102 protein-coding genes, 1 tRNA gene, 1 other RNA gene, 1 pseudogene and 1 riboswitch (2 of these 106 only partly in view) are annotated in these 115343 nt (G+C 57.1%); of the genes and pseudogenes, 65 read left to right on the top strand and 40 right to left on the bottom strand.

All coding sequences use genetic code 11. The features are described 5' to 3' along the window. The 3 genes in view from uca to KFJ24_RS12750 are tightly spaced (at most 17 nt apart) and all read right to left on the bottom strand, a layout consistent with a single transcriptional unit that may run on beyond the window. Positions 1 to 1615 carry the start of an urea carboxylase gene (gene uca / locus KFJ24_RS12760; RefSeq protein ID WP_250831475.1) on the bottom strand. Its footprint begins 2012 nt before the window's first position, so only the first 1615 of its 3627 coding nucleotides appear in the window; its start codon is at positions 1613 to 1615; its stop codon lies off the left edge, out of view. Further along, positions 1606 to 2244: an urea amidolyase associated protein UAAP2 gene (locus tag KFJ24_RS12755; protein WP_250831474.1), complete on the bottom strand. Its 639-nt coding sequence runs from the start codon at positions 2242 to 2244 to the stop codon at positions 1606 to 1608. Before KFJ24_RS12755 ends, uca begins: the two co-directional genes overlap by 10 nt. Before the next feature lie 17 nt (positions 2245 to 2261). Next, positions 2262 to 2990 (bottom strand): urea amidolyase associated protein UAAP1, encoded by a 729-nt coding sequence (locus KFJ24_RS12750; protein ID WP_250831473.1) that lies wholly within the window; start codon positions 2988 to 2990, stop codon positions 2262 to 2264. A 61-nt stretch (positions 2991 to 3051) separates the two neighbouring features. Continuing rightward, positions 3052 to 3167, bottom strand: a riboswitch (guanidine-I (ykkC/yxkD leader). 376 nt (positions 3168 to 3543) lie between these two features. Here KFJ24_RS12750 and exaC point away from each other — a divergent pair. The 12 genes from exaC (at position 3544) to KFJ24_RS12690 (ending at position 15824) form a co-directional block, all read left to right on the top strand. Continuing rightward, positions 3544 to 5064, top strand: coding sequence for an acetaldehyde dehydrogenase ExaC (exaC, locus tag KFJ24_RS12745; protein WP_250831472.1), 1521 nt, complete (start codon positions 3544 to 3546; stop codon positions 5062 to 5064). A 333-nt stretch (positions 5065 to 5397) separates the two neighbouring features. After that, positions 5398 to 5469, top strand: coding sequence for a pyrroloquinoline quinone precursor peptide PqqA (gene pqqA / locus KFJ24_RS12740; RefSeq protein ID WP_007153157.1), 72 nt, complete (start codon positions 5398 to 5400; stop codon positions 5467 to 5469). Between the two features lie 56 nt (positions 5470 to 5525). Next, positions 5526 to 6455 (top strand): pyrroloquinoline quinone biosynthesis protein PqqB, encoded by a 930-nt coding sequence (pqqB, locus tag KFJ24_RS12735; protein WP_250831471.1) that lies wholly within the window; start codon positions 5526 to 5528, stop codon positions 6453 to 6455. After that, positions 6452 to 7207, top strand: coding sequence for a pyrroloquinoline-quinone synthase PqqC (gene pqqC / locus KFJ24_RS12730; protein ID WP_250831470.1), 756 nt, complete (start codon positions 6452 to 6454; stop codon positions 7205 to 7207). The genes pqqB and pqqC overlap by 4 nt, the downstream gene beginning before the upstream one ends. Beyond that, a complete protein-coding gene (gene pqqD, locus KFJ24_RS12725) occupies positions 7208 to 7483 on the top strand; it encodes a pyrroloquinoline quinone biosynthesis peptide chaperone PqqD (protein WP_434968011.1) in 276 nt (91 codons plus the stop codon). It begins immediately after the preceding gene. Continuing rightward, entirely contained in the window at positions 7480 to 8628 is a 1149-nt protein-coding gene (pqqE, locus tag KFJ24_RS12720) for a pyrroloquinoline quinone biosynthesis protein PqqE (protein WP_250831468.1), read from the top strand. The genes pqqD and pqqE overlap by 4 nt, the downstream gene beginning before the upstream one ends. Then, on the top strand, positions 8594 to 10519 hold the full coding sequence (locus KFJ24_RS12715) for a S9 family peptidase (RefSeq protein ID WP_250831467.1): 1926 nt from the start codon (positions 8594 to 8596) through the stop codon (positions 10517 to 10519). Before pqqE ends, KFJ24_RS12715 begins: the two co-directional genes overlap by 35 nt. Positions 10520 to 10563: 44 nt before the next feature. After that, on the top strand, positions 10564 to 11727 hold the full coding sequence (ercA, locus tag KFJ24_RS12710) for an alcohol dehydrogenase-like regulatory protein ErcA (RefSeq protein ID WP_250831466.1): 1164 nt from the start codon (positions 10564 to 10566) through the stop codon (positions 11725 to 11727). Then, the gene (locus tag KFJ24_RS12705; RefSeq protein ID WP_250831465.1) at positions 11711 to 13465 is read left to right on the top strand and encodes a PAS domain-containing hybrid sensor histidine kinase/response regulator; all 1755 of its coding nucleotides are present in this window, start codon (positions 11711 to 11713) and stop codon (positions 13463 to 13465) included. The genes ercA and KFJ24_RS12705 overlap by 17 nt, the downstream gene beginning before the upstream one ends. Before the next feature lie 90 nt (positions 13466 to 13555). Beyond that, the gene (locus tag KFJ24_RS12700; protein WP_250831464.1) at positions 13556 to 13840 is read left to right on the top strand and encodes a hypothetical protein; all 285 of its coding nucleotides are present in this window, start codon (positions 13556 to 13558) and stop codon (positions 13838 to 13840) included. 66 nt (positions 13841 to 13906) lie between these two features. After that, positions 13907 to 15283 (top strand): class II fumarate hydratase, encoded by a 1377-nt coding sequence (locus KFJ24_RS12695; RefSeq protein WP_250831463.1) that lies wholly within the window; start codon positions 13907 to 13909, stop codon positions 15281 to 15283. A gap of 85 nt (positions 15284 to 15368) precedes the next feature. Then, positions 15369 to 15824, top strand: coding sequence for a CDP-archaeol synthase (locus KFJ24_RS12690; protein ID WP_250832638.1), 456 nt, complete (start codon positions 15369 to 15371; stop codon positions 15822 to 15824). Between the two features lie 12 nt (positions 15825 to 15836). On the opposite strand, the gene KFJ24_RS12685 is transcribed toward KFJ24_RS12690, so the two are convergent. Then, positions 15837 to 16811 (bottom strand): metallophosphoesterase, encoded by a 975-nt coding sequence (locus KFJ24_RS12685; RefSeq protein WP_250831462.1) that lies wholly within the window; start codon positions 16809 to 16811, stop codon positions 15837 to 15839. Between the two features lie 215 nt (positions 16812 to 17026). Between KFJ24_RS12685 and msrA the strand changes: the two genes are divergently transcribed. The 3 genes from msrA (at position 17027) to KFJ24_RS12670 (ending at position 19078) form a co-directional block, all read left to right on the top strand. Beyond that, complete coding sequence (gene msrA, locus KFJ24_RS12680) at positions 17027 to 17689, top strand: peptide-methionine (S)-S-oxide reductase MsrA (protein WP_250831461.1); 663 nt, start codon at positions 17027 to 17029, stop codon at positions 17687 to 17689. Positions 17690 to 17700: 11 nt separating this feature from the next. Beyond that, the gene (gene msrB, locus KFJ24_RS12675; protein ID WP_250831460.1) at positions 17701 to 18126 is read left to right on the top strand and encodes a peptide-methionine (R)-S-oxide reductase MsrB; all 426 of its coding nucleotides are present in this window, start codon (positions 17701 to 17703) and stop codon (positions 18124 to 18126) included. 187 nt (positions 18127 to 18313) lie between these two features. Then, the gene (locus KFJ24_RS12670; protein ID WP_250831459.1) at positions 18314 to 19078 is read left to right on the top strand and encodes a lysophospholipid acyltransferase family protein; all 765 of its coding nucleotides are present in this window, start codon (positions 18314 to 18316) and stop codon (positions 19076 to 19078) included. A gap of 26 nt (positions 19079 to 19104) precedes the next feature. Here the strand turns inward: KFJ24_RS12670 and KFJ24_RS12665 are convergent, their stop codons facing one another. Then, entirely contained in the window at positions 19105 to 20088 is a 984-nt protein-coding gene (locus tag KFJ24_RS12665; RefSeq protein ID WP_250831458.1) for a calcium/sodium antiporter, read from the bottom strand. A gap of 9 nt (positions 20089 to 20097) precedes the next feature. Further along, positions 20098 to 21348, bottom strand: coding sequence for a sodium:proton antiporter NhaD (nhaD, locus tag KFJ24_RS12660; protein WP_250831457.1), 1251 nt, complete (start codon positions 21346 to 21348; stop codon positions 20098 to 20100). A gap of 323 nt (positions 21349 to 21671) precedes the next feature. Here nhaD and mqo point away from each other — a divergent pair, with 323 nt between their 5' ends. From mqo to KFJ24_RS12640, 4 genes are all read left to right on the top strand, one after another. Next, positions 21672 to 23153: a malate dehydrogenase (quinone) gene (gene mqo / locus KFJ24_RS12655; RefSeq protein ID WP_250831456.1), complete on the top strand. Its 1482-nt coding sequence runs from the start codon at positions 21672 to 21674 to the stop codon at positions 23151 to 23153. A 153-nt stretch (positions 23154 to 23306) separates the two neighbouring features. Next, positions 23307 to 24539 carry an ATP-grasp domain-containing protein gene (locus tag KFJ24_RS12650; protein ID WP_250831455.1) on the top strand — a complete coding sequence of 411 codons (1233 nt, stop codon included), beginning with the start codon at positions 23307 to 23309 and terminating at the stop codon, positions 24537 to 24539. A 55-nt stretch (positions 24540 to 24594) separates the two neighbouring features. Beyond that, positions 24595 to 26619: a hypothetical protein gene (locus tag KFJ24_RS12645; RefSeq protein ID WP_250831454.1), complete on the top strand. Its 2025-nt coding sequence runs from the start codon at positions 24595 to 24597 to the stop codon at positions 26617 to 26619. 157 nt (positions 26620 to 26776) lie between these two features. Continuing rightward, the gene (locus KFJ24_RS12640) at positions 26777 to 28450 is read left to right on the top strand and encodes an acetolactate synthase large subunit (RefSeq protein ID WP_250831453.1); all 1674 of its coding nucleotides are present in this window, start codon (positions 26777 to 26779) and stop codon (positions 28448 to 28450) included. A 38-nt stretch (positions 28451 to 28488) separates the two neighbouring features. On the opposite strand, the gene KFJ24_RS12635 is transcribed toward KFJ24_RS12640, so the two are convergent. Both KFJ24_RS12635 and KFJ24_RS12630 read right to left on the bottom strand, forming a co-directional pair. After that, entirely contained in the window at positions 28489 to 29190 is a 702-nt protein-coding gene (locus tag KFJ24_RS12635) for an outer membrane beta-barrel domain-containing protein (protein WP_250831452.1), read from the bottom strand. Further along, positions 29160 to 29864, bottom strand: coding sequence for an SH3 domain-containing protein (locus KFJ24_RS12630; protein ID WP_250831451.1), 705 nt, complete (start codon positions 29862 to 29864; stop codon positions 29160 to 29162). Before KFJ24_RS12630 ends, KFJ24_RS12635 begins: the two co-directional genes overlap by 31 nt. Positions 29865 to 30406: 542 nt before the next feature. On the opposite strand from KFJ24_RS12630, the gene KFJ24_RS12625 reads away from it, so the two are divergent. The 12 genes from KFJ24_RS12625 to KFJ24_RS12570 all read left to right on the top strand — a co-directional run bounded on the left by KFJ24_RS12625 (position 30407) and on the right by KFJ24_RS12570 (position 44119). Further along, positions 30407 to 31027: an AraC family transcriptional regulator gene (locus tag KFJ24_RS12625; protein ID WP_250831450.1), complete on the top strand. Its 621-nt coding sequence runs from the start codon at positions 30407 to 30409 to the stop codon at positions 31025 to 31027. 3 nt (positions 31028 to 31030) lie between these two features. Next, complete coding sequence (locus KFJ24_RS12620; protein ID WP_250831449.1) at positions 31031 to 32803, top strand: tetratricopeptide repeat protein; 1773 nt, start codon at positions 31031 to 31033, stop codon at positions 32801 to 32803. Next, complete coding sequence (locus tag KFJ24_RS12615) at positions 32793 to 35639, top strand: tetratricopeptide repeat protein (RefSeq protein ID WP_250831448.1); 2847 nt, start codon at positions 32793 to 32795, stop codon at positions 35637 to 35639. The genes KFJ24_RS12620 and KFJ24_RS12615 overlap by 11 nt, the downstream gene beginning before the upstream one ends. Further along, positions 35620 to 36483, top strand: a complete 864-nt coding sequence (locus KFJ24_RS12610; protein ID WP_250831447.1) for a tetratricopeptide repeat protein — start codon at positions 35620 to 35622, stop codon at positions 36481 to 36483. Before KFJ24_RS12615 ends, KFJ24_RS12610 begins: the two co-directional genes overlap by 20 nt. 9 nt (positions 36484 to 36492) lie before the next feature. After that, positions 36493 to 36792 carry a hypothetical protein gene (locus KFJ24_RS12605; protein WP_250831446.1) on the top strand — a complete coding sequence of 100 codons (300 nt, stop codon included), beginning with the start codon at positions 36493 to 36495 and terminating at the stop codon, positions 36790 to 36792. 50 nt (positions 36793 to 36842) lie between these two features. Further along, positions 36843 to 37508 (top strand): MotA/TolQ/ExbB proton channel family protein, encoded by a 666-nt coding sequence (locus KFJ24_RS12600; protein ID WP_250831445.1) that lies wholly within the window; start codon positions 36843 to 36845, stop codon positions 37506 to 37508. A 19-nt stretch (positions 37509 to 37527) separates the two neighbouring features. Further along, a complete protein-coding gene (locus KFJ24_RS12595; protein ID WP_250831444.1) occupies positions 37528 to 38058 on the top strand; it encodes an ExbD/TolR family protein in 531 nt (176 codons plus the stop codon). Then, complete coding sequence (locus KFJ24_RS12590) at positions 38055 to 38558, top strand: ExbD/TolR family protein (protein ID WP_250831443.1); 504 nt, start codon at positions 38055 to 38057, stop codon at positions 38556 to 38558. Before KFJ24_RS12595 ends, KFJ24_RS12590 begins: the two co-directional genes overlap by 4 nt. Positions 38559 to 38570: 12 nt before the next feature. Beyond that, positions 38571 to 39515, top strand: coding sequence for an AgmX/PglI C-terminal domain-containing protein (locus KFJ24_RS12585; RefSeq protein ID WP_250831442.1), 945 nt, complete (start codon positions 38571 to 38573; stop codon positions 39513 to 39515). A gap of 71 nt (positions 39516 to 39586) precedes the next feature. Then, a complete protein-coding gene (locus KFJ24_RS12580; protein WP_250831440.1) occupies positions 39587 to 42499 on the top strand; it encodes a hypothetical protein in 2913 nt (970 codons plus the stop codon). Between the two features lie 14 nt (positions 42500 to 42513). After that, on the top strand, positions 42514 to 43191 hold the full coding sequence (locus KFJ24_RS12575; RefSeq protein WP_250831439.1) for a hypothetical protein: 678 nt from the start codon (positions 42514 to 42516) through the stop codon (positions 43189 to 43191). A gap of 46 nt (positions 43192 to 43237) precedes the next feature. Beyond that, a complete protein-coding gene (locus tag KFJ24_RS12570) occupies positions 43238 to 44119 on the top strand; it encodes a hypothetical protein (RefSeq protein WP_250831438.1) in 882 nt (293 codons plus the stop codon). Here the strand turns inward: KFJ24_RS12570 and KFJ24_RS12565 are convergent, their stop codons facing one another. Both KFJ24_RS12565 and KFJ24_RS12560 read right to left on the bottom strand, forming a co-directional pair. Continuing rightward, entirely contained in the window at positions 44120 to 45007 is an 888-nt protein-coding gene (locus tag KFJ24_RS12565) for a chemotaxis protein (protein ID WP_250831437.1), read from the bottom strand. 180 nt (positions 45008 to 45187) lie between these two features. Beyond that, positions 45188 to 45844 carry an SDR family NAD(P)-dependent oxidoreductase gene (locus KFJ24_RS12560; RefSeq protein ID WP_250831436.1) on the bottom strand — a complete coding sequence of 219 codons (657 nt, stop codon included), beginning with the start codon at positions 45842 to 45844 and terminating at the stop codon, positions 45188 to 45190. Positions 45845 to 46022: 178 nt separating this feature from the next. On the opposite strand from KFJ24_RS12560, the gene KFJ24_RS12555 reads away from it, so the two are divergent. Beyond that, on the top strand, positions 46023 to 47369 hold the full coding sequence (locus tag KFJ24_RS12555; protein ID WP_250831435.1) for a S41 family peptidase: 1347 nt from the start codon (positions 46023 to 46025) through the stop codon (positions 47367 to 47369). A gap of 75 nt (positions 47370 to 47444) precedes the next feature. On the opposite strand, the gene ssrA is transcribed toward KFJ24_RS12555, so the two are convergent. From ssrA to smpB, 3 genes are all read right to left on the bottom strand, one after another. Next, positions 47445 to 47809, bottom strand: a transfer-messenger RNA (tmRNA) gene (gene ssrA / locus KFJ24_RS12550). Between the two features lie 90 nt (positions 47810 to 47899). Further along, positions 47900 to 49318: a WS/DGAT/MGAT family O-acyltransferase gene (locus KFJ24_RS12545; RefSeq protein WP_250831434.1), complete on the bottom strand. Its 1419-nt coding sequence runs from the start codon at positions 49316 to 49318 to the stop codon at positions 47900 to 47902. Positions 49319 to 49455: 137 nt separating this feature from the next. Then, positions 49456 to 49935 (bottom strand): SsrA-binding protein SmpB, encoded by a 480-nt coding sequence (gene smpB, locus KFJ24_RS12540; protein WP_250831433.1) that lies wholly within the window; start codon positions 49933 to 49935, stop codon positions 49456 to 49458. Between the two features lie 180 nt (positions 49936 to 50115). Between smpB and KFJ24_RS12535 the strand changes: the two genes are divergently transcribed. From KFJ24_RS12535 to KFJ24_RS12525, 3 genes are all read left to right on the top strand, one after another. Further along, a complete protein-coding gene (locus KFJ24_RS12535) occupies positions 50116 to 51747 on the top strand; it encodes a sodium-dependent transporter (RefSeq protein WP_250831432.1) in 1632 nt (543 codons plus the stop codon). A gap of 70 nt (positions 51748 to 51817) precedes the next feature. Then, complete coding sequence (locus tag KFJ24_RS12530; RefSeq protein ID WP_250831431.1) at positions 51818 to 52261, top strand: type II toxin-antitoxin system RatA family toxin; 444 nt, start codon at positions 51818 to 51820, stop codon at positions 52259 to 52261. Continuing rightward, positions 52261 to 52542, top strand: coding sequence for an RnfH family protein (locus tag KFJ24_RS12525; protein WP_250831430.1), 282 nt, complete (start codon positions 52261 to 52263; stop codon positions 52540 to 52542). Before KFJ24_RS12530 ends, KFJ24_RS12525 begins: the two co-directional genes overlap by 1 nt. Positions 52543 to 52550: 8 nt before the next feature. On the opposite strand, the gene KFJ24_RS12520 is transcribed toward KFJ24_RS12525, so the two are convergent. Further along, positions 52551 to 52877 carry an outer membrane protein assembly factor BamE gene (locus tag KFJ24_RS12520; RefSeq protein WP_250831429.1) on the bottom strand — a complete coding sequence of 109 codons (327 nt, stop codon included), beginning with the start codon at positions 52875 to 52877 and terminating at the stop codon, positions 52551 to 52553. 122 nt (positions 52878 to 52999) lie between these two features. On the opposite strand from KFJ24_RS12520, the gene fur reads away from it, so the two are divergent. Then, entirely contained in the window at positions 53000 to 53410 is a 411-nt protein-coding gene (gene fur / locus KFJ24_RS12515; RefSeq protein ID WP_250831428.1) for a ferric iron uptake transcriptional regulator, read from the top strand. 76 nt (positions 53411 to 53486) lie between these two features. Here the strand turns inward: fur and recN are convergent, their stop codons facing one another. Then, positions 53487 to 55166 (bottom strand): DNA repair protein RecN, encoded by a 1680-nt coding sequence (recN, locus tag KFJ24_RS12510; protein ID WP_250831427.1) that lies wholly within the window; start codon positions 55164 to 55166, stop codon positions 53487 to 53489. Positions 55167 to 55450: 284 nt separating this feature from the next. Between recN and grpE the strand changes: the two genes are divergently transcribed. The 7 genes from grpE to greA all read left to right on the top strand — a co-directional run bounded on the left by grpE (position 55451) and on the right by greA (position 65318). Beyond that, the gene (gene grpE, locus KFJ24_RS12505) at positions 55451 to 56056 is read left to right on the top strand and encodes a nucleotide exchange factor GrpE (protein ID WP_250831426.1); all 606 of its coding nucleotides are present in this window, start codon (positions 55451 to 55453) and stop codon (positions 56054 to 56056) included. A gap of 90 nt (positions 56057 to 56146) precedes the next feature. Then, positions 56147 to 58072, top strand: a complete 1926-nt coding sequence (gene dnaK, locus KFJ24_RS12500) for a molecular chaperone DnaK (RefSeq protein ID WP_250831425.1) — start codon at positions 56147 to 56149, stop codon at positions 58070 to 58072. A gap of 77 nt (positions 58073 to 58149) precedes the next feature. Then, a complete protein-coding gene (gene dnaJ / locus KFJ24_RS12495; protein ID WP_250831424.1) occupies positions 58150 to 59283 on the top strand; it encodes a molecular chaperone DnaJ in 1134 nt (377 codons plus the stop codon). A gap of 24 nt (positions 59284 to 59307) precedes the next feature. Continuing rightward, positions 59308 to 60108: a 4-hydroxy-tetrahydrodipicolinate reductase gene (gene dapB / locus KFJ24_RS12490; protein WP_250831423.1), complete on the top strand. Its 801-nt coding sequence runs from the start codon at positions 59308 to 59310 to the stop codon at positions 60106 to 60108. A gap of 295 nt (positions 60109 to 60403) precedes the next feature. Further along, a complete protein-coding gene (carA, locus tag KFJ24_RS12485) occupies positions 60404 to 61534 on the top strand; it encodes a glutamine-hydrolyzing carbamoyl-phosphate synthase small subunit (RefSeq protein ID WP_250831422.1) in 1131 nt (376 codons plus the stop codon). A gap of 81 nt (positions 61535 to 61615) precedes the next feature. Beyond that, entirely contained in the window at positions 61616 to 64834 is a 3219-nt protein-coding gene (gene carB / locus KFJ24_RS12480) for a carbamoyl-phosphate synthase large subunit (RefSeq protein ID WP_250831421.1), read from the top strand. A gap of 4 nt (positions 64835 to 64838) precedes the next feature. Next, the gene (greA, locus tag KFJ24_RS12475; protein WP_250831420.1) at positions 64839 to 65318 is read left to right on the top strand and encodes a transcription elongation factor GreA; all 480 of its coding nucleotides are present in this window, start codon (positions 64839 to 64841) and stop codon (positions 65316 to 65318) included. A gap of 86 nt (positions 65319 to 65404) precedes the next feature. Here greA and yhbY read toward each other — a convergent pair whose 3' ends face one another. After that, positions 65405 to 65716, bottom strand: coding sequence for a ribosome assembly RNA-binding protein YhbY (gene yhbY, locus KFJ24_RS12470; protein ID WP_250831419.1), 312 nt, complete (start codon positions 65714 to 65716; stop codon positions 65405 to 65407). Positions 65717 to 66114: 398 nt separating this feature from the next. Here yhbY and ftsH point away from each other — a divergent pair, with 398 nt between their 5' ends. The 13 genes from ftsH (at position 66115) to pnp (ending at position 80741) form a co-directional block, all read left to right on the top strand. Further along, complete coding sequence (ftsH, locus tag KFJ24_RS12465) at positions 66115 to 68058, top strand: ATP-dependent zinc metalloprotease FtsH (RefSeq protein ID WP_250831418.1); 1944 nt, start codon at positions 66115 to 66117, stop codon at positions 68056 to 68058. A 102-nt stretch (positions 68059 to 68160) separates the two neighbouring features. Next, a complete protein-coding gene (folP, locus tag KFJ24_RS12460) occupies positions 68161 to 68991 on the top strand; it encodes a dihydropteroate synthase (RefSeq protein WP_250831417.1) in 831 nt (276 codons plus the stop codon). Beyond that, the gene (glmM, locus tag KFJ24_RS12455; protein WP_250831416.1) at positions 68991 to 70334 is read left to right on the top strand and encodes a phosphoglucosamine mutase; all 1344 of its coding nucleotides are present in this window, start codon (positions 68991 to 68993) and stop codon (positions 70332 to 70334) included. The genes folP and glmM overlap by 1 nt, the downstream gene beginning before the upstream one ends. Positions 70335 to 70409: 75 nt before the next feature. Beyond that, complete coding sequence (gene tpiA, locus KFJ24_RS12450; RefSeq protein WP_250831415.1) at positions 70410 to 71168, top strand: triose-phosphate isomerase; 759 nt, start codon at positions 70410 to 70412, stop codon at positions 71166 to 71168. A gap of 25 nt (positions 71169 to 71193) precedes the next feature. After that, positions 71194 to 71574: a preprotein translocase subunit SecG gene (gene secG / locus KFJ24_RS12445; protein WP_250831414.1), complete on the top strand. Its 381-nt coding sequence runs from the start codon at positions 71194 to 71196 to the stop codon at positions 71572 to 71574. A 7-nt stretch (positions 71575 to 71581) separates the two neighbouring features. Further along, a tRNA-Leu gene (locus KFJ24_RS12440) sits at positions 71582 to 71666 on the top strand. A 318-nt stretch (positions 71667 to 71984) separates the two neighbouring features. After that, positions 71985 to 72446 (top strand): ribosome maturation factor RimP, encoded by a 462-nt coding sequence (rimP, locus tag KFJ24_RS12435; protein ID WP_250831413.1) that lies wholly within the window; start codon positions 71985 to 71987, stop codon positions 72444 to 72446. 55 nt (positions 72447 to 72501) lie between these two features. After that, positions 72502 to 73995: a transcription termination factor NusA gene (gene nusA / locus KFJ24_RS12430; RefSeq protein ID WP_250831412.1), complete on the top strand. Its 1494-nt coding sequence runs from the start codon at positions 72502 to 72504 to the stop codon at positions 73993 to 73995. An 18-nt stretch (positions 73996 to 74013) separates the two neighbouring features. Continuing rightward, complete coding sequence (gene infB / locus KFJ24_RS12425) at positions 74014 to 76572, top strand: translation initiation factor IF-2 (RefSeq protein WP_250831411.1); 2559 nt, start codon at positions 74014 to 74016, stop codon at positions 76570 to 76572. After that, positions 76572 to 76997, top strand: a complete 426-nt coding sequence (gene rbfA / locus KFJ24_RS12420; RefSeq protein ID WP_250831410.1) for a 30S ribosome-binding factor RbfA — start codon at positions 76572 to 76574, stop codon at positions 76995 to 76997. The genes infB and rbfA overlap by 1 nt, the downstream gene beginning before the upstream one ends. Continuing rightward, positions 76994 to 77923: a tRNA pseudouridine(55) synthase TruB gene (gene truB, locus KFJ24_RS12415; RefSeq protein ID WP_250831409.1), complete on the top strand. Its 930-nt coding sequence runs from the start codon at positions 76994 to 76996 to the stop codon at positions 77921 to 77923. Before rbfA ends, truB begins: the two co-directional genes overlap by 4 nt. 78 nt (positions 77924 to 78001) lie before the next feature. Continuing rightward, on the top strand, positions 78002 to 78271 hold the full coding sequence (gene rpsO / locus KFJ24_RS12410; RefSeq protein ID WP_250831408.1) for a 30S ribosomal protein S15: 270 nt from the start codon (positions 78002 to 78004) through the stop codon (positions 78269 to 78271). A 355-nt stretch (positions 78272 to 78626) separates the two neighbouring features. After that, a complete protein-coding gene (gene pnp / locus KFJ24_RS12405) occupies positions 78627 to 80741 on the top strand; it encodes a polyribonucleotide nucleotidyltransferase (protein WP_250832637.1) in 2115 nt (704 codons plus the stop codon). Positions 80742 to 80936: 195 nt separating this feature from the next. Here pnp and KFJ24_RS12400 read toward each other — a convergent pair whose 3' ends face one another. The 9 genes from KFJ24_RS12400 to KFJ24_RS12360 form a co-directional block, all read right to left on the bottom strand. Then, the gene (locus KFJ24_RS12400; protein WP_250831407.1) at positions 80937 to 81830 is read right to left on the bottom strand and encodes an alpha/beta hydrolase; all 894 of its coding nucleotides are present in this window, start codon (positions 81828 to 81830) and stop codon (positions 80937 to 80939) included. Further along, a complete protein-coding gene (locus KFJ24_RS12395) occupies positions 81800 to 83665 on the bottom strand; it encodes an Lnb N-terminal periplasmic domain-containing protein (RefSeq protein ID WP_250831406.1) in 1866 nt (621 codons plus the stop codon). Before KFJ24_RS12395 ends, KFJ24_RS12400 begins: the two co-directional genes overlap by 31 nt. 89 nt (positions 83666 to 83754) lie before the next feature. Beyond that, complete coding sequence (locus KFJ24_RS12390; protein WP_250831405.1) at positions 83755 to 84219, bottom strand: DUF3015 domain-containing protein; 465 nt, start codon at positions 84217 to 84219, stop codon at positions 83755 to 83757. Between the two features lie 260 nt (positions 84220 to 84479). Beyond that, entirely contained in the window at positions 84480 to 85181 is a 702-nt protein-coding gene (locus KFJ24_RS12385) for an ABC transporter ATP-binding protein (RefSeq protein ID WP_250831404.1), read from the bottom strand. A 9-nt stretch (positions 85182 to 85190) separates the two neighbouring features. Continuing rightward, positions 85191 to 85946, bottom strand: coding sequence for a high-affinity branched-chain amino acid ABC transporter ATP-binding protein LivG (gene livG / locus KFJ24_RS12380; protein ID WP_250831403.1), 756 nt, complete (start codon positions 85944 to 85946; stop codon positions 85191 to 85193). A gap of 6 nt (positions 85947 to 85952) precedes the next feature. Further along, a complete protein-coding gene (locus tag KFJ24_RS12375; RefSeq protein ID WP_250831402.1) occupies positions 85953 to 87224 on the bottom strand; it encodes a high-affinity branched-chain amino acid ABC transporter permease LivM in 1272 nt (423 codons plus the stop codon). Next, the gene (livH, locus tag KFJ24_RS12370) at positions 87224 to 88147 is read right to left on the bottom strand and encodes a high-affinity branched-chain amino acid ABC transporter permease LivH (RefSeq protein WP_250831401.1); all 924 of its coding nucleotides are present in this window, start codon (positions 88145 to 88147) and stop codon (positions 87224 to 87226) included. Before livH ends, KFJ24_RS12375 begins: the two co-directional genes overlap by 1 nt. Before the next feature lie 161 nt (positions 88148 to 88308). Then, positions 88309 to 89421: a branched-chain amino acid ABC transporter substrate-binding protein gene (locus KFJ24_RS12365; RefSeq protein ID WP_250831400.1), complete on the bottom strand. Its 1113-nt coding sequence runs from the start codon at positions 89419 to 89421 to the stop codon at positions 88309 to 88311. A gap of 194 nt (positions 89422 to 89615) precedes the next feature. Next, complete coding sequence (locus tag KFJ24_RS12360) at positions 89616 to 90566, bottom strand: tetratricopeptide repeat protein (protein WP_250831399.1); 951 nt, start codon at positions 90564 to 90566, stop codon at positions 89616 to 89618. Positions 90567 to 90927: 361 nt separating this feature from the next. Here KFJ24_RS12360 and KFJ24_RS12355 point away from each other — a divergent pair, with 361 nt between their 5' ends. After that, positions 90928 to 91428: a MarR family winged helix-turn-helix transcriptional regulator gene (locus tag KFJ24_RS12355; protein ID WP_250831398.1), complete on the top strand. Its 501-nt coding sequence runs from the start codon at positions 90928 to 90930 to the stop codon at positions 91426 to 91428. Between the two features lie 25 nt (positions 91429 to 91453). Here KFJ24_RS12355 and KFJ24_RS12350 read toward each other — a convergent pair whose 3' ends face one another. The 3 genes from KFJ24_RS12350 to lon form a co-directional block, all read right to left on the bottom strand. After that, complete coding sequence (locus KFJ24_RS12350) at positions 91454 to 91795, bottom strand: c-type cytochrome (protein ID WP_250831397.1); 342 nt, start codon at positions 91793 to 91795, stop codon at positions 91454 to 91456. 69 nt (positions 91796 to 91864) lie between these two features. Next, positions 91865 to 93124: a PQQ-dependent sugar dehydrogenase gene (locus KFJ24_RS12345; RefSeq protein ID WP_434968010.1), complete on the bottom strand. Its 1260-nt coding sequence runs from the start codon at positions 93122 to 93124 to the stop codon at positions 91865 to 91867. 145 nt (positions 93125 to 93269) lie between these two features. Further along, the gene (gene lon / locus KFJ24_RS12340; RefSeq protein WP_250831396.1) at positions 93270 to 95720 is read right to left on the bottom strand and encodes an endopeptidase La; all 2451 of its coding nucleotides are present in this window, start codon (positions 95718 to 95720) and stop codon (positions 93270 to 93272) included. Positions 95721 to 95941: 221 nt separating this feature from the next. Between lon and KFJ24_RS12335 the strand changes: the two genes are divergently transcribed. Together KFJ24_RS12335 and KFJ24_RS12330 are read left to right on the top strand one after the other, a co-directional pair. Next, positions 95942 to 96805: a thioredoxin family protein gene (locus tag KFJ24_RS12335; protein WP_250831395.1), complete on the top strand. Its 864-nt coding sequence runs from the start codon at positions 95942 to 95944 to the stop codon at positions 96803 to 96805. 49 nt (positions 96806 to 96854) lie between these two features. After that, positions 96855 to 97178, top strand: coding sequence for a hypothetical protein (locus tag KFJ24_RS12330; RefSeq protein ID WP_250831394.1), 324 nt, complete (start codon positions 96855 to 96857; stop codon positions 97176 to 97178). Positions 97179 to 97229: 51 nt separating this feature from the next. Here KFJ24_RS12330 and paaX read toward each other — a convergent pair whose 3' ends face one another. Further along, complete coding sequence (paaX, locus tag KFJ24_RS12325; protein ID WP_250831393.1) at positions 97230 to 98201, bottom strand: phenylacetic acid degradation operon negative regulatory protein PaaX; 972 nt, start codon at positions 98199 to 98201, stop codon at positions 97230 to 97232. A gap of 406 nt (positions 98202 to 98607) precedes the next feature. Here paaX and KFJ24_RS12320 point away from each other — a divergent pair, with 406 nt between their 5' ends. From KFJ24_RS12320 to KFJ24_RS12295, 6 genes and pseudogenes are all read left to right on the top strand, one after another. Beyond that, the gene (locus KFJ24_RS12320; protein WP_250831392.1) at positions 98608 to 99765 is read left to right on the top strand and encodes an ABC transporter substrate-binding protein; all 1158 of its coding nucleotides are present in this window, start codon (positions 98608 to 98610) and stop codon (positions 99763 to 99765) included. Between the two features lie 89 nt (positions 99766 to 99854). After that, entirely contained in the window at positions 99855 to 100730 is an 876-nt protein-coding gene (locus KFJ24_RS12315; protein WP_250831391.1) for a branched-chain amino acid ABC transporter permease, read from the top strand. Continuing rightward, positions 100730 to 101737: a branched-chain amino acid ABC transporter permease gene (locus KFJ24_RS12310; protein WP_250831390.1), complete on the top strand. Its 1008-nt coding sequence runs from the start codon at positions 100730 to 100732 to the stop codon at positions 101735 to 101737. Before KFJ24_RS12315 ends, KFJ24_RS12310 begins: the two co-directional genes overlap by 1 nt. Next, positions 101734 to 102492 carry an ABC transporter ATP-binding protein gene (locus KFJ24_RS12305; protein WP_250831389.1) on the top strand — a complete coding sequence of 253 codons (759 nt, stop codon included), beginning with the start codon at positions 101734 to 101736 and terminating at the stop codon, positions 102490 to 102492. The genes KFJ24_RS12310 and KFJ24_RS12305 overlap by 4 nt, the downstream gene beginning before the upstream one ends. Before the next feature lie 17 nt (positions 102493 to 102509). Then, positions 102510 to 102959, top strand: a pseudogene (locus tag KFJ24_RS12300) (hemerythrin domain-containing protein); the annotation flags it as partial. A 210-nt stretch (positions 102960 to 103169) separates the two neighbouring features. Beyond that, entirely contained in the window at positions 103170 to 103874 is a 705-nt protein-coding gene (locus tag KFJ24_RS12295) for an ABC transporter ATP-binding protein (protein ID WP_250832634.1), read from the top strand. Positions 103875 to 103995: 121 nt separating this feature from the next. Here the strand turns inward: KFJ24_RS12295 and paaZ are convergent, their stop codons facing one another. The 11 genes from paaZ to paaG form a co-directional block, all read right to left on the bottom strand. Next, the gene (paaZ, locus tag KFJ24_RS12290) at positions 103996 to 106041 is read right to left on the bottom strand and encodes a phenylacetic acid degradation bifunctional protein PaaZ (RefSeq protein ID WP_250831388.1); all 2046 of its coding nucleotides are present in this window, start codon (positions 106039 to 106041) and stop codon (positions 103996 to 103998) included. A gap of 96 nt (positions 106042 to 106137) precedes the next feature. Further along, positions 106138 to 107217 (bottom strand): 1,2-phenylacetyl-CoA epoxidase subunit PaaE, encoded by a 1080-nt coding sequence (paaE, locus tag KFJ24_RS12285; protein ID WP_250831387.1) that lies wholly within the window; start codon positions 107215 to 107217, stop codon positions 106138 to 106140. 13 nt (positions 107218 to 107230) lie between these two features. Beyond that, on the bottom strand, positions 107231 to 107800 hold the full coding sequence (gene paaD / locus KFJ24_RS12280; protein ID WP_250831386.1) for a 1,2-phenylacetyl-CoA epoxidase subunit PaaD: 570 nt from the start codon (positions 107798 to 107800) through the stop codon (positions 107231 to 107233). Then, positions 107784 to 108548, bottom strand: coding sequence for a 1,2-phenylacetyl-CoA epoxidase subunit PaaC (gene paaC, locus KFJ24_RS12275; protein WP_250831385.1), 765 nt, complete (start codon positions 108546 to 108548; stop codon positions 107784 to 107786). The genes paaD and paaC overlap by 17 nt, the downstream gene beginning before the upstream one ends. A gap of 13 nt (positions 108549 to 108561) precedes the next feature. Beyond that, entirely contained in the window at positions 108562 to 108843 is a 282-nt protein-coding gene (gene paaB, locus KFJ24_RS12270; protein WP_088827364.1) for a 1,2-phenylacetyl-CoA epoxidase subunit PaaB, read from the bottom strand. A gap of 17 nt (positions 108844 to 108860) precedes the next feature. Continuing rightward, positions 108861 to 109853: a 1,2-phenylacetyl-CoA epoxidase subunit PaaA gene (gene paaA, locus KFJ24_RS12265; RefSeq protein WP_250831384.1), complete on the bottom strand. Its 993-nt coding sequence runs from the start codon at positions 109851 to 109853 to the stop codon at positions 108861 to 108863. 312 nt (positions 109854 to 110165) lie between these two features. Further along, positions 110166 to 111476, bottom strand: a complete 1311-nt coding sequence (gene paaK, locus KFJ24_RS12260) for a phenylacetate--CoA ligase PaaK (protein WP_250831383.1) — start codon at positions 111474 to 111476, stop codon at positions 110166 to 110168. A 52-nt stretch (positions 111477 to 111528) separates the two neighbouring features. After that, the gene (pcaF, locus tag KFJ24_RS12255) at positions 111529 to 112776 is read right to left on the bottom strand and encodes a 3-oxoadipyl-CoA thiolase (protein ID WP_434968009.1); all 1248 of its coding nucleotides are present in this window, start codon (positions 112774 to 112776) and stop codon (positions 111529 to 111531) included. Then, on the bottom strand, positions 112773 to 113219 hold the full coding sequence (paaI, locus tag KFJ24_RS12250; RefSeq protein WP_250831382.1) for a hydroxyphenylacetyl-CoA thioesterase PaaI: 447 nt from the start codon (positions 113217 to 113219) through the stop codon (positions 112773 to 112775). Before paaI ends, pcaF begins: the two co-directional genes overlap by 4 nt. Further along, positions 113216 to 114736 carry a 3-hydroxyacyl-CoA dehydrogenase PaaH gene (paaH, locus tag KFJ24_RS12245; RefSeq protein ID WP_250831381.1) on the bottom strand — a complete coding sequence of 507 codons (1521 nt, stop codon included), beginning with the start codon at positions 114734 to 114736 and terminating at the stop codon, positions 113216 to 113218. The genes paaI and paaH overlap by 4 nt, the downstream gene beginning before the upstream one ends. 3 nt (positions 114737 to 114739) lie before the next feature. After that, positions 114740 to 115343 carry the 3' portion of a 2-(1,2-epoxy-1,2-dihydrophenyl)acetyl-CoA isomerase PaaG gene (paaG, locus tag KFJ24_RS12240; protein ID WP_250831380.1) on the bottom strand. Its footprint extends 188 nt past the window's final position, so only the last 604 of its 792 coding nucleotides appear in the window; the start codon falls outside the window, past its right edge; the stop codon is at positions 114740 to 114742.

Raw genomic sequence — 115343 nt, 5'->3', positions numbered from 1 at the left:
TCAGGCTGGCCTTGAGTTCGGCGCCGGTCAGGACAATCTGGGTCGCCCGGTTGAAAACCAGGGTCGGTCCTTTCAGGGTAATTTCCAGACCGGGAGCGCCTTCCTCGTTACCCAGAAGGCGATTACCCAGACGGAAAGAATAGCTGTCAAACGGCCCGGAGGGCGGTACGCCGATCTCCCAGTAACCGATCCGGCCGGGGTAGTCCTGGACCGTGGTCATGGTACCGCCGCTGAGGACATCCACGGTGGCGGGGCTGTAAACAAGCTCATTGAGCGTGCGGGTGAACAGACGGCCTTCGATGAAGCGCGGGTCGTCCAGCACCTGACGAACATACCTCAGGTTGGTTTCTATGCCATAGAGTTGACTGTCATCCAGGGCGGTCATCAGTTTCTGACGGGCCGATTCGCGGTCCGGCTCATGAACAATGACCTTGGCCAGCATCGGGTCGAACAGTGGTGATATTTCCGTTCCCGGCTGGATCCAGTGATCAATGCGCAGGCCGTCATCCTCGGGCCACCTGACGTTGGTTAACAGCCCGGCGCTGGGCTGAAAATCCTTGTTCGGATCTTCCGCGTAAATCCGCACCTGAATGGCGTGGCCAGCCGGTTTCAGCTCGTCGGCAAGCTTTGTCAGATCGGGCAGGGTGCCGCCCCCCAGTTGCACCATCCAGCTTACGATGTCGACACCGTAAACCTGCTCGGTAACCCCGTGTTCCACCTGTAAGCGGGTATTCACTTCCAGGAAGTAGAACTCGGTGGTGTCCGGATCGTAGATGAATTCCACCGTGCCGGCACTGCGATAGGCAATGCTCTCGCCCAGCTTGCGGGCTGTGGTATGCATGCGCTCACGGACATCGTCGGCCAGGCCCGGCGCAGGGGCCTCTTCAATTACCTTCTGGTTGCGGCGCTGGGCCGAGCAGTCCCTCTCACCGAGAGCGGCAACCGCGCCCTTGCCGTTGCCGAACAGCTGGACCTCAATGTGGCGGGCGTGCTCGACAAATTTTTCCAGGAACACACCATTGTTGCTGAAGTTGTTCTGGCTCAGACGCTGTACCGACTCGAAACTCTTGCTCAGATCCTCAGCGCTGTAGCAGCGTGACATACCGATACCGCCACCGCCGGCGGTGCTTTTCAGCATGACCGGGTAGCCAATGGTCTCGGCGGCGGACAGGGCGTCATCCAGATCGGTCAGCAAGCCGGTACCTGGAAGCAGGGGGACACCGGCCTGTTCGGCGAGCGCCCGGGCTGTGTGCTTCAGGCCGAACTCCTCCATCTGCTCCGGTGTTGGCCCCAGAAAGACAACGCCCTCAGACTCACAACGGCGGGCAAAATCGGCATTCTCACTGAGAAAGCCGTAGCCCGGGTGGATGGCGCCGGCGCCGCTCTTGCCGATGACTTCGAACAGCTTGTCCTGATCCAGATAGGTGGTCGCAGCTGAACCTTCGCCCAGTGAATACGCCTCGTCCGCCTGGCGCACGTGCAGCGAGTCGGCGTCTGCCTCGGCATAAACCGCCACCGAGGTGATGCCCATGGTCCGCAGGGTTCGGACCACCCGGCAGGCAATGGCACCGCGGTTGGCGATCAGAACCTTGTTGAATGTCCCGTTCAGCTCCATACCAGCACCTCGATCGGCGTCGGGTTGTAGGCATTACACGGGTTGTTCAGTTGCGGGCAATTGGAAATCATCACCAGCACATCCATCTCGGCCTTCAGCTCTACGTATTTGCCGGCGTCAGAAATGCCGTCGGCGAAGGTCAGGCCGCCGTCAGAGGTGACCGGCACGTTCATGAAGAAGTTGATGTTGTGGGTAATGTCCCGCTTGGTCATGCCCAGCTCTTCATGCTCGGTGACCGCCACCAGCCAGCTGTCGCGGCAGGCGTGCATGCACTTCTTTTCCAGGGCATAGCGGGTGGTGTTGCTTTCTGCGGCGCAGGCACCGCCGAGGGTGTCGTGGCGGCCACAGGTATCAGCGGTGATCTCCAGCATGACGTTGTTTTCAGAGGACCTCAGCTTTGAGCCGGCGGTCAGGTAGACATTGCCCTGCTCGCGGATGGTGTCCACCGCGCTGTAACGCTCGGTCGGGTTGTGGGCGTTGTAGAACAGGGTATCCGCAGCCTGGTTGCCTTCCAGGTCGAGGATACGAACGGTTTCGCCTGCTTTCACAATTTTCAGGAAATACTCGCCCGCGGGTACTGTCTCGCGGAAGCTGGCGTTCTCTGGCTTCAATATGCTTTGTTTAATCATGTCCGGCCTCCTCGCGATCAGGACTGCATCATGTGATACAGGGCAGTATTGGCGAAGGCGCGGGTGGCCTCCGGCGACGAGATCTTGCAAGGGTCGGCATCGGTGACCGGTGCCGCCTTGAAGAGCTGATACCGCAAAGGGTGGCTCGGATAGTCAGAGGCCGTGTTCAGCGGGTGCGGGCAGGTGTGCAACACCACAATGGTGTCCATTTCAAAGCGAAGGTCCACGGTGGCGCCAGCGTGTGAGTGATCGCTGACATACGCCATGTTGCCGTCGTCGTCGGTTTTGACCTTGCTGAACCAGTTCAGGTTGGCGGTCAGGTCTTTCTTGCCCAGACCGTACTTGGCCAGTTCGTTCAGGAAGCTGGAAAACCCGTTGCGGTGATAATGATTGTGGGCTTCCTGATAGGTCTTCTGGCCCCAGCGCTGCTCGACCAAATCGGCGTTACAGGTACCGCTGACTGTATCGTGCCAGCCCAGGTCATCGCGAATGATGGAGGCGAAGACCCGGCCCATGTCGGAAAGCAGAACGTGACCGCTGGTCAGCAGAAAGGTGTGCTGGTTCTTCAGGGTGTCCGGCATGTTGTACCGCTCGAGGGGGTTCTCGGGGTTGTACATCAACATGCCGACGTTGGTCCCGCCGGTCTCATCAATCAGGCGCAGCACATGGCCGCGGCGCATAACGAAAGACCAGTGGGATCCGCCGGGAATCAGATCGTCGTAGAGGGGGGCTGCAGATTGCAACATAACCTTTTCCTCATGGCTGGGAGTGTTTTCTAAAACACGAGAGGCGTCAGTAACTGAACGATCCTCCCGGGCTTTTGTCCCGCCGTGTAGCCTTGGAAAAGGCCGTCAACTCTCGGACCAGTCACCTGCTTTCCCCTGTCGGGGGGAGGGCAGGCCGGAACCCTAGTCGACCATTTGTCAGATTGTCGCGCTTTGATTGTGGTTTCAGTAACCGACTTCTCGCTGCGTCATGAATGATTAGCAGAGTCCATGCCAGTTCAATAACTAACTGTTTTGTTTGACTTTAATTTTTTAGTCTAAAGAACTGCTGCCTGCTCATAGGGCGATTGCACTAATTCAGTGCAAGTTTTGGCGCGTTGTCTGTGCAAAATTTAATTGTCGTCGGTCTGGTGCTGAAGGCAACCCTGCCGGTGCCTTCAGGTCATCTACTACCAAGGGAGGAGTTTTTCGCCTCCATCGCATCATTCAACTATCCCGGTTTGGGGTCTACATTGAACGAGTAAGCGCGAAAGGCCGCGTTGCCCTGCGATAAACACAACAAGAGGTCGACATCATGATCTACGCACAACCAGGAAAGGATGGCTCCGTCGTTTCTTTCAAATCCCGTTACGAAAACTACATTGGTGGCGAGTGGGTTGCCCCGGTGAAAGGTCAGTATTTCGAAAACATTACACCCGTAACTGGTGATGTAATCTGTGAAATTCCCCGATCCACCGCCGAAGACATTGACGTGGCGCTGGACGCCGCCCATAAGGCCGCACCGGCTTGGGGCAAGACCTCACCCACCGAGCGCTCCAACATTCTGTTGAAAATTGCGGACCGCATCGAGGCCAACCTTGAGAAGCTCGCGGTTGCGGAAACCTGGGATAACGGCAAGGCCGTTCGTGAAACCCTGAATGCGGACATCCCGTTGGCGGCGGACCACTTCCGCTACTTCGCTGGCTGCCTGCGTGCCCAGGAAGGTCATATGGGTGAAATCGACCACAACACCGTGGCGTACCATTTCCACGAGCCGCTGGGCGTGGTTGGACAGATCATTCCCTGGAACTTCCCGGTGCTGATGGCGGCCTGGAAGCTGGGCCCCTGTCTGGCTGCCGGTAACTGCACCGTGCTCAAGCCGGCTGAACAAACGCCTGCCAGCATTCTGGTGCTGATGGAAATCATCGGTGATCTGCTGCCGCCGGGCGTGCTCAACATCGTGAACGGTTATGGCATTGAAGCCGGTCAGGCCCTGGCTTCGAGCAAGCGCATCGCCAAGATTGCCTTTACCGGCTCCACCCCGGTTGGCTCTCACATTCTCAAGTGCGCTGCGGAAAACATCATTCCCTCGACTGTTGAGCTGGGGGGCAAGTCTCCGAACATCTACTTCTCGGACGTTATGAAGGCCGAGCCGGAATTCGTCGACAAGTGTGTGGAAGGTCTGGTTCTGGCGTTCTTTAACCAGGGTGAGGTCTGTACCTGTCCGTCGCGGGCGCTGGTGCAGGAAGACATGTTTGAAGAGTTCATGCAGAAAGTCGTTGAGCGCACGAAGTCGATCAAGCGCGGCAACCCGCTCGATACCGATGTGCAGGTAGGTGCGCAGGCCAGTAAGGAGCAGTTCGACAAGATCATGTCCTACCTGGCGATTGGTAAGGAAGAGGGCGCTGTGGTGCTGACCGGTGGTGACCGTGAGGACCTTGGTGAAGAGTTCAATAACGGTTTCTACATCCAGCCGACCCTGTTCAAGGGCGACAACAAGATGCGTGTCTTCCAGGAAGAAATTTTCGGGCCGGTGGTAGGTGTGACTACCTTCAAGACCGAAGAAGAAGCTCTGGCCATCGCCAACGACACCGAGTTTGGTCTCGGTGCCGGCGTCTGGACCCGCGATACCAATCTCGCCTATCGCATGGGTCGGAACATCCAGGCGGGTCGGGTATGGATGAACTGCTACCACGCCTATCCGGCACATGCGGCCTTCGGTGGCTACAAGAAGTCCGGTGTTGGTCGCGAGACCCATAAGATGGCGTTGGAGCATTACCAGCAGACCAAGTGCATGCTGACCAGCTACGACATCAACCCTCTGGGCTTCTTCTGATCCGAAAAAGCAGCAACCGAGCCCATCCACACGGGCTCGTATGTGAGTCAGCACAGCGGATGTGCGCCTTCATTTCCCCGGCGTCTGGCCGGGGGCCTCCTGCGGGAGCTTCTGGGTTTATTGTCACTCTATTCAGGCCCTTCCCAGGGCCTTTTTTTGTTTGGGGCGGGAACGAACCCGGGTGAGTTGCGGTCTGGGTCTTTGGGACTCCTAAAAACAGTGCGAAAGTAGCATATGGGGCCCGGATTACCATCGCTAGGATGACAAGTGAATTATCGGCTAGACTGATAATGCACCATCAATGCCTAACAACGACGACAAGAGGTGAGCATTATGTGGACCAAACCAGCTTATGAAGATCTGCGGATCGGATTTGAAGTCACTATGTACTTCGCCAACCGCTGAGAAAACAAAACGGCCAGCGATCCATTGCTGGCCGTTTTCGTTCCGGAGTTCTTCCAATGCAGATTCACGTCCTTGGCTCCGCCGCCGGCGGTGGCTTTCCCCAGTGGAATTGCAATTGCGCCAACTGCAACGGTTTCCGAGAAGGAAGCCTGAATGCCAGGGCCCGTACCCAATCCTCTATTGCTGTCAGTGAAGATGGCGAACACTGGATTCTGTTTAATGCCTCCCCGGATATCCGTGCCCAGTTGGCTTCTTTTGCAGCAATGCAGCCAGCACGCACTCTTCGAGACACGGGGATTGATGCCATCCTGCTGATGGACAGTCAGGTAGACCACACCACTGGGTTGCTGTCCCTCCGCGAAGGTCTTCCGATGGACGTATGGTGCACCGAGCAGGTTCATGAAGACCTGAGTGGCGGTTTTCCACTGTTCACCATGCTCAAACACTGGAACGGTGGCCTTAACTGGCGGCAGATCGAAGCGTCTGAACAGGCGTCGTTTGCTATCCCGTGTGCACCTTCGATACAGCTGACGGCGATCCCGCTGCTGAGCAACGCACCCCCCTATTCGCCGCGCCGGGATAACCCCCATCCGGGTGACAATATCGGTATTTTTCTGGAAGACACCCGCACCGGACAGAAGGTGCTCTACGCACCAGGGCTGGGTGAGCCCGACGAGCGCATTCTGGCCTGGATGAAAAAGGCGGATGTGTTGCTGGTCGACGGTACCGTCTGGCACGACGATGAAATGATTCGTCAGGAAGTGGGAACCAAAACCGGTCAGGCCATGGGGCATCTGGCCCAGAGTGGCCCGGGCGGCATGATCGAGGTACTGGACGCCATGCCGGCCAGTCGCAAGGTTCTTATTCATATCAATAACACCAACCCGATCCTGAACGAGGATTCCCCGGAGCGCGCGGAGCTGTCGCAGCACGGCATTGAGGTTTCCTGGGACGGGATGCACATCGATTTGTCGGGGCAGCCATGAACGCCATTGCCAATACCGCCATGAACCGCGAGGACTTTGAGCAGTCCCTGCGGGACAAGGGCCGCTTCTATCACATTCATCACCCGTACCATAAAGCCATGTATGGCGGGCAATGTACGCCGGAGCAGATTCGCGGCTGGGTGGCAAACCGGTATTACTACCAGATAAAGATTCCCCAGAAAGACGCGGCCATCATGGCCAACTGCCCTGATGCGAATGTGCGCCGGCTCTGGTTGCAGCGGATCCTGGATCACGACGGCCATGATGGCGATGAAGGGGGCATCGAGGCCTGGTTGAGTCTTGCCGAAGCCGTGGGGCTGACCCGGGAAGAAGTTATTGACCAGCGCCATGTATTGCCGGGTGTCCGGTTCGCGGTTGACGCCTACCTGAACTTTGCCCGCAGGGCGACCTGGCAGGAGGCTGCCTGTTCGTCACTGACCGAGTTATTTGCTCCGGAAATTCACCAGTCCCGCCTGGATAGCTGGCCCCAGCACTACCCCTGGATCGAGGAAGGCGGCTACAGCTATTTCCGCAAGCGCCTGTCTGAGGCCCGCCGGGATGTAGAACATGGTTTGTCGATTACCCTGGACCATTTCACCACAGCGGGGCAGCAATCGCGGGCACTGGAAATACTGCAATTCAAGCTGGATATCCTGTGGTCGATGCTGGATGCGCTGACGATGGCCTACATGCATCAGACGCCGCCGTTCCACACCGTCACCGATCAACAAGTCTGGCACCGGGGGTTGTAAATGGAGACCTTGATGGCCCGGACCCCCCGATTCCGCCGTGGTTTCCGGTTTCAGTGGGAGCCTGCCCAGGAGTCCTATGTCCTGCTGTATCCGGAAGGCATGGTAAAGCTCAATGGCAGTGCCGGCGCCATCCTCAATGAAGTGGATGGCCAACGCAGCGTTGCCGATATCGTATCGTCGCTGGAGCAGCAGTTCCCGGATGCGGGCTCGCTGAGTCAGGACGTTGTCGACTTTCTTCAGGATGTGGAGAAACAGCACTGGATTGAACTGACATGACCGTTCCCGAAAGCAAACAGACTCCCCCCGGTATTGGACCGCCGCTCTGGCTGCTGGCGGAGCTGACCTACCGCTGCCCATTGCAGTGCCCCTATTGTTCAAATCCGCTGGATTTTGCCCAGACCGAAAGCGAGCTGACGACGGAAGAGTGGGTGAGCGTTCTGCGACAGGGCCGCGCCATGGGCGCCGCCCAGCTGGGTTTCTCCGGCGGCGAACCGCTGGTGCGGCAGGATTTGCCAGAGCTGATCACAGAGGCACGACAGCTGGGGTATTACACCAATCTGATTACGTCTGGTCTGGGCCTGAATGAGGCCAAGGTTGAAGCGTTTGCCGAGGCCGGGCTGGACCACATTCAGGTCAGTTTCCAGGCGTCAGATCCGGAGCTGAATAATGCGGTTGCCGGCTCCCGCAAGGCCTTTGACCAGAAACTGGCGATGGCCCGGGCAGTGAAGGAAGCCGGCTACCCCATGGTGCTCAACTTCGTCATTCACCGGCACAACATTCATCAGATGAACGACATCATGGATCTGTGTGAACGGCTGGGAGCTGACTATGTGGAACTGGCTACCTGCCAGTACTACGGCTGGGCCTTTGAGAACCGGGAAGGTCTGATGCCCTCCAAAGCCCAGCTCGAAAAGGCTGAGCATGAGGTGAATGTCTATCGCCAGCGTCTTGATGACAATGGCTCGGCCATGAAGCTGATCTTCGTCACTCCGGATTACTACGAAGAGCGCCCCAAGGCGTGTATGAATGGCTGGGGTAGCCTGTTCCTGACCGTGGCCCCCGATGGCACGGCGCTGCCGTGTCATAGCGCCCGCCTCTTGCCTATCGAATTCCCGAACGTTCGCACTATGGATCTCCGAAGCATCTGGTACGAAAGTCCCGGATTCAATCACTACCGGGGCGACAGCTGGATGCCGGAACCCTGTCGGTCCTGTGATGAGAAAGGTAAAGACTTTGGCGGTTGCCGTTGTCAGGCGTACCTGCTCACCGGCAACGCCGATAACGCCGACCCCGTGTGCAGCAAATCTCCGCATCACGATCGGATTCTTGCGGCCAGGAGGGCCGCGGACCATGCCACGGCCGGCATTGAGGAGCTGACTTTCCGTAATGCGAACAACTCACGGCTATTCTTCCGGAGCTGACCAGTCCCCGGTCTCAGGAAGCGTCGGCGCCCCGGGTGACGCTCCGTCCTGGTTGTCAGCCTGGGAGGCCACGTCGGCGCTCCGGCAGTTTGGTGAACTCGCGGTATCTGAGCAGGGTATTTTCTGGCTGACGTACGAGCCAGCCGTGGGCGGATCTGTCATTACCGGGCTGGATGCCAGTGGTTCCTGCAACCAGATTGGTGGGGCTCTCACTGTGCGCAGTCGGGTTAATGGCTATGGTGGCGGAGCGCTTTGCGCCAGCGCCGGCTGCCTGTATGCCGTGTCCGAACAGCAGCAGATTGTTCGCCTTGATCCGGGGAATAACCAGAGCCGGGTGCTGACCGTGAATGGCCAGGACTGTTTTGGCGGATTGGTTCCCGATACCAGGCGTCAGCGCGTGCTGGCGGTTCGTGAAACGGCGACGGGACAGGAGCTGGTCGCGGTTGACGACCAGGGTGGTCTGGAGCTTCTGCATCAGGGCGAGGATTTTTATGGTGCTCCGGTGCTTTCTCCCGATGGCCGGCGGATTGCCTGGATCTCCTGGCAGTTGCCGGATATGCCCTGGATTCGGTCCACACTCTGGACCGCTGAGCTGGATGCGCAGGGTGTCCTTGGCAATGCCTGCGCCTGGTCGGCCCCCATTGATGCCAGTGTTCAACAGCCAGTGTTTGATGGTGATGATTTGTGGGTGCTGTCCGATCACGATGGCTGGTGGCAGCCCTTTCGTTTTGTGGTCCATAACAACATCGGAGTCTGGCTGAAAGGGGATGCACCTGCTCTCGATCATGCCAACGCGCCGTGGCAGTTGGGCGAGAGTCATCACTGCTGTTTGCCCCATGGCGGCTGGGCGCGGGTGATGTACAGCCAGGGTGCCGGTGAGCTCTGGCTAAGGCGTCGGGGGTCTTGTGCACTGGTGCGTTTGGCGGAGCAATACAGTGACTTTCGTTGCGTTCAGAGTTGTGGTGAATACGTTTATTGCATAGCACGCTCGGCGAACGTTCTGGACGCTGTGCTGCAGATCCATCCCGAAACCGGGAAGGTTGATGTTTTGGCTGGCGGGGAAGCGCCCTGGGCCAATCGCCGTATCGCCCAGCCGATCCCATTCGAGACTCTCCCTGGTGATGGCGCGGAGTTTTCGGTCCCCGGTTTTTTCTATAGCCCGGAAACGCCGGGCGATGAGCCACCTCCGCTGATCCTGATTGCCCATGGGGGACCAACGTCTGCTGCCTACCCGGTATTCAACCCCCAGATACAGTTCTGGTGTCAACGGGGCTTTGCCGTGGCCGAAGTGAATTATCGGGGCAGTAGCGGGTTTGGCCGGGCTTACCGGATGTCGTTGGCCGGCCGCTGGGGTGAAGCGGACGTGGAAGACATGGAGCGTGCCGCTGATCACCTGTCCGGACTTCGGCTTGCAAGCAGGCGGAACGTGTTCATTCAGGGGCGCAGCTCTGGTGGCTACACTGTCCTGATGGCAATGATCCGGAGTGAGCGTTTTGCCGGAGGTGCCAGCCTTTACGGTGTGACCGACCCGTTGAGGTTGCGGGCCATGACTCATCGCTTTGAATCCGGCTATCTGGATTGGTTGCTTGGTTCACCGGAAGCGTTCCCGGAGCGTTGGCACGAACGCACGCCAATGAATCATGCCGCGTCGATTACGACCCCTTCGATCTTTTTTCAGGGCGGTCGGGATCAGGTGGTGGTACCGGAACAGACCCGTGCCATGGTCTCTGCCATCCAGGCGGCGGGCGGGCTTGTGCAATTGCACTGGTTTGAGGATGAAGGGCACGGTTTTCGTCAGCAGGCCAATCAGGTCGGGGTACTCGAATGGCTGTTCAGTTTTTACCGTAAACATAGCCTGAAGGCCGGTGATCGCGCTGATAACTTGAGTTAGACTCGCGGGTATTCCTATAACAACAAACTGTCGAGTACATCCCGATGAGTCACGACATTTCTTCACTGCGCAAGTTTGTTTCGCCGGAAATTGTGTTTGGCGCAGGTTCCCGGAAGTCGGTCGCCAATTTTGCCAGCAACTTTGGTGCACGCCATGTGTTTCTGGTTTCCGATCCTGGCGTGTCTGCTGCCGGTTGGGTTAATGAAATTGTCACTCTGCTGGCCGATGCAGGTATCCGCTCGACGGTGTTCACCGGTGTCTCCCCGAACCCCAGGGTGGAGGAGGTAATGACCGGTGCGGAACTCTACAAGTCCAGTGAATGCGATGTCATTGTTGCCATCGGTGGTGGCAGCCCCATGGACTGTGCCAAGGGTATTGGCATTGTTGCGGCCCACGGGCGGAACATTCTGGAATTTGAAGGCGTGGATACCATCACCAATCCGTCGCCTCCGCTTATCCTGATTCCGACCACGGCGGGCACCTCGGCGGATGTTTCCCAGTTTGCGATCATTTCTGACCCCAACCGACGTTTCAAATTTTCCATCATCAGCAAGGCGGTGGTTCCGGACGTCTCCCTGATTGATCCTGAAGTGACGGAAACCATGGATGCCTACCTGACGGCCTGCACCGGGGTGGATGCCCTGGTTCATGCCATTGAGGCGTTTGTGTCCACCGGCAGTGGTCCGCTTACAGATACCCATGCCCTGGAAGCGATCCGTCTGATCAATCGAAACCTTGAACCACTGGTCAGCAACACGGCAGATCCATTCCTGCGGGAACAGATCATGCTGGCGTCCATGCAGGCCGGCCTGGCTTTTTCCAACGCTATTCTCGGGGCGGTTCATGCCATGTCCCATAGCCTGGGTGGCTTCCTGGATTTGCCTCATGGTCTCTGCAATGCACTGCTTCTGGAGCATGTGGTGGCTTATAACTACAACTCCGCCGAAGACCGTTTCAGGCGGGTGGCGGAGGCGATGGACATCGATACCCGTGGCATGGGCAAAGCCGAGATCAAGAAGCGACTGATGGGGCGCATTATCGAACTGAAGAGGACAGTGGGGCTGGAAGCCAGGCTCGCACAGTTGGGGGTGACGGTTTCGGACATACCCTACCTGTCTGGCTTTGCTCTTCAGGACCCGTGCATTCTCACTAACCCGCGCAAATCGTCGTTGCGGGACGTACAGGTTGTCTATGAAGAAGCCCTCTGATGCACCGGATAGTGGCTATGGAATCGGCGATCTGCTCGGTCTGGGAAGACAGTCCGTCCGCAAGAACTATTATCCCGCGCTCCAGGAGCGGATTGACGAGCTCGAGCAGGAGCGCAACCGTTATAAGTGGCTGTTCGAGAACGCCCTTCACGGTATTTTTCAGGCCAACCTGCGAGGCGGCTTTGTGGCCTGCAACCAGGCCATGGCCCGGATTTGCGGTTACGACAGTGAAGAGGATCTTAAGCAACGGGTGATCCGACTGCGGGAACAGCTGTTTTTCAGCTCCGCCGAGTTCGATGCCGTTCGTCAGGAACTGCTTGATAACGGCAGCCTCAGCGCCCGGGAAACCCGGTTGCGCCGGGCGGATCAAACCCCGGTTTATGTGGCAATTACGTTGCTGCGGCGGCCCGACCTGGGCCCGGAAGTGGTGGAAGCCTTTGTGGCGGACATCACCGAGCGGGTGCAGGCCCGGCAAAAGCTGGAGCAGCTCAACCTTGACCTTGAACACAGGGTAGAGGAGCGCACCGAGGCTCTGCAGAATGCCAATGTGGTCCTGCGTTATCAGATTGAAGAGCGGGAAAAGATTGAGCGCGAGCTGGTTCTTGCCATGGAGACGGCCCGTGAAGCGAATCGGAGCAAGGACAAATACCTCGCGGCGGCCAGTCACGATCTGCTGCAACCGTTAAATGCCGCCCGGCTTATGATTTCAGCCCTGCAGGACAGTCAGTTGCCCGAGCAGGAGAGCCGGATGGTGCACCAGGTACATCGGGCCCTTGAGGGGGCTGAAGATCTTCTGGCGGATTTGCTGGATATTTCCAAACTCGATCAGCAAGCCATGCAGCCAGACCTGGTCTTCACCGACCTGGAGGAGCTGCTGAAGGGGCTGGGTGAAGAATTTGATGCCGTTGCTACCAACGCGCGCCTGGATTTCCGTGTGCGGACGGTGCCTGCCATGGTGAAGACGGACCATCGCATGCTCATTCGTATCGTGCGCAACCTGTTGAGCAATGCCTTTCGCTACACCCGGTCTGGCGGTGTGCTGCTGGCTTTGCGAACGCAGGGCGAAAGGCTCCGGATTGAGGTCTGGGATACCGGGGTTGGAATTGAGGAGAGCAAACTCAGGGATATCTTCACCGAGTTCCACCAGTTGTTGCCTCAGGGAACCGGAGGCCGGCAGGGTGTCGGCCTTGGCCTGGCAATCGTTGAGCGCATGATCAGAGTCCTTGGCTATGGTATCGACGTGAGTTCAAGGCCGGGACATGGTTCCAGATTTGTGGTCTGTATGCCCGTTGAGCAGGTCGCAGTTCATCAGCCCCCGGCACGCCCTGAGGGGGTCGATGTGTTTAACGGCGGATTTGATGGCGCGCGCGTGTTGGTCATTGATAATGAGCCCGCCGTTCTGGAAAGCATGAGACTGCTGTTGCAGCGCTGGGGCTGCCAGGTTCTGACCGCAGCCTCTGAGGCCAGGGCGCTGGCGTTGCTGGGTGAGCTTGGTACTGATGAGGCGCCATCGGTTATTCTGGCCGACTACCACCTTGATAATGACCTGACCGGCTGCGAGGCCATCTATGCAGTGCGCCGCAAACTCGGTCGTGACGTCCCCGCCGCTGTGATTACCGCTGACCGCAGCGACGACATGCTTCGTCGGGTGCGTGCGCAGCAGCTTCCGATCCTGAACAAACCGGTCAAACCCAACCGGTTGCGAGCACTGCTTACAAGCCTGCTCTCTACCGCCTGATCCTGGCGGTAACGTCTGCGCTCCTCCTGCGATTCCGATGTGACGGTCTACACTTAATCCTGAACAGCCATCACAGGATGAGGTTACTTTATGAGTGCTAACGAAACCGGCCTGACTAACCACGAAGTTACTATCTGCCTTGCCGGCGGCGCCGTGCTTGGCCCGTTCAATGCGACCTGGACCAAGGATGATGGAGGGGATGTGCGGGAACTTGTGCGCGAATACGATGCCTATCTTCAGGGGGAGAAACAGCATCGTTTCAAGTTTCACTTGCACGATACCTACACCAATACCGTTCATACCCTGATTCTGGACTTTGAACAGGTAACAGGCGTTTGCGACCATGTCCGGCTGAGGTCACAGAACGGTGGTTGATACGAGGCCTTCACCTTGGCGTAAACGCCCACGACCCGATGTATCGACCGACGGACAGGAGGAAGCATGAGCGAATACAGAACTGAAAAGGACAGCCTCGGTGAGGTTCATGTACCTGCCGACGCGCTCTGGGGTGCGCAGACCCAGAGGGCGGTCGAAAACTTCCCGGTCAGCGGCCAGTCAATGCCGAAAGCGTTCATTGCCGCAGTTGCTCATATCAAACAGGCGGCGGCAGAAGCCAATACCAGTCTCGGGTTGCTCGATAATGAGCGCAGGGATGCGATTGCCGATGCCTGTCAGGCGTTGGTTAATGGCGAGTATGGCGATCAGTTTCCGGTAGACCGGTACCAGACCGGCTCCGGCACCAGCACCAACATGAATGTCAACGAGGTGATTGCCACCATCGCCGGCAGGCATGGCGTTGAGGTAAATCCCAACGATCACGTCAATATGAGCCAGAGTTCCAACGATGTGATTCCCACGGCGATTCATGTCAGCTCGGTGATTGCCATCAAGCAACAACTGATACCTGCGCTGACCCACCTGCGTGGCGTTATCTATGCACGCGAAGCCATGTTCTCGGAACAGGTCAAAACCGGTCGCACCCACTTGATGGATGCGATGCCCGTGACACTGGGTCAGGAACTCCGGACCTGGCGGGAACAGTTGCTGGCTGCCGAGAAACGGCTGGAAGCGACGGCCGATGAGCTGCTTGCGGTGCCTCAGGGCGGCACTGCCGTCGGCACCGGGGTGAATGCTGCACCGGAATTCGCCGCCCAGTTCATCAGATTTCTGAAGTCCAACACCGGTTACCCGTTCACCTCACTTGCGCACAAGTTTGTCGGACAAAGCGCGGTGGATGGCCCGGTGGCCCTGTCTTCCCAGCTCAGGGGCGTAGCCATCGTCCTTACCAAGATTGCCAACGATTTGCGCTGGATGAACAGTGGCCCTATTCACGGACTTGCAGAAATAAGCCTGCCGGCACTGCAGCCAGGCAGCAGTATCATGCCGGGTAAGGTAAATCCGGTCATTCCGGAATCCGTGGCCATGGTGGGTGCCCAGGTGATGGGTCTGGACAGCGCCGTCGCCATCGCCGGCCAGTCCGGTAATTTCCAGCTCAATGTCATGTTGCCCCTGGTCGGAAGTAACCTGCTCGACATGACGGCTCTGCTCAGCAACGCATCGAACATGCTGGCCGATAAGGCGATCCGGGATTTCAATGTGAATGCCGAGACCCTCGACGCGGGTGTTGGTCGGAACCCGGTACTGGTTACCGCGCTGAACCCGGAGATCGGCTACAGCCTGGCGTCAGACATTGCCAAGGAGGCTTATGGCAGCGGTCGCCCGGTTATTGATGTGGCCGAAGAACGAAGTGGTCTCAGCCGGAAGCGGCTGGAAGAGTTGATGGATCCGCTGAAGCTGACGCGGGGTGGACTCGCCTGAATCCTTGCGGGCGGTAGCCGGCTGGATGAGGTCCCGTTGCGCAGGGGGGGGTGAGCGCTTGCTGATATCATTGGAGTTGTTTGTGATGCTAGTGCTTGCCAATGGCGCGCCGGTTGTCGCTTCAAGAATCCTGAAAGGCCACTGGGGTGAGCCGGTCGATGGCGGTCGTTTGTGGTCGGATGGCCGCCCGGTCCTGGGGGCCAGCAAGACCTGGCGGGGCCTGGTGTCCGGTTCGCTGGCCTGTGCCCTGTTTTCGCTGATAACCGGACTGGGCTTTGTGTTTGGGCTACTGTTCGGGCTGCTGGGACTGCTTGGTGACCTGGTCAGCAGCTTCACCAAACGTCGCCTCGGGCTTGGATCGAGTTCCAGGGCCCTCGGCCTGGATCAGATTCCGGAAGCGGCTCTGCCTATGCTGCTGGCGGTTTTCTGGTTGCAGGTGGGGTGGTGGACGGCGTTTTTCATTGTTGCTTTGTTCACCGTGTCGAACATTTTTATATCACCGACGCTTTACCGTCTTGGAATCCGGCGCCAGCCGCACTGACAAAAATGAGTATTACTCCGGCCCGCGGGTCAGGGTGTGTATGGTGACTTCGGGCGGACAATTGAGCCTGACATTGAGCACAGAAGTGCCCGAGCCCGGCGAGGTATAGCCCTGCATGTCATTGACCTGCCAGTAACCCCGCCCAAGGCGCCGCGGACAGTCTGAATCCAGGGTAAGGGGAATGCCGCCGGGCAGGCAGATCTGTCCGCCGTGGGTGTGACCACAGAGAAAAATGTCGTAGCCAGCGTGGGCCGCTTCGCGCCATATTTCAGGTGTGTGGCTAAGCAGGATGCTGATGCCACCTGGCGGTATGCTATCCCCGGCCTGATGCAGGTTATGCACCTTGTAAAAATGGGCGTCATCCACTCCGGCCAGAAAAATGCGTTCGCCCTCATGTTCAATGGGCGCCATTTCGTTCATCAGCAGTGAGTAGCCCATATCTTCGAGTGCCGGCACCATGCGGATGCTGTCGTGATTGCCGAGAACCGCATAAGCCTTGCCTCGAATAACATCCCGCAACCGGGCCATGCCGTCCAGGGCGTCATCCACCGGGCCCCAGGTCAGGCGTCGGTAATCACCGGTGAGAACGCACAGATCGTACTCCAGCGGCTCAATTTTCCGGATAAGGGCTTGAAGGTTTGCTTCGTCCATATCGACATGCAGGTCGGTCAGATGCAGGATGCGGAATCCTTCAAAAGCGGCGGGCAAATCGGTCAGGTGGAAGCGGTTATGGGCGGTGTCGAGTCGCCGGCTATTGTTCTGGGCCCTGCCAAAGAGGCCGACGAGTTTCAGGCAAAACTTTATAAATCCCGGAGCTGTAGTCACATTCTCCAGGTGAAATGAGGTATGGTCCTGGCCGAAGATCCTGGCGTCGGCTTCCTGCTCAATGCCCAGGCGCTGACGGGCATGAACCGGACCGAGCCGGAGGCTCAGGCGATATTCCAGAAGCTCATCCTGGTTTTCAGGTGTGCGGGCCCTTGCCGTCATATTTTTTCCTTGATATGTCGAGCGGGCGACTGCCAATTCGCATTGTGGCAAACCCTATGTTTCATTATGGTTCGGCCTCCGGGGGATGCAACCGAAACGTCAGAATGTTCATATTCCCGGACAGCGATTGAGCCATTGGTAAAACCACACCGTAAAAGCCACAATTCATAGTATTAAAACGTCCCAATACATTCATCTTGAGCATCGAGGGCAACATGGCGACATCATGTGATATTCCCGGGCTGAACGTGCCCCGAAGCCGTTTTCCCGATCCCGAACAGGACATGAGGCAAGCAGGCAGCGAAGCCCGGCTGGTTCTTGCTGGCGGCTGCTTCTGGTGCGTCGAGGCGGTATTTCTGGCCATGGACGGTGTCGAGAAAGTGGAATCCGGGTATGCCGGGGGGAGCGCAGATACCGCTAATTACGAAGCCGTCTGCACCGGGGCCACCGGCCACGCCGAAGTTGTGGATGTCCATTACGACCCTTCGAAGGTCAGCTTTGGCGAATTGCTCAAGGTCTTTTTCTCGGTGGCCCATGACCCGACGCAACTGAACCGGCAAGGAAATGACCGAGGTACCCAGTACCGTTCTGCCATTTTTTATGAAACGCCGGAACAGAAACAGGTGGCGGAGGCCTACATCCGGCAACTGGTTGCGGCCGATGTGTATCCGGATCCTATAGTGACAACGCTCGAACCGCTTGAGGCGTTCTATCCGGCTGAGGCCTACCACCAGAATTTTGCCGCCCGGAATCCCTACCAGCCTTATATCATGGCAGTAGCAGCCCCGAAAATGGAAAAGCTGGTGCATAGCTACGGTGACCGGTTGAAACCCGAGTACGCCGATGACAGTGACAACAACCCTGACAACATGGCCTGAGGAGCTAAACGATGAGTGTGTCTGCTGCAGGTTATGACCTGACACCGCTTACCAAAGCGGATATTGACGAGAAAGCGGCGGACCTTACGCCGGAAGAGCGGAAGGTATTGCTGGATCACGGCACGGAGCACCCGTTTTGCGGGACTCTGCTGGACAACAAGACAGCCGGTGTTTACCACTGTCGCCTGTGTGATTTGCCGTTGTTCAGTTCGGATTCGAAGTTTGATTCTGGCACTGGCTGGCCAAGCTTCTTCCAGTCCTTCGACCCGGAGCATATCCGTTATCTGGAAGACAGCAGTATGGGCATGACCCGCACCGAGATTCGCTGCCCCCGTTGCGACAGCCATCTGGGGCACGTGTTTCCTGACGGGCCGCCTCCCAGCGGCCAGCGTTACTGCCTGAATTCCATTGCGATGGTGTTCAAGGAAAACGGTTAGATAAAAACGGGGCTCAACGCCCCGTTTTTTATTACTTTCCGCTGGTCACCGAAGAAACACAGAGCGCCAGTTCATCCAGGTTGTGGCTGCCAGGGGAGTTGGTGATTTACCTGGCACCTTCTAATTAATCGGAGGCTCTTGTAAGGTCCCGGCTGGCCGGAAAGGATTGGGAAGGGGTGCTGCTCCGATGATTCGACTGAAAATGAACCCGTTGACAGAATCCGCAACCATGCTTCGGCGCGCTGGCGTGGTTCTGGGTACGGTTGGGCTGACAGCCCTCTATTCACTGTTGATATTGCTCAGGGCCCTCTTCGGTAAGCTTCATCGGCCCATCGTGGACAAATATTGCCAGGAGTGGGCAGCGGCAGTGTTACGACTGGTCCGTGCCAGCCTCGCAGTGCGCGGGGAGGTGCCGGAATTTGGCGATGGTCGTCGTTACATCATTATGTGCACCCACGCCAGCCACTACGATATTCCGGTGACCTTTGTCTCTCTGCCGGGGTCCGTTCGTATGCTTGCCAAGAAAGAGCTGTTCAGTATCCCTCTGCTGGGGCAGGCCATGCGTGCAGCGGAATTTCCATCGGTGGACCGTTCCGATCGTCAGCGTGCGGTCAAAGATCTTGAGCATGCCCGTCAGATGATGGAAAGCGGTATCGTGTTATGGGCGGCGCCGGAGGGAACCCGTTCGCCCGATGGTAAGCTGCTGCCATTCAAGAAGGGCTGCTTTCACCTGGCACTGGATACGGAGGCGGTAATTGTGCCAGTCGCTATCCGGGGGATCCATAAGGTGCTGCCGGCCCGGACGTGGCAGATCAACCTTGGGCAACCTGTGGACGTTCGTGTCGGGAAGCCATTGGATACCGCCGGTAAAACCAAAGCGGATCTTGATGAAGTGATGTTGGACGTGCGGGGGCGGCTCGAGTCTTTGCTGGGTGACGGCGAGGCTGAGTAGCTCAACCCCGCCACAGTCCGGTTGGGTCAGGCTGTCGAGGCGGCTACCACGGTGGACAGCAGGTAGCCTGTGTAGGCCAGGTATACCAGCAACAATACGCCGCCATCGACCCGGCTGATGACTTTTCGCCAGCCTGTAAGGCCAAAGCCCATTACCAGGAGCCCAATTGTCAGTGCCAGCATGAGCGTCCAGTCCCGGTACAGGACCTCCGGGTCCACCGTCATTGGCTTGATGGCCGCTGCCAGCCCGACTACGGCCAGGGTGTTAAAAATACCCGAGCCCAGAATATTGCCAAGGATCAGGTCATGCTCATTTTTCTTTACTGCAGCCAGTGCAGAGGCCAGCTCAGGCAGCGACGTACCGATAGCAACAATGGTCAGCCCGATGACCAGGTCACTGACGCCCAGGCTCTGGGCAATGGTAACTGCGCCCCAGACCAGCAGGCGGGAACTGACAACCAGCAGCACCAGACCAATAACCAGCCACATAACGGCGGTTTTCAGTGGCATGGGGTGGGCAATCACTTCTGCATCTGTGTCCCCTGCGAGTGAGTCAGCGTTGCCTTTCATGCCCTGGAAAATGGACCAGCCCATCACGACTGCGAATACGCCAAGAAGTACCCAGCCATCCAGCCGAGTCAGCTCGCCGTCTATCAGCTGTACACCGGCAATCAGTGTCAGCACGACCAATAATGGCAGCTCTTTGCGGATGACCTGCGAATGCACTGCTATCGGGGCGATGACTGCTGTCAGACCCACAATCAGGGCAATGTTAGTGATATTCGAACCGTAGCCGTTGCCCAGTGCCAGGCCGGGGTTGCCGTCGGCGGCGGCCATGGCGGAAACCGCCAGTTCCGGCGCAGAGGTGCCGAAACCGATGATTACCATCCCGATGAGTAATGTGGGCATGCCCAGATGCTTGGCAGTGGCGGCCGCGCCTTCCACGAATTTGTCAGCACTCCAGACCAGGAGCACCAGGCCGGTGGCGATAGCGCCAAATGCCATTAACATAGAAAAACCTCAGTGGATGAAACTTCCGAGCATATAAACGCCTGCGTAACCCAGGGTATAAGCCGCCAAAAGATGGGCAAGATACCGCATGTAGCGGCCAAAGGTCAGCCCCTCGATCTTGCTCATGGCCACAATTCCGGCCGCTGAGCCGATAATCAGCAGCGAGCCGCCAACGCCAACGGCATAGGTCAGGCCCATCCATTCGCCCCGGCTCATTTCAATGCCGGCCTTGAGCAGGGCCGCCGTCAGCGGAACGTTATCAATCACCGCGGAGAAAATTCCCATCAGGTAATTGGCATAGAGGGGTGGGAGCACGTCGTAGATAGCCACGAACGAATCCAGGGCATGTATTTCCTTGAGCATGCCCACCAGCAGCAGGATGCCGAGAAAGAACAGCAGCGTTTCGAACTCGATGGCCCGTATATACTCCAGGATCGGATCGAGGTCATTATCGTCGCTCATGAATCTGGACACCAGGAACATGATGGACAGCCCGAAAAGGAAGGTCAGAACGGGGGGCACACTGAACAGGGCATTACCGGCAATGGTGCACAGGATTGTTAACAAAAAGAGGGCACTGATCACCGCGTCGACTGGCCGGATTTCCGATTTCGTGGACCGGAGAGTGACGGTGCCTGTCAGCCCCCTTGAGAGGAAGACCGCGAGCACGAAAACGGTCACTGAGGCAGGGACCGCGAGGGTCAGCAGCGTCAGTATATCAACCTTGTGGGCCAGGAATATCATCAGCGTGGTGACGTCGCCGGTGATCAGGGATACGCCTCCCGAGTTCACCGCAAAGATCACCAGCGTGATGAACTGAAGGCGTTTTTTGAGCTCAAGATCCAGGGAAAGAATCAGTGAGCATGAGACTAAAGTGGCGGTGATATTGTCTGCTAAAGAGGAGAAAATGAAGCAGAAGAGGCCGGTCAGGAACAGCAGTTTTCGCTCGCTCACCTGCTTCGGCATGATCAGGTAAATCAGATTTTCGATCATTCCCTTCTTGTTCAGGTAAGCGACGAATGTCATTGCCGAAACGAGGAACAGCCACAGACCCGCTATTTCAGCAATACTTTCGGAAAGGCCCGTGGTAATGGAAGAGGTCTCACCCTCACTGTCGCTGACAAGAAACAGGATAATCCAGCTCAGGGTGCCAAAGAACAGCGTTACCTTGGCCTTGTTAACGTGGGTGACTTCTTCAAAAATAACGCCAAGTAGCGCCAAGACAGCCAGAGTAATCAGAACATATTCAAGGGGAGACATTGCGGAAATCCCGTCCAGGTTTTCAGGAACAAAGGCCGGGTGAGGCCAAAAGAAAATGTGCCGCGGGATTTTAGACCTTTGAACCTGGGCGGGCTACTGTTCGTAGGTCGCAAGTATGATCCAGGTCGTGGCCGAAAGCTCCTTGGCTGCAATGATTGACATACGCAATTTATTATTCTGGCGAAAATCGGGATAATTACCGCCAAATTCAGACAGGAGGCAAACGGCAGCGTCTTTTACCTTGCGCTCGACCGGCTTCCGACAGGCTCCTCTGCTGATCGTGGAGGGGTACACAAGCTCAAAACCAGCTAGGAAATGAACCAATGGCCGCTAGACAGGCAGACGTAGTGCTGGTCGGTGGTGGCGTCATGAGCGCCACCCTCGGCATGATGCTCAGGCAGCTCGATCCCTCCCTGGATATTGTCATGGTGGAGCGTCTCGACCACGTTGCCCATGAAAGCACGGACGGTTGGAACAACGCAGGCACCGGTCACGCCGGCTACTGCGAGCTTAACTACACTCCGGAAACCGAAGATGGTGATGTGGCCATTGACCGGGCCCTCAAGATCAATGCCCAGTTCGAAGTGTCACTTCAGCTCTGGTCCTATCTGGTAGAGCAGGGCATGCTGCCCGACCCCGAGACCTTCATAAACCGCACGCCGCACCAGAGTTTTGTCTGGGGCGAGAAAGATGTGGCTTTCCTGAAGCGACGCTACGAGCGGCTGAGTGCCCATCACCTGTTCCGGGATATGGAATACACCGAATCCCCGGAAGAGCTTGAACAGTGGATGCCGCTGGTGGTCAAGCATCGGGATCCAATGCAGCGCGTTGCCGCTACCCGGATAAGGCACGGCGCCGATGTCGATTTCGGATCCCTCACCCGCAGCATGGTGAAGCATCTCGAAAGCCAGCCTAACTTTGAGTTGATGCTGAGCAGCCCGGTGCACTATATCGACCAGCGCGACAATGGCCGCTGGAAAGTCCGGGTGAGAAACCAGAAGACTGGTGAGCTGACCAAGCTCGAGGCCGGTTTCGTCTTCCTGGGCGCGGGTGGCGGAGCGTTGCCGATGCTGCAGAAATCCGGCATTGAAGAGGCACGCGGATACGGCGGCTTCCCGGTGAGTGGGCAGTGGCTGGTATGTCGCAAGCCGGAGATCGTCGAGCAGCATCACTCCAAGGTATACGGAAAGGCTCCGATCGGCGCGCCGCCGATGTCAGTACCGCACCTGGATACCCGGATCATCAACGGCGAACCGGCACTGCTGTTTGGCCCATTTGCCGGCTTCACGACCCGTTTCCTGAAGAAGGGGTCGATCTTTGATCTGTTAGGTTCTGTGAAGCCGACCAACCTGCGTCCGATGCTATCGGTGAGCAAGAGCAACATGGACCTCACCCGGTATCTGATCGGCGAGGTGTTCCAGTCCCACGGCGACCGTGTAGCCTCACTCCGCAACTTCTTCCCGGATGCCCGTGAGGATGATTGGGAGCTGAAAATGGCGGGTCAGAGGGTCCAGATTATCAAGCAGGTCGACGGTGGTGGCGGCAAGCTTGAATTCGGTACCGAGATCGTCGCGGCCAAAGACGGAACGTTGGCGGCGCTGTTGGGTGCTTCGCCGGGGGCATCGACCGCTGCCAACGCCATGCTTACGGTACTTGAGCGTTGCTTCCCCGAGAGCCTGAAGACAGCAGAATGGCAGGAACGGCTGAAAACCCTGATTCCGTCCTATGGCCAATCGCTGGTAAATGACGAGGAATTGCTGACAAAAGTGCGCGAGCGGACGCTCTCTACCCTGAAACTGACCTGATATTCCCAATCGATATAAGAGGCCTTAAGCACTGCGAGTGGCGGTTTAAAAACCTGCACTTGCAGTGCTTTTTTCGTTTTCGGGTCAGTCTGGTTTGCGATTTTCAAGGTGATGCGTAGGGTTGTGGTCATTTCCACGCAAAGGAGAGAGCCTATGAGCGAACATAAATACAATCCGGACAAGGGGTACGTAGCACTCCTGGGTTGGAGTCTGAATGCTGTAGAAGCTGCAGACAAATTCGACCGTCGCTATGTGGTTGTCGCCCCGGATTGGGCGGAAGCCTACTGCGAAGAGCACGACATTCCCTACGTGCCCTGGAACTTCGAGCGCCTGAATGACCGCTCCGTAGAGATCGCCCAGACGCTGAAGGACATGGGCGTAGATGTGGCCATTCCGTTGTTTGAAGAGACAGTAGAGTGGGCGGGTGCTATCAACTCGGTGTTGATGGACAAGCCACGCCTGTTCGGCCAGGCCATGCTGTTGCGTGACAAGGCCCTGATGAAGCGTCGTGCCCAGCTCGGCGGTATCCGGGTGGGTATTTTTGAGGAGGCTCACGACAAGGGCGACGTAATCCGTTTCCTGAAGCGTGTTAACCAGACCTTGCTCAAACTGGATGGTGACCCGAACGACCCGATCCACCTCAAGGCTTTTGACAAGGCAGGTTGCCTTGGTCACAGGGTGATCCGTACCCCTGATGAGGTGGATACCATCCCGGAAGAAGAGTTTCCTGTTCTCATGGAATCTCACCTGGACGGCTGGGAATTCGCGGTCGAGGCCTGGGTCCACAACGGTAAAATTGCGTTTCTGAACATCTCGGAATACGTCACTCTCGGCTATTCAGTGTTCGTCCCCGCGACGCCGGATCTTGAGAAGTACCGTGAGCAGATCAAGGGTGAAATCGAAAAGCTGATCAAGACCTTTGATATTGAGTTTGGCTTTATTCACCCCGAGTACTTCGTGACCAGCGACAGGACCATGTACTTCGGTGAGGTGGCGTATCGTCCGCCAGGTTTCAAGGTGTTCGAGTTGCTTGAGCGCGCCTATGGCTTCAACGCCTATCAGGGCCTGATCCTGACCTTCGATCCCAAGGCCACGGAAGAGGAAGTAAAAGCGTTCTTCCCGAAAGAAGTGGTGGATGCCAAGGGTTATGCCGGATGCTTCGGTGTCTATCCGCGCCGCCGGGTGGTCAGCAAGCTGGAAATTCCGGAAGAGACCGAGAATCACGAGTATTTCGAGTCTCACGAGTTGACGCCGCCGGTAGAGGAGACCGTTACCAAGCGGACTGCTTTCGGCACGCACTGGGGGCTGGTCTATTTCTTCGGTGATGATCCTTACACCATGCGGGATCTTCTGAAACATCAGGAAGAACTCGATTTCTATGTATAATCAGGAGAATGATTAACAACAATCGGGTTTGGTGCCAGGCCCTGAGGATTATCGTTTGAACGATCACCAACCGGGCAACGCAGTGCCGGCAGTCAACTTTGACAAGCTGGTACAGAAGCTGGATGAGTCAATCCAGGCATTGGAAGAGAGCCGGTCTTTTGCGAAGGCCGGCAAGCTTCCACGTGTGCTGGATATTGCCCGCAGGGTTCTGTTACAGCCCGAGGGATGCAGGATTATTGAGGAACGCGCCCAGCGCCTCGAACTGGCAGGTATTTTTGCCGGCACGGACTGGGCCGAACCCAGTATTCTGCTCCCGACCCTTACCACCTACTCACTTCAGAGCCAGAATGCCGACACGGTCGTCATAGAGGCTTGCAGTGAGCTGCGATTGCTTGCCGTCGCCCGGGGGCATTACCTGCACCCGACGGTGTCGGCGGAACAGGCACACCACTACCTGACGCAGGTACTGGCCATTAATCTGGGTCTCTTGTTCGGTATGACCGGCGAGGCCGAGCGTGAGCAGGGCAGACTCGCCCTGATTAGCCAGGCCCTGGTTCAGTATGTGGCCAATCACATCGGCTATGAGCATGTGATTGACAGCCTGATCGAAGAAATCTGGCGCATAGTCCAGCAGCGGCCGATTCAGGTCTCGGATGTGCGCAAAATGATTACCCAGATCGCTCTGTGTCGCGCGGATTCGCAAGCGGATCTGGGCGGCGCTGGCCGAGGTGCCGACCGGCTGATTTCCAGCCTGTATGGGCCAACGCGCGCCTGCAGTGAAGATCCGGGTATCGTCGTTTACGAACAGCGTCTGGAATCCATGGATGCCCAGGCGCTTCAGAATGAAGCTACCGGCTTCGCCCGCTCCATGCACGATACCGGTCTGGTATCGCCTTACCATGCCTCTTTTGTGCGGTTCATTCTGGAAGATCAGGATGCCTTGCTGAGTGAGGCGCTGGGTTTATCGAGTACCGGGCGTGACTGCCTGCTGTGTTATCGCGAACTGGTCCATACGCTGATTGTAGAGGGCGTCTATCCAGAGACGGCTCAGGGGCTGTATGGGCTGGCCCTGTTGCTTGAACGCGGTATTCTCTATCAGCCTCCGGTAGCACCGGCGCTTTGGCGCCAGGCCCGGCTGTCTCTGTGCCCACAGGCTCGTGAGCGTCTTGAACTGGCCTATGGCTATCAGCCGCAGCCCGGTGCCTGGCTGATTCACGGCGTGCTGAACATGCTGGGCCAGCCGCTTGGCGTGGGGCAGGGCAATAATCCTACGTGTCAGTCTGCCCGCGCACTTTCCATGTGGGCCTATAACGATCCTGACTACCTGTTGCAGATGGTGGCCTGGGCGGCCCGGGATAATGAAATCATCATGCATTTCGAGGGGCAGCCGGTGTCATCGGCTCGCAGTCTCGTTGGTGTTGCGTCGGAAGTTACTCTTGATCTTGATCCGGTGTCGCTGGTGGTCGTGCCGCATCTGGACCGGATCTATGCCGAAATGGGACGGCTCGTTTCGGGCCGTGAGGGCGACCCTCACAAGTGGGTCAACCCGGAATTTCACGGCTGGTCCGCTGGCCGGGGCTTTGCCATCAACGTAGATGTGGCGACCGGAAAACTGGATGACCTGGAAGGTTTTATCCGGCATTTCTATGCCAGTTATCATCCCTACTACAACGGCAATCAGCCACTGATCCATCCACAGCCTGCGGGTATTGCGGTTACCGACAGTGCCGCCCGGTTCATCGGCTGGCACGCCATCACTATTTTGCGGGTGTCGCTGGACCCGGAAGGCCAGATGCGGGTGTACTTCTTTAACCCCAATAACGACAGTGGTCAGAACTGGGGTGACGAGGTGCTTGTGAGCACGGCGGGGCATGGCGAACGCTTTGGTGAATCCTCTCTGCCGTTCGAGCAGTTCGCGTCCCGGCTGTATATCTTCCATTACGACCCACTGGAACGCGGTGAACCCGCGAATGTGGGCGAGGATGAATTAAAGCGTGTGGTGGAAAGGGTCTATCGCAGCTGGGGTGAAGACCGCGTGCCTGCCGACGTCTTACAGGCAGAAAATCCAGTCTCTGACTGAGGTTTTTCCAGGTAGTTTCCCGATCGGGCCCTCGGCGCAGTTTTTCAGCGTGGAGGGCATCCGATGCTTCCCAGATACGTATAGTAGGCAATGGGTAAAGGTGTCATAGCCTGATAGTGCTATGCTCGGGATCAAAGCCACCAGTTCGGGGAAAACCATGTCAAACCAGCAACCTACCAAGGCTAAAACCGGAGCGGTGCTGTTCATTGAGGCGCTGGAAAATGAGGGCGTCAAATACGTGTTCGCAGTACCCGGGGAAGAGAATCTGGCTTTCCTGGAAGCACTGCGGACCTCGAACATCGAGCTGGTGCTGAATCGACATGAGCAGGCCGCAGGCTTTATGGCTGCCACATACGGTCGCCTGACTGGCCAGGTTGGAGTCTGTCTCTCCACGCTGGGCCCCGGCGCTACCAACCTGGTAACGGCGGCAGCCTATGCCCAGCTGGGCGCCATGCCGATGATGATGATTTCCGGCCAGAAGCCTATCAAGTCCTCCAAGCAGGGGTTGTTCCAGATCCTTGATGTGGTGGACCTCATGCGCCCACTTACCAAATATACCCGCCAGATCACCAACGCCAATACCATCCCTGCCAAGGTTCGTGAAGCCTTCCGGCTGGCCTCGGAAGAGCGGCCGGGTGCAGTGCACCTGGAACTGCCGGAGGATATTGCCGCTGAGGCGCCGGAACCCGATACCCACATCTTTAAACCCAGTGATGCTCGCAGGCCGTCGGCCAGCGGGAAGAGCCTGGAGATGGCCTGCGACATGCTGCGCCAGGCCAGGCACCCGGTGATCATGATCGGCGCCGGTGCCAATCGGAAGCGGGTGTCACAGGCGTTGCTCCACCTGGTGAACGTAACCGGCATTCCTTTCTTCACCACCCAGATGGGAAAGGGCGTTGTCGATGAGCGGCATCCCGGGTATCTGGGTAATGCCGCGCTTTCCGCCGGCGACTTTGTCCATTGCGCCATCGACCGCGCAGATCTGGTGATCAACGTTGGCCATGATGTGGTCGAAAAACCGCCATTTTTCATGACACCGGGCGGCAAGAAGGTTATTCATGTCAACTTCAGTGCGGCCGACGTGGACCCGGTGTACTTCCCTCAGCACGAAGTGGTGGGCGATATCGCCAACAGCGTGGAATATATGGCTGAAAACTGCGGTCACTGTTCCAATCACGACTTCACAGGCCTGATGGAGGTCAAGCAGGCGGTGGATTCGCATCTGCAGGAGCGTGCCGAAGACGGCCGATTCCCGGTCATTCCCCAGCGCATTGTGCATGATGTTCGCCAGGTAATGCCGGAAGACGGCATCATTGCTCTCGATAACGGCATGTACAAGCTCTGGTTTGCCCGGAACTACCCGGCGTATGACAACAACACGGTGTTGCTGGATAACGCGCTTGCCTCCATGGGAGCCGGGTTGCCCAGCGCCATGATGGCTTCCATGCTGTATCCGGACCTGAAAGTCATGGCGATATGCGGTGATGGCGGGTTCATGATGAACAGTCAGGAATTGGAAACCGCGGTGCGGCTGAACCTGAACCTGGTTGTGCTGATCATCAATGACAGCGCTTACGGCATGATCAAGTGGAAGCAGTCCCAGGAAGGCTTTGAGAATTTCGGGCTGGACTACGGCAACCCCGACTTTGTGAAGTACGCGGAGTCCTATGGTGCCAGCGGCCATCGCATTAACCGCACGGACGACCTGCGCCCGACCCTGGAAAAGGCCCTGGCCACCGGTGGCGTTCACCTGGTGGAGGTGCCGGTGGATTACAGTGAAAACCGCCGCGTCTTTGATGAGGAGCTGGCGGAGCTGACCTGCCGGCTATAGCTCAGGTGATTTTTTCCGGCGTTGTGGGGTTCATCCCGTCAGAAAAACAGGGTGAACCCGGAAGAGAACTCAATGTTATGGGTCAGCTGTGATTCTCGAATCAGGTCACTGTTGAACATGTGATCGCGGAAATCAACGTGCACCGTCAGCCAGTCCAGCAGTACGATTCGGAAACCTGTGCCCAGAGTCGTGGTGAAATTGCTTTCCCCTCCAAATTCGGTGTTGCCAACGCCTCCCACCAGGTAAAAGGCTGAGTTGAAGGTAAGCGAATCACTGAAAAAGATCTCGCCCGGAAAGATGTTGTAACCCACCAGAAAATCGTAGTAGCTGTAGTCCCGGTCGGAGTCTGTCAGCAAGCGTACATTGCTCCCGCTGAGTTCCTCGAACGAGGTCAGCCCTGCCTCGGTAAAGCCATAATTGAACTGCAGGAAAAAATCTTCGGTAGCGTGGAAAGCGGCGCTGACACCCAGCAGGGGTTCGCTGCTGAAGTTGTCGATCGTCATCATGCCGGCAAAAGCACCCACCTCGAAGAATTCCGCATCAATATCCGCCTCCTGGATATTGCGTGGTTTTACTTCCGGAGCGATCACCTGAACCGGAGCCGGTTTTTCACTGTCCGCGGTTTCCTGCGCCGTTGCCCATTGTGGAATGACCAGCGAGCACGCCAGTAGCAGCGCCTTGCCGGTCCCGTAGCCAGAGAGACCTGGCGTCAGAAGAAGGTGTTCAGACCGATTTTCCATTCACTTAAACCTGTGCTGTCTGAATTTGAGGAAACCGAGTACATGCGGTACTCGGCACGAATAAGAAAATTGCGACCGATGTAATAGCTCAGGCCGCCACCCACATTGAAGGCGTCCGCATCGCCGAGGTCGCTCAAAAGGACCTTCTGGCGCGCATCGAACGAAAAGCGCGAGACTCCGGCCAGCGCGTAGGGCGTAAGGTCCCAGCGATGGAAAGGTTCGATAATGAGATTGGCGCTGTAGTAGTCACTGGTGACCGACTGGTTGTAGATTTTGCCCGCCTCCAGCTCCGCGCCCAGCCAGGTTAGGGGGCGATAGCCCACCGCCAGACTGAAGCTCGTGGACTGCTCAAACAGGCCGGTGGTAAAGCCAACGCGCCAGCTTGATGCCAGGTATTCACCATGACCCACCTCGGGCAAATCCGCTGGAAGCCCGGTCGGCTGGAGGGTGCGCCCTAGCTGCGCGGCCTTGGTCCAGCCCTCTTCACCGGAAGCCGATCGAACCTTGTACCAGTTGGTCTTGCGCTTCAGCAGCTCTACCTGTTCGCCCTTCTCAATCACGTGAAACACCGGATAGCCCCGGCCCGGCGCGGTATGGAGTTCGATGAACGGATCGACCACTTCCAGTACGGCACTGTCCTCACCAAAGGCAGTCTGTGCGTCGGCGTGTGCCATCGGAAGGCTCAGCAAAAGCAGCGAAAGGAATACGTTCCGACAGAGGTTTCCGGGATACGGAGACGGCAAGTTGCAGCTGGTGTCTGTGATCGCGTTCATAAGTTCGATGCCGGTGCCCAACAGGTTTGTTAAATAATGTGAACTAATGTAAAGAACTGTTTTTATTGAAAAAATTTGGATCTGATATGGAACTTTGACGAGCGCCCCGGCGTTCAGCAATAGCCGATGCGTCATTTCGCGAAGGCAATCACAAAATCTGAATCTAAGAAAAAATCATTACGTTTAACTTTTAAAACCTGTGCTAGCGTATTTAACAGCATTTAACGGATGAAGCATTCCCTAAGAAAACTGACCGTTCGGTTAATTCAAGAGCCAAGAAAAAGAGCTTTCCGGACAGAGTCGGCCAACTCAAAAGTCAGTCCCCTGATTGTTCATGGTGAACTGTCAGCGCCTACCCGGCGGTCTGACACAGGAGCAGTATGGTGACTTCTCAAAAACCAGGGTCTGGTTACAGGCCGGCAACAACAAGATCAGGCAAGGCATTGACCGGCTTTCTGGCTTTGGTTCTGTTCACTGTCTGGGGCGGTCATGCAGTGGCCAGTGAAGACAATGCCGATAGCAAGGACAGTGCTGACGTGGGAGCACCGGCAGCGGCGCTCGACCAAATCATTGAAACCCCGATGTCGGTTCGCAAAAGCCGGGAACGGGCCCAGCGCGCCGTGAACGAGCTCTCCCGGGACATCCAGAACCTGAAGCAGTCCGTGGTGGTCCTGAACAAGGATCTGCGGGTGCTTGAAGAAGATCTGCTGTTCCCTGCAAACACCCGTTTTCATGTATTCCTGTCGCTGAACGTTGGCGAGTTCTTCCGTCTGGAAGGGGTTGAGCTGCGGTTAGACAACGAGACCATTGCCTCATACCTGTACAGCGAAGAAGAGCGCATGGCTCTGGCCAAGGGCGGCATGCATCGCCTGCACCTGGGTAATGTCAGCGCTGGCGAGCACACCCTGTCAGCCTTCTTTGTCGGGCAAGGGCCGAATGGCCGCGAGTACAAGCGGGGTAGCAGCCTGCGATTTTCCAAAGGGCAGGGGCCCAAGTACGTGGAGCTGAGCGTTGCCGACTCCGAAGCGCGGCAGCAGCCGGAATTTACCGTTCGGGAGTGGTAGCTCATGATGTTCGCGCGCGCTGCTCATCGAACGCTCAGAGATGCCTTTGCAGGGCTGGTGCTAGGTGCCGTGTGCTTGCCGGCCAGTGCCGCGCCATCGGTTACCGAAGTGCACGACCTCAAGTACGGCGCAATCCTGTTCGAGTTTTACCAGCAGAACTATTTTGAAGCTCTGGTCGAGTATGCCTGGGCCGAGGGGCACGGCGGTATCCAGAATCATGGCACCTACCCGGAACTGCTGAAAGGCGGTATCAGCTTGTCCTACGGACTGGATAACCAGGCTGAGGAGATTTTCAGCCGTGTTGCCCGTGGCAATCTGACCGAGGAAGTGCGCAACCGGGCCTGGTTCTACCTGGGCAAGATGCAATACCTGCGCGGTGACACCAGCGTTGCTGCCCGGAATCTGGGCAACATTCAGGGACCGCTGCCGGAAGCGGTGGACTCTGAATATCGTTACCTGGCGGCCCTGGTTAATGTGAAGCTGGGGTATTTCTCCGCCGGTGAGGCTGTTGCCGACAGCATCGATAGCGACAGCCCGTTCGCCCCGTACTTCTATTTCAATCTGGCAATTGCCTTTGGCTCCCAGGAAAATTCAGGCCGCGCCATCGCTGCACTGGAAAAGGTCATCGATCTGAATGACGGCAGTGAAGAGCTGCAACGCCTGGCTGACCGGGCCAGAATGGCACTCTCCTTCCTCTATGCCGGCAGGGACAATCAAGCCAGTGCCGGCCTGCAGCTTTCCCGGATCAGCAGTACCGGTGCCTACTCCAATCGCGGCTTGCTGGGTGCCAGTTGGATGGCCATTAACGAGCGTGACTTCCGGGATGCCCTCGGGCCGCTCGATGTGCTTACCAAGCGCTCCATTGCTCTGCCGGAGGTTCAGGAAGCCATCCTGCTGCAGCCGCATGTTTATGAACAAATGGGGCTGAATGGTCGGGCGGCTCAGGGCTTTATTGATGCTGACCATAAATTCCGGAACGCCCTGGACTGGCTCCAAAAGGCCAGACAGTCGATGGATCATGCAGATGTGATGGAGCTGTTCGTCCGGAACCTTGATCAGGTTCTGGACGAAAGCGACTGGTTTGGAGCTGCGCCATCGGTATCGGTTAATCATCTCTCACCCTTTCTGGTGGAGCTGATGTCGGATCACAGTTTCCAGTCCGTGCTCAAGGATCTGAGAGACCTGTATGCGATTCGCAATAACCTCGAAAGCTGGCAGGCGCGGCGGGACGACTTCGATGTCATTCTTGCCGCCCGTGCCGCAAGCGTGGATGGCGAGAGCTATCGCCAGGGCCTGTCCCGGCTTGCTCGCCAACTGACCGAGAGTCGTCAGCGGTATCAGGCGCTGTCCGGCCGGATGACCAGCCTCGCACCGGATGCGCAGGAACGGCTGCGATGGCAGCTTGAGGACCTCGCGTTTGATATCACCCGGGGCGAAAACATGCTGGAGGCGCTCGCCGGCACGCACACCATTTCCGGGGGTGACCAGTTCAGTCAGGCGGTCAGCCATATGATGGCGCAGGTCGATGACCAGATGGTTCGAACCGAAGGTCTGATCACTCGCCTTGAAGACGTCATGCGCACCCTGGTGGCCACCGAACTGGATATTCACGAGCAGCGCCTGAAGCAGTACCAGGTAGAGGCTCAGTTGGCAAAGGTCCGGATTCTGGACCGTTCGCTGCAGAACCTGGATGGAACCGAAGACGACGGGCAGTCAGCGCCGGAGTCCGCTGCGGCCTCCGCCGACCAGGCGGAAGGAGACGACCATGCGATCTAGGATTCTGCTGCTGACCCTGTTTATCGGTGGTTGCGCCAATTTCAATGGCGGCCCCACCATTGGCCGGATTCAGGAAAACCATCAGCCGCTGGCGGACATACCGTTGCCGCGGGTGATGCATGAGGACGTTCGCCGGGAGTACCGGGAACTGCTGAAGACCATTGAGGACCGGGAACTCAAGGAACAGATTGAGCGCCGGATTGCCAGTGTTTACATGCTGGAGGGAGACTACAACCAGTTGCGCGGCGTGCTGCCGGGCGACAACGGCTATTTCCCTGACGCCATCGACGCCTACCAGCAGTTGCTGCAGAAATACCCGGATTCCAGCGAAAACGCGGAAGCCATGTACCAGCTTGCCAAGGCCTACGACCTGGATGGCCGGGACCAGGATGCGCGGACCGTTCTTAATCAGTTTATCGAGGATCATCCCCACTCTGAACGGCTGGCTGAGGTCTATTTCCGCAAGGGCGATATCCATTTCCGTCACGAAGAGTACGAGGACGCGGAACAGGCCTACAAGGCGGTTATTGCCCTGGGCGGGGATTCGGCCTTCCTGAATAACTCTTATTACCTGCTGGGGTGGTCCCAGTACAAACTGTCCGATTATGACAACAGCCTGATGGCCTTCTCGCAGGTTCTGGACCGATTGGTGCCGGAAGACGGCAAGGTTGAAAAGCTGGATAACGTCAACCGCTCACTGGTGGATGACACCCTGCGCATTATGAGTGTGGGCCTGGCCTATGCTGGCGGTGCCTCGAAAATCGACAGCATGTTTGCGCAACGGCCGGAAAGCGCCAAGTACACCTGGATTCTCTATTCCAGTCTGGGTAAGCATTACCTCAAGAAGGAGCGATACGAGGATTCGGCATCGTCTTTCCGGGCCTTCGTTGTGCAGAATCCGGAATCCGACCGCGCACCGGAAATGCATGCCGATATGATCCGGGCCTATGTGGATGGCGAATTTTCCCAGCAGGTGTTGCCGGAGAAAGAAAGCTACGTCCGCAACTACGGTATCCGTTCTGAGTTCTGGAAGACCAAGCCGGCGGATATCAAAGCCAAGGTCATTGCCAACCTGAAAACCTACATTGATGAACTGGCGCGGCATTACCACGCCACCGGCCAGCGCCTGAAGCGCGAGCTGGCCGAGGGTGCCATCTCGGCCGCAGGCAAGGTTGCCAGTGTCTCGGAGCAGCGCACGAGTTTCCTGAAGGCGGCCGAGTTCTACGGCGAATATGAGCAGACCTTCCCGAACGATCCCCGTATTCCGGAAATGGTGTATATGCGCGCCGAAGCGGCCTTTGATGGTGGTGATTACCCGACCGCCATCACCCATTACGAGCGTAGCGCCTACGAATTCAAGCATCCGGAATACGGCCCCGATGCCGGTTATGCCGCCATCATCGCCTACCAGAAAGAGCTGGAGCGCATCATCGCCGCCGGTGGCAAGGGCTCGGAACAGCTGACGGCCTGGCGCAGCAAGGGTGTTGATAGCCAGCTGCGCTTTGTCCAGACCTACCGGGACGACGAGCGCTCCGGTTCGGTGCTGGCCAAGACTTCTGAGGAACTGTTTGCCCTGGGGCGGTATGAAAGAGCCCTGGAAGTGGCCACCGGTATTGTCAGTCGTGAAGGTGACGTAGACCGCGAACTGAACCGCACTGCCTGGGGCGTAATTGCCCACAGCCAGTACGAGCTCGGTCGGTTCCCGGAGGCGGAGGCCGGTTATCGCAACCAGCTTCGCTACATCGACAGCAGCGATGCGCAATACGCTGAGGTCACCGAGCGCATGGGCGTCACTATCTACAAACAGGGCGAGCAGGCGCTGGAAGCGAAAGACCTGGCCGGCGCGGTCGAGCATTTCCTCCGCATCAAGGCCGTGGCACCGAACACCGATGTGCGGGTAATCGCGCAGTTTGACGCCGCCACCCACCTGTTGACCCTGGAAGACTGGGATCCGGCCCTGGCCGAGATGAACGAGCTGCGCCGCCTGTTCCCAAACCACAAGCTGGCGGCCGATCTGCCCCAGAAGATTGCCTGGGCGTACGAGCAGGATGAGCAGTGGCTGATGGCGGCGCGTGAGTATGAAGCCATCTATCGCAGTAATGCCACGGCTGAGGTCCGTCGGGATGCACTGTTCCTGTCTGCCGAACTGTATGAAAAGGCGGGTGAGGATCAGCAGGCGCTGACGTACTTCAAGAAGTGGGCCTTTGATTACGAAGAACCCTTCGACACCCGTATGGAAGCCCGCTACCACGTGGCTTACCTGTACAAGCGGATGGATGATTTGAATCGTCACCTCTACTGGTTGCGCCGGGTGATCGACGGCCACAACAAGGCGCCCTCCAACTGGCAGAGCGACCGCTCTGCGTGGCTGGCGGCCTGGGCCAACAACGAATATGGCGATTACTGGCGCATCGAGTTTGACCGGGTCCGGCTTCGCCACCCTCTGAACAAGAGCATCCCCCGCAAGAACGAAAAGCTGAAGAACGCGCTGGACCGTTACCAGAAAGCGGTTGGCTACGAAATTACCGGCCAGACCACCCGGGCCACGTTCAACATTGCCGATCTCTACGGCCAGTTCGCCCGCGAGCTGATGGATGCGCCCAGACCGAGTGGCCTCAGCCAGCTTGAAGCAATGCAGTACGAGCTGGTGCTTGAGGAGCAGGCCATTCCCTTCGAAGACCTCGCGATTGAGGTTCATCAGGCCAACATCGAACGTTCCTGGGGCGGCATGTTTAACCCCTGGATCGCAAAGAGCTTCGATGCGATGGCGAAGCTGAATCCGGCTCGATTCGACAAACAGGAAGTACAGGTGGCGTATGGCGATGGTATCCGTTAAGTCCTTGCATGCGGGCGTGGTCATGACTGCGGTGCTGTTGTCCGGTTGCGCCGGGCTGGGCTCGGTAGGCGGTGTCGGAACAGCCCCGGAAACTCCGGAAAAGAAAGTGGTCGAGAGTGCACCGGCCGAGCCAAAGACTGGCGCCGGGACTGGCAGTCAGCGCCACCTGCCGCAACAGGGCTACGATGCCCAGGGCAAAAAGGTGGCCTACGTGCCGGCTCCCAACCCTTACACCGCCGCGTCCAAGCCGGTTCCTCCGGAGGCCGTTGCGCGCTTCCGGTCCGCAAGCGATCTGATGGCGGATGAGCAGTACCGGGATGCGCGAAAGGCTTTCGAGGCCATCACCCGCGATTACCCGGATTTGTCCGGGCCCTGGCTCAAGCTGGGCGAACTGGCAGAGATTGGCGAGCGCATGGAACGGGCCGAAAAGTCCTACCAAAAGGCACTGGCCATCAATCCACAGAACGTCAATGCCTACCTGGCCCTGGCTTTGTTCCAGCGCCGCAGCGGAGATTTTGAAGAGGCTCGCGATACCTATGTCTCGGCGCTGGAGCTGTGGAAAGATTTTCCCGAGGCCCACCTGAACCTGGCAATTCTGTACGACCTCTATATGAATCAACCCGCGTTGGCGCAGCCGCATTTCGAGGCATACGCGTTCCTGACCAAGGGCGATGATCCGCAGGTTGCCGACTGGCTGATCGAAATCCGGCGTCGTACCGGCATCGAAACCAGCTTCATCGACAATCCGCCGCCTGCGCCCAAGGCCCCGGAAGAGACTGTCTCCGCCGATCCAATGGCGGCGGAGAAGAGTTCGGAAACCACAAAAACCGAAGAGAAAGGCTAGGAGATCGCCATGCTAAACGCCGGATCACGCCTCGCCGTTATCGCAGTCTTCGCGTCACTGACCCTGGTGCAGAGCGCTTCGGGGCAGGACAAGATTGACCTGGAAAGCACCTTTGTCGGCGACAAGGAGCAGCCCTCGGTCAGTTACTTCATTCCCTGGAAACCACCGGAAGGGCCCGATCAGCTCTATCGGTCAATCACCTCTGTGTCCGGCAAGGTGTTTGAAGTGGTAGACCGGGATATTCACTCAAGAACCATGCAGTTCTACGACGAACTTTCTCTGGAAGCGCCCGCGGGCACGTCCGAGTAAAGCAACAAACAAACCGATCTAATCGATTAGCGACGTGTGGAGTACCCAACATGAATCTTTACTCAAGCATTGTTTCATTTTTCCAGGAAGGCGGGGCCTTCATGTTTCCGATTGCGCTGGTGCTGATGGTCGGCCTGGCCATTGCGGCGGAGCGCTGGCTGTTCCTGAAGCGGGCTTTCCGTTCCAACAGGAATGCCTATGGTGAGCTGCTGCCATTGATGAAAGAGAGCAAGTTCGATGAAGCCGAGAAGAAGGCCCAGGACAACAGTTCTGCCATTGGCCGCTTGGTGGCCGTAGCGCTGGATACCATGCGCGCGTCTCCGCGTCGTGATGACATCCACGCGGCCATGCAGGAAGGCGTGATGGAAAGTCTTCCGCGGCTTTCCAAGCGCACCAATTACCTCTCCATTCTGGCCAACGTGTCCACCCTGCTCGGGCTGCTCGGTACCATCATCGGTCTGATCGCGGCGTTCACCGCGGTGGCTAACGCGGATCCGGCGGACAAGGCGACCCTGCTGTCGCAGTCCATCTCGGTGGCCATGAACACCACCGCCTTCGGTCTGATCGTGGCCATCCCGCTGCTGCTGATCCACTCCCTGCTGCAGAACAAGACGCTGGAAATCGTCGAGAGCATCGAGATGGCCGGTGTTAAGGCCCTGAACACCATCGTTCGCAGTAACCGTCGTTCTGTTAACACGCGTGAATCCGACGCCTGATCGCAGCAGGTAATCCGTTATGTTTGTAAAACGCAGAGAACCAGAAGAAGCGGACATCGACATCACCGCGTTCATGAACCTCATGATCGTTCTGGTACCGGTGCTGCTGATGAGTATGGTGTTCAACCATATCTCAATTCTCGAGCTCAACCTGCCTGATCTGACCGGCTCCCAGACCGCCAGTGCCGAGGAAAACCGGCAGCTGGAAGTGGTGGTGCGGGAATCCGCGATAGAGGTCTATTACCCCAGCGGCAACCTGGTGAAGACCATCGACAGGGTTGAGGCCACGGACGACGGCAAGGACGCGCATCACGACTTCCGGGCCCTGTCCAACGTGCTGCAGGAGATCAAGCGTCGGCTGGCCGCCAAGAGCATCGCCAAGAAAGACGTGTTGTTACTGTCGGAGCCGGGGGTTACCTATCAGTCGCTGGTGTCCACCATGGATACGTTGCGTTCGGCCAAGACCGTTGTCGTGGCCGAGGCTGTGGACGTCGAGCTCTTCCCGGACATCTCCCTGGGGGATGCACCGAAGAAAGGAGGGAAGTCATGAACGAGAAGCTGACTTCCTTTGGGCTCCAGGGCAGCGCCAAGGCCTTCATGAAACCGGCCAAGCTGAACCTGGTCTCCCTGATGGACATTTTCACCATCCTGGTGTTCTTCCTGCTCCTCAACTCGGGTAGCAATGAGATCCTCAAGGTCAACGATGTGACCCTGCCGGATTCCACCGCCGAGGAACGCCCGAAAGAGACCACAGTGGTGACCATCACCGAGGACGACATCCTGGTGGACGGCCGTCCTGTTGCCACCATCAACGAGGTGATCACGTCCAACGGCCTGATTGATGGCCTGATGCAGGAGCTGCGGTTTCAGGCCACCAAACGCACGGAGCTGACTGAGCGCGAGAAAACGCTGGGGCGGGCCGTAACCATTCTGGGTGACCAGGAAATTCCCTACGAACTTCTGAAGCGGGTGATGCTGACCTGTGCCAAGGCGGATTATCGGGATCTTTCCATGGCCGTTTCACGCGTTTCCGGCAACAGCGGCGCCTGACGGAGGGAATCGATGACCGCAATGACAACAACACCCTACGAGTTCGCTCTGCCCTGGGAAGCCAGTGGTGAAGAGGACAGCCGCTTCAAGCGCATTCTCAAGCGCCTGTTGCTGCTGCTTCTGCTGCTGGCCGTGATCTTCCCATGGCTACCGCTACCGGAAATTGAACGGGAGGAAAAAGAACGTGTACCGCAAAGCCTCGCCAAGGTTCTGATCGAGCAGCGCAAGGTGGTGCCACCGCCGCCCCCGCCCGAACCGGTGAAGCAGGAAGAGAAGGCTGAGCCGACCAACGAGAAGGCTACCCCGGAACCGCCACCGGCCAAGAAAGTTACGAAGGCCCGGGAAAAGGTTTCCAAGATGGGCGTGGCGGCCTTCTCCAAGGAGCTGTCTTCACTGCGCAGCTCTCTGGATGTGGCGAAGCTCCAGGCCAAGAACACCAACGTGACCACCGGTGCCGCGGCCAAGGCGGCCCGCTCAGTGCTGGGCGCCACCTCGGCGACCAAGACCAGTGGCGGTGTGAACAGTTCGGTGATGAACGATTCCGGCACGGGCACACAGCTCGCAGCACATGCCTCTACCTCGGTTGAAAGCCCGATTGGCAGTGGCACCGGAGGCGGCGGCAGTGGCAGCAGTAGCGGCGGTGGTTCTCACCGCTCCAGCGCTGACAGTGGTCGTGACATGGAATCCATTCGCCGTGTTTTTGAGCAGCACAAGGGTGCCATCTATGCCCTGTACAACCGCGCACTGCGGAGCGATCCGGGGCTCAAAGGCAAGTTTGTGTTCCATATCGTGATTGAGCCGGATGGCAGCATCTCCAGCATCAAGCTGGTGGACAGCCAGTTGGGTGATCAAAAGCTGGAGCTGAAGCTGCTGGCCCGGGTTCAGATGATTTCCTTCGGGCCGGAAGACGTTGCCGCCACGCCGGTCAATTACAAGTTCGATTTTATGCCGGGTTAATGGTCAACAGGCACCTGCCAGTCAGGTTGGTGCCAGGTTGCCCAGGGATGTTCAGGTAGGGGAGTACGATCATGCATACATTACAAAGGATGGTCCGTGGCCTTGTGCTGGCAAGTATCGCCGCAGCCGGGCTGAGTGGTTGTTTTGAGGGAGAACTGAGCGAAAACGATCAGGATATTCTCTCCGATCAGCCTTTTGCCTACGTCGTCCGGGACTATCCGGACATGGGGGGCACCTCCTCTGTGAATGTGCGTCCGCCTCTGGATCCACGGGCTCCATACGCTTTCCAGCCCGGAGCCAGGTTGCTGGTGCGTGACCGGATTGCGCTGAGTTCCAGTGAGCGGAATATTCTGGACGGCTTTTTCGGAAGTGACGGTTACGACGTCAAGGACCTGGACGTCTCGCCCGACGGTGAACGCATGGTTTTTGCGGCCCATGGCCCGGCTGGCAGTAGCTCCCACAGCACCTGGAACATCTACGAATACACCTTCGAGACCGGCAGTATCCGTCGGGTTCTGGCGGAGGATGATCTGGCCAACTCTGGTGAGGACACCAACCCGACCTACACCAACGAAGGCAAGATCATCTTCTCGTCATCCCGGCAACACGCCCGCGGTGACTGGCGCGAGCTGGACCTTCGGGAGTATCTGGAAGACTTCGGCGAGCCTGCGTCGCTGCTGCATTCGGTGAACCCGGACGGTACCGAACTTGTCCAGATTACCTTTGGCCAGTTCCACGATATTGAGCCGAGCACCATGAACGACGGGCAGGTCGTCTTCATCCGCTTCGGTCGTATCTATGAAACTCTCCAGGACTGCACCCTGGACAACATCGACAACCCCAACTTCAACCAACAGCCCCACGGTGGCGGTTACGGCCAGGGCAACGGCAGTAAATTTCCGTCTGGTCTGGAAGAACCCAAGGAGTGGACCGTTGAAGACAAGTGCGGTGCTTCGCTGGCCGGTCAGGTGGAAGGCGAACGCGTGTTTGTAGAAGACGTGCTCAGCATGTACCGCATTACCCCCAGTGGCGGTAATGTGCATCGCTATTTCGGAAGCCTGAGCGAGGAATTCTCCGACGCCTCCTTCATCCATTACATGGACCCGATCCCGCTGGATGATGGCAACTTACTGACCATCATGCGCCACGTATACAACCCGGTATACGGCGGTGATGTGGTGACGGTCAACAGCCAGAACTTCTTCGCCGTGGGCAAGCCCGTGGACGAGCGCGTGATCGGTGAGGCGGAAGACTCCATGACACCCGGGCTGGTGAACTTTTACCCGAATCAGGTTTCGCCCGCCGGCTGGTACAGTGCGGTCGCGCCCTACGCGGATGGATCCGGCCGGCTGCTGGCCAGCTGGGCCCAGTGCCTGACCTCGGAAGCTGACATCACCGGCGCCTGCGAAGGCTCTTCGACCGTCGACAACCTGAGCGATCCGCAGTACGGCATCTGGATGGTGGATCCGCAGGAGAACACGCGGCTGCCGGTGGTTCAGGGGCACAAGCGTGCACTGTACACCGATATTGTCGTCGCCGACGCCAACGAGCTGGCGCAACCCTATACCGGGGATCAGCACAACCTGAACCTGGAGGAAAATACCGCCCTGTTCCACATCCGCAGCATCTACGATATGGATGGCGCCGACATGGCGGAGTTGTACGACGGCGGCATTGAAACCCGGCGTGACCTCTCTCTGACGCAGCCGGGTGACCGTTCCGAGCGGTTTGTTCGGGTACTGGGTAAGCGCAGCATCCCAGCCGAACTGGAACAGGCCATCCTCACCAACGAGGTTCTCAACCCCACGGATGGTGGTCAGCCACCACTGGGCCTCACGCCCCTGGTCGGTTCGGGCAATCGGGCGCTGTACGATGTGCTGTCCTACGCCATGGTGGAGCCGGACGGCTCGGCCATGGTGAAAGTGCCGGCCGACACCAACTTCACGTTTGAGGTGGTGAACAAGTACGGCAAACGTGTCGATCTGATTGCGGCCGAGGATTACAACTACAACTACCTGACCCAGCACCCGCAGTCGCTGCTGCTGGAAGACGGCCAGCTGCTGAAATGCTACGGCTGCCATGACCCGGAAGTGGACATTCCCCACGCCCGCACGGATGTTGAACTGGCCTCGGCCAATCCCGGTGCACCCGGCGATGCCATGCCGTTCCCGAACGCCAACCCGACCATCATTGCCCAGAACTGGAAAGACACCATGGCCGAGGCTCTGGTGAACTCCCTGGGCTCGCTGACCACCACCTGGGCGGATACCGTTCGCTATGAGGACTACTGGAACAATCCACCGGATGCGTCACTGGCGTTCGAGATTCCCTATGCCGACCTGGCGACACCGGCGCCGGTCACCGACGCATCCTGCCTGACTAACTGGACCAGCGACTGCAAGGCCACCATCAATTACCAGGAACACATTCAGCCGATCTGGAACAGCTGCCGGGTGGATCCGAACCAGAACACGGTGACGTCTTGCCAGAACTGTCACCGCGCCGCAGAGAGCAAATCGTGCCCGGAAGGTACCGGCGGTGGTGGAGCCAGTACCGGCTTGCTGTTAGGCAGTAGCAATGCCTCCTGGGATCCGCGTCAGCTGGAATCCTATGTGCAGCTGTTCAACCCCGATTACTACATGAAGCAGGAAAACGGCGAGTGGATAGAAGTCGATCCAACAGTAGACGGCGTCTGTCCGGATGGTGTTCAGGGAGATCTGACGGTGCTGCCGGATCCGGGCGTCTGTTTTGCCCGTCGGTTAATGAGCGCGCGCGGCGCCATTGCCAGTGCCCGTTTCTTCAGCCTGTTTGATAACGACCCGGATGATGATGAATACGAAGTGGAAACCACCGCAACCGCTGAAATCCGGCGCAACCACATGGGCATGCTCAGTGACGCAGAGCTGCGCCTGATTGCCGAGTGGCTCGACAGCGGTGCCCACCTGTTCAACGACCCGGACAAATTTGAGCTTCCTGCACCATAAGAAGGAAAAAGACCGTGACAGTTGCGTCAGGCCAGACAGACGTCATCGACCTGGACAGCTGGGGCGTTCCCAATCTTGATCTCCAGCGCCAGGGGTATGATGTCCCGCCCCGGAGCGACTGGCGGATCGAGAGTCGATTTCGCCAGACCAGTGTCCGGAACAAAACCAGCACCCTGTTCAGGCAGTTCAACCGGCATTATCTATCCGTCCAGACGCATCGGCGCAAGAAAGAATTGCCCGAAAAGGTGATTGATCTGACCTTTGTGGAGCCGCAGCCGAGAGAAATCAGGGAGTACCACGTCAAACTCTGGCTGGTCGTGGCGTGCCTGCTCGCATTGCCAGCGGCAATCTATTCCCTCGCTCCGGTTTCATTGTTGTGGTTGGTCCCGCCGATCGGCATAGCGATGGTGCTTGCCGTGGTGGCGTTCCGCGGGCGTCAACACCGCTTTGATTTTGTGGCGCTGAATAGTGATGTCGTCCTTTTCAGCGTCGACGCGACGGCATCAGGAGAAAACAGGGTGGCAGCCTTCATCGAGGCGGTGTCTGCAAGCATTGGCATCGGGCAGCGCCACTTGCCTGAGGGTAAGGAGAGAATTCCGCTGGCCGTCTCGGAAATGCGCCGGCTATCGATGGAAGGGGTGATTACAAAAGAGCAATACGAAGAGGTCAAACGGAACTGGTTTGCGCTCTAGTCATTGTATTATGCTGACCGGACTCTGAGTTGAAGGAAATATCGCAATGCCCTGTTCTCTGTTACGTGGCCTGATAACGGCTGTTTTTCTGAGTCTCCTTGCGGGCTGTAGCAGCCCTGAAAGCCCGCAGGAAGTTGCCGCGGCCTTCTGGCAGGCGATGGCCGATAACGACGCCGGTGATGTGGTGGATTTCTCCACGCTGACGGAATCGGCCGAGTTTGATAGCTACAAGCGCAACTGGACCAATGCCGTCCCATCGTTTGGCCGGGTAGTCATTGAGGGCCGTGAAGCGAACATTGTTACCCGCCTGCCGGCAGAAGATGGCTCTGAAGGGGAACGGCTGGAGCTGATCACCTATCTGGTTCAGGGTGCCGAAGGCTGGCGTGTGGATTACCAGCGCACTGGCGAGGCGATTCTTAACCCATCACCGTTTCGCGGCATCATGGGCGAACTGAACAAGCTGGGTGAGAAGCTTTCCCAGAGCTTTTCATCGTCATCCGACGATTTTGAAGCCAGCATGGATGAGTTTGCCCGCGACTTTGAAACCTATTCCTCCGAGATGAGCCGCCGGGCTCAGGAGGCCATGGACGATTTCGGGGAAACGCTCCAGGACGCCATGAAGGAGCTGCAAGAATCGGTTGAGGAGGCGCTCAAGGATGACGAGCAGGCACCCCCTGAAGATCGGATCATTCTCGAGCAGGCAGCCCGGGATCTGGACAACAAGGGGGAGGCGCTGGACGACCCCAACATGGAAACTCTCGCAGATGCGAGCCGTACCCTGTCTGAAACCGGCGATCGTTTCACCCGTCTGAGCGACGAGACCTTTAACCGTCACCGGAAGGAATGGGAAACGAAGCTGGCAGAGATTCGTGCCGAGACCGAGGCCTTCTTTGCGAACCTGGGCCAGCGTTTCAGTTCAGAGGGGTAGTTACCCCGCCTGCTCTGTGCCTCGCAGCATGGCCTGCAGCAACTCGTCTGCATCGAACTTGGTGAGTGCTTCATTGGCGCCAACCTGGTTGGCGTAGCTCAGGCTCATCTCGCTGTTCAGGGAGGTGTGCAGAATGATGTAGGGCTGCTTCAGGGTATTATTGTCGCGAATGTTGAAGGTCAGCTCATAGCCATCCAGCCCCGGCATTTCAATGTCGCTGACCAGAATGTCGATGGGGCGCCCCAACTCTTCATCTTTCAGGAGGATCTGCAGGGCCTCGTCACCATTGGAGGTGACCTGGTAAGAGATATCCTTGCTGTCCAGGACATCGCTCAGCTGCTTGCGGGCCACCTGGGAATCGTCCACCAGCAGAATGTTGACGGACTTCAGGGTGCCGCTCTGAACGTCCGTGAGCACGACATCGTCCGTATTCAGGGATTCGGGGTAGACCTTCGCCAGCAACAACTCTACATCCAGCAACTGGATAATATCCCCGTCTACATCCAGTAAACCGGTGATAAATGCCTTATCGCCAAGCGCCTTGGGCGGCGGCATGACGTGCTTCCAGTCCGCCTCAATGATCTGCTGGACACCGCGCACCAGAAAGCCGATCTCCTGACGCTGGATATCCGTGATGATGATGGAAGCCTTCTCCTGTTCCTCTTTGGTTAACGGCGGATAACCAACCGCAGCCGCCATATCAATCACCGGCACCGCTGAGCCCCGGAACGTGGCGGTACCAATAACCGCATGGTGGCTGTGGGGAAGCTTGGTAAGGTGCATGAACGGAAGAATTTCCCGGATCTTCAGCGTACCGAGCCCGAACAGCCGGCTACCAGACAGCCGGAACAGCAAAAGTTTTTGGGTCTGCGTCGCCTTGCTGGACATAAATCCGGATCCTTTCAAATACAAAAGCCCCCGAGAGCAGGAGCTTTTTGAACTATCAACTCAGTGTGGCACCGGACAAGAAATGCTTATGTGCCAAGAATGTGTAGCAATAATAGCAGCTTTGCCCTCAGGCATGATTGAACAGCTTTGTTTCAAATGGTGACTAAATCCTTCAGGCGCTCAGAACTCACAATCGGACCCATCCCAGGATTTAAAACACCCGGTTTCGGATAGTGTGAGCTCATCAATCTGTTTGCGCAGCCCCGGTACAGCTTCATCAAGCGTCAGATCCGCCGAGTCGCCGCCCATGTCCGTTGCCACCCAGCCCGGATGGTAGATGCCCACGGCGATGCCATCACTCTCAAGATCTACCGCCAGGTTGCGCCCCAGATTTATCGCTGCGGCCTTGGAGGCGCGATAAATAAACCGGTTACCGGCCGGTGAGTTCTGTGATCCCATCTGGCTGGCAATGATCGCGATTTTCGGGGCTATGCCGGCGTCTCTGCTGGCTCGCAAATTGGGTAACAGCGCCTGAATCACCAGGAAGACACCCGTTACATTCACGGCAAAAGACTCCGCCCAGAGCTCCGGGGCGTATCCCGTTTCCAGCTCATCGAACTTATCCAGAGAAACGCCGGCATTGCAGACCAGGGTAGAGATTGGCTGCCCTTCGAGCCGTTCCGCAAGTTCTTTGATGCTGGAAGGGTCGGCAACATCCAATGGTTCCATGCCAGGTGAGTTTCGGGCTGTCTGAATGACCTCTGTTCCCGAACTTTGCCACGCCCTGGATAATGCGTGACCGATGCCACGATTGGCACCCGTAATCAGTATCGACATCCGACAATCTCCTTAACCTCTGGAAGCGTGATGGCGGCCGGTATGGAAGCCTGCCGGCATAGTTAAGTTACCTTTTGGCTCTGAACTGGCTACGCTGTATTCATAAGGATCCATACGATGCGAGGATGAGTGCCCCCCTCTGCCTCCAAGCGTCGCACAAACGGACCTGGAGCGCGCTATGAAGCCTGGCCAACGGCAAAACCATTCCCTATCTGCCCCTGCTTTCGAAAACCTTCAGGGTGTCTGGCGTTCACAAGGTTACGGCAAGATACTGCTGATAGAGCACGACCGGTACACCCTGTTTGAAGAAACCGCCATCAGTTGCCGAAAACTCTATACGGGCAGTCTCGAGGAACTCAATCATTATTACGAAGACCTGGTGGTATCCCCGGGCGGGCAGGCGTTCAGTGCCCATCGTGTCAGTGGTGTGGCGCGCATCAGCTTTCGTCGCTTGAAAGCCTTGCCGGCCAATGCCGCTGAAGCCCGGAGGCATGACCCCAAAGATCCCGAATACAACTTTGAAATCTTTTGGCGAACCTTCCACGAGCAGTATGCCCTGTTTGAACTGAAAGGTGTGGCGTGGGACCAGGCGTACGAGACCTATCGCCCGCAGATTAACGCGAACAGCTCGCGGGAAACCCTGTTTGCCACTATGGCGGCCATGCTGCGGCCACTGAAGGACGGCCATATCCGCTTGCATACCCCCTCGAGCCACTATAGTGCCGGTGCTCAACCCGCACTTTACCAGCGGCTGACACGGGAGCTTGAAGACGCCAACGACGACCGCGAACTCACCAGCTATCTGGGGGATCTGAAGGAATGGCTGCACGACGTCATCCACGAGGACTATCTCGGCAATGGCGTTAGCCATGGCGGCAACCGGCTGGTGGAGTGGGGCCGCCTCAACGACACCACCGGTTACCTGCATATCCGGGCCATGGCCGGGCAAAGTGGCAAGACGGGTAAGCCAGCGGCGGACCTGAGTGCCATTGACGGGTTGATGCAGAGGGTGCTGGCCGACATTGGCGAGCTACCCAATCTGGTCGTGGATCTCCGCAGTAACGGCGGGGGCTATGATGGCGTCGCGCTTCGGTTTGCCGCCTATTTGATGGATCGCAAGCGGCTGGCGTTCACCAAGTCCGCCCGCCATGGCGACGGGTTCACCGGCAAGCAGCCCATCCATGTGGCTCCTGCCAGCGAGACCTACCGTGGCAACCTGTTTGTGTTGACCAGTGAGCTGACGGCCAGTGCTGCGGAAATCTTTGTGCTTTCGTTACTGCAGCACCCCCGCCTGACCCTGATTGGCGAGCCCACCCAGGGTATCCTTTCCGACACCCTCGAGCGCCACCTGCCAAATGGCTGGCACCTGACGTTATCCAACGAAATCTACCGGGCCTACGACGGTGAGGTATACGAAGATGTCGGCATCCCGCCCCATATCCGACTGCACTATCTTGGTCGGAAGGGGCGTGAGGAGGGCAAGGATCCGATGCTGGAGCGGGTGCTCAAGTTGGTTGGTGGGTGATGGGTGTGCTTTTTTAATTTATTGGAGATCCAGAACGAAAAAAAGCCCCTGAAATCAGGGGCCTTTTCGGTTGGTTGGTGGAGACGGCGGGAATTGAACCCGCGTCCGCCAGTACTCAGCCTTGAGGGTCTACATGCTTAGTGTCCTTCTATTAATTTAATCTCAAGCGACCCGAAGGTCAGGGTGCAAGAGACGATCTCTTTAAATCTTAGCCGTTAGCCAGTGAGCTCTGGATAACGGAGCATCCCGTAAGCGATGACGTCCTGAGATGTAGCTCTGGGCTACGGGCGACCCAGTCAGGACGACTAGCAGCTTACGCTGCTAGTGCGTAGTTTTCGTCGTTTGCGACTATTGCGTTGCAGCTTTGGATTAACGAGATTGGCTGCCATCTCGACATGCACTCAAGGGTTCGCCACCGGCGTCGAAGCCATGTCGTCCCCTTACCGACAGTATATGTGTCCGGTTTGCCGGACTTCAAGGGTTGTTTGTTGCTGTTTTGTGCTTTCGGCCTGTAGTTGTACCTACGAAACCTATCCCGCTTTGAGTTCCGGCCCGCCTTGCCGGCCTGCCAGGGCCGCGTGGCTCAGGGCCTGGAAGCTTTGTCGGAAATAGTCCATCACGGCATTTGGGTCGGCGTGGATGGCCTTGTCGACGGTAATGCCGAACTGAACGGTGCCGGCGTAACTGAGAATACTCATGCCGATGCCGATATTGCCGCTCTGGGGCACCCAGCACATGGGTTGGGTCAGCTTACTGCCCGCCAGGTACAGTGCCTCTTTCGGGCCCGGAACGTTGGTCAGTACGGCAGACGCTTTGTTGCTGAGCAGGTCCAGTGCCCGCCGTTCGATGATGTCAGGGCCGCGGCCGAATAAATCAAGAAGGCTGTAGGTGACCTGGGCCTGATAGGACTGCTTAAGCCGGTTCATGTTTTCCTGTACCTGCCGGAAGCACATGATCGGGTCCTTCACTTCCACCGGCAGGGTAACCAGTACCAGGCCGAACTTGTTACCGAGGGTTTCTATGGGTTGATCAAGAGGCCGCAGGTTGAACGGGACGGCAACGCGGATGCCGGAATCGGGGATGGCTTCCTTGTGCGCTGCAAAATGCCGCTGCAGAGCCCCGGTGACCGTGCACAGCAGTACATCGTTTATGGTGCCACCCAGAGCCTTGGCGCAGGCTTTTACTTCGGCCAGGTCCAGAGGGTCTGCCCAGGCCACTTGTTTGCGCCCGGAAAGCGGCTGCTTCAAACCGGTTTTGGGCTCAAAGGGCGCCAGGCCAAGCTTGATAAGGTCCAGGGCCACGTCGCCGGCGGTCGACGCCAGTTTGAGGGGGTAACTAGGCTCCTCCCGAACGGACTGAATGAACAACCTGGCCTGATGGGTGGCGGCCTGGGTGTTGTCGACCGCGCGGTGGAGCAGTTTCTGGATTGCGGATCTCTGTTGTGGCTTTGAATGATGCTTCGATGCGACTTTTTTCAGTCTGGGTTCGGGGGTCTTGTCGGTCAGTGACAGCATGACCCGAACCAGCGAGATGCCATCGGCAATACAATGGTGGATGCGAATCAGCAGTGCGCTGCCGCCCTCATAATTGTCGATGTAATGCATTTGCCAGAGCGGTTGCCGGAAATCCAGCGAAGTACTGTTCAGGTCGCTGGCCAATTTCTGGAGTTCCGCTTTGTCGGCTTTGCCCGGCAGGGCGATCTGGTGCAGGTGGTTGTCCAGGTCAAACAGGGGGTCATCCTGCCAGTAAGCGCGGTCTCCGGTATCCACCACCCGTTGCCGGAAGCGGCTGAAGCACAGGAAACGTTCTTCAATCGTGTGCCTGAGGCGTTTCATGGAAATGGGACGTTCTAGCATCCACACCCCACAGATCATCATGGGGTTCTGGGGCGTGTCCATTCGCAGCCAGGCGCGGTCGACAGCGGACATCGGTGTTTGAGTTGGTGACATAAGCCCTCCCTTTGCCATGTACCAGGATCCCGAGTATAGGCCTGATGAAAAAGTGCGCAAGAGGAGGAGTATGCGACACACTGGCGTGTGCCGCATATGACCGATGTCAGGTATTCAGAGATTGGTGGCGCTGAAGATCAGGCGTTGGCGTCGCGCAGGATGCGCTGCTTCTGGCGGTTCCAGTCACGCTCTTTCTCGGTCGCGCGCTTATCGAACTGTTTCTTGCCTGTAACCAGGGCAATCTCGCACTTTATCTTGTTCTTTTTCCAGTACAGGGCAAGCGGAACACAGGTGCGACCAGTCTGGTTGACCTTGCCGATAATTTTGGCAATTTCCTTGGCGTGAAGCAGCAGTTTCCGGGTGCGGGTCGGGTCTGCAATCACATGGGTCGAGGCCGCGACCAGCGGGGTAATGTGGGCGCCCAGCAACCAGGCTTCGCCATTTTTCAGCAACACATAGGCGTCCACCAACTGCGCCTTGCCCGCGCGCAGGGATTTGACTTCCCAGCCCAGCAGGGCGAGACCCGCCTCAAAGCGTTCCTCGATGTGATACTCGTGTTTCGCCTTTTTGTTAAGGGCGATGGTACTGCTCGGCGTTCCGGGCTTTTTCTTACTCATGAATCAGATTATCCGGGGTCGGACGAATGAACGAGTCGGCCGGCGGGTTTGCCGGCAAAACGCGCATTGTAGCTCAGGAGTGCCAGACCGGTCACGAAATCGGCGTTATGGCGTTGGGTGGTTCGTACACAAAGGGGGCCATCGGCTACAATGTGGGGCCGGAACCTATCAGGGATGCGAATGCTTACGCCGTATCAGACAGCCATCGGGTCCTTTACCCGCAAATCCACATTTTTCTGGGCCGCGGTCGGCGCCACCGTAGGTCTCGCGAACCTGTGGCAGTTTCCCTACCTCGCAAGTCTGCATGGCGGTGGCCTGTTTATTCTGCTGTATCTGGGTTGCCTGTTGCTGGTGACGCTGCCCCTGATGGTCACGGAGGCATCCCTGGGGCGTTATGCACGTCATGGCATTGTGCTGGCGATGGATGGCTTTATCCGCAGCGCCAAGGTCTCTCGAGCCTGGATGCTGGCCGGGCGCCTCAGTATTGTGGCGGCATTCGTGGTGCTTTCTTTTACCGCCGTATTTGGCTCCATTGCCCTGGCCTATATTTTCTTCGGTGCGATGGGGCGCTTTTCCGGCACGGACCTGGCGGATGCCACAGGCATTCTCGCAGCCCTTGTGTCGGACCCGCGGGAATACCGGGTTTTCATGGGTTGGCATGCCCTGTTTATGATTCTCGTGGTTTGGGTGTCAGTGCAGGGAGTGGTGAACGGCCTTGAGCGAACCCTGAGAATCGTGGTGCCCGGTAGCCTGCTGCTGATGCTGGCTCTTTTTGCCCTCGCGGCCTGGCACGGGCGGATTGATGGAGCCGTCAGCCACATCCTTGAAATGCACCCCCAGGACGTAACGCTGGAAAGTCTCAAGGCCGCATTGTTTCATGCCTTCTTTACCCTGGGGCTTGGCATGGGAGTGTGGGCCATTTTTGGTGCGTACACTGCGCCAGATACTCAATTGAAGCGCTCGATCCTGGCTGTGGTGCTGATGGATACCCTGGTCGCCATGCTGGCGGGCCTGATGATCTATGCGGTAGCGGCCGACATCAGCAGCTTTGATGGCGAACGTGGGTTCAGTCTGTTGTTCGTTTCGTTGCCCGTCACCCTGGCGCAGTTGCCCGGGAGCCAGTTTGTGATCGCGGCGGTTTTCCTGATGGTGGTGATGGTGGTCTGGACGACCGCTATCAGTCTCCTGGAGCCGGTGGTGGGATGGCTGCAGGAGTGGGCCGGGGCGCCCAGGGGCTGGTCCGCGCTGATCGCGGGGTTGGCGGTCTGGTTTGCCGGGCTGGCGTCACTGCTTTCGTTCAATCTCTGGGCCCAGGATCGTTACGCCGGCGCCACGGTTTTCCGTTGGCTTGAAATGATTACCGGTGGTCTGCTCATTCCTATTGTTGCCATCCTGATTGCGGTGTTTACCGGCTGGTGCCTGACCCGCAGCCTGTCCCATCGGATCCTCGGGCAGGCGCCGAGACTGTTTTCTGCCATCTGGTTCTGGGTAATGCGGCTGGTTCTGCCGGTGGTCGTCGCTTACATCGGTCTCCAGTACACCGCATTCTCGCTTACCAGCCTGTGTGACACTGGCAGTAACGCGCTCTGGTGCGGCCAGCCCGCTGCTGCTCTTTCTGAATTGAATGAGGAGCCGGTACTCGAAACAGGAGAGCCGGAAGGGCAGGCGTCAACGGCGGAGCCGGGTGAGGAAGCCGATGATCCAACGCTGCCGGCTTCGGAGAAGAAGGCAGAGGCGGAAAAGTCCGGGGCGCAGCCATCACCAACGGAAAATGCCCCCAAAGGAGGCGATATCCTTTATCATAGCGTCTGATACAGGCCGTTTTCCAAAGATGCCCGTATTCACTATCACATCGTGTTTGTAAGCAGGACAACCGGTTCCAATGCCCCATCAGATTGATAAAACAGCCCTCGTTATGCACTCGGCCGAGCGCATGTTCCATCTGGTTAATGATGTCGCCCGTTACCCGGAGTTTTTGCCCTGGTGTGCCAGTACGGAAATTCATGACCAGGATTCCAGTCAGGTTACGGCATCCATGGAGATTGCCAAGGGGGGCGTCCGGCATATCCTGACCACGCGTAACCAGCTACTGATGCCAGAGGCCATTGAGATGAATCTGGTTGATGGCCCCTTCCGCAATCTGACGGGCCGGTGGCACTTCAAGCCGCTGGATGACAACGCCTGCAAGGTTATTCTGGCTCTCGAATTCGAATTTTCCGGCTCACTGTCCCGCATGGCATTTGGTCAGGTCTTCAGCCAGGCTGCGAGCACCATGGTGGATGCGTTCTGCCGTCGGGCAGATGATCTTTATCGGGGAGGTAAGTAGTGCCGATTGTGGAAGTTGCCTACGCTCGACCGGACAAGCAGGAAATCGTGGCAGTAACAGTGCCTGACGGCACCACGGCATTGGAAGCCGTTAAGCTGTCCGGTATTTCCGGAATTTTCCCGGAGATTGATCCCGACGCCATCGATATGGGCATTTTTGGCAAGGTGATCAAGGATCCGACCGCCCACCAATTGAGGGAGGGGGACCGGGTCGAGCTGTATCGTCCGCTGAAGATAGACCCGAAACAGGCACGCCTGAATCGGGCGAAGAAAAAAGCCTGACCGCTTATTTAGTAAGCGGGGGTTTCCTCAAGTAGCTGGGCTTCGTAATGGGAAAACCGGTCATTGTCGTAGTAGACCACGATCCGCTGTTCCCGGATATCACCGCCGCCGCGCTGGAAGGTGTACACGTAGTATTCCCGGGAAGGATTGACCGGGTTTAGCATCAGGGGAGTGCCCATCACCGCATGTACCTGGCTGCGGGGCATGCCCTCGGTCAGCGAGGTAAGCTCTTCATCGGTCACGATGTTGCCTTGCTGGACGTTGATTTTGTAGACGCCTGGGAAGACACATCCTGACAAAACGAGAGTGAGAATGAGAGCTGTGAGCTTTTGCATCGCCGGGGGAAATCCTCTATCTTGAATTCGCCTGCCAGGGGCAGGTGTGACACGGGTTGACCGTTAAATGGCGGCTTCATCATACCGGAAGCCGTGAGGCACACCAAAGAGTGAATAGTAACATGCCATCTGAAAACGCCGAATTACGAAAAGTCGGTCTCAAAGTTACTCTGCCAAGAGTAAAAATCTTCAATATTCTGGAGAATGCCGCCGAGCACCACCTGAGTGCAGAAGACGTTTACAAGAAGCTTCTGGAGCAGGGAGATGACGTGGGCCTGGCAACGGTTTATCGGGTGTTGACACAATTCGAAGCAGCGGGCCTTGTGCTGCGCCATAATTTTGAAGGTGGTCACGCGGTTTTTGAAATGGCCGGCGATGATCATCACGATCATATGGTTTGTACCCAAACCGGTGAAGTAATCGAGTTCGTCGATGAGGTTATCGAGGAGCGTCAGAAAAAGATTGCCGAAGAGCACGGCTATGAGATCGTTGATCACAGCCTGATTCTTTACGTGAAGCCAGCCAAGTCATAAGCAAAAAAAGGGGCGGGTTGGTGTACCCGCCCCGAAAGCTCTCAGGATCGAGAGGAGTAGAGGTTTTTCAGGCAATTCAGTGATGGGTCGCCTGTCCCTTGGAAAACATTTCTTTGGCATGTGCGATGGTGTGTTCCGTCATGTCTACGCCCCCCAGCATCCTCGCCACTTCACTGATTCTTCCCTGATCATCCAGTGTTTCAATTTTCGAGAAGGTGGTGTCCTGTTCGGTAAACTTGCTGACAAACAGGTGCTGATGGCACTGCGCTGCCACCTGGGGCAAGTGGGTGACGCACAGGACCTGGCCGTTATCGCCAAGATTGCGGAGCAGGCGACCGACCACTTCGGCGGTTCCGCCGCCAATGCCCACGTCTACCTCGTCAAACACGAGGGTTGGGGTGGTTGAGGTCTGGGCGACCACCACCTGAATGGCCAGGCTGATTCTGGACAGTTCACCGCCGGAGGCGACTTTTGCCAGCGGGCGAGCAGGCTGGCCCGGGTTGGCGCTGACCAGAAACTCAATATCCTGCTGGCCGTGAGGCGCCGGTTCGCCGTTGGTGTTGCGGTTAAGGTGAGTCACAAATTGCACCGACGGCATGCTCAGCGGTGCCAGTTCTTCAGCAATGCGCTGGTCCAGCTCCACGGCGGCCTGCTCGCGAGCGTCGGTCAGTCTGCCGGCCAGTGCGTCAAAGTTTGCGCGCTGCTTCTCCAGCTCTGCCTCCAGTTGCTCCAGGCTGCCTTCACCGTTGTCCAGCTCCGCAAGTTCCGCGCTCAACCGCTGATGCAGAACCGTCAGTTCTTCCGGCGTGATGCGGTGTTTCCGGGCCATCTGATAGATCGCGCTCAGGCGTTCCTCTACCTCTTCCAGGCGAACCGGGTCGGCCTCGTAGTCGTCCACAAAACGGCGCAGGTTGTCGCCCGCTTCGCTGATCTGAATCTGGGCTTCGCTCAGCATCTGGATGGTTTCGGCCAACGCAGGCACCTCGACCGGTAACTGCTCGAGCTGCTGAAGCGCCTGGCGTACCAGGTCTGCGGCGCTGGTTTCCTCTTCGGTGCATAGTTGGGCGGCCTGATGGCTGCTGTGCAGCACGGCATCGGCCTGGCTCAGTTGGGCCTGCTCCTGTTCCAGCTGCTCCTGCTCACCTGCTTCCAGGGCCAGTTTGTCCAGCTCTTCCACCTGGTATCTCAGCAACTGCAGTTTCGCTTCCGCTTCGTCTGCGTTTTGTTGGCGTTCGGTCAGGCGCTGGCGAGTCTGGTTCCAGGTTTTCCAGGCTGCGTGGGTGTCTGCCGCCAGGCTTTCCACGCCGGCAAACTCGTCCAGCAGTTTGCGGTGAGTTTCTTTGCGCAGCAGAGACTGGTGTTGGTGCTGGCTGTGAATATCCATCAGCACACCGCCGAGATCCTTCAGATGGGCGAGGGGGCAGGGCTGGCCATTGATGTAGGCACGCGAACGCCCATCCTTGCTGATTACCCGGCGCAGAATGCAGTCGTCATCGTCATCGAGTTCGTGATTTTCCAGCCACTGGACGGCCTCGGGAATGCTGGATACGTCGAAGGTTGCCGTTATATCTGCCCGCTTTGCTCCATGACGCACCGCGCCGGCGTCAGCCCGGCCACCCATGGCCAGCCCAAGCGCATCCAGAACAATGGATTTGCCGGCACCGGTCTCGCCGGTCAGTGCTGTCATACCTTTGCTGAACTGGAGTTCTACCCGTTCGGCAATGGCGTAATTGGAAACCGTAAGCTGTGTGAGCATGCAGATGACCTCCGCGTCTTTCGAGCCAGTGTATTGGCCAGTCAATGAAAGGGATCTGGCAAAACACTGTGATTTCATACAGTGACTGTGAATATATACAGGGTTTTTGCTGTTTGCAAATGTGAGGATGGGAATTTCTTCAGAATTGAGGTGTGTGGTGGTTGAAACCTGGCATCGGGGCCCCATATTCGTTCGCAAATACAGTTTTCCGGCTCGCTGCGGCCGGAAGCCATGTTTAATCGGCCGGTGTGAAGCTGGCCGCCGGAAATCCAGCAGGAGTAGTCATGAGCACTGACGAAAAGCGCAACGAACAGGTAGAGGATGAGCTGAAGGACGCCACCGAAGCTGCGGCCGAGGAGGCTCAGGCAGGTGGAGATCCCGGCACCGAGGGCGAAGGGTCCGAGATGGAGGCCCTGCAGGCCCAGGTCCAGGAAGCTCAGGAGCAAATGTTGCGCTCCCAGGCGGAGATGCAGAATGTGCGCCGTCGAGCTGAGATAGATGTGGAGAAGGCCCACAAGTTTGCCCTGGAAAAATTCGTTAAAGAATTGCTCCCGGTAGCGGATAGCCTTGAAAAAGCGGTAGAAAGCACCGAAGCCAACGAGAACACCGGTGAATTGGTTGCCTCCATTCGCGAAGGTGTTGAGATGACGCTCGACCTGTTCATGGCGAGCCTGAAAAAATTCAATGTTGAACAGCTGAATCCTGCGGGTGAGCCGTTCGATCCGCAGCAACACGAGGCCATGTCCATGGTGCCGGCTCCTGATGCAGAGCCGAACAGTGTCGTTGCTGTAGTGCAGAAAGGGTATTTGCTCAATGGTCGCGTGGTGCGCCCGGCCATGGTTGTTGTAGCCAAGGCGGCAGACGGACCAAAAATTGATGAGCAGGCTTGAAAAGCCGATTAAAGCGCCAATATAGCCAGTAAATGGCGAAAGCCGGATTAATTTTTCCGGGAAAGTATTCAGAAGAATTGGAGTGACTCAATGAGCAAGATTATTGGTATCGATCTGGGAACCACAAACTCCTGCGTGGCCATCATGGATGGTGACAAGGTAAAAGTTATTGAAAACGCCGAGGGTGATCGCACCACCCCTTCCATCATTGCGTATACCGATGATGGTGAAACGCTGGTTGGCCAGTCTGCGAAGCGTCAGGCCGTTACCAACCCGCACAACACCCTGTATGCCATCAAGCGTCTGATCGGCCGTCGTTTTGAAGACGATGTGGTTCAGAAAGACATCAAGATGGTGCCGTACAAAATCGCCAAGGCTGACAACGGCGATGCGTGGGTAGAGGTTAAGGGCGAGAAGATGGCTCCGCCTCAGGTATCTGCAGAAGTTCTGAAGAAGATGAAGAAGACTGCGGAAGATTACCTGGGCGAGAAAGTAACTGAAGCGGTTATCACTGTTCCGGCCTACTTTAACGACAGCCAGCGCCAGGCGACCAAAGACGCAGGCAAGATTGCCGGTCTGGAAGTGAAGCGCATCATCAACGAGCCGACCGCGGCTGCCCTGGCCTATGGCCTGGACAAGAAGAGCGGTGACCGCACTGTAGCAGTCTATGACCTTGGTGGCGGTACCTTTGACCTGTCCATCATTGAGATTGCCGATGTCGATGGCGAGCACCAGTTCGAAGTACTGGCCACTAACGGTGACACCTTCCTGGGTGGTGAAGACTTCGACCTGAAAATCATCGAATTCCTGGCGGATCAGTTCAAGAAGGACAGCGGTATTGATCTGCGCGGTGACTCCCTGGCCATGCAGCGTCTGAAGGAAGCGGGTGAAAAGGCGAAAATCGAGCTTTCCAGCAGTCAGCAGACTGATGTGAACCTGCCTTACATCACTGCCGATGCCAGTGGTCCGAAGCACATGAACGTGAAGCTGACCCGCGCCAAGCTTGAGTCGCTGGTAGAAGATCTGGTTCAGCGCAGCCTCGAGCCGTGTAAAGTGGCTCTGAAAGATGCAGGCATGAGCGGAAGTGAAATCGACGAGGTCATCCTGGTCGGTGGTCAGACCCGTATGCCGCTGGTGCAGGAAAAGGTTAAGGATTTCTTCGGCAAAGAAGCGCGTAAAGACGTGAACCCGGATGAAGCCGTGGCAATGGGTGCTGCCATCCAGGCCGCCGTACTTTCCGGCGACGTGAAAGACGTGCTGCTGCTGGACGTAACGCCGCTGACCCTGGGTATCGAAACCATGGGTGGCGTAGCGACTCCGCTGATCGACAAGAACACCACGATCCCGACCAAGAAGTCGCAGACGTTCTCCACCGCTGATGACAATCAGACCGCGGTCACCATTCACGTGGTTCAGGGTGAGCGTAAGCAGGCGCAGCAGAACAAGTCTCTGGGTCGTTTCGATCTGGCCGATATCCCGCCGGCACAGCGCGGTGTTCCGCAGATCGAAGTCACCTTCGACATCGATGCCAACGGTATCCTGAACGTGTCCGCGAAGGACAAGGCCACTGGCAAAGAGCAGTCCATCGTGATCAAGGCGTCTTCTGGCCTGAACGATGACGAGATCGAGAAGATGGTGCAGGACGCCGAGGCCAATGCCGAGGAAGATCGCAAGTTCGAAGAGCTGGTTCAGGTGCGCAACCAGGGTGATGCCATGGTTCACGCTGTACGCAAGACCCTGACCGAAGCCGGTGACAAGGTCAGCGAGAGCGAGAAAGAGTCTATCGAAGCCTCTATCAAGGAGCTGGAAACTGCTCTGGAAGGTTCGGACAAGGACGACATCGAGGCGAAGACCCAGAAGTTGACGGAAGTGTCTTCCGAGCTGGCGCAGAAAATGTACGCAGATCAGGGTGATCAGGCGCAGCAGGCAGGTGAGCAGGAAGAAGCTCAGGCCAAGCAGGCCGACGACGCCGTTGATGCCGAGTTTGAAGAAGTCAAAGACGACGACAAGCGGTAATTCTGACGTACATCAGGCAGTTGGAAAACGCGGGGAGTTCCCCGCGTTTTCCGCGTTTAAAAACAGGGTTTTAAAGCATGGCCAAGCGCGATTATTACGAGATTCTCGGGATTTCCCGGGATGCGGACGAGAAGGAAATCAAGCGAGCGTATCGAAAGCTCGCGATGAAGTATCACCCCGACCGTAACCCGGACGACACCGACGCCGAGAACAAGTTTAAAGATGCCAGCGAAGCCTACGAAATACTGGCAGACCAGTCCAAGCGAGCCGCCTATGACCAGTTCGGCCATGCCGGCGTAGACGGTCAGGCCGGTGGCGGGTTCGGCGGAGGCGGTGGCGGTGCCAGCTTCTCCGATATTTTCGGTGATGTCTTCGGTGACATCTTTGGCGGAGGCGGCGGTCGAGGCCGTAACACCCGCGGTGCCGACCTGCGCTATACGCTTGAGCTGGACCTTGAAGAGGCGGTAAAAGGCAAGACCGTCCAGATCCAGATTCCTGGCCACAGAGAGTGTGAAGTCTGTGATGGCAGTGGCGCTGAAAAAGGCTCACGCCCGGAAGCCTGTGGTACCTGTAAAGGTATGGGGCAGGTGCGTATGCAGCAGGGCTTCTTTACCGTTCAGCAGGCGTGCCCGACATGCCGTGGTGCCGGCCAGATCATCAAGGATCCATGTAAGGCCTGTCACGGTCAGGGTCGTATTCAGGAAGAGAAAACGCTGTCCGTCAAGGTTCCGCCCGGCGTGGATACCGGTGACCGAATTCGCCTCTCTGGCGAAGGTGAGATAGGCATTGATGGTGGCCCCCCCGGCGACCTGTATGTTCAGATCGCAGTGCGTGAGCACTCCATTTTCACCCGCGACGGTCGCAACCTTTACTGCGAAGTGCCGATCAGCATCGTGGATGCGACTCTCGGCGGTGAGCTGGAAGTGCCAACACTGGATGGTCGTGTAAAACTGAAGATTCCCGAGGAAACCCAGACCGGTAAACTGTTCCGTCTCCGTAACAAGGGCGTCAGCCCGGTACGCGGTGGTCCGGCCGGTGATCTGCTCTGCCGCGTGATGGTTGAAACGCCGGTCAATCTGACCAAGCGCCAGAAGGAATTGCTGGAAGAATTTCAGGAAACACTCGACGCGGGTAACGGCACTCATCATGCCCCGAAGAAAACCTCCTGGTTTGAGGGTGTGAAAAGCTTCTTCGACGAAATGAAATTCTGACGGGCTGAAAAAGGGAATCCGATCATGAGGGTAGCAATCATCGGCGCCGCCGGGCGCATGGGCAAAGTGCTGATCGAAGCCGTTGACGGCACCGAAGGTCTCGAACTGGGTGCGGCGGTCGTTACGCCAGGTAGCAGCATGGTCGGCGCCGACGCCGGTGAAATGACCGGCATTGGCAAAACCGGCGTTAAAATGGCCGGTGGCCTCGCCGACGTGAAGGATGATTTCGATGTGCTTGTCGACTTCACCTTCCCGGACCTGACCCTGGAGAACGCCGAATTCTGCGCAGCCAACGGCAAAATGCTCGTCATCGGCACGACCGGCATGTCCGATGCCGAAAAAGAGCAGCTGGCTTTGGCGGCAGAATCCACTCCGGTGGTGTTTGCGCCCAACATGAGTGTGGGGGTCAATGTTGTCCTCAATCTCCTGCGCACTGCCGCAGCTACCTTGGGTGATGACTACGATGTGGAAATTATCGAAGCCCACCACCGCCACAAAAAAGACGCGCCCTCAGGCACCGCTCTGCGTATGGGCGAGGTCGTGGCGGATGCCCTCGGCCGTGACCTGAAGGAATGTGCTGTTTATGGCCGCGAAGGCTTTACTGGTGAGCGCACCCGTAAGGAGATCGGTTTCGAAACCATTCGCGCCGGTGATGTGGTCGGTGAGCACACGGTGCTGTTTGCCACCGAGGGCGAGCGTATTGAAGTCACCCATAAGGCGAGCAGTCGCATGACCTTTGCCAAGGGTGCAATGCGGGCGGCGTTGTGGCTGAAAGACAAGCCTGCTGGTCTTTACGATATGCAGGATGTGCTGTCGCTGAAATAGCCCGCAGCTCAGAAGCGAACGCTCAGTTTACGTTCCCATAGGAAGCGTTTGCCTGCCGGCCGGTAACGCGGATAGGGTGATTTCACATGGACATAAAGCGCCATATTTTTTACAATAAGGCGGTTTAACTGCACCAAGCGTAGTTTTGAAAAAACGCCCTGGGAACAAAAACCGTTCCCGGCCTACAAAAAAGCGGGACGGAGTTTTGACTCCCTCTCGCTTTTTTGCGAGCTGAATTTGCGCTTGCGTTCCTGTTCGTGACGAACCGATACGCCACTCGATGAGGATACAAGCCTTGAGCACACCCGCAATCCTTGCACTCGCAGACGGAAGTCTTTTCTACGGCACCGCCATTGGCGCTGACGGAGAAACCAGCGGTGAAGTGGTGTTCAACACCGCCATGACCGGTTACCAGGAAATCCTGACGGATCCGTCCTACTCCCGCCAGATCGTAACTCTGACCTATCCTCACATCGGCAACACCGGTGTTAATGAAGAAGACGTAGAGTCAGATCGCATCCACGCTGCCGGCCTGATCATCCGTGATCTGCCCCTGACGGCCAGCAACTGGCGTAGCAAGGGGACATTGGACGACTACCTGCGAAGCAACAATATTGTTGGAATTGCCGACATCGACACCCGTCGCCTGACCCGCATCCTCCGGGACAAGGGTTCCCAGAACGGCGCCGTGGTCGCTGGTGAAAATGCTACCGCTGAGCGTGCCCTTGAGCTTGCCAAGGCCTTCCCGGGCCTGAAAGGCATGGACCTCGCGAAAGAAGTCACCTCCGAGAAAAAATGGAGCTGGAGCCAGAGTGAGTGGACTCTGAATGACGGGTACGGCGAGGCTGGAGAGCCGCAGTTCAAGGTTGTGGCCTGGGATTACGGCGTCAAGCTCAACATCCTGCGCATGTTGGTGTCCCGCGGCTGCGAAATTACCGTGGTGCCTGCCCAGACGCCGGCTTCCGAAGTACTCGCAATGAACCCTGACGGCATCTTCCTTTCCAACGGTCCTGGTGACCCTGAGCCTTGCGACTATGCCATCAAGGCGATTCAGGAGGTGCTGGAAACCGAGATCCCCGTGTTCGGCATTTGCCTGGGGCACCAGTTACTGGCGCTCGCCAGTGGGGCCAAGTCCATGAAAATGGGCCACGGCCACCACGGCGCAAACCACCCGGTTCAGGATCTCGACAAAGGCACGGTGATGATCACCAGCCAGAACCACGGTTTTGCCGTTGACGAGGCAACACTGCCGGCCAATCTGGAGGCGACTCACAAGTCCCTGTTTGACGGCACGCTGCAGGGCATCCGCCGGACCGACAAGCCGGCCTATAGCTTCCAGGGACACCCGGAAGCCAGCCCCGGCCCTCACGATGTGGCGCCCCTGTTTGACGAGTTTATCCGTCTGATGAAAATGCGATCCGCCTGAGGCGGGTTGTTACGGGATACTCACGGGCGCTGCCTTTGTGCGCTGCAAGAATTTAAAAGTTGCTGACAGGTTTACCAAGACATGCCAAAACGTACCGATATTAAAAGCATCCTGATCCTGGGCGCAGGCCCGATAGTGATCGGGCAGGCGTGCGAGTTTGACTACTCCGGAGCCCAGGCGTGTAAGGCGCTGCGGGAAGAGGGCTACCGGGTTATTCTGGTCAACTCCAACCCGGCGACCATCATGACCGACCCGGTGATGGCCGATGCCACCTACATTGAGCCGATTACCTGGAAGACCGTCGAGAAGATCATCGAGAAAGAGCAGCCGGACGCGCTGCTGCCCACCATGGGCGGCCAGACCGCGCTGAACTGTGCGCTGGATCTGGAGCGCCATGGCATTCTGGACAAGCACGGCGTGGAAATGATCGGCGCCAATGCCGACACCATCGACAAGGCCGAAGACCGGGACCGCTTCGACAAAGCCATGAAAAAGATCGGCCTCGAGTGCCCTCGAGCTACCATCGCCCACTCCATGGAAGAAGCGTGGAAAGTGGCTGACGACATCGGCTTTCCGTGCATCATCCGTCCGTCCTTCACCATGGGTGGTTCCGGTGGCGGTATCGCGTATAACCGCGATGAATTCGAGGAAATCTGTCTCCGCGGCCTGGACCTGTCCCCGACCAACGAACTGCTGATCGACGAATCCCTGATCGGCTGGAAGGAATACGAGATGGAAGTGGTCCGCGACAAGGCGGACAACTGCATCATCGTCTGTGCCATCGAAAACTTTGATGCCATGGGCGTGCACACCGGCGACTCCATCACCGTCGCCCCGGCCCAGACCCTGACCGACAAGGAATACCAGATCATGCGGAACGCCTCGCTGGCGGTCCTGCGTGAGATCGGGGTGGAAACCGGCGGCTCCAACGTCCAGTTCGGCATCAACCCCGACACCGGCCGTATGGTGGTGATCGAGATGAACCCGCGGGTGTCCCGCTCCTCGGCGCTGGCCTCCAAGGCCACCGGCTTCCCGATTGCCAAGGTGGCGGCCAAGCTGGCGGTGGGTTACACCCTGGACGAGCTGCGCAACGAAATCACCGGCGGCGTCACCCCGGCCTCGTTCGAGCCCAGCATCGACTACGTGGTCACCAAGATTCCCCGGTTCACCTTCGAGAAGTTCCCCCAGGCCGACGCCCGCCTGACCACCCAGATGAAATCCGTGGGTGAGGTGATGGCCATCGGCCGCACCTTCCAGGAATCCCTGCAGAAAGCCCTGCGCGGCCTGGAAGTGGGCTCCGAAGGGTTCGACGAGAAACTGGACGACCTCAGCTCCCAGGACTCCCAGGAAACCCTGACCCGCGAGCTGAACGTGCCCGGAGCCGACCGCATCTGGTACATCGGTGACGCGTTCCGGGCCGGTCTGAGCGTGGATGACCTGCACCAGCACACCCACGTGGACCCCTGGTACCTGGTGCAGATCGAAGACCTCATTCGGGAAGAGCAGGCGCTGAAGTCCGCCGGCAAGGCCGACATCGATCAGGCCACCCTGTTCCGCCTCAAGCGCAAGGGCTTCTCCGATGCCCGCCTGGCCAAGCTGCTGGGCCTCTCCGAAGTGAGCCTGCGCAAGCTGCGTCACGATCTGGACATCCGTCCGGTCTACAAGCGGGTTGATACCTGCGCCGCAGAATTTGCCTCCGACACCGCCTACATGTACTCCACCTATGAGGAAGAGTGCGAGGCGGACGCCAGCGATCGCGAAAAGATCGTGGTCATCGGTGGTGGCCCGAACCGGATCGGCCAGGGCATCGAGTTCGATTACTGCTGTGTGCACGCGGCCCTGGCCATGCGAGAGGACGGCTACGAGACCATCATGATCAACTGCAACCCGGAGACCGTGTCCACCGATTACGACACCTCCGACCGGTTGTACTTCGAGCCGATCACCCTGGAAGACGTGCTGGAAATCATCCACGTCGAGAAGCCCAAGGGCGTGATCGTGCAGTACGGTGGCCAGACCCCGCTGAAACTGGCCCGTGGCCTGGAAGCGGCCGGTGTGCCGATCATCGGCACCAGCCCGGACGCCATCGACCGCGCCGAAGACCGTGAGCGCTTCCAGCAGATGATTACCCGCCTGGGCCTGAAGCAGCCGGAAAACGCCACCGTGCGCAGTCATGAGGAAGGCATCCTGGCGGCCCGGGACATCGGTTATCCGCTGGTGGTTCGTCCGTCCTACGTGCTGGGTGGCCGGGCCATGGAAATCGTCTACGACGAGGAAGAGCTGGTGCGCTACATGCGCAACGCCGTGCTGGTCTCCAATGACAGCCCGGTGCTGCTGGACCACTTCCTCAATGCCGCCATTGAGGTGGACATTGATGCCATCAGTGACGGCAAGGATGTGGTCATTGGCGGTATCATGCAGCACATCGAACAGGCGGGCGTGCACTCCGGTGACTCTGCCTGTTCACTGCCGCCGTACAGCCTGCCTGCCGGAGTGCAGGATGAGATGCGCGAGGCGGTGAAGAAGATGGCCATCGAGCTCGATGTTATCGGCCTGATGAACGTCCAGCTGGCCTGGCAGGATGACGAGATCTACGTGATTGAAGTGAATCCGCGGGCCTCCCGGACCGTGCCGTTCGTGTCCAAGGCCATCGGTGTCTCGCTGGCCAAGGTGGCGGCCCGTGTCATGGCGGGCAAGACCCTGGCGGAGCTTGGCTTCACCGAGGAGATTGTGCCGGACTATTTCGCGGTGAAAGAGTCGGTGTTCCCGTTCAACAAGTTCCCGGCGGTGGATCCGATCCTCGGGCCGGAAATGAAGTCGACCGGTGAGGTGATGGGGCTGGGCGACAGCTTTGACGAAGCCTTTGCCAAGTCGGCTCTTGCCGTCGGTGAGCGATTGCCGGCCCAGGGTACTGCCTTCATCTCTGTGCGCGATGTAGACAAACCCGGTGCCGCCAAGGTTGCTCGTGACCTGGTCGAGGCTGGCTTTAAGCTGATTGCAACTACCGGTACCGCCAAAGCCCTCAGGGAAGCAGGTATCGAAGTTGAGCGGGTGAACAAGGTTCGCGAAGGCCGTCCGCACATCGTGGATGCGATCAAGAACGGCAAGGCTCAACTGATTATTAACACAACTGAAGGTCGCAAGGCGATTTCCGACTCGGCTCAGATTCGCCAGTCCGCATTGCAGGCCAAGGTGACCTACACAACGACACTGGCGGGCGGGGAAGCCTTCTGCCGGGCCATCAAGTTTGGCCCGGAGCGCACTGTACGTCGCCTCCAGGATCTTCACGCAGGAAAGTGAGACTATGGCTGATAGAGTACCGATGACTCAGGCGGGTGAGACCCGCCTTCGTGAGGAACTTCACACGCTGAAGTCCAAAGACCGTCCGCGGGTTATCGCGGCAATTTCCGATGCCCGTGAACACGGTGATCTGAAAGAAAACGCTGAATACCATGCCGCGCGTGAGCAGCAGAGCTTTATCGAAGGGCGTATTCAGGAGATTGAAGGCAAGCTGTCCGCGGCCCAGGTGATTGATGTCACCACCATTGAAAATACCGGGAAGGTCATTTTCGGTACCACGGTGCATCTGCTCAACATGGATACCGATGAACAGGTTGTCTACCAGATCGTTGGCGAGGACGAGGCCGACATCAAGGCTGGCAAGATTTCCATCTCCTCTCCCATTGCCCGGGCGCTCGTCGGCAAGAGTGAAGGCGATGTGGTGGCTATTCGTGTGCCGTCAGGTACCGTGGAGTACGAAATCGAAGAGGTAGAGTACGTCTGATACTGATGTAGCTCGTACAAAAAAAAGCCGGCTGGAATCTTCTCAGCCGGCTTTTTTGTTTCTGCTTTTACAGCAGCGGTTGTCGTTTACTGCTTGTGGCGCTGCAGGTTGGACAGCTTCGGGTTGGGCTTCTTGGCACGGCGGAGTATAACCGCCATCTTGCCAATGCTTTGTACCAGTTCCGCGCCTGCGGCTTCGCACAAGGCAGTAATGGCTTCCTGGCGGACTTCACGATCCTGGCTGGCCACCTTGATTTTAATCAGCTCATGATCGTTGAGCGCGCGCTCCAGCTCTTCCTGAAGTCCTTCCGACAGGCCTTTGTCACCAACTATGATGACCGGCTTCAAGTTGTGGGCAATGGCCCGGTATTCCCGGCGCTGTTCCGGTGAAAGACTCATGATGTAATCTCTTTTATCGGTGCAATTAACAAAAGGTCAGCGATCTCTATCGCTGGCATAATCGTATAATTGAGGAATTGTAACAGATCACCCTCTGTTAAAAATTGCCGTTAACACTTACGGTCAGGCTCTTGCGCCGTTGTGCTCGGGGAACATTTGGGTGGTGATCGGGTCGAAATACTAGTCAGGCGTTGTAATTTCAGGTTTGGTGCCCAATATGGGTGTTATGGCCCAAGTTTCTCTTGATTGTAAGGGGCCCGAGGGTGGACTCTCGAGGGCTGCCTGCCTGAGGCCGATACGGATGGGCCGTTTCTGGTGGACGGGCGTACAATTGGTGTAAGGTGTCAGGAAAGGGTAGGTCCCACGCGGACGGCTCTCCAATTCACAGGTGATGATCCTTGAACGATATGGCAAAAAATCTGGTTCTCTGGCTAATTATAGCCGCTGTACTGCTAATGGTGTTTCAGAACTTCTCTCCCACCACTAGCGGTCAACAAGTCAATTATTCCCAGTTTGTTGAAATGGTCCAGCAGGGCCAGATCAATAAGGTCACCATTGATGGCCTGGAAATTCAGGGTACCCGCGGTGATGGGTCCCAGTTCCAGACAATCCGTCCGCAAGTAGCTGATAACAAGCTGATGGACGACCTGCTGGCGAACAACGTCGAAGTCATCGGTAAGGAGCCGGAGCGCCAGAGCCTGTGGACGCAGTTGCTGGTGGCGGCATTCCCGATACTGATCATAATCGCGTTATTTGTTTTCTTCATGCGCCAGATGCAGGGCGGCGGTGGCGGCAAAGGCCCCATGTCGTTTGGCAAGAGCAAGGCGCGTCTGATGAGTGAAGATCAGATCAAGACCACCTTCGGCGACGTAGCTGGTGTTGATGAAGCCAAGGAAGATGTAAAGGAACTGGTGGACTTCCTTCGGGATCCCAGCAAGTTCCAGCGACTCGGTGGCAGCATCCCGAAAGGCGTGTTGATGGTAGGTCAGCCGGGCACCGGTAAGACCCTGCTCGCCAAGGCAATTGCCGGCGAGGCCAAGGTGCCTTTCTTCTCCATTTCCGGCTCGGATTTCGTGGAGATGTTTGTGGGCGTTGGCGCCTCCCGTGTCCGTGACATGTTCGAGCAGGCCAAGAAACAGAGCCCGTGCATCATCTTTATCGACGAGATCGATGCCGTGGGTCGCCATCGTGGCGCCGGCATGGGTGGTGGTCACGATGAGCGTGAGCAGACCCTGAACCAGTTGCTGGTCGAGATGGATGGTTTTGAGGGTAACGAAGGCGTTATCGTTATCGCAGCCACCAACCGTCCGGATGTTCTGGACCCCGCGCTGCTCCGTCCCGGCCGTTTCGACCGTCAGGTCGTGGTGGGTCTCCCGGACATTATTGGCCGCGAGCAGATTCTGAAAGTCCACATGAAGAAAGTGCCTCTGGCAGATGGCGTAGAGCCTGGACTGATCGCCCGTGGTACGCCCGGCTTCTCCGGTGCAGACCTGGCCAACCTGGTAAACGAGGCTGCCCTGTTTGCGGCGCGTCGTAACCAGCGCCTGGTGTCCATGGAAGAGTTCGAGCTCGCCAAGGACAAGATCATGATGGGCGCTGAGCGCAAGTCCATGGTGATGAGTGAGAAAGAAAAGCGTAATACCGCTTACCACGAGTCAGGTCACGCGATCGTTGGTCGTCTCACGCCCGAGCATGATCCTGTTTACAAGGTGAGCATCATTCCTCGTGGCCGCGCTTTGGGTGTGACGATGTTCCTGCCCGAAGAGGATAAGTACAGCCACAGCAAGCGGTTCCTGATCAGTTCGATCTGCAGCCTGTTTGGTGGGCGTATTGCCGAAGAGCTGACGCTTGGTTTTGACGGAGTCACCACCGGTGCGTCCAACGACATCGAGCGTGCGACCAGTCTGGCCAGGAACATGGTCACCCGCTGGGGTTTGTCTGAAAAGCTTGGCCCGTTGCAATACGACACCGACAGCGAAGAGCCCTTCATTGGTCGCTCTGCAGGTCAGGCCCAGACGGTATACTCGCCTGAGACTGCTCAGCGGATTGACGAGGAAGTGCGTAACATCATCGACGAGTGTTATGAAAAGGCCAAACAGCTGCTGGTAGATAACCGCGACAAGCTGGATCTGATGGCTGATGCGTTGATGAAGTACGAAACCATCGATCGCTTCCAGATTGACGACATCATGGAAGGTCGTATACCTCGCCCACCGAAGGGCTGGGGTGACAACGGCCCGACCGGAGGAGTCAAGGCGGATGAGCCTGAGCAGGCTCCGGATCCGAAGAGCTCTGATGATGGTCATCAGCCAGGTGTTGGTCGGCCTGCCGGCGAGCACTGACTCAGTCGGCTGACCTGAAAGTCTGATTCATGCGCCGCCCGGGCTCCGGGCGGCGTTTGTTTTTGTTACTCCAAATATTTTGGTTTGGAAAGAAGGTCTTCTATGGAAATGAATTTCGCCGGGCGGGTCCTGGATATGTCCCGCAGCCATGTGATGGGTGTCCTGAATGTTACCCCGGACTCCTTTTCCGATGGTGGGCAGTTCAATCGCCCTGAGGCTGCGATTCTCCGCGCTCGGCAAATGGTCGCCGACGGTGCCGCATTTATTGATGTGGGGGGAGAATCCACCCGGCCCGGTGCGAGCCCGGTATCGGTCCAGGAAGAGCTGGACCGCGTGTGCCCGGTGGTGGAAGCCATTGCCCGGGAGCTGGGTGTGGTGGTTTCGATTGATACCAGTGCGCCAGAAGTTATGGCTGAAGCAGCGCGCCTCGGGGCGGGGCTGATAAATGATGTCCGTGCCTTGCAGCGGGAAGGGGTACCTGAAGTCGTTGCGAAGGCGGATATTCCCGTCTGCATCATGCACATTCAGGGTGAGCCGGATTCGATGCAGGAGCGCCCGGAATATCGTAATGTGCGCCGTGAAGTCAGTGAGTTTCTGAGTGAGCGTATGCGGGTCGCCGAGCATGCGGGGGTGCGCCCCGAAAACATTCTGTTAGACCCTGGCTTTGGATTTGGTAAAACACTTGAACACAACCTGCAACTGCTGGCCTCGATGGAACAGTTGCAGATTCTCGGTCATCCGCTGCTTGTTGGTATTTCCCGGAAGTCCATGCTGGGGGCGATCACCGGGCGTGAAGTAAATGAACGGTTGCCCGCAAGCCTTGCCGCCGCGACAATATCGGCTATGAAGGGGGCAAGCATCATACGGGTGCACGATGTCCGGGAAACGGTTGATGCTGTCAAGGTAGTGACGGCGATGAAGGAGGCAGTTTGATGTCCGAGAGAAAGTACTTTGGCACGGATGGCATACGTGGGCATGTTGGGGAATTTCCGATTACTCCGGAGTTTATGCTGCACCTGGGTTGGGCTGCGGGGCAGGCTTTCAAACGCGGCGGTCAGCGCAACAGTGTCCTGATTGGTAAGGATACTCGCCTTTCTGGCTATATGTTTGAGTCGGCTTTGGAGGCGGGCCTTTCTGCTGCCGGGGTAGACGTAAAGCTTCTCGGGCCGATGCCGACGCCTGCCATTGCATACCTGACACGAACCTTTCGGGCCTCCGCCGGCATTGTAATCAGTGCTTCGCACAATCCGCACCATGACAACGGCATCAAGTTCTTTTCGCCAGCTGGTACTAAGCTGGATGACGCGCTGGAGACAGAGATTGAGCGGTGGCTCGATAAGCCTATTCAGGTTTGTGATTCCTCGGAGCTGGGCAAGGCGTCCCGGGTAGACGATGCCCCCGGTCGATACGTGGAGTTTTGCAAGAGCACAGTGCCTAATGAATTTGCCCTCGATGGTATGAAGGTGGTGCTCGATTGCGCCCACGGTGCAACCTATCACGTCGCCCCCAAGGTGTTCGGGGAGTTGGGCGCCGAGGTAATGGTTATCGGTGGAGATCCGGATGGTCTCAATATTAACCTGAATGTGGGGTCTACCCATCTGGGCGCGCTCAAACAGGCTGTCCTGGAAAAAGGCGCGGATCTGGGTATCGCGTTTGATGGAGACGGCGACCGGGTGCTTATGGTTGATCGTGATGGCTCCGAAGTGGATGGCGATGAGCTGCTTTACGTGATTGCTTCCCAGCGGTTTGCTGAAGGCCGCCTGAACGGCGGGGTTGTCGGCACCTTGATGACCAACCTTGGTGTGGAGCTTGCTCTGAGAGAGCAGGGCATAGATTTCGAGCGTGCCAAGGTTGGTGACCGCTACGTGATGGAACGTTTGGTGGCCAATCAGTGGGTGCTCGGTGGCGAGGGCTCCGGCCATATGGTGATCCGGGACTGCACCAGCACGGGCGATGGTATTGTCTCTGCGCTCCAGGTTCTGGTGGCGGTCAGAAAGTCTGGCAAGTCCCTTGCGGAATTGCGCCAGGGCATGAGCAAGCTGCCGCAGACCATGGTGAACGTTCGGGTCGCGAAGCGCTTTGATCCGCTCAGTCGGGACGATATCACTGCCGCTGTTCGCAAGGCCGAAGTCCAGCTCGGCGACTCCGGTCGTGTCCTTTTGAGGGCTTCCGGCACTGAGCCGCTGATTCGTGTAATGACCGAGGGGCAGGACGCGGAAGATATAGCCCGCATCGCCAAAGAGCTTGCCCTGGTTGTGGAAAATTCCACGCCTTAATTTTGTGTTTTCAGGCGGTTGTCTGTCACGAGGGACTGCTGTATAGTTCGCCCTCCCTTACGTTCGGGAACTGTTATGCGCCGCAAGATCGTAGCCGGAAACTGGAAAATGAACGGGTCGAAAGACCTGGCGGAAAAGCTGGTAGGCTATGTCCGGTCAGAGTCCGAGTCTCTTGATAATGGCGTGGAGGTTGTTATTATCCCTCCCGCGATTTATGTCAGGGATGTTGTGGAGCAGGCAGCCGATACTTTGGCTGTTGGTGTTCAGAACGTAGGTCAGTGGCAGTCAGGCGCCTTTACCGGCGAGATTTCCGCGGAGATGGTGAAGGACCAGGGTTGTACGTTTGCCCTGGTTGGTCATTCGGAGCGCCGGCAGATTTTCGGGGAATCCGATGACATGGTGGCTGCCAAGGTCGAGCGCCTGGTTTCTTGTGGTTTGACCGCCGTTGTTTGTGTCGGCGAGACCCTGGAAGAGCGTGAAGCTGGTCGAGCCGAAGCTGTTGTCGCGGCTCAGGTGAAGCATGGTCTGGCCAGTGTGGCCGCTGATCAGTGGAGCCGTATAGTAGTGGCTTACGAGCCGGTCTGGGCGATCGGTACGGGTAAAACAGCCACTGCAGAAGATGCCCAGACAATGCACGCGTCGATTAGAAAGGTGCTTGCGGGAATCGGGGCACCGGCCGAAAGCATTTCCCTGCTTTACGGCGGCAGTGTAAAAGCGGATAATGCAGCCGCACTTTTTGCCGAGCCGGATATTGACGGCGGTTTAATAGGCGGTGCATCGCTCAAAGATAAAGATTTTGTGAGTATCTGCCGGTCGATGCCGGCGGGTACCTAAAGTTAAAAGGTTCGCGAGAGTCGTTATGGATTGGATGGAAACACTGGTAGTCGTTGTGCACGTGGTGATCGCGGTGGCGCTGGTGGGTCTGGTTTTGATCCAGCAGGGCAAGGGCGCTGATGCTGGTGCCGCTTTTGGTGGCGGTGCTTCCCAGACTGTTTTTGGTAGTCAGGGTAGCGGCAGTTTTCTGACCCGTTTTACCACGATTCTTGCGATCGTATTTTTTGTAACGAGTTTTTCGCTGGCGGTGTTCGCCAAGCAGCGTGCTGAAGTGGCAGGTGAGGCTGGTATTCCGGTAGTTCAGGAGTCCAAGCAGGCGCCGGCGGATCAGGCTGCTGAGCAAGGTGATGCGGCGCAAACAGGCGAAGCCGAGAGCGGGGAGTCTGATCTTCCCGAGCTCGAGTAAGAGTGCTGCCCGGGTGGTGGAACTGGTAGACACGCTATCTTGAGGGGGTAGTGGCGAAAGCCGTGCCGGTTCGAGTCCGGCCCCGGGCACCATATAAGAAAAAACGGCTTGGAATCTCCAGGCCGTTTTTTTTGGTCAGTCCTTGACCAGTCCAGCCGGCGTCTCTATACTCCGGCGGATATTGGAACCGGTGGGCGTCAGTCCGCGGTTTTCTGGCAGGCCAGGTGTCTGTCAGCAGGAAGCGGTTCATCGTTTTGCTTCTTGCGAGTTCTTGCAACAAAGGGCCCCACTTGTAGGGGCTTTTTGATTAAGGGGCCTGGCGCATCAGGCCCTGGTGCATAAAAAGGGCTGATGAACAGCCCTTTTTTTGTTTTTGGGGCCGGTAAATTTGAAAATGGAGACGGCATAACTTGTCAGCCAAGCTTAAGCAACTGGAAGACATTCTTCGGCCTGTAGTCGAAGGCCTGGGCTTTGAGTTCTGGGGTATTGAATATCGCTCGCAGGGCCATCATTCAAAGCTGAGGGTCTTTATAGATGATGCTGAAAACGGCGTCTCGGTTGAAGACTGCGAAAAGGTCAGTCGCCAGATCAGCGGTGTGATGGATGTGGAAGACCCCATTCAGACCGAATACACGCTTGAGGTCTCATCCCCCGGGATGGATCGCCCGCTGTTTCGTCTTGAACAATACGAGGCCTTTGCTGGCCATCAGGTACAGATCCGCTTGCGCATGGCCTTTGACGGCAGGCGCAAATTCCAGGGCCTTATCAAGGGCGTTGAGGGGGATGATGTGGTTGTCCTGGTTGACGACCACGAGTATCTGCTGCCGTTCGACAGCATTGAAAAAGCTCACATTATCCCGGTATTTGAATGAATACATTTAAGAAAGTCAGTGGACGCACAGTTTATTTTGAGGGCAGGGCAATCCAATGAGTAAAGAGATCTTGCTGGTGGTTGAATCCGTCTCGAACGAGAAAGGAGTCGAGAAGGATGTGATTTTTGAGGCGATCGAGCTTGCGCTCGCCACCGCTGCCAAAAAACGTTACGACGATGAGGAAGCGGATATCCGGGTTGCCATTGATCGTCGCACCGGAGAGTACGAAACCTTCCGTCGCTGGCTGGTGGTCGATAATGATGCCGTGCCGGCGCTGGGCACCGAGTTGACGATGCAGGAAGCGGAAGAAATTGATTCAAACCTGCGCCCGGGCGACATTCATGAAGAGAAGATCGAGTCGGTCGCGTTCGGGCGGATTGGTGCCCAGGCGGCCAAGCAGATCATCTTCCAGAAGGTTCGCGAAGCCGAGCGTACCAAGATCGTGGATAGCTACCGTGACCGTGTTGGTGAGCTCGTATCCGGTACGGTCAAGAAGGTCACTCGCGACAATGTGATTGTGGATCTCGGCGCTAACGCAGAGGCGTTGTTGCCCCGCGAAAACCTCATCCCCCGGGAAACTTTCCGGATGGGTGACAGGGTGCGTTCACTGCTGCTGGAGATCCGGACGGATCACCGCGGCCCGCAACTGATCCTGAGCCGCACGGCGCCGCAGATGCTGATTGAGCTTTTCCGCATCGAAGTGCCGGAGATCGCAGAGGAACTGATCGAGATCCGTGGCGCAGCCCGTGATCCCGGTTCCCGGGCCAAGATTGCCGTGAAGACCAATGACCGTCGTATTGACCCGGTTGGTGCCTGTGTTGGCATGCGTGGTTCACGCGTGCAGGCCGTCTCCAACGAGCTGGGCGGCGAGCGTGTAGACATTGTTCTCTGGGACGACAACCCCGCTCAGTTGGTAATCAATGCCATGTCTCCGGCGGAAGTTGCTTCCATCGTGATGGATGAAGATCGCCACACCATGGAAGTTGCCGTCGCTGAAGATAACCTGGCCCAGGCCATCGGCCGGAACGGCCAGAATGTTCGCCTGGCCACAGAGTTGACCAGTTGGACCCTGAACGTAATGACCGAAGAGGAAGCCGGTGAGCGTCAGGAACAGGAGTATAGTGGTCTGGTAGAGCATTTCGTTGGTCATCTGGATGTAGACGAGGAGTTTGCCGCTGTCCTGATTGAGGAAGGCTTTACCTCCATTGAGGAAGTGGCCTACGTACCAATGGAAGAGATGCTGGCGATCGAAGGTTTTGACGAAGATACCGTCACTGAACTGCGTCGTCGTGCCAAAGATGTCCTGCTTAACCAGGCTCTGAAAAGTGAGGAGGCTCTTGAAGGCGCGGAGCCGGCAGAAGATCTTCTGGCTATGGACGGTATGGACAGAGGCCTGGCATTTAAGCTGGCAGGTATAGGTGTCCGTACCATGGAAGATCTGGCGGAGCAGTCGGTCGGCGACCTGCTCGATATTGAAGGTATGGATGAAGAGCGTGCTGGTCAGCTGATTATGACTGCACGCGCCCCCTGGTTTGAAGACCAGGCCTAATTCGGGAGGAGGACCAGTATGGCTGAAGTAACGGTAAAACAACTGGCCGAAGATGTAGGCGCTCCCGTGGATCGTTTGCTGAAGCAGATCGTGGAAGCCGGCCTCAAGGCCCGTTCTGAAAACGACTCTGTATCCAGCGATGAGAAGCAGCAGTTGCTGGCATATTTGAGAAAGACTCACGGTGAGGCGGATTCAGAACCCCGCAAGATCACCCTGAAGCGGAAGACCACAACCACCCTCAAGGCTGGTAAGGCCAAGACGGTTAATGTGGAAGTTCGCAAGCGCCGCACGTACATCAAGCGGGCAGAGGTGCAGCCGGAAGCGGAAGCTCCTCAGCCAGAAGAGGCGGTAGAAGAGCAGAAGCAGGCTCCAGTGGAGGAGGCTCCGAAGGTTGCCGCTGAGCAGGCGCCTCAGCCTGAGACCGAGACACCAGCTCCGGTGCAGGAAGAGAAGGCAGCTGAAACCGCCGAAGAAGAAAAGGCGCCAGTTGCAGAAGAGCCGCCCAAGAAGGCGAAAGAGCCCGAGCCCGTTCCGGCTCCGGAAGATATGCCTATGCCGCCGCCTGAAGGCGAGGGTAAGGACCGGAAGCCGAAGAAAAAGAAAGAAAAAGTTCGCGAACGTGGCGACGAGATCGAAGAAGGCAAGCCGAAGAAGAAATCGGCTGGTCATCGTGGTCCGCGCAGCCGCCCGGTGGAAGAGCCTCTGGTTATTTCCGAGGACGAAGAAGATACCACCTTACGTAAGCCGCTGCGTGCGAAAAAGAAACCCAAAGAGAAGCGTCATGGCTTCGAGAGGCCGACCAAACCAATGGTCAGAGAAGTAGAGATTCCCGAAACGATTAGCGTAGGTGACCTGGCCCAGCGTATGGCGGTCAAGTCAGCTGACGTGATCAAGACACTGATGGGTATGGGCGTAATGGCCACCATCAACCAGGCACTGGACCAGGAAACAGCGGTTCTGGTAACTGAAGAGCTGGGCCACAAGGCCAAGACAGTCAGTGATGATGCGTTCGAAGAAGAGGTTCTGAGCGAATTCTCCTTCGAGGGTGGCGAGAAAACCAAGCGCGCACCTGTCGTAAGTGTCATGGGCCATGTTGATCACGGTAAAACGTCGCTACTGGACTATATCCGACGGACCAAGGTGGCCTCCGGTGAGTCCGGTGGTATCACCCAGCACATTGGTGCTTACCACGTGGAAACCGACCACGGCATGGTGTCCTTCCTGGATACCCCGGGCCACGCGGCGTTCACCGCCATGCGTGCTCGTGGCGCCCAGTGTACGGATATCGTTATCCTGGTCGTTGCGGCGGATGATGGTGTCATGCCGCAGACCAAGGAAGCCGTTCAGCATGCGCGCTCCGCGGGTGTGCCGCTTGTGGTAGCCATCAACAAGATGGACAAGGAAGGCGCAGACCCCGATCGTATCAAGAGCGAGCTGGCTGCACTGGAAGTCGTTCCGGAAGATTGGGGCGGGGATGTCCAGTTTGTTCCGGTTTCCGCGCATACCGGTGACGGTATCGAGGCCCTGCTTGAAGCGGTATTGCTGCAGTCTGAAATCCTTGAGCTGGAAGCCTCTCCGGATGCACCTGCCAAGGGTGTTGTGGTTGAGTCCAGTCTTGAGCGCGGCCGTGGTTCTGTTGCCACAGTTCTGGTTCAGAACGGTACTCTGCGTCAGGGCGACATGGTCGTAGCCGGTTCTTACTTTGGTAAGGTCCGCGCCATGACCGATGAAGCCGGTAAGCAGGCCAAAGAAGCCGGGCCATCCATTCCGGTGGAGATTCTTGGTCTTAACGGAACGCCGGATGCAGGTGATGAATTCTTCGCCGTTGCTGACGAGAAGAAGGCCAAAGAACTGGCCGAGTTCCGTCAGACTCGCGAGCGGGAGCAGCGGTTGCAGCGCCAGCAGGCTGCCAAGCTCGAGAATCTGTTCGAGAACATGGGTAAAGATGAGGTCAAAACCCTCAACGTTGTACTCAAGACCGATGTTCGTGGTTCTCTGGAAGCCATTCTCAAGGCGCTCAAGGACCTGGGCAACGATGAAGTTCAGGTGAAGATTGTATCTTCCGGCGTTGGTGGTATTGCCGAAACCGACATCAGCCTGGCCATGGCGACCAATGCGGTTATCTTCGGTTTCAACGTCCGTGCTGATGCCGCATCCAAGCGCCTCGTTGAGCAGGAAGGTCTGGATCTGCGTTACTACAGCATCATCTACAACCTGATTGATGATGTGAAGGCGGCCCTGACCGGCATGCTGGCTCCGGAATTCCGTGAGGACATCGTCGGTATCGCTGATGTGCGTGATGTGTTCCGTTCACCGAAGTTCGGCCAGGTCGCTGGTTGTATGGTGACTGAGGGCAACGTGTACCGTAACAAGCCCATCCGTGTTCTGCGGGACAACGTGGTGATCTTTGAAGGCGAGCTGGAATCCCTGCGTCGCTTCAAGGATGACGTGCCCGAGGTACGTAACGGTATGGAATGTGGTATCGGCGTTAAGGGCTATGACGTGAAGGTCGGTGACCAGATCGAGGTGTTCGACCGCGTTCGGGTCGAGCGTAAGCTCGAATCCACGGGGGCCTGATGCCAAGAGAGTTCAGTCGTATTGATCGCATTGGCGATCAGATGCAGCGTGAACTGGCCCAGCTGATCCAGCGGGAGGTCAAAGACCCGCGGATCGGCATGGTCACGGTCAACGCGGTGAAAGTGAGTCGTGATCTCGGGTACGCCGATATCTACGTGTCGCTGCTGTCTGCCGAGGAACTGACGGAAGACTCTCCTGAGGTTCAGGATTCCCTGAAGGTGCTGGCTAAGGCGTCGGGGTTCCTGCGTGGGCAGGTCGGACGGGCAATGAAGCTGCGGGTTGTTCCTCAGCTTCGTTTCCACTTCGATACCCTGCAGGGTTACAGCCGTAAGATGGACAGTCTCATTCGCAAGGCCGTTGGCGATAAGCCCGTAGTCGACAGTGATGACGACGACAGCCAGAATGATCCGGAGCAGACCGCTTGAGCCGCAGACGCAAAGGTCGTGACGTCAACGGCATTCTGGTGATCGACAAGCCTCTGGGTGTCACCTCCAATGGCATCCTGCAGCAGGTTAAGCGTCTTTATGGCGCTGCCAAGGCTGGTCATACCGGCGCTCTTGATCCACTGGCGACGGGTGTGCTGCCGTTGTGTTTTGGCGAGGCCACCAAGTTTTCCCAGATGATGCTGGATAGCGACAAGGCCTATGTTGCAACCGCCCGACTGGGTATCCGGACTGAAACCGGGGACAGCGAAGGTGCGGTGGTTGAGGAAAAACCGGTTCCCTCAGACCTGTCGACAGAATACCTGGAAACTGTTCTGGATGGTTTCCGGGGTGACATCCAGCAAGTCCCGTCTATGTATTCCGCTCTCAAACATAAGGGGCGTCCCCTCTACGAATATGCCCGCGAGGGCATCGAGGTGGAACGTCCGGCCCGACCGGTGACTATATACGAGCTGACCCTGCTGGATGTGCGGGAGAATGAGCTGGATATCGCCGTTAGCTGCACCAAGGGTACGTATATTCGCTCACTGGTTGAGGATATCGGCGAAGCGCTGGGGTGCGGAGCCCATGTTATTGCGTTGCGTCGAACGATGGCGTCCGGTTTTACACTCTCCAGTGCCCACGAGGTCCCGAAACTCGAGGCGATGCGTGAGCGCGATGAGAGTCTTGACGGACTGCTGGTAGCGCCGGACGCGGCACTTTCGATGTTCCCGGAGGTGAAACTCGCCGGGCCGCCGTTGGTGTCGATATTGAACGGACAACCAGTTAGAATACCCGGTCAATCCCTTGAAGGCTTTGTGCGTCTTTATGGCAACGAAGGTTTTGTGGGGTTGGCAGAAGCATTCCCGGAAGGTGAGTTGATCAACCTGATCCCTCGCCGACTGGTGAAGAGCAGTGGCAAGCGATAGGCGTGTCACTGTTTAGCCGGGCTGTAGAGATGCGCGGTTCGGCCGTATTCGATTGCATCGCAAACAATGAGGTGAAATATGGCACTTTCTGCCAGTGAGAAGTCAGAGATCGTTAATGATTTTCAGCAAGGTGAAGGCGATACCGGTTCTCCTGAAGTTCAGGTTGCACTGCTGAGCGCGAACATCAATAAGCTGCAGGGTCATTTCAAGACCAACAAGCAGGATCATCATTCCCGCCGTGGTCTGATCCGGATGGTAAACCAGCGTCGTAAGCTGCTGGACTACCTCAAGCGCAAGAATGCTGACCGTTACCTGGATCTTATCCAGCGTCTGGGTCTGCGTCGCTAATCCGGTCTTTACGACCTGAAGGCTGCCTTCGGCTATTGCCGGAAGCAACCGGCAGCCGGCGGAACCGCTTGCGGTGCCGCCGGTTGTGCTTCTCGCCATTAATACTGCAGTTGTTGTGTCAGTGATTTCGAAGGATTCCCTGTCGTAATGGAAAGCCGAAATTGATAGCAGGTTGTTGAAAAGCCCGGGCTGGACATATTGCGAATGTCCACCCCGGGCTTTTCAACAGCCTGTTAGCTTTGAGACGGGTTGCCTTTCGGATCACATTTTAAACACCTGCAGACCAACGACTTGTGCGCATGGGCGTGCCGGTTGAATCAATCTGGAAACGAGTTACCAGGAGTTTTTTGTGGATCTGAAACCTGTAAAGAAATCGTTTGAGCTCGGCGGCAAAACCGTCACTCTGGAAACCGGACGTATTGCCCGTCAGGCGACCGGCGCCGTTCTGGTTACCATCGATGATGTGTCCGTGCTGGGCACTGTTGTTGGTGCCAAGGAACCAAAGCCGGGCCAGGGCTTTTTCCCGCTGACCGTTAACTACACCGAGAAAACCTACGCTGTAGGCAAGATCCCGGGTGGTTTCTTCAAGCGTGAAGGTCGTCCTTCAGAGAAGGAAACCCTGACGTCCCGCCTGATCGACCGTCCGATCCGTCCGCTGTTCCCGAATGGCTACATGAACGAAGTTCAGGTTGTCCTGACCGTGATGTCTGCCAACAAGACCCAGGATCCGGACATGGCCGCCATGCTGGCTGCGTCCGCTGCGCTGTCGATTTCCGGCATTCCGTTCGACGGTCCCATTGGTGCAGCCCGTGTTGCTTTCACCAATGAGCGCGGTTACTTCCTGAACCCGACCTTCGAAGAGCTCGAAACATCGCTGCTCAACATGGTCGTCGCCGGTACTGAGGACGCGGTTCTGATGGTTGAGTCCGAAGCCAAAGGCCTGACCGAAGACCAGATGCTGGGCGGTGTTCTGTTCGCGCACCAGGAAATGCAGGTTGCGGTCAACGCCATCAAGGAATTCGCTGCCGAGACTGGCAAGCCACGCTGGGAATGGCTGCCCGAGACTGAGAATGCCGAGCTGCTGAACGCCATCAAGGGTGAGTTCAGTTCAGCGATCGAGGAAGCTTACAGCATCCGTGACAAGATGGAGCGTTATGCTCGTCTGGGCGAGATCAAGGCGACCGCAGTTGAGAAGTTCGCCGGTGAGGAAGAGAACCAGCCTTCCGCAGACGAGGTCAAGAAGTGCTTCGGTAAGATCGAGAAAACCTGTGTTCGTCAGCAGGTTATCGACGGCAAGCCGCGTATCGATGGCCGTGACAACAAGACCGTTCGTCCGATTGAAATTGAAGTGGGCGTTCTGCCGAGCACTCACGGTTCTGCACTGTTTACCCGTGGTGAAACCCAGGCTATCGTGACCGCCACGCTGGGTACCGCCCGCGACATGCAGATCATCGATGCTCTGGAAGGTGAGCGTAAGGATCCGTTCCTGTTCCATTACAACTTCCCTCCGTATTCCGTTGGTGAAGCTGGCCGTATGGGCACTCCGGGTCGTCGTGAGGTCGGTCACGGTCGTCTGGCGAAGCGCGGTATTTCCGCGGTGATGCCGACCATCGAAGAGTTCCCGTACACCATTCGTGCGGTTTCCGAGATCACCGAATCCAACGGCTCCAGCTCCATGGCTTCAGTGTGTGGTTCCAGCCTCGCACTGATGGACGCGGGTGTTCCGCTGAAGGCGCCGGTTGCTGGTATTGCCATGGGTCTGGTCAAGGAAGGCGACAAGTTCGCGGTTCTGACCGATATCCTGGGTGACGAAGATCACCTGGGCGACATGGACTTCAAGGTTGCCGGTACCAAAGAGGGTATTACTGCCCTGCAGATGGACATCAAGATCAACGGCATCACCGACGAGATCATGGAACTGGCCCTGGAGCAGGCTCACGAAGCGCGTCTGCACATCCTCGGTGAGATGAACAAGGTCATTGCCGAGTCGCGTCCAGAACTGTCTGCCCGTGCTCCGAGCATCACAACCATCAAGATCAACCCGGACAAGATCCGTGACGTCATTGGTAAGGGCGGTGCGACCATTCGTTCTATCTGTGACGAGACCGGCGCGTCTATCGATCTGGACGATGACGGCAACGTGAAGATTTACGCGGACAACCAGGAAGCGGCGCAGGCTGCGGTTAACCGGGTTAAGGAAATCACCGCTGAAATCGAGGTTGGCGCGATCTACAAGGGTCGTGTTGAGCGCATCGTGGACTTCGGTGCGTTCGTTAACATCCTGCCTGGCAAGGACGGTCTGGTGCACATTTCCCAGATCTCCGAGCGCCGTATCGAGAACGTGACTGACGAGCTGAGCGAAGGTCAGGAAGTTCTGGTTAAGGTTCTGGATGTGGACAACCGTGGTCGCGTTAAGCTGTCCATGAAGGAAGTTAAGGAAGGCGAAGAGCCGACTGACTTCTCTGCCTGATAGCTAACCGCTAAACGGCTCAAGAAACCCGCCTTTCCTTCGGATTGGCGGGTTTTTTTCTTTCTGATTTCGGAGCATGCTGGTTTTGGAAGGCGCTTTTCAAAACACGCTACGAGCACATCCATGTGGGCTTGTTTCGGGCCGTCCTTGGCCCTCAACAGTTTTGAAAAGCGTCTTCCAAAACCAGCTCAGGCTTTAGTTGCTGGCCCTCGAGAGGAAGTTCAAGACAGTTTGTTTGTAGGCCGGGATCACAAACGTGGCAGCGTGTGGCGTATCGGTCTGCAGGAAGTTTTTCGGCTCTTCTGCTGCTTCGTAGAGATCCTTGCCGTGGTGGAAGGGGATAATGCCATCGCGGACACTGTGGATGATCATGATCGGCACTGGGCTGATACCCGCAATGCGATCCACGCCTTCATAATCATCTGGAATGGTCCAGCTTAAAGGTATCTGGAATGGCCAGGTTAGCCAGAAGCTCCCCAGTTTCTCTCTCGCTATTCCTCTGAACCCCGAAAAGGTGCCATCAAGCACCACACCGCTGAGTTCTGGTGTTTCTTTCCGTTGCACCCATTCGCTGGCGAGGGCAATGCCAAACGCACCACCGAGGCTCTGGCCAAGAAGGAACACGGGGGCGCCCTTAACGCCTGTTTGTTCCACAAGCCAGCGCAGGCCGGTTTCTGAGTCATGGAGAGCGCCTTCGATGTCCGGGTCGCCAGTGGATTTGCCGTAGCCGCGATAGTCGATGGTGAAGACGTTGTAGCCCTCTGCGGGCAGCCAGGCGACGTTGAGGATGTGGCTGCTGATGTTCTGGGCGTTACCGTGGAGGAAGTAGATGGTGCCTTTGGCAGGCGCTTGTGTGGTCTCGGCGGGGAGCCACCAGCCGTGGAGGGTTTCGCCGTCGGTGGTGTCGAGGTACACATCCTCGTAGTTCAGGTTGAGTCGGTCAGGGGTAATGTAGGTGACGTTATCCGGATAGAAGAAGACACTGCTGCAGCCGCCCAGGGTTAGCGTCGCTGTCAGCAGACCCAAGGCCAAAAATGTGGCTTTCAACTTCGGCGCAATCAGAAATATGCGTGCAGTCCCGCTTGCCATGTGCTCTGGTACCTGTCGTAGTGATCTTCCCGGGTGAATTCGGTAAACAGGCTGAATTTCCGGCCGATGTGCCAGTTGGCCTTAATGTAGGCCTGATCCTGCCTGTGTTGGCTGCTGACGATCCAGGCTTTGGTCCTGGCTCCGGCCATCAGGCTGAACTGGCTGTTTTGATGCAACAGTCCGATGTCGGCGCCTGGCGCTGCGTCGTAGCCGCGGCGGAGGTCGTCATCAATTTCCAGGTCAGCGGTGGCGAGGGCAAAGAGTTGGGTTTGTGGCCCCACTCGCCAGCTACCCCCTGCGCCGCCTTCAAGATAAGGCGTCAGCACGCGTTTAGTGCCGGTGTCGGCTCTTCGCCCGCCAAAACCTACCTGCCAGGATAGGGGCGAAAAAAACTGGTTTCTGGGGCTGAGAGAGCGAATCTCCACGCCGGTCAGCTGCTCCAGTTGCAGCTCGTCGTTGTCGGTGTAGTAGCGGGCGTCCAGTCTCAGGAACTGGAGCTGGGCGCCGCTACGATAGCCTGCGGGAGGGTCCAGTACATCGTGATAGGCCGGTCGCAGGGTGATCTGGGTGAACTCCCGATGGTCGAGCTGGCCGCCCGCCAGACTGAGGCGGAAGGTGTCATGGCCCTGATCATCCCGGATGGCGGGCTTGGGTGGGGCTTCTGGTGACCCCACGTTGTCGATGCTGCTGCGTTCTCGCAGCAGCTCATGAGACAGCGGGGCTGCGATGTCGCGTGGCCAGCCTTCCGCTTCGCTCTGGTAGCGGACATAGTCGTAGGTGGCATCCAGCACATGCGCTCTCTCACGGGCGCTCAGTTGTTGAAGTTCGTCGGCATTGGCGGCGACATAGCCATTGGCCACGGCCGCTGCCAGTGTCTGCTGCGAGTCCGGTAATGAGGACAGGCTATAGGCAACTGATGTGGCTGCAGATGGCCGGTAATTGATCGTGCTGACAAGGTCTTTGTCCACAACCCAGCGAACGGTGTCCGAGGGGATAGCGTGAGTGCTTACTTCGCTCAGAAGGTCGGCGTCCGGGCGTGCCACATCAATCAGGGCTAACAGGCGATAGGCACAGTTTTCATCGAAAAAATAGTAATCGAAATTGCGGTCCCGGATTTCCCATGCGTGGGCCAGCATCAGGTCTACTTCTTCCTGGTTGAGGTTCAGGGTGTATTCCCAGAGATCCCGGTGTTCGATGTCGGAATAAAGTCGAATTTTCTCGTAGTAGGGTTGGATCGTCGTTATGCCAGGGTAGCCACCGAAAATGCCTTTGTAGGCAAACAGGATTTCGCTGTCGTGGGCCGCTGCGTCGGCCGCATAGGAGATAGTACTGGCGAGCAGGAGGTTCGTCTCCTCATCGTCCTGTGGCGGGTCGAGCCTCAGGAAAGTGTGCCCGAACATGGAGGAGGGGCTGTTCAGGTAAGAGGCTGCGAAGACCAGGGTCACGGTTTCCGTGCTCAGTGTGTCCTTCCACTCCTGGTATTCAGGGCAATCGATGGCGGGTAGAGACAGGTTAAACCGCTTCTGAAGCCAGGCTGTTCTGGCCGGATAAAGACATCGGGCATGCTCGTCCCCACCGCCGGGCTTCTGAATGGCAGAAAGGGTTGCCTCCAGTTCGGCTCTCGGCGACTGTTTTCCGTTTTCGCTCAGAAAGAAAGCAGGGTCGTCCGCCTGGCTGGTGTAACTGTCACCCAGGGTGTCGGGATGGTAGTGGCCAAGAGTAAGCCAGGCAGGGTCCAGATAGGGAGGGCTGCCCCCCGAAGCGGAGTTTGCGTGACCGGATACGGTGAGAGCGAGCCAGAGCAGGGCCGGCCCAATGCGAAGCGAATAGCCCATGGATGATCGTTACTTCCGGGATTAACGGGGGGGTGAAACATGGAAATGCGCCGTCCCTGGCGCATGAGCATCCCTTTACGCGGCCAGGGTCAGGCAGCGACGTATTTGCTCAGTGATTCATTTTTCTCCAGCAGGGCCACGATCGCATCTACTGCTTCACCGGAAGTGGTGTCAGAGCTTGGGAAGATAGTAGCGAAGTTGTCCTGAAGTACCTTGCGGAAGTCACCGCGGTCAGCTTCATCAACGCCGAGAAGAACCGCGAGCGTGTCGATGTTCTCACCAGAGCCGCGAGACATGTCACGGGCCACCTTGTCAATGTTGCTATCCATGTACATGGCCATGGATTGGACTGAAGCATTGGTCTGGCAGCCCAGGGTACCGGTGGTCATACCGAACGTCTGGTTGCCAAAAGTGCCGTTGGTTGTGGCGGCCAATACGTGAGGAGCAATGCCGGATTGTCCTTTCCAGATCATGGCGCCTACGCCACAGCCGGGTTGTGCAAATGCCATAGATGAAGCACCCAGAAGAATTGCACCTGCAATCAGTTTTTTCATTATCCACTCCTTTCTGTGGTTTAGCTGTCGTCGCATACCGCATTGTCCGCTCCTTGGCTCGCAATGCGGGAACGGCCCTGACTGGTGTGGAGGCAGGATGACCGTTGACGTGAGTATAGTTCATATCCTGCGAGTGCAAGCTCAAAGATTTCTGAGTAATTGATTTAGCCCACAAATTTCCAGCAAGTTGTCCAGTCTTAAACTAAAAAGCCGGGGCATGAACACATGCCCCGGCTTTTTAGTTTTTCGATGCTGAATACCTAGCCACCCAGGTAGGCATTCTGGACATCCGGGTTGGCCAACAGGTTTTTCCCGGTGTCGTGGAGCCGGATCTTTCCGGTTTCCAGTACGTAGCCACGATCGGCCAGGCCGAGTGCCTGGTGGGCGTTTTGCTCGACCAGAAACACGGTAATACCTTCCTCCCGAAGGTGACCGATGATCTCGAAGATCTGTTTGATCACCAGTGGTGCAAGACCCAGCGATGGCTCATCAAGGATGATCATGTTGGGCCTGCTCATCAGGGCACGGCCGATGGCCAGCATCTGCTGCTCACCGCCGGACATGGTGCCTGCACGCTGGTTTTCGCGTTCTTTCAGCCGGGGAAAGAGCTCATAGACGTGCGCCTGACTCTTGCTGATCTCGGACTTGGTGTTGAAGAACCCGCCCATATGCAGGTTCTCTTCCACCGTAAGCCCTGAAAAGATCCTGCGTCCTTCCGGAACGATGGCTATGCCTGAGCGCATGATCTGGGCAGTAGGCTCGCGGGTGATCTCACGACCTTCCAGAAACACGCGTCCGGAGCTGGCTTGAGGGTTACCACAAACGGTCATCAGCAGTGTGGTCTTGCCCGCGCCGTTTGCCCCAATCAGGGAAACGATCTCACCTTTCTGGACCTCGACGGAAACCCCGTGCAGCGCTTCGATTTTGCCGTAGTGAGTATGGACATCTTCTAGTACAAGCATGGTTCTTCCTCAGGCCTCGCCCAGGTAGGCTTTGATCACGTCGTCGTTCTGGCGGATTTCTTCCGGTGTGCCATTGGCCAGGGGGCGTCCCTGGTTGATGACGTTGATCCGGTCAGAGATGTCCATTACCAGGCTCATGTCGTGCTCAATCAGCACCACGGAAACGTTGTAGTCCTCTTTCAGGCTGACAATCAGTTGATTGAGTTCCTTGGTTTCCGCCGGGTTCAGGCCCGCTGCGGGCTCATCCAGCATTAACAGTTTGGGCTCGGTTACCATGCACCGGGCAATTTCCAGCCGCCGTTGCTGGCCGTAGGCAAGATTTCCTGCTTCCCGGTTGGCCAGATGCATCAGTCCGACGCGTTCGAGCCAGTAGGCTGCACGGTCAAGGGACTTCTGTTCACGGTCCCGGTAATTCGGGGTTTTTACCAAGCCGGCAATCAGGTTGGTATTCAGGTGCCGGTGCTGGGCGACCAGCAGGTTTTCCACTACGGTCATCTGGCTGAACAGGCGCACGTGCTGGAACGTCCTCACCATGCCCAGGCGGGAGATCTTGTAGTCAGGCTTACCCTGAACTTCCTGTCCTTCGAAAACAATCTTGCCGCCTGTCGGCCTGTAAAAGCCGCTCATGCAATTGAAAACAGTGGTTTTTCCGGCCCCGTTGGGGCCGATGATTGAAACGATTTCCCGTTCCTGTACGTCCAGAGACACCTGGTCTACTGCCAGCAGGCCGCCAAAGCGCATGGACAGATTCTGTACTTCAAGCATCGTCCGTCACTCCTGCTTTTTTAGTTCAATGTGAATGCGACGCATGGGCATCAGGCCCTGCGGGCGCCAAACCATCATAAGAACCATGGCGGCACCAAAGATCAGCATGCGGTATTCGGAGAACTCTCGGGCCAACTCCGGCAGGATGGTGACGGCAACCGCCGCCAGGATGACCCCGATCTGGGAGCCCATCCCGCCGAGAACTACAATCGCCAGGACGATGGCAGACTCAAGGAAAACAAAGGACTCCGGGCTGATGAAACCCTGCTTTGAAGCGAAGACGGTACCGGCAAACCCCGCAAAGAATGCGCCAATGGTGAAGGCGGACAACTTGACGGCTGTTCTGCTCAGGCCCAGGGAGCGGGCCGCGATTTCATCTTCACGTAATGCTTCCCAGGCGCGGCCAACCGGCATGCGCATGAAGCGGCGGATAACCAGCGCAGTGAACACCGCGAGAACCAGCGCGATCAGGTACAGGAAAATTACCTTGTGCTCACCGCTGTAGGCTATACCGAAGGTTTCATGGAAAGAGGTGTTGCCTTCTTCCTTGACCCGACGACCGAACTCCATGCCAAACAGGGTTGGGTCGGGAATGCCACCGATACCGTTGGGGCCACCGGTCAGACTGGTCCAGTTGTTGAGCAGAATCCGGATGATCTCGCCGAATCCGAGGGTTACGATGGCCAGATAGTCGCCTCGCAATCGCAATACCGGAAAGCCCAGCACCAGGCCGAACGTTGCTGCCAGCAGCGCGCCGATAGGCAGAGCAAGCCAGAATGACACTCCCAGATAATCGGACATGAGTGCAAAGGTGTAGGCACCGACTGCGTAGAAGGCGACGTAGCCCAGATCCAGCAGGCCGGCAAGGCCTACTACCACGTTCAGGCCCAGGGCCAGCATGATGTAGATCAGAACCAGTGTGGCCAAATCGACCGAGCCGCGGGAAACGAAGAAAGGCCAGAACAGGGCGAAAATGATAATCCCGGTAAGAATCCAGGATTCGACCTTGGCGCGCCGGTTCTCAGCCATCGGCTCCTTGTCGGCCATGGGATTCAGACCCGGCAAGTTGCGGATCCTGCCCATGATCTGGTCACGGAACAGCTGGAATGCAAAGACAGCGATCGCGGCCAGGAACACCATCAAAATGGTTGATGCCTTGGCGCCGGTCAGGATGACATTGATGCCCTGGGCTTCCAGGTTAAAGCCGAGGATGGGGTAGGAAATAATCAGAGTGATAAATGCGCAGAAGAGCGCATGTTTGACGTTGTGAGCAGCCATCAGATCTTCTCAACCTCCGGTTTGCCGAGCAGGCCGGTGGGTTTAAACAGCAGAATGAGAATCAGCAGACCGAAGGAGACCACGTCCTTGTACTCACCGCTGAGGTAGCCGGAGGTCATGCTTTCGGAAACACCAAGAATCAGGCCACCTAACATCGCACCAGGGATGCTGCCAATGCCGCCAAGGACCGCGGCAGTGAAGGCCTTGAGACCGGCAATAAAGCCGAATAGCGGGTCAACCGAGCCGTAATACATCCCCAGGAGAAGGCCTGCTACCGCGGCCAGCGCTGCGCCAATGACGAACGTCGCGGAAATGATCCGGTTGGTATCGATGCCGAGGAGGCTGGCCATGCCGAGGTCCTGTGAAACCGCGCGGCAGGCACGACCGGTTCGGGAGCGTGCAATAAACAGGGACAGTGCGGTCATACAGACCAGCGTGGTTATGAATATGGTGATCTGCATGTAGGACAGCGACATCTGGAAGGCGCCTTCTGACCCGAACTGGAAGCCACCTTCAATCAGCGCCGGGAAGCCAACGTTGCGGGACCCCTGGGCGAGGTGCACATAGTTCTGCAGGAAAATCGACATGCCAATAGCGGAAATCAGCGGAATCAGGCGATGCCGCCCGCGAACCGGCCGATAGGCAACCCGTTCCACGGCCCAGCCCATGGCGCTGGAGACAATCATGGCGCAAATGAGCGCAACAATAAGAATAAGCGGTAACCAGGCGACACCCAGGGAGGCAAGGCCGGTTATCGCGATCAGCGCTGTGTAGGCACCAATCATGTAGATTTCACCATGGGCAAAGTTGATCATGCCAATGATGCCGTAAACCATCGTGTAGCCGATGGCGATCAGGGCGTAAGTGCTCCCGATCGTTAGCCCGTTAATGAGCTGTTGAGAGAAATACAGGAGGTCTTGCATTGTTTTGGGACTCCGAAAGCCTGCTCCCTCCGCTGCCGCACCCTCAGGGCGGGATATCCGCGCTGGTGGTTGGGGAGGTTCAACAGGAGCCTAGAAAAACACCTTCCCCCGGATCGCGGTGAGAAGGTGTTCCAGTATTACCGTTTGTTAACGATTTTGGCTTAGTTTACCGGAGTTTTGCTTCCATCTGAATGCCATTCGTAAACAACAAACTCGAATGACTTCATATCACCGGCCTTGTCATACTCAACAGTGCCAATGGGGGTCTGGAAGGAACCACTGCGCAGTGCTGGCGCTACGTCAAACGGATCGGTGGACTGGGCCTTCTCAATGCCCTCGGCAACCAGCTGGACAGCGGTGTAAGAGGTAAGGACGAATGGGCCGGACGGGTCTTCACCCTTGTCCTGGAATGCTTTTACCAGCTTCTGGTTTTCGGCTTTTTTGTCGAAGCTGGGCGGCAGAGTGACCAGCAGGCCCTCGGCTGCTTCACCGGCGATTGTGTTGATGTCTTTGTTACCAACACCTTCAGGGCCCATGAAGGTAGCGTCCAGGTTAGCCTGCCGCGACTGGCGCAGAATCAGGCCCAGTTCAGGGTGGTAGCCACCGTAGTAGACGTAGTCCACATCAGCCTGTTTCAGCTTGGTGATCAGGGATGAGAAGTCTTTGTCGCCGGCGGTAATACCTTCGAACATGGCAATCTCAACGCCTTTGTTCTTCAGGGTGTCGCGAACGGCAGTAGCAATACCTTCACCATACTGCTGCTTGTCGTGAATGATGGCTACACGCTCTGGGTTCAGGCTGGCAATGTGGTTGCCGGCAACCGGTCCCTGCATGCTGTCGAGGCCGATGGTACGGAATACCAGTTCGTAACCGCGCTCAGTGATTTCCGGGCTGGTGGAAGCCGGAGTCACCATCAGGATGCCTTCATCCTCGTAGATGTCGGAGGCGGGCTGGGTGGAACTGGAGCACAGGTGACCAATCACAAAGCGGACACCGTCATTGACCAGTTTGTTGGCGATAGTCACGGCCTGCTTGGGGTCACACACGTCGTCGTATTCAACGCCTACGAGCTGTTCGCCCATGACACCGCCGTTGGCATTGATTTGCTCGATAGCCATGCGGGCACCGGAGAACTGCATGTCGCCATACTGGGCAACAGGGCCGGTCATCGGGCCAGCAATACCAATCTGGATTTCGGCGGCGGCGTGGCCTGCGCCCATCAGGGCTACGGATGTGCTTACAGCGGTTACGAGTTTCTTAACTGAAGTTCTCATTAGGTTCTGTCCTGTTTGGTTCAGGGTTATTCTTGTGTTCTCAGAGCGTTAAACAAACACTACACACTGCTGCTTGTCAAGCGGCCAGGGCCAGAGTTTGCTCCGGAACACAGAGCCTCAAAGCAGGTCTCGAATGAAGCCTGTCGGTTCGACAAGGTAGCCTGCTAGCAAAGCCTGTGCCGGTCTGAGATATGTCACGCATCCGTGCTCTCTTCCTGGTCCGGAAACACCAGTGTGCGGAAGCTTCCGTGCTCACGCAACTGTTCAAAGCTGACATCAACGGATGCATCGTCCCGGTAAGCTTCTGAAATATCGATTGCTTTTTGTAAGGTGGTAACGGCATCTTCCCAGCGACCTATCTCCGCATAGGCGCAGGCCAGCTGGTAGTGGGCATGGCCATTATCCGGTGCCAGCTTGAGTGCCCGCCGGCAGAGGCTGATAGCCCAGAGGGGTTCCTGCATTTCGAGGACAGCATCAGCCTTGTAACTGAGTGCTTCAACATCGTCCGGGCGGAGGTCCAGAATCTGGTCATATGCGGAGATCTTGTTCTGCTGGGAGGTCTCCTGGCTTGCTTTAAGCCAGAGCGAGTGCACCTCGTTAGTGCGTTCAATTTCGGCCTGGTTCTGATGAATGATGTCGGATTTCTGCTGCAGTTGCTCTTCAATGGCCGCGAGTCGGTTTTCATATTCAATGACCAGTTCGTTCACCCGTTTCTCGGCCAGGCTGGTCAGCTGGTTCCGCATGTCCCGAATCGAATTCCAGCCGATGACAACCAGAATAGAGGTGGCGCCGGCAATCAGGTAAAAGAAGTAAGTCACGGTATCGGTTGCGTAGGACATGGTCTTGTCAGCAACTGATAGCTCTTTGTCGACGACCTTTTCGATCAGTTCTGCCCGGGTGTTCATTATTTCCTTGCGCAGATCTTTACTTTCCTGCAGCAGGTAATTCTCGATAAACGGCGTATACATTGGCTTTTCGAGGTCAGAGATCGCTGCGGCGACATCGTCCGATGTGACGTCTTGATGCTCGGATACCGTTTGTCCGGAACTTTGCGCCTGAGCGGGGCCATTCAGGATAAAAGCCAGTGCGATACCGGCAATGATCGTGGGCAGGGCGGATGCTTTTAAGCAAAAGCAGCGGGGCATAAGTAGTTCAGGCAAGAACCGGTGAGCGTATCGCATGATCATTGAGCGGCTTCCGTTTTTCAGGATTTCGGGAAGGTGCTGACCTTAGCACAGTGACAACGGGAAAAAACGCCCCGCGGCGGTGAAGATCACCCTGGCCGGGCTGCCGAAACGGCTAACAGTCACGGCTTGCATTTTATGGTACAAAGTCCTCTAATAGTTAGTGGTATAAATAAATTTTTGTTGTTATGTGTTAGACGACAGAGACTTCATTGGGGTGAGGCCTAAGCCGATGGCGAGTAGCAAAGATGTTTACTCAAAACCGCTCGACGCCTCCGGTGTTAATCAACAGGGGACTGCGGCCCCTGATCGGAGCAGTGATGTGAATAATTATGACCAGGTGCTGGTGGCGCTCAGGCGTGTGATTCGGGCAACAGACCTTCATTCCAAGCGCCTCAGCAAGCATGCAGGGTTGACTGGCCCTCAGTTGCTGATTATGCGGACCATCCGTGATCTTGGTGAGGTCACCATTGGCACCATTGCCGATAAGGTGAGTCTCAGTCAGGCAACGGTAACTACGATTCTGGACCGACTGGAGCATCGGAACCTGGTTTACCGGGTAAGAAGCACCCAGGACAAGCGCAAGGTTCATGCGCACCTGACTGAAGAGGGTGCGGAAATCCTGGCTCGTGCCCCCAATCCGCTTCAGGAAGACTTCATCAAGAAATTCCAGAACCTGGATGAGTGGGAGCAGACCATGATCCTGGCGTCGCTCCAGAGAGTGGCGAATATGATGGATGCCGACCACATTGATGCCTCTCCGGTTCTGCACGTCGGTCCGGTGCTGCGGGAAGATGGCTGGAAGGCAGACTCCAAGTCCTGAGGGGGTTGTAGCCGGTCCGTTTGTACTACTCCGGAAGTTTCGCCGTGACTTCGATGGATTCGTACCATGCCGCCACGTCGGCAATCTGCTGGTCGGTCAGATCCCGTGCCACCACGGTCATCATTTCATGCTCCCGTTTGCCGCTTCGGAACGCTTTCAGTTGATTCCGAATGTAGATCTGGCTCTCACCGGCCAGGTTCGGAGCAATCGGGATTTTTGCAATGCCGTCCAGGCCGTGGCAGGTTTTGCATTGACCCGCCAGCTTGCGCCCCGCGACAGGATCTGCCGGAAACGCGATGGAAGGAAAGATTAAGCACGGGAGCAATAATATCGCGGCCGATACGGACGGTTTGACCTTTCTCGACATGCTGATTCTCCGGTTGGCCGGAGAGCCACATGGCTCTCCGGCACTGAGGCTGGGATAGGCGTTGGGGGCTCAGGAGCCGGTGTAGGAAATCCGATAGATCGCACCGGCCAGGTCGTCGGAGACCAGCAATGAACCATCCTTGAGCTGTGCAACGTCGACGGGACGGCCCAGATATTCGCCGTTTTGGTCCAACCAGCCTTCAGCAAATGGAACGGTCTCTCCGGCAATGTTGCCTTCCGCATCCACCGGCGTGAACATCACTCTGGCTCCGATGGGTACAGTCCGGTTCCAGGATCCGTGCTGGGCCGAGAATATTCCGCCCTGATAGGCTTTCGGGAACATATTTCCGGTGTAGAACATCATCCCCAGGTCCGCAGCGTGGGCCACGGTTTCCGATACCGGGAACACCACATCGACGGGCACTTCCTCACCCTTGTAATCGTTGGTACGAACATCGCCACCGCCGTACCACGGGAAGCCAAAGTGCTGGCCCATCGCAGTCTGGCGGTTGATTTCACCCGGCGGGATATCGTCACCCATACCATCCACCTGGTTGTCGGTGAACCACAATTCGCCGGTATTGGGGTTGAAATCCTGACCAACCGAATTCCGGACGCCCCGGGTGTATACCTCCCTTCCGGTGCCGTTCCGGTTCATCCGGATGATGCCGCCGATACCCCGCTCGCTGAACTCATCAAGGTGCTCTTGTGGGGTGACGTTGTAGGGTTGTCCCAGAGAGATGTAGAGCTTGTTGTCGGGACCGATGTCGCAGACCCGCGCGGTATGGTTGTAACTGACAAACTGATCCGGGATCAGCTCACCTCCGGGGACCACTTGCTCGGCCACTACATCGCCGCCTTCATAGAAGAACTCCGCTGCCGGGTAGGCTAATACCCGGTTCTGCTCCGCGATGTAAAGCACACCGTCCGGGGAGAAACAGGGGCCGTTGGGTACTGCCTTGGCCAAAGAGGGTGCGAAGTTTTTGACATCGTCTGCCACCCGGTCCTTGTCGCGATCGGTGACCGCCCAGACCTCAGTCTTGCGCGTCCCCACGAAGGTGACGACACCCTGAGGACCGACTGCCATGTGGCGGGCGTCGGGAACCAGGGCATAAAGGCTGATTTCAAAGCCTTTCGGTAACTGGATTTTTTTCAGGGTATTCCTTATGGCATCGGCGCTGTCGCTGTTCTGGTCAATGACAGTGAATTCTGCATTTCCGGTAGTTTGGAAGTTACCAAGTTTTTTCAGTGTGTCGTCGGATTGGCTATGGGCGTAAGGTGCTATGGCCAGGCTTGCGGCCATACACAGTATTGAGGCTTCCTTGTTCATTGTTTTTCCGCTCTCTTTATCAACGAGTAGGGAGTCGGCAACCTGAAAGTTGCCGGCCGGTTACTTTTTGATCACTGCTACATTTCGAGTAAAGACAGCGGTCCAGTGAGCGTCAAGTTGACAGCCCACTGGTAAGACCAGTTTGTCAGTGGACGCTTGAGCGACTGAGCGGTTTGTCACCAAAGCAGACCTGAAGCACGTCGTTGTAATGCCTGGCAAAGTTAACCGTCAGGCCTTCCTTCAGGTAATCCGGCAGCTCTTCATAGTCACCCCGGTTAGCTTCCGGAAGAATCAGGTTGCCGATCTTCTGCCGGCGCGCCGCGATGACTTTTTCCCGAATGCCTCCCACTGGCAGCACTTGCCCGGTCAGGGTCAGCTCCCCGGTCATGGCAATATTCTGTTGTGGTGGCTCCCTGCGGGCAATCGAGAGCAGGGCAGTCGCCATGGTGACGCCAGCGCTTGGTCCATCCTTGGGTGTGGCCCCCTCCGGCACATGCAGGTGCACGAATGATTTTTCGAAGAAGGTCGGGTCTCCTTTGAAACGTTTCAGGTTGGAGGATACATAGCTGTAGGCGATCTCGGCCGATTCCTTCATCACATCGCCGAGCTGACCGGTCAGCTTGAACCCTCGCTGGTTGCTGTGAATTCGCGATGCTTCGATACTGAGAGTGGCGCCCCCCATGGCAGTCCAGGCCAGGCCGGTGACCACGCCGATCCCTTTCAGGGCTTTTTCCTTGCGGAACGCGGGTTGACCCAGATAAGTGGTCAGATCCGAAACGCCCACCTTCACTGGTTTATCAGGTGCTTCCAGCAGCTTCACGATGCCTTTCCGGATGATCTTGTGGAGCAGCTTTTCAAGACCGCGGACGCCGGCCTCGCGCGCATAGCCTTCGATCACCTGCCTGATAGCGGCATCTGTGATGTTGAGCTGTTTCTTGAGCAGGCCCGCGCGCTTCAGCAAACGTGGCAGCAGGTAATGCTTGGCGATTGCGAGTTTTTCCTCGGCGATATAGCCAGACAGGCGAATCACGTCCATCCGGTCCAGCAATGGCCGGGGGATGGTGTCCAGTTGGTTTGCGGTACAGATAAACAGGACCTTGGACAGGTCCATACGGACATCCAGATAGTGGTCAAGAAACTCGCGGTTCTGCTCCGGATCCAGGGTTTCCAGAAGCGCGGAGGCCGGGTCGCCCTGGAAGGAGGCACCGATCTTGTCGATCTCGTCGAGCATGATCACCGGATTCTCGACTTTTGAATCCTTCAGTGCCTGTACGAACTTGCCGGGCATGGCGCCAATGTACGTACGCCGGTGCCCCTTGATCTCGGCTTCATCCCTCATGCCGCCGACACTGAAGCGGTAGAACTTTCGACCAAGTGCATCGGCCACGGAATGGCCGATCGAAGTCTTGCCCACGCCCGGAGGGCCTACCAGTAACAGAATGGAGCCGCTAACTTCGCCTTTGAAGGTTCCTTCGGCCAAAAACTCCACGATGCGGTCTTTCACGTCGTCGAGACCATCATGATCCCGGTCCAGAATCCGGCGTGCTTCGGTCAGATCGAAGTGATCATCAGAGTGAATACCCCAGGGCACCTGGGTCAGCCAGTCCAGGTAATTGCGGGTCACGCCATACTCCGGCGAGCCTTGCTCAAGCACCTGCAGTTTTTGCAGTTCATCGTCAAAACGTTCCTGCACCTGTTCTGGCGGATTCAGCTTGGCCATGCGCTCTGCAAACCGCTCCGCATCGGCGGTCTTGTCGTCCTTGGCCATGCCCAGCTCACGCTGGATGACCTTCAGCTGCTCCTTCAGGAAAAACTCGCGCTGGTGCTTCTGAACCTTGGCGTTCACCTCTTCGCTGATTTCTGACTGCAGGCGTGCCACTTCCTGCTCTTTGCGCATGAGCAGGAGCACTTTTTCCATGCGCCGCAGCAGGGGAACGGTATTAATCACATCCTGAAGCTCGGCCCCCGGCGCACTGGTCATGGACGCGCCAAAATCGGCCAGGGGAGAGCTGTCATCCGGCCCGAAGCGGGACAGGTACTGTTTGACCTCTTCGCCATACAACGGGTTGGTGCGCAACAGCTCCTTGATGGCACTGATGATCGCAAGGGTGTAGGCCTTTAGCTCATCGGTGTCTTCCTCCGGCTCGTCCGGGTATTCCACCTCAACCAGGTAGGGCGGTTTTCTGCGCAGCCACTGGACGATGCGAAAGCGTTGAAGACCCTGAGCGATAAACTGAACCTTGCCACCCTCCGGCTGGGCATGGTGAACCCGAACGGCACAACCCATGGTCTCCAGTTCCTCGCTATCGGGAATGCCCTGCTCGGCTTCGTGTTCGGCCACGAAGCAGATACCGAGCACCCTGTGGTCCGTCTCACCAACCCGCTTCAGGGTTTCTTGCCAGGGGTCCTGATTCACCATGATGGGTTGAACCTGGGCTGGGAAGAACGGGCGATTGGTCACCGGCAGCACGTACATGCGCCTGGGCATCATCTGCTGAGGCAGGGCGAGGCTCTTGCTGTGTTCGTCCTTGCCGATGTACTCGGTCACGTCCTCTTCGAATCCTTCGATCGGGTCGTTGCGGTTGTCGTCATTCATGCCGTGAGATATCCATCCGGAAAGGTTGTGGTATGGTCGGGACGCGGACCGGAGGTCGCGTCCGAAGTAACACTTAATAGCCTATGTAACGGCAATTATGGCTATTTCAAGGATTTGGCCTTTCTGCAGCAGAGGGCCGGAGTAGATGCTTGATTTTCTGCTATCAGGCCCCAATGTCTCTGGCAATCACGACGATTCATACGACTTTTCAGGTGTCATGCATGATCGATTCCCCCTACATTTTCGAAGCCACCATGGAAAACTTCCAGCAGCAGGTGATGGATGCCTCAGCCAGCACACCTATCCTGGTGGATGTCTGGGCGGACTGGTGTGCCCCCTGCAAACAGCTGATGCCCGTTCTGGAAAAACTGGTCAACGAATATCAGGGTGGTTTCCTGCTGGCGAAGGTCAATGCCGATGAACAGCAACAGCTGACCTCGAGTCTTGGTGTGCGCAGTCTCCCGACTGTCATTCTGGTCAAGAACGGGCAAGCGGTTGACGGCTTTAACAGTGCTTTGCCGGAAAGTGAGATTCGAAAGGTGCTGGATCAGCACATCGAGGCGCCGGAAGAAGATCCATATGACAAGGCCCATCGCCTTTGGGAAGAGGGCGACGTGAACGGTGCGCTGGCCATCTTGACAGAAATGAACCAGAAGGACCCTGAAGACCTGAAAGTCCTTATCGATCTGGCCCAGCTGAAAGCGGAAATGGGTGATCTGGAGACAGCGGAGCAGGTGCTTGCCAGCCTGCCGGCGGAGGAAAAAATGCAGGTTCAGGCCAAGCAGCTGGCGGCCCGGGTGAAGTTCCTCAGACAGTCTGCGGAACTGCCGCCCATCACGGATCTTGAGATGGCTCTTGAGCAGGATCCGAAAGATCCCAATGCGTTGCACCAGTTGGCCGTGCATCACGTATTACAGGAGAACAATGCCGAGGCCATGGACTTGTTGATTCGCCTGATGCGGGTCGACAGTAAGTACAAGGACGAAGTTGCCAAGACCACGCTGATCGAGCTGTTCGACAAGCTGGGTAACAACAACCCGGATGTTCGGACTTATCGACGTAAACTCTATACTCTGATGCACTGATATTTGCCCAGCGCGGAGCCGGTATCAGCGCTGGCTCCGCGAATTCTGTATGCTGAAACTTCCTCCCCAGCCTGATCAATGTGAGCTCTGTGAACGACCTGTCGCCAGGCTGACTCGCCATCACCTTATTCCGAAACATCTGCACCGCAAGAAACGATTCCAGAAGCTGTTCAGCAAGAACGATCTTATAACTCGCACTTTGTGGGTTTGCCGCCCTTGCCATAACGCCATTCATAAAGTGCGTTCTGAGTCCGAGCTTGGTCTTTACCACAACACTCGCGACACATTACTTGAGTTGGAGGAGCTGAGGACGTTTGTTGAGTGGCTGAAGGATAAGCCGGAAGGATTTGTGCCCAAATCCTTCCGGAGTTAAGTGGCCAGCAGAGCCAGGCTGCTGCCTGGCCTGAATTCTTGCGGTGAGTCGCTATCCGGCAAATGGCTCGATGCGATCTTGTCTACCGGCACCGGGCATATCCCTTAGCCCACCAAAGCGTTTGAAAAAAGACTCATTGGGGCTGGGCAAGGGGCCGGAAGCGTTTTCAAGATTTTCATCCAGCCACTGCTCGGCCCGGGCATAGATTTTCCGGTACAGGTTGCGGCAAAGCTGTTTGGCGCTTCGGCCCTCCCAGTCTCCCGGAAGCAGCTCGTCGGGCAGTTGCGGATCCCTGAGGAGAATCTTCCGATATTCATGAATCAGCAGAATTCTTGCCAGCAGGCATTCCTGGGGTGTCAGGTTGTCATTTGACTGCAGTTCCCGCCAAAGCGGTCTGAACTGCTCCAGAAAATGACGGTAACGGTAGGCCAGTTCATCCAGGTTCCAGCTTTCCCGAACCTGCAGCCGGAGCGCTCTGGGGCTTTTCTGCTCAAGGGGCTGGGTCTGCATCACGATGGTGTCGTCAAGTGCCCCCCATTCCTGCAGCATGGGAATCAACTCGTGGCGAGTATAGCGGGGATGCTCCATCACGCCGGGGGCCATGCTCCCAAAGCTGAGCCACTTCAGCTCTTCCCGAACTTTTTGCTTCATTTCCGGATTGAGCTGGCTCAAAAAAACAAGACACCAGCTCCCGCTCCATTCTTCATTGCCGATGCTGTATACGTGCTGGAATGCCTGCTGAAAGCGGCGCAGACCTGGCCCGGTCAGGCTGTAGTAACTGCACCGGCCAATGCGCTCCGTTTGCAGCCAGGTCTCCTGGACCAGTCTGTAAACCGAGGTCCGGATCAGCCGCTGGCTGATCCCCATGGGTTCGAGCAGCTTCATCAGGCTGCCGAGCCAGACTGTTCCGCCTCTGGGGGCTATCGCATCACCATAAACGGTAATGATGAGTGAGCCTGCCCGAAGGGGTCGCTTTTTCTTGAACTCTTTTACAAGGCTCTCTAACTGAGTCTTTGCTGACATGATTTTGGTATCGGATTCTTGGAAATAAAAAATTGGCCTGACGGCTATTATGCGGTTCTGGCCGTCGAGGTAAAGCTCGTCGTGCGTCCGCGTCAAAACTGGAAGCTTCGCCGAAGGTCGACTTTACTTGATGGGGTGCGTCCCGACGTCGCCAAAACAGGTTGACACGGGATTTATGATACAATAACTTTAATTGATGTTCGTCAATGGTATCGAATTGATGCCGGGTGACGAAGGCTCTGAATCTCTCTCATCTGGCACGACAGGGTGAAGGGCGGTCAGGGAGGTTAAGGTGGCCTGACGTTTGTGACACAGGAGTGCACTGGAAACATAGGGTCGCTGTCTTATTTTTGAGGCATGAGGGCGGGATAAACCAGGCCCCAAACAACTCGGGAGAACAAAAACAATGCTTAAAACAATGGTGCGTCGCGCAGGAAAATGCGCTGTAGTCGCTGCGGCCGGCCTCATGATGATGAGTGCTCAGGCAGCAGAACCAATCAAAATCGGGTCTTTCCTGTCAGTGACAGGTCCGGCTTCTTTCCTTGGTGATCCCGAGCTGAAAACGCTCGAGATGTATGTTGAAAAAATTAATGAAGATGGTGGTGTTCTGGGTCGTCAGTTGGAACTGATTCACTACGACGACGTCGGCAATGCCTCTTCAGCCCGTAACTTTGCAAGCCGTCTGCTCCGCTCTGATCGTGTTGATATTATCGTAGGCGGAAGCACAACCGGGGCAACCATGGCCGCTGTTCCGCTGGTTGAACAGGCAGGCGTGCCTTTCATTTCCCTCGCAGGCGCGGTTGTTATCACAACTCCGGTGAAGAAATGGGTTTTCAAAACTCCGCAAACTGACCGTATGGCCGCCGAGCGTGTCCTGGACGACATGAAAAGTCGTGGCCTGACCAAAATTGGTCTGATTTCAGGAACCGGTGGTTTTGGCAGTTCCGGTCGTGCTCAGACGCTGGAAGTTGCCGAGATGATGGGTGTTGAAATCGTTGCCGATGAGACCTATAGCGGCTCCGATACAGACATGACTGCGCAGCTGACCAATATCCGAAACACCGACGGTGTGCAGACTGTGCTGAACTTTGGCTTCGGTCAGGGACCGGCGATTGTTACCCGCAACTACAAGCAGTTGGGAATTGATCTGCCGTTCTACCAGTCTCATGGCGTTGCCTCCGACAGCTTCCTGGAACTTGCTGGCGATGCGGCCGAAGGCCTGCGCCTCCCGGCTTCTTCCCTTCTGGTGCCGGATTCGTTGCCCGAGTCTGACCCACAGAAAGACGTCGTTCAGATGTACAAGTCTGAATACGAAGCCCGCTGGGACTCCAAAGTTTCGACGTTCGGTGCCTACGCCTATGATGGCCTGATGCTGGCAGTCGAGGCTATTGAAACGGCAGGTAGTACCGATCCGGAAGCAGTACGCAACGCTCTGGAAAACATCAGTGGCCACGTTGGTGTAACTGGTGAGTTCAACATGTCCGCAGACGATCACAATGGCCTTGATGCCGATTCCTTCCGCATTCTGGAAGTCCAGAACGGGGAATGGAAACTGATCGACTGATCCCCCCTTTCTACAACTCGTCTCTCGGCAGGTTGATTGCTCCTGAACAGGGGTGATCAGTCTGCCGGTGTTCGACCGGAATCAAGGCTATGTTTTCAGAATTCTTACAGTATCTCTTCACAGGGATAACTATTGGTGCCACCTACGCACTGATAGCTCTGGGATTTACCCTCATCTATAACGCCAGCCACGTCATCAACTTCGCCCAGGGTGAGTTCTTGATGATCGGTGGTATGGCAACGGTTTCTCTAACCGCCATGGGTGTTCCCATGATTCTGGCGGTTGTCCTGGCAGTGGCCCTGGCCGGCGTTCTGGGTATTGCGTTACAACGGTTTGCGATTGCACCGGCAAAGCAGGCCGACGTCGTGACGCTCATCATTATCACCATTGGTGCCTCTATCTTCATTCGTGGCCTTGCCCAGCTGGTCTGGGGAAAGGAATACCACGTTATGGCGAACTTCAGTTCGGATGAGCCCATTCGTATTTTTGGTGCTGTCCTGAACAGCCAGAGCCTCTGGGTTCTGGGTATCGGGGCAGTGCTCGTGGTTGCCCTGGTTCTGTTTTTTACCCGTACCCTGATTGGTAAGGCCATTCTGGCGACGTCAATGAACAAGGAGGCAGCCCGATTGGTTGGCATCCGTACCCAGATGGTATTGATGCTGGCGTTCATGGTGTCTGCGCTGCTTGGTTCCGTGGCCGGTATCGTGGTGGCTCCTATTACTTTCACCTCCTATGACATTGGCATTATTCTGGGCCTGAAGGGCTTCGTTGCTGCGGCTATCGGTGGTCTGGGCAGTGGTGTCGGTGCGGTTGTTGGCGGACTGGCGCTCGGCGTGGTTGAAGCCATGGCGGCAGGTTATCTGTCCTCTGACTACAAGGATGCGGTTGCATTCTCCATGATCCTGCTGGTGCTTTTCTTCCTGCCCCGCGGGTTGTTCGGTGCCAAGGTAGTGGAGCGCGTCTGATGCTGAATCGTTTTATGCAGTTGCGTCTTCGGGGGCTGATCGTTCTCGCGATTATCCTGTTTTGTCTTCCGGCTTTCCTCAGCAACCCGTTCCACTATGATCTTGCGACACAGATGGCGATCATCGCGGCTACTGTCGTTGGTCTTAATCTGCTGGTGGGGTTTGCCGGTCAGATAAGCCTGGGTCATGCTGGATTTTTCGGCCTGGGGGCCTACTTTACCGGCATTATGACCGGGACTTATGGCTGGTCTTCCGTGCCGGCTCTGGTCGTTGGCGCTATTGCGGTCGGCTTTATTGCCTGGATCGTGGGGCGTCCGATTCTGCGCCTGAAAGGTCACTATCTTTCGATGGCCACGCTGGCGGTTGGTTTCATTATCGCCATCATCCTGAATAATGAACGTGCCATCACCGGTGGTCCGGACGGCATGCCTGTGCCCGCTCTTGACCTGTTTGGCTGGGAGCTGAGTTCGTTCGGGCAGTACTCGTTGTTTGGTATCGAAATCGAGGGCTATACGGCCTGGTATCTCTTTGCCAGTGTGATCCTGTTGCTGGCCGTGTGGTTCGCCCAGAACCTGATTGAGTCGCCCATCGGTCGTGCGTTGCGTTCGGTGCACGGGTCGGAAGTGGCGGCCCGGGTGGTCGGTGTGGATACCGCCAAGTATAAGAGCCTGGTGTTCGTGATTTCTGCCGTTTATGCCAGCCTCATGGGCAGCCTGTTCGCCCATTTTCAGGGTTTCATTACCCCGGCCGTTGCCAGCTTCGAGTTCTCGATTGTCCTGATCACCATGGTTGTTCTTGGCGGTATGGGGTCCACGTACGGTGTCATTCTTGGCGCCGTGGTACTGAAGTTGCTGCCTCAGGTACTGGCGGACTTCCAGGAGGTGGAAACCGTTATGTTTGGTCTGATTTTGATGCTGACTATGATTTTCATGCCCAAAGGGCTGTTGCCGACCCTGACCGCAGTCGCGTCCAAAAAATGGCGTAAGAAGGCCGGAGGTGCAGCATGAGTGCATTGGTTGAAGTCAAAGGACTCGACAAGGCCTTTGGTGGTGTCCACGCGGTTGAAGGGGTCAGCTTTGCAGTAGATGCCGGCCAGGTCTATTCCGTCATTGGTCCGAACGGTGCGGGCAAGACCACCTTGTTCAACCTGATTACGGGGCTCTATACCCCGACCAGCGGTGAGATTCTGCTGAACGGCGAGAGCACTGCCAGTCTTGAACCCAATCAGCTGGCTGAGCGCGGAATGTGCCGCACGTTCCAGCAAATGCAGATCTGTATGAACATGACGGCAATAGAAAACGTCATGCTCGGACGTCATCTTCAGCTAAAGAGTAATCTGTTCACCACGCTTTTCCGTTTGCCGGCATTGCGTCGGGATGAAGCGGCGGCACGTGAACGGGCTGCAGAGTTGATGAACTATGTCGGCTGTGGGGATTATCTCGACACCGAAGCCTCTGCCATGTCCTACGGGGCGCTCAAGCGGCTCGAAATTGCCCGGGCGCTGGCGGCTGATCCAAAGATCATACTCCTGGATGAACCGGCTGCAGGCCTTAATGCCACCGAAACGGCGGCGCTTGAGCAGTTGATACGAAAAATCGCTGATGAGGGCACCACGGTCATGCTCGTTGAGCATGATATGAAGCTGGTCATGGGAATATCCGACCGACTTCTGGTTCTCAACTATGGCCGTGTACTGGCCGAAGGCTCCCCGGCAGAAATCCGTCAGAATCCGGATGTTATTGCTGCCTATCTGGGTGGCTGAGTAAGGAGGCAATTCAAATGACACAGCAACACACGGAAATTGCGCCTGCCCAGTCACACGGACAGCAGGCTATTGGCACCATTGTGAAGGAGCATCAGGCGCTCTGGCGTACTCTTGATCTTCTGGATCAGCTGTTGCACGACATGAACATCAATGAGCAGCAGCCGGACGAAAAGCTACTGACAACCATTTTTGATTATATTCAGCACTTTGCCCGACGAGTGCACAGCCAGCCTTCGGAGATTGCGCTGTATCGCCTGCTTGGTGAGAAATCTCCGGAATCCGTACCCTTGCTGGAGAAGCTGTCGAAAGGGTATGTGATTGGCAACGAAAAGGTGATCGAGCTTCGTCAGCTGCTGAAAACATGCATGCAGCAGTGGCCAGAGGGCCGGGAAGAATTCAGCCACGCCCTGGCACGATTTACGGAATCCTTGCGCAAGCATATTCGCAAGGAAGAGGGGGTTGTCATCCCCAGAGCCCGTGATCTGCTAAGCGAGGAAGACTGGGAACAGATCATCGAAGCCAAGGATGTGGAAAATGACCCACTCTTTGGTGAGCGGGTTCGCGATGAGTTTCGCGAGCTGCGTCACGAGATCGTCAGTTATACCCCGGAACGTTTTGGCGGCCTTGGCCTGAAGCATGAGGCGCGGGTAACCGCACCGCACGAAGCGCAGGAGCTGCTTTCAGTGAGCGGCATGGTGACCTCGTATGGCCAGATCGAAGTGCTCCACGACGTTGATATCAAGATCAACAGCGGTGAGATTGTCTCTCTGGTGGGTGCGAACGGTGCCGGCAAGTCGACGCTGCTGATGACGATTTCAGGTTTGCAGCCGGTCGATCGCGGGAGCGTGACCTTCGAGGGAGACGATCTTGCCAAGGTAGGCGCGGACCTGCGGGTTGGCAGGGGTATCGTGCAGGTGCCTGAGGGCCGGCAGGTGTTCAAGGACCTGAGTGTCCATGACAACCTGTTGCTGGGTGCCTATACCCGTGGCAAAACGCCGGAAGTAATGGATGACCTGGAGCGCATGTACACCAAGTTCCCGATCCTTCGCCAGAAGCGGCACAATCTTGCGGGCGAGCTTTCTGGCGGTCAGCAACAGATGCTGGCAATGGGCCGTGCGCTTATGGCCAAGCCCCGATTGCTCTTGCTTGACGAACCAAGCATGGGCCTCGCACCGCTGATCATCGAAGAGATTTTCAACATCGTGAAGGAGCTGAAGGAAGAGGGCATAACCATCTTCCTGGTTGAGCAGAATGCTTCCCAGGCGCTGGCCCTGGCTGATCGCGGCTATGTGTTGGAAACAGGTCGGGTGGTGATCGAAGGTACCGGCAAGGAACTCCTGAGCAACGAGAAAGTCCGGGAGGCTTACCTGGGTATGTGATTGTCCGGTGGCTATAAAGCACAAATAAAAGGGGGACAGGTCGTTAAACCTGTCCCCCTTTTATTTGCCTGTAACCTTCTCCCTGGGGTCCAAGACAGGGAGAAAGCAGGAAAGCCCGGTGTTACTCGGGCTTTTTGGCAACCAGCGTCAGGATATCGTAGCTCGCAACCATTTCGTCGTTCTGATTGTGAACCTGAACATCCCAGACCACCACACCCTGCGGGTGTCCGTCTGGCGATGTCCGACCCTGATCAATCTTGCGCTTGCAGGTCAGGCGCGCCCGGATGGTGTCTCCCGGGGCGACCGGCTCGATAAAGCGCAGGGTGTCCAGTCCGTAGTTCGCCAGGACCGGGCCTTCGCCCGGATAAACGAACAGGCCGGCCGCTGCGGAAAGCACAAAGTAGCCGTGGGCAATGCGTTTGCCGAACTGGGAGTCCCGCGCCGCGATTTCATCAAAGTGCATGTAGAAGTGATCGCCGGACAGACAACCGAAGTTGACGATGTCCGCCTCGGTGACGGTACGTCGATGCGTCAGCAGGGACTCGTTGATCTGCAGATCCTCGAAATGGCGACGGAACGGATGCACCTCGGTTTCAATCAGATTGGCACCGCGTACGTACTCGCGGGTGACCGCAGCCAGCATGCTTGGGGAGCCCTGGATAGCGGTTCTCTGCAGGTAATGATGAACAGCTCGAATACCGCCCAGCTCTTCACCACCACCGGCACGACCCGGGCCACCATGCTTGAGCATGGGCAGAGGAGAGCCGTGGCCGGTTGATTCCTTGGCCGCTTCCGCGTCCAGCAGATGCAAACGTCCGTGGAAAGCAGCAAGCAGTGGGGCAATCCTGCCGGCAATGGCGGGGTCCCGTGTTGTCAGGGTAGTGACCAGTGAGCCACGACCTTCAGCACACAGAGCGACCGCGTCTTCGATGGTGTCGTAGGGAATCACCGTTGCCACCGGGCCAAAGGCCTCGATGTCGTGTGCGCCACAACCGTTTTCCGGATTCCGGCACAGCAGCACGTGCGGCTCGATGAACGCGCCTTTCTCAGTGCCTTCGCCGGTTGGCTTGAAGCTGCCGTCGCCACCGATGATCAGTTCGCTGGTTTTCAGCAGTTCCTGAATGTTGGCTTTGACATCTTCCAGCTGGTCGGTGGAGGCCAGGGCGCCCATGCGAACGCCTTCAACGGAAGGGTCACCGACGGTAACCTTCGACAACCGCTCCTTGAGTTTGTCGCAAACGGCGTCTACCTGGGTTTTGGGCACCAGAACCCGACGTATCGCGGTACATTTCTGACCGGCTTTTGCCGTCATCTCGCGGCCCACTTCCTTCACAAAGATATCGAACTCTTCGTTCTCGGGGGTCACGTCTGGTGCCAGAATGGCGCTGTTCAGTGAGTCGGCTTCGGCGTTGAACGGAATCGAACGGTTGATGATGTTCGGATGATTCTTGAGTTTGCGGGCCGTTGCGGCGGAGCCGGTGAAGGTCACCACGTCCTGCTCTTCAAGATGGTCGAAGAGGTCGCCGGTGCTGCCGATGATCAGTTGCAGACTGCCTTCAGGCAGGGCACCGGATTCCTGCATCAGGCGAACGGCCAGTTCGGTGACGTAGCAGGTGGAGGTAGCCGGCTTCACAATAGACGGCATGCCCGCCAGGAAGGTGGGGGCGAACTTTTCCAGCATGCCCCATACCGGGAAGTTGTAGGCATCAATGTGAACAGCAACGCCGCCACGAGGCACCAGAATATGGGTGCCGGCAAAATGGTTGTTCTTGCCCAGCGTGGTGACAGGACCTTCGTGTACTACATTGCCCGACGGCAGCTCGCGGCGGCCCATACTGGCGTAGGAGAACAGGGTGCCGAAGCCACCATCGATATCGATGCCGTTGTCACCCTTGCTGGAGCCTGTGTGCATCGAGAGAGCGTAGAGCTCTTTCTTGTGTTCTTGCAGATACATGGCCATGGCTTTCAGGGCAAGGGCGCGCTCCTGGAAATCCATCGCCATCAGGTTCTTGCCACCCACCTTGCGGCCGTATTCGACGGCTTCTTTGAAATCCAGGGTGTCGTCGTGAGTATGGGCTACTATCTCGCCGTTCACGGCGCTGGGCAGAGCCTTGGCGGCTTGCTCGCCGACCCATTGGCCGGCGATGAAACTTTTAAGGACTGACATTGGAAACTCCGTTCGTTTCTGAAAACGCCAAGGCAAGTCCTGCTGCTGCAGGACTTGCCTTTGTCGAGTCATGTTGTTCGGTTATCGGGAAATGGCTTACATCTCGTCGTAGTCGAGAACCACCTTGTCGCTGACCGGATAACACTGGCAGGAGAGCACATAGCCCGCTTCGACTTCGTAGTCTTCCAGCGCAAAGTTCTGGTCCATTTCCACTTCGCCTTCCACCACCTTGGCGCGGCAGGTTGAGCAGACGCCGGCTTTGCAGGAGTAGGGCAGGTCTGCGCCTTCCTCGTTGCCAGCCTCAAGGATGCTCCTGGTGTCGCGTACCAGAGGGAAGGTTAGCGAACGGCCATCGGCGATCACTGTGACCTCACTGACGGACTGAGGATCGACCTTGGTGTCTGCGCGGTCCTTACGGGCCTGGGGCACACCATTGGCCGGAGTGAACAGCTCATAATGGACCTTGCTCTTGTCCATACCGTGGCGAGTCAGCGAGTCGCGAACGGTCTCGGTCATCAGCTGAGGGCCACAGATGAAAGCAGCAGTCAGCTCTTTGGCGTTGATCCAGTGATCGAACAGGGCATCACACTTTTCGTTATCGATGCGCCCGTTGTACAGGTCGATGTCCTGGTCTTCCCGGGTGAAGATGTAGACCAGGTTGAAGCGGGACATATACTCGTTCTTCAGGTCCTGCAGTTCGTCCCGGAACATCGTGCTGCTTGTTGCCTTGTTGCCATAGAACAAAGTGACTTCGCTCTTGGGCTCGGTTTCCAGCGTGGTCTTGATAATGGACAGGATCGGTGTGATACCGCTACCTGCAGCGACCGCGAGATAGTTGCCTTCACGCTCCGGGTCCAGATCCACAGAGAAGTGGCCCTGGGGCGGCATGACTTCCAGAGTTTCCCCTGGCTGGAGCTGCTCATTGGCAAATGTTGAGAAGGCTCCGCCCGGTACCTTTTTGATGGCAATCCGGAGGTCATGATCATTCACGCTGGTGCAGATCGAGTAGGAACGGCGCACTTCCTCGCCGTTCATTTTCGTTCTGACAACGAGGTGCTGCCCCTGCTTGTAGGCAAACTTGTCCGCCAGGTCGTCTGGCAGATCGAAAGACAGTGATACGGCGTTTCTTGTTTCAGGTCTGACCTCTTTGAGGGTCAGTGAGTAGAATTTATTCATGATCGTATCGACTCTAGATGCATTTGAAATAGTCGAAGGGCTCAAGGCATTCCTTGCAGCGATAAAGCGCTTTGCATGCGGTTGATCCGAACTCGCTTACCCGTTCAGTGTCCTGGCTGCCACAGTTTGGGCAGGCAATCACTTCAGGTTCGCCGAGCAGGCTCATCTTGCTGGAGCTGCCCTGAGGCGGCGCGATGCCGAATTTGCGAAGCTTCTCTTTACCTTCGTCTGTAATCCAGTCGGTGGTCCAGGCGGGGGTCAGCACCTGATTGATTTTCGGATTCCGGAACCCTGCGGCCCGCAGGGCTTCTTCAATCAGTTCTTCAATCAGTTCGGTAGCAGGGCAGCCAGAGTAAGTCGGCGTGACGTCGATGGCTAACTCTTTTCCGTCCCATCGAACCGCTCGAACGATGCCGAGTTCCACGACACTTACCGCCGGAACTTCGGGGTCTTTGACTTCCTCAAGGAGTGCCCAGATATCTTCTTCTGTCAGCAGATCGGGGCGAGCGTTGGCCGGCACCCGATCACTGGCAATGAGGATATCTACCGCTGACCTTGCGTCTGAATCACCATGTTGTGGCATCGGGATAGGCCCTCTGCAGAAACTGCATTTCCGCCAGAATGAAACCGAGGTGTTCGGTGTGTTCGCCGTGCTTGCCGCCCATGTACATCCAGGCATCTTCAGCGCCGGGCGTCAGGGTAGCCTGGGTAAGCACTTCAGTTACCAAACCACGCCAGTCTGCCTTGAGCTGGTCCGGATCCGGGCCAATACCAGCCTCAGCCATCAGACGATCGGTGTCGTCCGGGGTGGTCAGTTCACCCGTAAAGCGCCACAGGATGTCGACAGCATCCTGCATGCGGCGGTGGCTCTCCTCGGTGCCGTCGCCCAGTCGCTTCACCCACTCCGATGAGCGACGCAGGTGATAGGTGGCTTCCTTCAGAGCTTTAGCTGCGATTCCCGCAACGCGTTCGTCACTGGATTCGGTCAGGCTCTTGAGGGTGAAGTAATGCCAGGCATCGAAAAAGAACTGGCGGCCCATGGTTACGGCATAGTCTTCATTCGGCTGTTCCGTGAGGAGCAGGTTCCGGTAGTCATGGGTATCCCGGCGAAAAGCCAGCTTGTCGGCATCGCGGCCATCATCAATCAGCTCGGCCGCATACTCGTACCAGTTGCGCGCCTGGCCAACGAGATCAAGCGCGACGTTCATCAGCGCCATCTCTTCCTCAATCGCCGGTGCCTTGCCGCATAGCTCGCTGAGACGCTGTCCGAGAATCATGTCGGAGTCTGCCAGACGAAGCAGGTATTCCTTGAAAGCTTCTGTTTGTGTCATCGGTATCACTCCTTTACATGTGTCCGACTTCGTCGGGCAACTTGTAGAAAGAGGCGTGCCGGTACACCTTGTCTTCTGATGGATCGAACAGAACTTCTTTCTCATCAGACGCGGAGGCTGTGATGGTATCGGATGGCACAACCCAGATGCTCACACCTTCGCTACGGCGGGTGTACAGGTCACGGGCATTTTCCATGGCCATTTCAGCATCAGAGGCATGAACGCTACCCACATGTTTGTGGTTCAGACCGTGCTTGCTACGTACGAAAACTTCGTAAAGACGCCATTCAGACATGTTGTATTCCTCCGATATCAGGCGGCTGCTGCGCGCTGTTTTTGTTTTTTGGCATAGGCGACCGCCGCATCGCGAACCCAGGCGCCTTCGTCAATTGCTTTCTTGCGAGTATTGATGCGCTCTCGGTTACACGGGCCATTGCCCTTGAGAACGTCATAAAATTCCTGCCAGTTGATCTCACCGAACTCGTAGTGGCCGGTTTCTTCATTCCATTTCAGGTCCGGATCCGGCGCAGTGCATCCCAGGAATTCAAGTTGTGGGATGGTCTGGTCGATGAACATCTGGCGCAGTTCGTCGTTACTCTTGCGCTTGATCTTCCACGCCATAGACTGCTGGGAGTTGGGAGATTCGTCGTCGTGCGGGCCGAACATCATCAGGGCCGGCCACCACAGACGGTTGATCGCGTCCTGTACCATTTCTTTCTGCTCGTCGGTACCTTCACGCATCATATCCAGCAGGATCTGGTAGCCCTGGCGCTGGTGGAAGCTCTCTTCCTTGCAGATGCGGATCATGGCGCGGGAATAGGGGCCATAAGAGGTCCGCTGCAGTACAACCTGGTTCACAATGGCAGCACCGTCGACCAGCCAGCCGACCGCACCCATATCGGCCCAGTTCAGCGTCGGGTAATTAAAGATGCTGGAGTACTTGGCCTTGCCCTGATGCAGCTTTTCGATCTCATCATCGCGGTCAGCGCCGAGGGTTTCCATTGCGCTGTATAGATAAAGCCCGTGCCCTGCTTCGTCCTGGATCTTGGCCATCAGCTGCAGTTTGCGCTTGAGGGTTGGCGCGCGCGTTACCCAATTGCCTTCCGGCAGCATACCGACAACCTCGGAATGGGCGTGCTGGGAAATCTGGCGAACGAGGGTCTTCCGGTAGCCTTCCGGCATCCAGTTTTTGGGTTCGATCTTTGTTTCGGCGTCTACCTTTTCCTGGAAAGTGCGCTCTTCAGGCGACATCTCTTCCAGCGTTTTAAGGCGTTTTGCGCCGGTTTCAACGAGCTGGGCGTACATACAATACCTCCGGTTCGGGCTTGTTGTTCTCTTGTTCCGTAAACACGATGCCCCCCAGCAAATACTAAAGGGCGATTGGTTTCATATTATATGATACTGAATAAATATCAAGGACTGTCTTTGTGTGTCATGTCGAGTGTCAGTCTTTGCTATAAACTACTCATCTATATGATATATGGGCAAAAAATGATCTCAGGGTATGATTTTTAAAGTAACTGGAAATAAGCAAATCAAAAAATAAAACTAAATGGTTGGCCCGGAGAGGGTGGTGCAACCGGAATCTTGCCGGTTGCACCACGATCCTGATGGACCTTACTGCTTGCGTCGATCAAAGACCCTTTTCGCCTTGCCTTCAGAGCGTGCCAGGCGGTTTGCCTCGACAACCTGAATGCGGGTGCTGATGCCGATATAGGATTTGATGTGGTGAGCCAGCTCTTTGGCTGCTGCTGCCTTGTTTTCCTCGCTGTCTGACGCTTCCGGCTTGAGCTCTGTCCGGATGTCGACGCAGTCCAGGTTGCCCTCTTTGTAGACCTCAATCTCATAGTGGGGTGACAGGGCTTCACACTTGAGCACCTGCTCTTCAATCTGGCTTGGGAACACGTTGACCCCGCGGATAATCAGCATGTCATCGCTGCGGCCGGTGATCTTGTCGATGCGCCGCATCGGACGTGCGGTCCCTGGCAACAGACGGGTCAGGTCGCGGGTGCGGTAGCGCAGGATAGGCAGCGCCACCTTGCTGAGTGAGGTGAAAACCAGTTCACCGTATTCACCGTCGGGCAGGGCTTCACCTGTGGCGGGGTCAATAATCTCCGGATAGAAGTGATCTTCCCAGATGGTGGGACCGTCTTTGGTCTCAATGCACTCCATACCGACGCCCGGCCCCATAACTTCGGAGAGCCCGTAGATATCGAGGGCCTGAATGCCAAGCCGCTCTTCCAGTTCGGTACGCATACTGTTGGTCCAGGGCTCAGCACCAAAAATGCCGATGCGCAATGGCAGCTTGTGGGGATCAACTCCCTGGCGCTCCATCTCATCAGCAATATTGAGCATGTAGGACGGGGTGACCATGATGATGTCCGGCTGGAAATCGCTGATCAGCTGAACCTGCTTTTCAGTCTGCCCGCCGGACATGGGGATCACGGTACAGCCAAGACGCTCGGCCCCGTAATGGGCTCCGAGCCCGCCAGTGAACAGGCCGTAACCGTAGGCTACGTGGACCTTGTCACCCCGGGAGCCACCACCGGCTCGAATGGATCGGGCAACAATATCGGCCCAGTTATCGATATCACTCTGGGTGTAGCCCACTACGGTGGGCTTGCCGGTTGTGCCGCTGGAGGCGTGAACGCGGACAACCTGGTCCATTGGGGTGGCAAACATGCCAAACGGGTAGTTGTCCCGCAGGTCGCTTTTGGTTGTGAACGGCACCTTGGCCAGATCGTCGAGCGAGTTGATGTCCATCGGCTTCAGGCCGATGTCATCAAAGGCCTTGCGATAGAACGGCACGTTGGTATATGCATGGACCACGCTCCAGCGCAGGCGCTGCAACTGCTCATGGCGGAGCTCGTCAATGCTGGCGGTCTCCATTCGGTCAAGTTTGCCAAGTTTCTGTAACGGTAAGCTCATAAAAAGTGTCCTGCTTGTTTTTGTGCTTGACGGGGGCGTTGCCACTGTTCGTTCAGACAGCGCTGTCCACCCGCTCAATAATCAGTGCGATACCCTGTCCAACGCCGATGCACATGGTACACAGTGCATAACGGGCCTTTTGGCCTTCGTTGTGGCGACGCTCGAGCTCATTCAATGCAGTTGTGATCAGGCGGGCGCCACTCATGCCCAGAGGATGACCAAGTGCGATAGCGCCGCCGTTCGGGTTGACGTGCTCCGCATCGTCCGGCAGCCCCAGGTCGCGTGTGACTGCCAGTGCCTGCGCCGCGAACGCCTCATTCAGCTCGATCACATCCATATCACCCAGTTCCAGTCCCGCGGTTTTCAGTACCTTGCGGGCTGCTGGTGCCGGGCCGAAGCCCATGATGCGGGGTTCGACCCCTGCCGTGGACATGGCAACTACCCGTGCCCGGGGCTTAAGGTTGTATTGGGTCATCGCGTCTGCGTTGGCCAGCAGCAGTGCGCAGGCACCGTCATTGACGCCGGAGGCATTACCTGCAGTCACGGTCCCATTCTCACGGAAAGGTGTTGGCAGCGAGGCCAGCTTTTCCAGACTGGTTTCCCGAGGATGCTCATCGGTATCGACGACCAGCGGATCCTGTTTGCGGCGTGGCACAGAGACCGGGGTGATCTCATTGGCAAAGCGACCGGCGGCCTGGGCGGCGGCGGTCCGTTGCTGGCTGCGCAAGGCAAATGCGTCCTGATCTTCTCGTGATATACCAAAGTCCGCCGCAACGTTTTCGGCCGTCTCGGGCATGGAGTCGATACCGTATTGCTTTTTCAGTACCGGGTTGACGAAACGCCAGCCAATGGTGGTGTCAAAAATCTCCGCCTTGCGGCTGAATGGGCTTTCGGATTTGCCCATCACGAAGGGCGCACGCGACATGGATTCGACGCCGCCCGCAAGCATCAGGCTGGTTTCGCCGGTACGGATAGCCCGAGCGGCGCTGCCAACTGCATCCATGCCGGAGCCACAAAGGCGGTTGATGGTGCTGCCGGGAACGTCCACCGGAAGGCCTGCCAGCAGAAGTGACATCCGGGCCACATCCCGATTGTCTTCGCCGGCCTGGTTGGCGCAGCCGTACAGAACATCGTCGATCTTCGACCAGTCGAGATCCGGGTGACGCTCCATCAGTGCCTTCATCGGGATGGCGCCGAGATCATCTGCCCGCACAGCGGACAGTGCTCCGCCATAACGGCCAACGGGCGTGCGGATTGCATCGACAATGTAGGCGTCTTGCAAACGGTTACCTGCACTCATGTATTTTCCTCCGAATTAATGACAGGGCCGCGGACCTGGTAGGACTTGCCCCTGAACAGGGCCACAGTGCGGCCATCCTGATTGGTTATGGTAACGTCGTAGACGCCGGTCCTGCCGCCGCGGGATTGTTCCTCGGCTGTTGCAGTCAGCACGTCCCCTGCTTTTGCACCGGCCATGTAGTCAATGCTGCAGCCTGATGCAACCGTGGCCTTGTCGTAGGAGTTGCAGCTGAAGGCGAACGCAGAATCGGCAAGTGTGAAAAGATAGCCACCATGGCAAGAACCGTGTCCCTGGATCATGTCCTCGGATACGGTCATGGTCAGTACCGCTTTGCCGGGGGCGACCGAAACGATCTCCATGCCCAGCTTCTGGCTTGCCTGGTCGCGGGCAAACATTGCCTCGGCGCACTGTTCCGCGAGTTTTTGCGGGTTGGTGTCCGTCATGCGTAAAACCCCTTCTCGGCATAATGGTTTTTCCGGAGCAGCAGGGCCGGGCGATAACGGTCCTCTTCGTAGCTGCCCTGAATATTTTTCAGTACCTGGAATACCCGGCCGTTACCGAGCCGGTCGCTCCAGCTCAGCGGGCCCTCTGGATAATTCAGCCCGGCTTTCATGGCCAGGTCGATATCGGCCTTGGTAGCCACGCCATGCAGTGCTGCGTCGGCGGCTTCGTTGGCGAGCATGGCAACGGTGCGCATAACCACCAGACCGGGTCGGTCTTCAATCAGGCTCACAGCAATGCCTGCTTTTTGCAGTAAAGCACAGGCATCGGAAACTGCCTTGTCGGACGCCTGGTCAGCGACGGATACCGCAAGTCGTGTTGCCTTGCTGAAATCAAAAGCAAGGTCAAACAGCACCAGGTTATATGCGCCTTCCGAGCGGGCGCGCTCGGTAGCCATGCAGCCATCGGTGAGGGCCAGTACAGCCTCGCCGAACCGGAGCTGACCGGGGCCGGCTCTTTCAATGATTTCAAGGCCGGCCTCGCGGAAGCGATCAACCAATGCTGCGGCTGGCCCCATCTCGCCTTCGACAATCAGCTGATTGTCGTCGCTCTGGCACGCAGGCTCTGTTTTGGGCTCGGGGCGTTGGCTGCCTTCGGCATAGCTGTAGAAACCCTGGCCACTCTTGCGGCCAAGGCGTCCGGCCTCAACCAGTTCTTTCTGAATCAGTGACGGCAGAAAGCGGGTGTCCTGATAATAGGAATTGAATACTGAATTCGTTACCGCGTAGTTGACGTCATGACCGATGAGATCAGTCAGTTCAAAGGGCCCCATCCGGAAATTACCGGCTTCCCGGAGGACGGCATCCAGCGTCGCCGCGTCGGTGGCCTGTTCCTGAAGCAGTCGCAGGCTCTCGGCATAGAAGGGCCGGGCGACCCGGTTAACAATAAAGCCCGGCGTGGAGGTTGCGAATACCGGCTTCTTGCCCCAGTTTGTTGCGGTGGCGTGCACGGTTTCGGCAACGGCGTTATCGGTTGCCAGCCCTTTGACAACTTCAACCAGCGCCATCAACGGAGCCGGATTGAAGAAGTGCATTCCGACCAGGCGTTCCGGGTTGCGAAGTTTGGCGCCAAGGGCGGTCACAGAAATGGACGAGGTGTTGGTGGCAAGGATGGTCGCCTTGTCGCACAGCTCCTCAAGGTCAGCGAGCAGTCCACGTTTGATCTCAAGGTCCTCGATAATAGCCTCAATGACCATGCCGCTCTCAGCCAGCTCGGAAAGCGCACTGACCGGATGAATCCGGCCAATGATGGCGTCGACAGCCTGTTGTTCCATCTTGCCCTTGTCGACCCGACGCTGCAGCTGTTTTGCAACGCCGTCCCGGCCGGTGGCAGCCGCGCCTTCACGCTGGTCGTGAAGGTAGACTTTATGACCCGCCTGAGCGGCAACCTGGGCAATGCCGGCGCCCATGGCACCGGCGCCGATGACGGCAATTGTGGTCTGGGTATCAAGTGCCTGCATCGCTTACTTCCCCTTGAATGTCGGAGTGCGTTTCTCCATGAAGGCTGCCACGCCTTCGCGGTAATCCTCGGACCGACCCGCCATGCGCTGGAGGTCCCGCTCTAGGTTGAGCTGCTCCTCAAAGGTATTGCTGGCACTGGCGTGCAGCGCGCGCTTGATCAGGGCAAGCCCCTTGGTGGGCTGGCTGGCAAAGTGTTTTGCCAGCTTCATGGTTTCTTCCATCAGCGCCTCGTTATCGACGCAGCGCCAGATCATGCCCCAGCTCTCGGCCTGCTCGGCTCCGATCTTGTCTCCCAGCAGGGCCATGCCTTTGGCTCGTGCCATGCCGGCGACCCGGGGCAAGGTCCAGGTGCCGCCGGAATCGGGGACCAGGCCAAGCTTGCAGAATGCCTGCACAAAGCTGGCGGAACGTGCGGCAAGTGTTATGTCGCAGGCCAGCGCAATGTTTGCGCCGGCGCCGGCGGCAACGCCATTTACGGCACACAGGACGGGCATTGGCAGGTCTCGCAGACTGCGCATCAGCGGGTTGTAGTATTTTTCCAGTGACTCGCCGAGATCAGGCGCCTCCTGGCCCGGGGCAACGCTTCGGTCAGACAGATCCTGACCG

Origin of the sequence: Marinobacter sediminum, from assembly GCF_023657445.1 — a bacterium.
In the GTDB taxonomy this organism is placed as follows: Bacteria; Pseudomonadota; Gammaproteobacteria; order Pseudomonadales; family Oleiphilaceae; genus Marinobacter; species Marinobacter sediminum_A.
Note: the sequence above shows the minus strand (reverse complement) of the source record. Positions and strands in the feature narration are given on the sequence as shown.

Coding starts and splice junctions, on each gene's coding strand:
- KFJ24_RS12755 (WP_250831474.1), bottom strand. CDS start 2,244: ATGATTAAACAAAGCATATTGAAGCCAGAGAACGCCAGCTTCCGCGAG.
- KFJ24_RS12750 (WP_250831473.1), bottom strand. CDS start 2,990: ATGTTGCAATCTGCAGCCCCCCTCTACGACGATCTGATTCCCGGCGGA.
- exaC (WP_250831472.1), top strand. CDS start 3,544: ATGATCTACGCACAACCAGGAAAGGATGGCTCCGTCGTTTCTTTCAAA.
- pqqB (WP_250831471.1), top strand. CDS start 5,526: ATGCAGATTCACGTCCTTGGCTCCGCCGCCGGCGGTGGCTTTCCCCAG.
- pqqC (WP_250831470.1), top strand. CDS start 6,452: ATGAACGCCATTGCCAATACCGCCATGAACCGCGAGGACTTTGAGCAG.
- pqqD (WP_434968011.1), top strand. CDS start 7,208: ATGGAGACCTTGATGGCCCGGACCCCCCGATTCCGCCGTGGTTTCCGG.
- pqqE (WP_250831468.1), top strand. CDS start 7,480: ATGACCGTTCCCGAAAGCAAACAGACTCCCCCCGGTATTGGACCGCCG.
- KFJ24_RS12715 (WP_250831467.1), top strand. CDS start 8,594: ATGCGAACAACTCACGGCTATTCTTCCGGAGCTGACCAGTCCCCGGTC.
- ercA (WP_250831466.1), top strand. CDS start 10,564: ATGAGTCACGACATTTCTTCACTGCGCAAGTTTGTTTCGCCGGAAATT.
- KFJ24_RS12705 (WP_250831465.1), top strand. CDS start 11,711: ATGAAGAAGCCCTCTGATGCACCGGATAGTGGCTATGGAATCGGCGAT.
- KFJ24_RS12700 (WP_250831464.1), top strand. CDS start 13,556: ATGAGTGCTAACGAAACCGGCCTGACTAACCACGAAGTTACTATCTGC.
- KFJ24_RS12695 (WP_250831463.1), top strand. CDS start 13,907: ATGAGCGAATACAGAACTGAAAAGGACAGCCTCGGTGAGGTTCATGTA.
- KFJ24_RS12690 (WP_250832638.1), top strand. CDS start 15,369: ATGCTAGTGCTTGCCAATGGCGCGCCGGTTGTCGCTTCAAGAATCCTG.
- KFJ24_RS12685 (WP_250831462.1), bottom strand. CDS start 16,811: ATGACGGCAAGGGCCCGCACACCTGAAAACCAGGATGAGCTTCTGGAA.
- msrA (WP_250831461.1), top strand. CDS start 17,027: ATGGCGACATCATGTGATATTCCCGGGCTGAACGTGCCCCGAAGCCGT.
- msrB (WP_250831460.1), top strand. CDS start 17,701: ATGAGTGTGTCTGCTGCAGGTTATGACCTGACACCGCTTACCAAAGCG.
- KFJ24_RS12670 (WP_250831459.1), top strand. CDS start 18,314: ATGATTCGACTGAAAATGAACCCGTTGACAGAATCCGCAACCATGCTT.
- KFJ24_RS12665 (WP_250831458.1), bottom strand. CDS start 20,088: ATGTTAATGGCATTTGGCGCTATCGCCACCGGCCTGGTGCTCCTGGTC.
- nhaD (WP_250831457.1), bottom strand. CDS start 21,348: ATGTCTCCCCTTGAATATGTTCTGATTACTCTGGCTGTCTTGGCGCTA.
- mqo (WP_250831456.1), top strand. CDS start 21,672: ATGGCCGCTAGACAGGCAGACGTAGTGCTGGTCGGTGGTGGCGTCATG.
- KFJ24_RS12650 (WP_250831455.1), top strand. CDS start 23,307: ATGAGCGAACATAAATACAATCCGGACAAGGGGTACGTAGCACTCCTG.
- KFJ24_RS12640 (WP_250831453.1), top strand. CDS start 26,777: ATGTCAAACCAGCAACCTACCAAGGCTAAAACCGGAGCGGTGCTGTTC.
- KFJ24_RS12635 (WP_250831452.1), bottom strand. CDS start 29,190: ATGGAAAATCGGTCTGAACACCTTCTTCTGACGCCAGGTCTCTCTGGC.
- KFJ24_RS12630 (WP_250831451.1), bottom strand. CDS start 29,864: ATGGCACACGCCGACGCACAGACTGCCTTTGGTGAGGACAGTGCCGTA.
- KFJ24_RS12620 (WP_250831449.1), top strand. CDS start 31,031: ATGATGTTCGCGCGCGCTGCTCATCGAACGCTCAGAGATGCCTTTGCA.
- KFJ24_RS12615 (WP_250831448.1), top strand. CDS start 32,793: ATGCGATCTAGGATTCTGCTGCTGACCCTGTTTATCGGTGGTTGCGCC.
- KFJ24_RS12610 (WP_250831447.1), top strand. CDS start 35,620: ATGGCGATGGTATCCGTTAAGTCCTTGCATGCGGGCGTGGTCATGACT.
- KFJ24_RS12605 (WP_250831446.1), top strand. CDS start 36,493: ATGCTAAACGCCGGATCACGCCTCGCCGTTATCGCAGTCTTCGCGTCA.
- KFJ24_RS12600 (WP_250831445.1), top strand. CDS start 36,843: ATGAATCTTTACTCAAGCATTGTTTCATTTTTCCAGGAAGGCGGGGCC.
- KFJ24_RS12595 (WP_250831444.1), top strand. CDS start 37,528: ATGTTTGTAAAACGCAGAGAACCAGAAGAAGCGGACATCGACATCACC.
- KFJ24_RS12590 (WP_250831443.1), top strand. CDS start 38,055: ATGAACGAGAAGCTGACTTCCTTTGGGCTCCAGGGCAGCGCCAAGGCC.
- KFJ24_RS12585 (WP_250831442.1), top strand. CDS start 38,571: ATGACCGCAATGACAACAACACCCTACGAGTTCGCTCTGCCCTGGGAA.
- KFJ24_RS12580 (WP_250831440.1), top strand. CDS start 39,587: ATGCATACATTACAAAGGATGGTCCGTGGCCTTGTGCTGGCAAGTATC.
- KFJ24_RS12570 (WP_250831438.1), top strand. CDS start 43,238: ATGCCCTGTTCTCTGTTACGTGGCCTGATAACGGCTGTTTTTCTGAGT.
- KFJ24_RS12565 (WP_250831437.1), bottom strand. CDS start 45,007: ATGTCCAGCAAGGCGACGCAGACCCAAAAACTTTTGCTGTTCCGGCTG.
- KFJ24_RS12560 (WP_250831436.1), bottom strand. CDS start 45,844: ATGTCGATACTGATTACGGGTGCCAATCGTGGCATCGGTCACGCATTA.
- KFJ24_RS12555 (WP_250831435.1), top strand. CDS start 46,023: ATGAAGCCTGGCCAACGGCAAAACCATTCCCTATCTGCCCCTGCTTTC.
- KFJ24_RS12545 (WP_250831434.1), bottom strand. CDS start 49,318: ATGTCACCAACTCAAACACCGATGTCCGCTGTCGACCGCGCCTGGCTG.
- smpB (WP_250831433.1), bottom strand. CDS start 49,935: ATGAGTAAGAAAAAGCCCGGAACGCCGAGCAGTACCATCGCCCTTAAC.
- KFJ24_RS12535 (WP_250831432.1), top strand. CDS start 50,116: ATGCTTACGCCGTATCAGACAGCCATCGGGTCCTTTACCCGCAAATCC.
- KFJ24_RS12530 (WP_250831431.1), top strand. CDS start 51,818: ATGCCCCATCAGATTGATAAAACAGCCCTCGTTATGCACTCGGCCGAG.
- KFJ24_RS12520 (WP_250831429.1), bottom strand. CDS start 52,877: ATGCAAAAGCTCACAGCTCTCATTCTCACTCTCGTTTTGTCAGGATGT.
- fur (WP_250831428.1), top strand. CDS start 53,000: ATGCCATCTGAAAACGCCGAATTACGAAAAGTCGGTCTCAAAGTTACT.
- recN (WP_250831427.1), bottom strand. CDS start 55,166: ATGCTCACACAGCTTACGGTTTCCAATTACGCCATTGCCGAACGGGTA.
- grpE (WP_250831426.1), top strand. CDS start 55,451: ATGAGCACTGACGAAAAGCGCAACGAACAGGTAGAGGATGAGCTGAAG.
- dnaK (WP_250831425.1), top strand. CDS start 56,147: ATGAGCAAGATTATTGGTATCGATCTGGGAACCACAAACTCCTGCGTG.
- dnaJ (WP_250831424.1), top strand. CDS start 58,150: ATGGCCAAGCGCGATTATTACGAGATTCTCGGGATTTCCCGGGATGCG.
- dapB (WP_250831423.1), top strand. CDS start 59,308: ATGAGGGTAGCAATCATCGGCGCCGCCGGGCGCATGGGCAAAGTGCTG.
- carB (WP_250831421.1), top strand. CDS start 61,616: ATGCCAAAACGTACCGATATTAAAAGCATCCTGATCCTGGGCGCAGGC.
- greA (WP_250831420.1), top strand. CDS start 64,839: ATGGCTGATAGAGTACCGATGACTCAGGCGGGTGAGACCCGCCTTCGT.
- yhbY (WP_250831419.1), bottom strand. CDS start 65,716: ATGAGTCTTTCACCGGAACAGCGCCGGGAATACCGGGCCATTGCCCAC.
- folP (WP_250831417.1), top strand. CDS start 68,161: ATGGAAATGAATTTCGCCGGGCGGGTCCTGGATATGTCCCGCAGCCAT.
- glmM (WP_250831416.1), top strand. CDS start 68,991: ATGTCCGAGAGAAAGTACTTTGGCACGGATGGCATACGTGGGCATGTT.
- tpiA (WP_250831415.1), top strand. CDS start 70,410: ATGCGCCGCAAGATCGTAGCCGGAAACTGGAAAATGAACGGGTCGAAA.
- secG (WP_250831414.1), top strand. CDS start 71,194: ATGGATTGGATGGAAACACTGGTAGTCGTTGTGCACGTGGTGATCGCG.
- nusA (WP_250831412.1), top strand. CDS start 72,502: ATGAGTAAAGAGATCTTGCTGGTGGTTGAATCCGTCTCGAACGAGAAA.
- infB (WP_250831411.1), top strand. CDS start 74,014: ATGGCTGAAGTAACGGTAAAACAACTGGCCGAAGATGTAGGCGCTCCC.
- rbfA (WP_250831410.1), top strand. CDS start 76,572: ATGCCAAGAGAGTTCAGTCGTATTGATCGCATTGGCGATCAGATGCAG.
- rpsO (WP_250831408.1), top strand. CDS start 78,002: ATGGCACTTTCTGCCAGTGAGAAGTCAGAGATCGTTAATGATTTTCAG.
- KFJ24_RS12400 (WP_250831407.1), bottom strand. CDS start 81,830: ATGGCAAGCGGGACTGCACGCATATTTCTGATTGCGCCGAAGTTGAAA.
- KFJ24_RS12395 (WP_250831406.1), bottom strand. CDS start 83,665: ATGGGCTATTCGCTTCGCATTGGGCCGGCCCTGCTCTGGCTCGCTCTC.
- KFJ24_RS12390 (WP_250831405.1), bottom strand. CDS start 84,219: ATGAAAAAACTGATTGCAGGTGCAATTCTTCTGGGTGCTTCATCTATG.
- KFJ24_RS12385 (WP_250831404.1), bottom strand. CDS start 85,181: ATGCTTGTACTAGAAGATGTCCATACTCACTACGGCAAAATCGAAGCG.
- livG (WP_250831403.1), bottom strand. CDS start 85,946: ATGCTTGAAGTACAGAATCTGTCCATGCGCTTTGGCGGCCTGCTGGCA.
- KFJ24_RS12375 (WP_250831402.1), bottom strand. CDS start 87,224: ATGGCTGCTCACAACGTCAAACATGCGCTCTTCTGCGCATTTATCACT.
- livH (WP_250831401.1), bottom strand. CDS start 88,147: ATGCAAGACCTCCTGTATTTCTCTCAACAGCTCATTAACGGGCTAACG.
- KFJ24_RS12365 (WP_250831400.1), bottom strand. CDS start 89,421: ATGAGAACTTCAGTTAAGAAACTCGTAACCGCTGTAAGCACATCCGTA.
- KFJ24_RS12360 (WP_250831399.1), bottom strand. CDS start 90,566: ATGCCCCGCTGCTTTTGCTTAAAAGCATCCGCCCTGCCCACGATCATT.
- KFJ24_RS12350 (WP_250831397.1), bottom strand. CDS start 91,795: ATGTCGAGAAAGGTCAAACCGTCCGTATCGGCCGCGATATTATTGCTC.
- KFJ24_RS12345 (WP_434968010.1), bottom strand. CDS start 93,124: ATGAACAAGGAAGCCTCAATACTGTGTATGGCCGCAAGCCTGGCCATA.
- lon (WP_250831396.1), bottom strand. CDS start 95,720: ATGAATGACGACAACCGCAACGACCCGATCGAAGGATTCGAAGAGGAC.
- KFJ24_RS12335 (WP_250831395.1), top strand. CDS start 95,942: ATGATCGATTCCCCCTACATTTTCGAAGCCACCATGGAAAACTTCCAG.
- KFJ24_RS12330 (WP_250831394.1), top strand. CDS start 96,855: ATGCTGAAACTTCCTCCCCAGCCTGATCAATGTGAGCTCTGTGAACGA.
- paaX (WP_250831393.1), bottom strand. CDS start 98,201: ATGTCAGCAAAGACTCAGTTAGAGAGCCTTGTAAAAGAGTTCAAGAAA.
- KFJ24_RS12320 (WP_250831392.1), top strand. CDS start 98,608: ATGCTTAAAACAATGGTGCGTCGCGCAGGAAAATGCGCTGTAGTCGCT.
- KFJ24_RS12315 (WP_250831391.1), top strand. CDS start 99,855: ATGTTTTCAGAATTCTTACAGTATCTCTTCACAGGGATAACTATTGGT.
- KFJ24_RS12310 (WP_250831390.1), top strand. CDS start 100,730: ATGCTGAATCGTTTTATGCAGTTGCGTCTTCGGGGGCTGATCGTTCTC.
- KFJ24_RS12305 (WP_250831389.1), top strand. CDS start 101,734: ATGAGTGCATTGGTTGAAGTCAAAGGACTCGACAAGGCCTTTGGTGGT.
- paaZ (WP_250831388.1), bottom strand. CDS start 106,041: ATGTCAGTCCTTAAAAGTTTCATCGCCGGCCAATGGGTCGGCGAGCAA.
- paaE (WP_250831387.1), bottom strand. CDS start 107,217: ATGAATAAATTCTACTCACTGACCCTCAAAGAGGTCAGACCTGAAACA.
- paaD (WP_250831386.1), bottom strand. CDS start 107,800: ATGCCACAACATGGTGATTCAGACGCAAGGTCAGCGGTAGATATCCTC.
- paaC (WP_250831385.1), bottom strand. CDS start 108,548: ATGACACAAACAGAAGCTTTCAAGGAATACCTGCTTCGTCTGGCAGAC.
- paaB (WP_088827364.1), bottom strand. CDS start 108,843: ATGTCTGAATGGCGTCTTTACGAAGTTTTCGTACGTAGCAAGCACGGT.
- paaA (WP_250831384.1), bottom strand. CDS start 109,853: ATGTACGCCCAGCTCGTTGAAACCGGCGCAAAACGCCTTAAAACGCTG.
- paaK (WP_250831383.1), bottom strand. CDS start 111,476: ATGAGCTTACCGTTACAGAAACTTGGCAAACTTGACCGAATGGAGACC.
- pcaF (WP_434968009.1), bottom strand. CDS start 112,776: ATGAGTGCAGGTAACCGTTTGCAAGACGCCTACATTGTCGATGCAATC.
- paaI (WP_250831382.1), bottom strand. CDS start 113,219: ATGACGGACACCAACCCGCAAAAACTCGCGGAACAGTGCGCCGAGGCA.
- paaH (WP_250831381.1), bottom strand. CDS start 114,736: ATGCAGGCACTTGATACCCAGACCACAATTGCCGTCATCGGCGCCGGT.